This window comes from Hymenobacter gelipurpurascens, from assembly GCF_900187375.1.
Classification (GTDB): Bacteria; Bacteroidota; Bacteroidia; order Cytophagales; family Hymenobacteraceae; genus Hymenobacter; species Hymenobacter gelipurpurascens.
Genome location: NZ_FYEW01000003.1, coordinates 1 through 115,343 on the forward strand (window position 1 = coordinate 1; position 115,343 = coordinate 115,343).

The window sequence follows — 115,343 nt, forward strand, 5'->3', positions numbered from 1 at the left end:
CTCTTCCCATTCCGAACAGAGTCGTTAAGCCCCGGAGCGCCCATGGTACTGCCTTCACCGGCGGGAGAGTAGGTCGCCGCCAACCTTACTAGTGCGAAGAGCCGCCCCCTTGTGGTGTGCGTCCCTCCCCCCCCCCGGGTAGGCGATGCCCCCGACGGAGGCGGCTCTTCCTCGTTTATACATACCCCCACGCGCTGTTTCCTGCCGCACTAAAGGGATGAGGGCGGTATGTCATTAACTATTTACTGTAGTAACTGAGTTGCTCTTTACTGAGGCCCCTAGGCCACTTGCATTGTGTAAGTGGCCTAGGGGCCTCGTTTATTTAGTGAAAGGCAAACTGAGGGATGTGCAATGGCTTCAAACATACTGTTGAAGTAATAATTAAGAGGAATACGGACAGCTATGTACCTTGGGCGCTTATCATCATAAGAGACCTTGACCGTATGAAAAGATCTATTATCGCATTATTAATGAGCATTCCGTTCTATGGGGCGGCACAAGTTAAGAGCCCCGATAATTTAGTCCAGTATGCGCATCCTATAGTCGGTACGCAGAAAATGGGACATACATTTCCAGGAGCTACTGTTCCTTTTGGGGCAGTTCAGCTAAGCCCTGACACCGATACCATCAGTTATGAGCAGGATGGTAAGTATAACCCTGATGTGTATAAGTACTGTGCTGGGTACCAATATGAGGACAAGTCTATAGTTGGGTTTAGCCACACCCACTTCAGCGGTACAGGCCATTCAGACTTAGGTGACTTTCTGATTATGCCTACTACAGGAGCGTTGCAGCTAAATCCTGGGACTGCGGACAAGCCGCAAAGTGGGTACCGGTCGGTCTACTCACATAAAACCGAGGTTGCGGAACCGGCCTATTATAGTGTCAGGCTCGAAGACCACAACATTCTGGCTGAGTTGACTGCTACAAATCGAGTGGGCTTTCATCAGTATACTTTCCCCAAGTCAGATCAGGCCCATATTATCCTTGATCTGATGGCGGGCATCTATAATTATCCTGATAAGAATGTCTGGACGTTCGTGCGGGTAGAGAATGATTCGCTCGTGACGGGATACCGGCAGACAAACGGCTGGGCCCGCACGCGTACAGTTTATTTTGCACTACAGTTTTCCAAGCCATTCAAACAATACGGTAGCCGGAGGTACGACAAGAAACAGGCCTACCGTGGTTTCTGGGGGAGGTTCGATCAAACTAAAAACTTCCCAGACTTAGCCGGTGAACAGCTTCGGATGTACTTCGATTTTAAGACGACGGAAGGAGAGAAGATCAAACTCAAGTTTGCATTGTCGCCGGTGAGTACAGATGGGGCTTTGAAGAACCTGCGGGCTGAAGCTCCTGGTTGGGACTTCGAGCAGGTGAAGCGCCAAGGGCAACAACTATGGCAGCAGGAGCTGAGCCGGGTGGCAATTCAGGCAGCAAAGCGGGAGGATAAGGATAACTTTTATACGGCACTCTATCATGCTTTCCTCAGCCCAACCACTTATATGGATGTGGATGGGCAGTATAGAGGCCTAGATCAGAATACGCATAAAGCAGAGGGCTTCACGAACTACACCACATTTTCGCTCTGGGATACGTACCGGGCGCTGCATCCACTCTTTAATCTGGTACAGCCAAAGCGCAATGCCGATATGGTGCAGTCGATGATGGCGCACTTTGAGCAGAGCGCGGAGCATATGCTGCCGGTTTGGTCGCACTACGCGAATGAGAACTGGTGCATGATTGGCTACCACAGCGTGCCGGTTATTGCTGATGCCATAGTAAAAGGGAATACTCCTTTCGATGCAAATAAGGCTCTAGATGCCTGCGTGACGACAGCCCGGCAGCAGTGGTATGATGGCCTAGGCCACTATCTACAGCTTGGCTATGTGCCCGAAGACAAAAGTGGCTCCTCCGTATCTAAAACGTTGGAGTACGCTTACGATGACTGGTGCATTGCACAAGCAGCGCAGAAGCTGGGCCGGCAGGATATCTATCAGGAGTTTAGCAAGCGGGCCAGCAACTGGCAGAACGTATATGACGCTCGTATCGGCTTCATGCGGCCGAAGATGAGTGACGGTACCTTCCGCAAAGAATTTGATGTGCTCAGCACCAACAACCAGGGCTTTATTGAGGGCAACGCCTGGAACTACAGCCTATATGTACCGCAGGATCCGGGCAAGCTGATTCAGCTGATGGGCGGCAACCAGAAGTTCGTGCCGCATCTGGATTCGCTTTTCACGATGCATCTGCCAGACAAATTCTTCGCCGAAACCGAGGACATTACCCGCGACGGAATCATTGGCAACTACGTGCATGGCAATGAGCCGGCTCACCATGCGGCTTACCTCTATAACTGGACGGATCAGCCCTGGAAAACGCAGGAACGGGTGCGCATGATTATCAAGCGCATGTATCACCCGACGCCCGATGGCCTGGGCGGCAATGATGATTGTGGGCAGATGAGCGCCTGGTATGTTTTCACGGCTCTGGGCTTCTACCCGGTGGCGCCGGGTTCTGATGAGTATGCACTGGGCAGCCCAGTCGTGCAGGGCGCCACATTACGACTGGAGAATGGCAAGACGTTCACTATTCAAGTGAAAAACCAGAGCGACAAGAATGTGTATGTGAAGCAGGCAACGCTGAATGGCAAAATCCTGACGCGGCCCTTTCTAAAACACAGTGACATTGTGCAAGGCGGCGAACTGGTCTTTACGATGAGCGCTAGGCCAGTAGGCAAGCTCTAGTTGCCGAGGGGAGGCCTAGGCCACTACACCGCATAAAAAAAAGCTCCCACGCAAGTAGGAGCCTTTTTCGTTGAAAGGGTGTTTGGCTAACGAAGACGGTCCATGCTGCGGACTAGTTGCTCGTCGCGGCGGATGAAGCGGTTGGCGAGCAGGTTTAGCAGCAGGGCCAGCGTAGGCAGGTAGAAACCGGCCTGGAAAGTACCGGGCATCTTGACGTTGAGCATTTGCTCGCCGAGGCTGGAAAAGTAAAAGCCAGCGCCGATAGTAGCCACAATCAGCAGGAAGTTGACCATGCCTAGCTTGAGCTGCATGAAGCGGTTGCGGAATTGGAAGATTTCGAAGAGCGCCACCAAAGTGGAAGCAGCAGCCAAAGCGGCTACTGGCCAAGTGCTCGTTGAAACGGACATGCCGGCATCGGCATTCTCGTAGGCCAGTTGGAAGGCGGTCATTACCAGCGTCTGACCGCTAACCGGATCGGTTTTGCTCCAGATCGGCAGAAACAATACGCTCAACATGGCCAAGGAGAGCAACAGCAGAAATACGCTTTGGATTCTTTGTATCATCTTTGTGTTTTGACAGTTCAGACTACGATTCTCCCCGCCTGAGCGGGCTGGCAAAAGTAGCCAACTAGACCGGAATAACTGCATTATACGCCAATGCCAACCGCATACATCGTGGACGCTGTCCGCACCCCTATTGCCAAATTTGGTGGCGCGCTGAGTAGCGTGCGCCCCGACGATTTAGCCGCGCTTGTATTGCGTGAGCTGCTGCGCCGCAATCCTTCCCTCGATAAATCAGCCATTGAAGACGTAATTATTGGAGCCGCCAACCAGGCTGGCGAAGACAATCGCAACGTGGCCCGAATGGCGGCGCTGCTGGCGGGCTTGCCTATCACGGTACCGGGTGTTACCGTCAACCGGCTTTGTGCCTCTGGCCTACAAAGCATTATGGATGCTTCGCGGGCTATTAAGGCGGGCGAAGGTGACATCTATTTGGCAGGTGGCGCCGAGAGTATGACCCGGGCCCCTTTCGTGATGGCCAAGTCGGCTACAGCTTTTGCCCGCGACTTTATGGCCCACGATACAACGCTGGGCTGGCGCTTTGTAAATCCGAAGCTCTCTAAAATGCACCACCCGTACGCGATGGGCGAGACAGCAGAGAACGTGGCCCGGAAGTACGGCATCACGCGTGAGGAACAGGATGCATTTGCCTTCAACACCCAACAGAAATACCAGCGAGCCTACGAGAAAGGTCGGTTCCGGAAGGAAATTGTGCCAGTGTTCCTACCCCAGCCCAAGGGTGATACGGCCATGTTTGACCAAGACGAGCCACCGCGCATTTCGAGCATGGAAAAACTGGGTACTATCCGGCCGGCTTTCCAGGTGGATGGCACCGTGACGGCGGGCAACTCTGCGGGTATTAATGATGGCGCGGCGGCAGTTATTGTGGTAAGCGAGGAAGCCCTGAAGCGCTATAACCTGAAGCCAATGGCTCGGGTAGTTTCGTCGGCAGTAGTAGGCGTTGACCCCGCTTATATGGGCCTGGGGCCGGTGCCCGCTACGCAGAAAGTGCTGCAGCGTGCGGGTCTGACCTTACAGGACATGGACCTGATTGAGCTGAACGAAGCATTCGCAGCCCAAAGTATTGCCTGCATCCGGGACTTGGACCTCGACACCAGCAAAATCAATGTGAACGGCGGTTCTATTGCTATCGGACACCCTCTGGGAGCTAGTGGTTCGCGCATCACGGCCACGCTGCTCCACGAAATGCAGCGCCGAGAAGGGGTACGCTATGGCCTGGCTACGATGTGTGTGGGCGTAGGCCAGGGTGCCGCCGTGATTTACGAAAAGATGTAAGGCTACCGCTGCCGCCGAGCGACCTACCAGCCTGGTAGGCCACTCGGTGGCAGCACGGTATATGTTGCGCCTGCCATGATGAGTCCGCTGCTGAAGCCTACGCTGGAGCTACCGATACTGGGGGCACGTTTGCGCCCGTGGCGGTTTTCTGATGCCGCGGCACTGGCTCATTTTGCCAACGATAAAGCTGTCTGGCAGAACCTACGCGACACATTCCCGCACCCCTATACCACGCAGGACGCCGAGTTTTTCCTGTCATTGGTAGCTGACGACCAGCGCGACCTGTATCTCGCCATTGAAGTGGAGGGAGTAGCGGTGGGTAGCATTGGCGTACATTTTAAGACGGATGTGCGCCGGCGCTCTGCAGAGGTGGGCTACTGGCTGGCGCAGGAGCAGTGGGGCAAAGGGCTGGCTACGGCAGCCACCAAAGTAGTGTCTGACTATGTGCTGGCTCGCTTTGATGTGTGTCGGCTCTACGCGGTGGTATTCGAAAGCAATGCCGCATCGGCGCGAGTATTGGAAAAAGCGGGCTACGAGCTGGAGGCGCGGCTGCGGCGTAGCATCACCAAGGACGGGCAAACGCTGGATTCTCTGCTCTACGCGTTAGTTGTATAGGCCTAGGCCACTCCGGCGAGTGTTCTGGCTCTTCATTTAATCTTCTCCACTTGCGGTACTTTCTTCACTTGGCCTACGATGGCTCCCAGTACCACGGCTGGCAGCATCAGCCCAACACCAGCACGGTGCAACGGGAACTGGACCGCTGCCTTTCGCAAGTGCTGCGCCAGCCCGTGTATTCACTTGGCAGTGGCCGCACCGATTCGGGCGTGCACGCCAGCCACCAGGTAGCGCACTTCGATGCCGAACTGCCCGACACGCTGGATCTGGAAACGCTGCTCTACCGCCTCAATCGGGCCCTCCCGAGCGACATTCGGGCCCAAGCCGTGCATCCGGTGTCCGATCAGGCCCATGCTCGCTACGACGCCAAAATCCGCACCTATGAGTACCACGTCCGGCTAGTGCCCGACCCCTTCAGCCCCAATTTTTCGCTCTACCTAGATCGGAAGCCCGATGTGGAGGCAATGAACCAGGCGGCCGCCATGCTCCTCGGCACCCACGACTTCACGAGTTTCTCGAAAGTAAAGGGCAGCGAGAAGCACTACATGTGTACCTGCTATGAGGCGGGCTGGCACGAAGTGCCGGGTGGCCTCGTGTTCCGGATTCGGGCCAACCGCTTTGTGCGCGGCATGGTGCGGCTGGTGGTGGGCACCTTGCTCACGGTAGGTCGGGGTAAAATGTCGCCCGAGGAATTCGGGCGGGTCTTTACTTCCCTCAACCGCGTACATGCCAGTGGCGCGGCGTTGGCCAATGGGCTGTTTCTGTGCCGCGTAGAATACCCGGCCGAGTTGGTGGCCGGCGTAGACCTGCCCACCGGATTACCGTACTTCTCGAAAGTATAAGTGCAGGCGTGGCGCTAGGCCTGTCGTTTGGCCCAGAGTACTAGTTGCTTTGCCGAACGACAAACGAATACCTGGCCTAGCCTGTTAGCCTCTTATCTATTACCCCTTCCCACCCGAATGGAGCAAGCTACTACTGCCACGAAAAGCGGCAATATCTTCGACTGGCAGGTACTGCGCCGGTTGATGACGTACGTGCGGCCGTATCAGCGCATCTTTTACTTCCTGATTTTCCTGACCATTGCCACGGCGGCGTTGGGCACGTTGCGGCCCTTCCTGATTCAGCGCATGGTGGACGTGACCATTGAGCAGAGCGACTGGTCGGGCCTGAACCGCATGTTTGCCTTGCTGCTGGTGTTGCTGGTGGCCCATGCCATCGTCAGCTACCTCCAAACCTATTTCGGCGGGTGGCTAGGCCAGTACATTGTGCGCGATATTCGGGTTGACCTCTACAAGCATATCCTGGACCTGCGGCTGAAGTTCTTCGACCGCACGCCCATCGGGGTGCTCGTGACGCGCAATATTTCCGATGTGGAAACCCTGTCGGATGTATTCAGCGAAGGGCTGGCGGCCATGATTGGCGACATTCTGCAACTGGTGTTCATCATGGCCTTCATGTTCTACATTGATTGGCGCCTGACACTGGTGAGCTTGGCCGTGATTCCTCCGCTGCTGTTCAGCACCTATGTGTTCAAAGAGAAGGTGAAGAAGTCGTTTCAGGAGGTGCGCACGGCTGTGGCCAACCTGAACTCCTTCGTACAGGAACACCTCACGGGCATGAACGTGGTCCAGATCTTCAACAACGAGGAACGCGAATTTCGCAAGTTTGAGAAGATCAATCAGGAGCACACCCGCGCCAACATTCGCTCGGTGCTCTACTACAGCATCTACTTCCCGGTGGCCGAAGTGCTGGCTGCTGCTGGCGTAGGCCTGTTGGTGTGGTACGCCGCGCAGGGGCAGATTGAAGGCACCATTTCAAAGGGCGCCCTCATTGCCTTCATCATGTACAACGCGCTGTTCTTTCGCCCTATCCGCCAGATTGCTGACCGTTTCAATACGCTGCAGCTAGGCCTGGTAAGCACCGAGCGCCTACTGAAACTGCTCGACAGCAAGGAGATGATTGCCGACAACGGCACCTATATCCCCACCGACTTGCGCGGCGACGTGCAGTTTGATAACGTCTGGTTTGCCTACAACGACGAAGAGTGGGTGCTGCGCGATGTAAACTTTGAGGTGCAGGCCGGCCAGACGATTGCCTTTGTAGGCGCTACTGGCGCCGGCAAAACCAGCATTATCAACCTGCTCAGCCGGTTCTACGAAATCAACAAAGGCACCATTCGTATTGATGGCCACGACCTGCGCGAGTACGACCTCAAGGACCTGCGCCGCCACATTGGGGTAGTACTGCAAGACGTATTCCTGTTCGCCGGTACCATCCGCGACAACATCACGCTGGGCAAAGACGACATCACCGACGAGCAAATATGGGAAGCCGCTGACTTGGTGGGTGCCCGCCGCTTTATTGAGCGCCTGCCGGGTGGCCTACAGTACGAGGTGATGGAGCGCGGCGCCACGCTTTCCGTAGGTCAGCGTCAGCTCATAAGTTTTGTGCGGGCCATGGTCTACCAGCCGCGCATTATCATTCTGGATGAAGCTACTTCATCCGTTGACTCTGAGACGGAAGAGCTGATTCAGGAGGCCATTGAGAAGCTAATGCAGGGTCGCACCTCGCTGGTTATTGCCCACCGCCTGAGCACCATCCAGAAAGCCGACCGCATCATTGTTCTCGATAAAGGCGAAATCAAGGAAGCCGGTAACCACGAGGAGCTGTTGCGCCATCAGGGCTTCTACGCCCAGCTCTACCAGATGCAATACAAAGGCGTGCTGGAAGGCTAGGGGAGTGGCCTAGGCCACCTCTCACTACCAGAAATAGCGCGCGGTGCTGTTTCTTTGTGCCTCGGTGAATGCATCTTTCGCACTTCGCCGCTTTTTTTTACCTACATGAATCGAATATTTCTCGCGCTGAGCCTGATTCTGGGCATTGGTTTCACGGCCACTTATTGGAAGATGGGTGGCTTCAAAGCGGCCACCGTTACCCCGGAAACGCTGGCCCAGCCATACTTCGTGGCCGGCCATTACTACGAAGGCCCCGCCAATGATGAAGCCTTCGGGGAGCTGACGCGCCGGGCCTACGAGCTGCGCCGCACCGGCAAAATCCGCGGCGACTTCGGTAATATCTTCTACAACAGTCCCGAGGATACCCGCACCGCCGCTAAAGTCTTCGTAGGCCTGGTAGTAGCTGATACCACCCAAAAACTGCCTGCTGATTACAAGTACCGCGTATTCCCGGCTGGCCAGAAAGTGCTACATGCTCACATCGATGCCGGCTACATGGTGGCCCCCGATAAGCTTTACGGCGGCATCAAGGATTTCGCCAAGGAAAATAAGCTCACTCTCCAGGATATCTACCTGGAGCGGTTCCCGGAAAAAGGGGAGCCAGAGGTGGTAGCGGTTCTGAAGTAAACAGTACGCGTAAGATCAAAGCACAAAGCCGGCCTGGAGTTTATCCGGGCCGGCTTTGTGTTTCTAAAGTACGTGCGACTGAACTTACCGGCCTAAGTAGTAGGAGGCTCCAAGTGCCAGGTTATTGAAGCTGAAATTAGCCCCAAAGCTTGATCGGGTTTCTTTGCGGCCAGGTTGAGTGGAGGGGGAATTATCGTTGTTGGCGGTACTACGGTTGTAGCCAATGCCGCCGAAAGTTAGCTCAAGGCCCAGCTTAGCAACTGGGAAGAATACAAGGGCAGGCGTTAGGTAGGTGTAGACGGAGTAGCCAGTGTTCTTGGTCGAGAGCCGGTTGGCACTACTGAAATCAGTTGTGTTCCACTCATGAGAATAACCGGCCGAAAGCTGGCCATACAGCCCAAAAGCTTCAGTGGGTAAATAATAGTAGCGCAGGAAAGGAGCGGCGTACACAGTGTTTGCGCGACCTACTTGTGTAAACTTGTCTAAAGAGTTTCCGTCATAATACGGATACGTTGATTTGCTGGAGCTAAAGCCGGCCGTGATGCCAGCCGCCAGATTATTGGCCACAAATATTCCTGCACTCGGGTTAATGTTAAAGTTCCGGGTCTTGCTTTCGTACGTCTGCTGGCTGGCCGGAAAATTTGGGTCGGTTGTAGAAAGTTTGTTGCTATTATAGCTGAAGCTGCCGCCTAATAGCTTGGTTCCGGTAGGTATCTGTGCTTGGGCGTCGCACGCATGAACAATAACTCTTAGAGATAAGAAGGTAACTACTAGCTTTTTCATGTGATGGAAATAAAGTGAGGTGGCCTAGAAAAAATTACACTAACCCACCAACGTGCTATAGATGTAGGAAGTATGTAGTTATACAAATTATTGAATGAATAAGTATATGGCTGAGGGGTGCGCCGTTAGGCCACTCAGAGCTTAAAATTCGAATTGGGCACATGCCAAGTACACAGGCGCGACATTGCTCTTCCCAGTTCAACAAGGAAAAAAAAGCCTACTGCGTAGCCATATAAAAACTAGGTCTTTATACGGATGCCAAGAGCCCATTTTCGCGGTATAAGTACGTATTTACCTCTGATTATTCTAGTTATAGAAACCTTCCCTAGGCAGGTAAGTAAAGTTTAGCAGCGTTACGAAGGCTAATTCTCTGCTGCATACATGCTGAGCACCTTGGCATACGCTACGAACTTTCCTTAATGTCCCACCTGAACCTTAAAGCAAGATTCTTATGCTAGCAATGGATTACCGGGGCCCCAAGCGGGTCCGAGCCAGCCAGAAACCCATGCCCGAAATCAAGCATCCGCAGGATGCTATTGTGCGGGTTACTCGCTCCTGTATTTGCGGCTCCGACTTGCACTTATATAACGGCAACGTGCCCGATACCCGCGTTGGCTCCACCTTCGGGCACGAGTTCATTGGTATTGTGGAAGAAGTAGGTCCCGACGTGACAAAGATCAAAGTCGGTGACCATGTACTAGTACCCTTCAATGTAGCCTGCGGCGAATGCCACTTCTGTAAGCAAGGTATGTTCGGCAACTGTCACGAGTCGAACACCCAGGCCAGTGCGGTAGGCGGTATTTTCGGCTATTCGCATACGGCTGGTGGCTACAATGGCGGCCAGGCCGAGTATGCGCGGGTACCCTACGCTAACGTAGGCCCAACCGTGATTCCGGAGGGCATGGACCTTGATGACGCTGTATTGCTGACGGACGTAGTTCCAACTGGTTATCAGGCCGCCGAAATGGCCGGTATTCAAACCGGCGATACCGTGGTTGTGTTTGGTGCTGGCCCAGTAGGTATTATGGCGGCCCGGTGCTGCTGGTTATTTGGCGCCGGTCGTGTTATCATTATTGATAAAGAAGACTACCGTCTCGAATTCGCCAAGAATTACGCCAACTGCGAGGCCTACAACTTCGAGAAGGACATGGATGATCCGGTGGTGTTCATCAAGAAAATCACGGATTATATGGGGGCCGACTGCGTGATTGATGCCGTAGGCGCCGAGGCGGCTGGCAATGCCATGCAAACCATTACGGGCCGTAAATTACTGTTGCAGGCAGGTTCTGCTACGGCATTGCACTGGGCCGTAAACTCGGTGAAGAAAGGCGGGGTTGTCTCCATTGTGGGCGTATACGGGCCTACCGATAACCTAGTGCCCATGGGCAATGTGCTAAATAAAGGCCTGACCATCAGGGCAAATCAGGCATCTGTCAAACGCTTGCTGCCGCGCCTGATTGAGCACGTACAGAATGGCACCATCAATCCGAAGGCATTGATTACGCACCGTATTCCGCTGGAGGAAATAGCCGATGGTTACCGGATGTTCTCTGCAAAGCTGGACAACTGCATCAAGCCGTTGCTGGTATTCCCCGATGCTAAAATCTAACGACGACCATGAAAAATATCGTAGCAAATGACCCGCAGAAGCTGAAAGGCTGGGGGGTGGATGCAGATCCGAAGAATGATCCTACGTACCCCATGCGGGAACGGATGAACGTATCGCAGGACCCCGACAGCAAGCATCGCCCAAAGCAGCAGCCCATTGAAGTAGAACTGCTCAAATCCATTGAGCGCCCGACGGTGTCGGCTGTTTATGGGGAGTCGGCGCCACCAAGTGGGTTAAGCGGCATGATTCGTCGGTTCGCGTTCAAATACAGCGAATCGCACTATGGCCACTGGTTGCCTTTGTTGGTAGCCGACCGCGTAAACGTGGTGGAAGGAGTGCTAGATGATCTGATGCACGGCCACGTTCCGAATATCTTCGCCGAAAAAGGCTACAAATCGGAGTGGAAGCACAACCGTACTGCTTTCCTTACCAAGATGACCACAATTGCCCTGGTGACTACTGGCGCCGTACTGCTGCTCACCCGAGACAACGGTAAGAAGCGCCGTTATAAAGTGTAAACCTGGCCTGCCACTGGCCTACAGTGAGTTATTACTTAGTGTGTAGACCAGTAAGCGCGCTTTAGTAAAGTAGCATAATCACACAGAAGCCCGCTCAACCATTGGTTGGGCGGGCTTCTGTGTGTTGGCGTCGGGGTGGCAGGATTCGAACCTACGGCCTCGTCGTCCCGAACGACGCGCGCTACCGGGCTGCGCTACACCCCGAAAACTACTGCGCCTGAACGCGCAACTGCTAGTACTGGTACTGTATTGGCCGAAAAAAGCCTCCGGGTGGGGTTCCCAGAGGCTTTTCGAACAAGAATTCTTCGGTCGGAGTGGCAGGATTCGAACCTACGACCTCCAGCACCCCATGCTGGCGCGATACCAGGCTACGCTACACCCCGATGAATTATGCCACAAATGTAAGAGCCCCCTGCCTCCTGCGCAACCTTTTGCCTGATTTTTTATCTCCCCTATCTGCACAGGAAATGGTGGGCGCTTGCGGCTAGGAAGGTATGCGCTTCATATGTCGGAAGTTGAGCCGAGAAAGGGTAGGAAAAATATTTGTAAATAATTGTGTTTCGAAAGGCAAATATGGAATGCGATTTGCCCGGTTTCGCGCAGTGATGCGGCGAAGGAGAGGGGAAGCAAGCGAAGAAACTGCTATCTTTACAGATACCGTATCGTTCAAAACTTTATATAGGAACGCGTATGAAAACTTTTACTTTTCTGGGATGCCTGTTTACCATGCTGCTCTCTTGGAGTTCAGCGCAGGCACAAACAAAAACGGCCAAGCCGGTAGCGGCTAAGCCAACGGCTGCGGCCGCCAAACCTGTTGCTAAACCAGCAGGGGCCGCCAAACCAGTAGCTGCGCCTGTAGCAGCAGCACCCAAATTGCCAGAGACAGCCCTTGCTGCGGCCCCACCCTCCCTCATCACTGATAAGATGGAGACGCCCGCCGCCAACACGGATGCCCTGAAGGTGCGCGCCGAAACGAACCCACTTACCAAGCGCCTCACTGTGCGGACGAATGCTGCCGGCCCTACCCGGGTAGAGCTCAACGGCACCGATGGCCGCCCAGTCATCACCCGTGATATCATGGCCGGAACCGACGCCGTGGTGCTGGATATCAGCAACCTGCCCGCCGGCTCTTACATCGTGCAGTGCAGTTCCGGGGAGCGGCGCGGGATGAAGCGCGTTTCGGTAGGCCAGTAGATAGTCGGCCACAATATTTTGGTAAGCCCCGCTAATCTATTGGCGGGGCTTATTCTTTGCCCGAACTTTCTGCGGCTGCGGTACGCAAACTAACGCTTCATTCACATGGCTTTGCACAATCTTTCCTACTGGGAGCATCAGGCTTTTCTCCACGGGTCAGATGTGGTGATAGTTGGGGGCGGGCTTGTGGGGCTGACCGCGGCCATCTATACCCGCCAGCTTCGCCCTACGGCGCGGGTGCTGGTGCTGGAGCGCGATGTACTGCCCAACGGGGCCAGTACCAAAAATGCGGGGTTTGCCTGTTTTGGTAGTATCTCGGAGCTGCTGGAGCAGGAGGGGCGTGGTGGTACTGAGGCGCTGTTGGCTGTCGTACGGGCCCGCTGGGATGGCCTACGCCGCTTGCGTGAGCTGCTGGGCGACGAGCCTATCCGTTACCAGCCGGAAGGTGGCTTTGAGCTGTTCCGCCCAGAAGACAAGGACATAGCCGCAACCTGCCAGAAACACATAGCCTATTACAATGAGCTGCTGGCTCCGCTCATCGAGCACACCAATATTTTCCGCGACGCCTCTCCTCGTATAGCCTCGTTGGGATTGGCTGGTACTGCCGTTATGCTGGAGAATACGGCCGAAGGCAGCCTCGATACCGGCCAGATGATGCAGGCACTGCTGCGCAAAGCCTGGGCCGCAGGCGTTACAGTATTGCATGGCTGCCCGGTGCTGGGAGTGGAGGCGGCACATGGCAACGTCCGGGTGCAGCTGGAAGGGCTGGAGTTGCAAGCAGGGCAGGTGCTGGTGGCTACTAACGCGTTCAGTCGCGAGTTGCTGCCAGGCCTAGACGTGATTCCGGGCCGGGGGCAAGTGCTCGTGACGGAGCCAATACCTGGCCTACAGCTGCCGGGCACGTTTCACTATGATAAAGGCTATTATTACTTCCGCCAGGTAGGGGAGCGGGTGCTGCTGGGCGGTGGCCGCAACCTCGATTTTCAGGCGGAGGAAACCACCGAGTCGGGCATTACCCCTCTGGTGCAGCAGCGCCTGGAGCAATTGCTGCACGAAGTAATCCTGCCCGGCCGTCGGCCCCGCATCGACTACCGGTGGAGTGGGGTGATGGGCTTCGGGCGTGAGCTGGAGCCTATCATTCGGGAGGTAGAGCCGGGTTTATTCGTGGCGGTGCGCTGCAACGGTATGGGCGTAGCTATGGGCGCCGGCAGTGGCTGGCAAGCCGCGAAGCTGATAAGTAAATAAGTGGCTCTGCTCTCGCTTGTGCTGGCGGACGGAGTAACTCGCGGGTACCATCGTAGCGGGGCGCAGCAAAGTGGCCTAGGCCTCTTCGCTCTGCAACTGGCGTTCGTAGAGCGCTCTATACAGGCCGGTGGCGTCCTGCATAAGGTCTTCGTGGGTGCCATGCTGCACAATCACGCCATCATCCAGCACCAGAATCTGATCGGCGAGCTTGACCGATGACACGCGGTGAGAAATGATGAGGCTGGTCCGGTTGTGCATGATGCGCTGCAAGGCGCTCAGGATAGCATTTTCCGTGTTGGTGTCTACGGCCGAAAGGGCATCATCGAGAATCAGAATCTTCGGCTCCTTTACCAAGGCCCGCGCAATACTTACGCGCTGTTTTTGACCGCCCGAAAGGGTAATGCCCCGCTCGCCCAGTTTCGTGTCGAAGCCTTCGGGGAAGCGGATAATGTTCTCATACACGTTAGCATCCTTGGCTGCCTGAATCATGCGCTCCTCCGTGGAGCTCTCCAGGCCGAAGTTGATGTTGCTGCGGATAGAATCAGAGAACAGAAACACATCCTGTGGTACATAGCCGATCTGCTCACGCAAGGAGCTAAGTGAAAGGTCGCGCACATCTACTCCATCAACGGTAATGCTGCCGCTGGTCACATCATAGAGGCGGCTGAGCAGGGCGGCTACGGTGCTTTTGCCGGAACCCGTGTTGCCAATAACGGCCAAGGTCTCGCCGGGATGAATGCGGAACGATACGTCGCGCAGGGCCTGGATTCCGGTATCGGGGTACGTGAACGTGACGTGGTCGAAGAGGATTTCGCCTTTGATATCCAGCTCCAGGTTTTGGCGCGAAACAATGTCGGTTTTCTGATCCAGGAACTCGTTGATGCGGGCCTGGGAAGCCTGGGCGCGCTGCACGAGGCTGCTGGTCCAGCCCAGCGCCGTTACAGGCCAGGTGAGCAGGTTCACGTAAATCAGGAACTCCGCAATGCTGCCTGTAGTAATAGTGCCTCGGATGACTTCCTGCCCCCCAATCCAGACGGTGACGATGGTGCTGAGACCTACCAGAAACAGAATCAGCGGGAAGAACAACGAGTTGACGAAGTTCAGGCTCAGGGACTTATCCTTATAGTTATCCGAAGCTACGGAGAACTGCCGGTGCGAATCTTCCTCCCGCACGAACGACTTCAGGACCCGGATTCCCGAAAAGGCTTCCTGCACAAAGGTAGTCATGCTGGCCAGGGAGCGTTGGATTTCGTCGGATTTGCGCTCGATGAGGTTGTTGACGTAGAAAATACTGATGCTGAGAATAGGCAGCGGCAGCAGCGTGTAGATCGTGAGCTTCACGTTCACCATGAACATAAGCGGCACGATGAGCACGAACAGAATCACGAGCTGCATAAAGTACATGAGCGCTGGCCCCACGTACATACGCACCCGGCCTACATCTTCAGAAATCCGCGACATCAGGTCGCCGGTACTGTTGCGGCGGTAGAAGGAAAGGGGCAACGACTGGTAATGCTGGTAGATTTCGTTCTTCTGGTCGTTCTCAATCAGCCGCGACATCACGATGAGCGTCTGGCGCATAAAGAACAGGAAGATGCCGCGCAGCAAGGCCATGCCCACGATCAGGATGCCATACAGCAGCACGTTGCGCCCAAACAGCTCGTACACGCCGCTTTGAGCCTGCGTGCCCTCATATAGATAGTAGAGGTCGATGCCTTCGCCTACCAGATCGAAGGCGTAGCGGACAATCTGAGCCGGAAAAATAGCCAGCAGCGTACTCAGCGCCACGAAGAGCACCCCGCCCAGGAAGTGCCATTTATAACGAAGAATATATTTGTTGGTAGCAGATAAAGCGCGCACAGAAGAGTGGGTTGGGGGAGTTTAGCAGTTTGGAAGATAGAAAGTTAGAAACGGGCTCCAGGGTTTCGCTCTAGGCCACTTTCGGATCTTGCCGACTGGCCTAGACCTTGTTCTAACGCTCTCGCTCCCAAACCTCTAAATACCGGGGCAGTGAGGGGAAAAGACAACACCCCGGTGGCTTAAGTCGGAAAAACAGGCTACTTTTGCACCCGAATTGCGGGAGCAGTAGGACCGGAATGTTGGAACGCTTCGCGGCTATATGTCGTCTGACCGACGGAAGGTATACCACCCAGGCCATCCGTTTAAACGATACGCGAAGCATCCTATCCAGTTACTGCCTTCCGCAAAGGTACAACAACCCACCCCCACCCAAACCTTTTTCCTCCTCCGCATGGTTGAAACGAAAGTGCTGACCGATACGTCGGTCTTTGGACAGATTGCTGACCACCAACACGAGCAGGTAGTTTTCTGCCATGACCACGAGACTGGCCTACGCGCCATCATCGGCATTCATAACACCGTGCTGGGGCCTGCTTTGGGCGGTACGCGCATGTGGCACTACACCTCGGAGGCCGAAGCGCTGAATGATGTGTTGCGCCTTTCGCGCGGCATGACCTATAAAGCAGCTATTTCGGGGTTGAACCTGGGTGGTGGCAAGGCCGTGATTATCGGCGATGCCAAAACCATGAAGACGGAGGCGTTGCTGCGCAAATTCGGCCGCTTCGTGCAGAACCTCAACGGCAAGTACATCACGGCCGAAGATGTGAACATGACCACCAAGGACATGGAGTACATCCGGATGGAAACCAAGCACGTTTCGGGCCTGCCCGAGAGCATGGGTGGCTCCGGCGACCCATCACCGGTGACGGCCTACGGTACCTATATGGGTATGAAGGCCGCAGCCAAGAAAGCTTTCGGATCAGATAGCCTTGCCGGCAAGCGCATTGCGGTGCAGGGCGTAGGCCACGTAGGTACCTATCTGATGGAGTATCTCCAGAAGGAAGGAGCTAAGCTGATCCTGACCGACTACTACGAAGATCGTGCGCTGGAAGCTGCTGCCCGTTTCGGCGCCGTAGCCGTAGGCCTAGACGAAATCTATGACCAGGATGTAGACATCTATTCGCCGTGCGCGCTGGGTGCTACTATCAACGATGACACCATCGGGCGTTTGAAGTGCCAGGTAATTGCGGGCTGCGCCAACAACCAACTGGCGGATGAAAACATCCACGGCCCGGCCCTGGTAGAGCGCGGCATCGTATACGGTCCCGACTTCCTCATCAATGCCGGTGGCCTGATCAACGTATATTCGGAAGTTATTGGTGGTAGCCGCCAGACGGCACTGACTCAGACCGAGAAAATCTACGACATCACCACGCAAGTGCTCAACAAAGCCGAGCAGGAGCAAAGCCACCCACAAGCTGCGGCCACGCGCCAGGCGGAGGAACGCATTGCGGCCATCGGGAATGTAAAATCAACGTATTAGTTGAGGTGATAAAGTGATAGGGTAAATGGTGAAAAGGATATAGAGTATCCGTTCGCTATTTCCCTCATCACCTGTCACTTCATTACTCCATCACCTCCTCAATAGAATGCTCAACCGTCGCACGCTCCGCATCAAGGTCATGCAGGCCCTCTACGCCTATCACCAGGCCGTAGGGTCTGATTTTTCACTGGCCAATGATCAGATTGCGGAGTCCTTCGCGCCTGATTTGAACTCGCCCGAACCGCAGGACCGCAAGCAGTTGCAGGGCCAGCGCAAAATGGCCGAACTCATCTTTAAAGAGTGGCACAAGAACGGCGAACAGCCCGAAGCTACAGAGGATAAGGATGTAAATGAAGCCGTGAAGGACGCCATCCGGTACTACCAGAAAGCAGTGGCCAAGGATGGCACGTTCTACGCCGGTCAGATGGTGCAGGCGGCAGAAAGTATTCACAATCAATATGTTCATCTGCTCAACATCCCGGAGGTACTGTTGCAGGTGATTGAGGAAGAAAAAGTGCGCGACTCTCGCCGTTTCACGGCCGCTAAGGAGCCGCTGCTGGACGCTACGCGCCTGCAGCAAAACCAGGTGATTGAGAAGCTCATGAACAACCTGCAGCTTCAGGACCTGACCATTCGTCGGTCTCTGAAGTGGCACGGGGAAGAAGAACTGGAAGCGTTGCGCACGGCCTGGCGCAACGAGATGAAGCAAGATCCTGAGCTGCTGAGCTACCTCGCGGCACCTGCCGGTAATTACACCGAGGACCAGGAAATTCTAAAGCACATCTACAAGACGTTCGTGTTCAAGGGTGAAAGCCTGCCGGCCTACATCGAAGAAGATGATCTGAACTGGGAGGAGAACCGCCCAATCGTGAAAAACTTGGTGGTGAAGACCATCAAGATGCTCGACGAAGCGGCCGATGAGAACATGGTGCTCATGTCGTTGTCGGCTAACTGGCAGGAAGACAAAGAGTTTGCGGAGAGCCTATACAAGCAGACCCTGGCCGACGACGAGAAGTACGAGCAGCTCATTGCGGAATCGGTACAGAACTGGGATGTGGAGCGCGTAGCCCTCACCGATAAGATTCTGCTGAAGATGGCGCTCTGCGAAATGCACCTTTTCCGGGCTATTCCGGTGAAAGTGACCATTAACGAGTACATCGAAATCAGCAAAATCTATAGCACACCTAAGAGCAAGCAGTTTGTGAACGGTATTCTGGATAAATTGGCCCAGGACCTGACCGCCAGCGGTGCCATCCGCAAATCGGGCCGCGGTCTGCTGGACAATCAGTAGCACCGGCAACCCGACTTGGGGTTAAGTCGTCTATATAGCGTATTCCCTTCCTCCCACCTCGCCACCACACTTGCATTATGGGTAGCAAAACCACTACCGGTATTCTATGCTTCGCCGGCGGAGCCCTCACCGGGGCCGCCATCGGACTTCTATACGCGCCAGAGAAAGGCCGCGAAACGCGCAGCTGGCTCAGCTATAAGCTCGAGAAGTATCGCGAGCAGTTGGCTGAACTCACCGAAAACCTGGTGACCAGCCGTGCCGACGCCGGCCCCAGCTCGGCCAAAAGCGAAGGCCAGCGCGTAATTCAGGACGCGAAAAGCAAAGCAGAACAGCTTCTCGGCGACGTAGATCAGCTCATCAACCAGATCAACTCCCGGAAAACGGTTTAGCAATGGCTTATGAAGGAAGTGTGCTGATGGGCTCATGATGTGAATCATGAGCGCGTCGGCACATTTTCATTTTTAGCACACCTGCGCTTTGGTACCTTTGCGGTGGCCTAGTGGTCTACCCCAACCTGCGCTAGGCCACTAGGCCAGTAGCGCAGCCAGCATACATCAAACAATCAGTAAATCAGATAGAATGCACCTTATCACCCTCATTCCCGGCGACGGCATTGGCCCCGAAATCACGAAAGCAGTAACCGATATTTTCGCGGCGGCGCAGGTGCCGGTTCAGTGGGAAGAGCAGAACGCCGGCCAAACCACCTTCGACCAGTCGGGTGAGCTGATTCCGCAGACGCTGCTGGACTCCTTGGAGAAAACCCGGGTAGGCCTGAAAGGCCCTATCACGACGCCGGTAGGCAAGGGCTTCCGCAGCATCAACATCACGCTCCGCCAGAAGTACGACCTCTACCAGAACGTGCGCCCCGCCAAAACCACCGAGGGCATTCAGAGCCGCTATTCCGGCATTGATCTGGTGTTGTTTCGCGAGAACACCGAGGGCTTGTACTCGGGTCTGGAAATGTACGATGAGCGCCTAGGTATTTCTGACTCCGTTGCGCGCGTGACGGTGGAAGGCTGCCGCAAAATCTGCCGCGCGGCGTTTGCTTATGCTTCCAAGCATGGCCGCAAAAAGGTAACGCTGGCCCACAAAGCCAACATCCTGAAAATGGCCGGCACCCTAATGATCAACGCCTGCAAAGAGGCCGCCAACGAGTTTCCGCACATCGTATTCGAGGATAAAATCATCGACAACATGTGCATGCAGCTGGTAAATAAGCCCGAGCAGTTTGACGTGATTGTTACCACCAACCTGTTCGGCGACATTCTGTCGGACCTTTGCGCGGGCCTGGTAGGTGGCCTAGGCGTAGTTTCGGGCGCCAACATCGGCGACGATATGGCCATTTTCGAAGCGGTGCACGGCTCGGCTCCGGATATCGCCGGCCAGGGCAAAGCCAACCCCACGGCCCTGCTGCGCTCGGCCCTGATGATGCTGCACCACATTGGCGAGCACCAGCACGCCGATAAGCTGGAGAAAGCCCTGGAACTCACGCTGCAGGACAAAGAGAAATGCACCGGCGACCTGGGCGGAAAAGCCTCCACCAGCGAGTTCGCGCAGGCCATCATCGATAACCTCAGCAAGTAGTCTACTGTTGTCATTCCGAACAACGTGAGGAACCTGGAGAGTGGCCTAGAAGCTGACCCAGATTCCTCACGTTGTTCGGAATGACAACGGGGCTAAGCCTGTTATATCAACAAAATATTGCCGTACTTTCACGGCTACACGTCTCTTAACCAAGTAGCTGCGCTGAATAGTTTAGCCTCTTTTTCTGTTTTATGAAACGCAATCTGTTTTCTGCATTCCTGTTCTCCGGTGCCTTGCTGCTGGGAGCCTGCAACAACGAAAAGCCTGCTGAAATAGGCGCTACCGGCATGAACGCTGCCGCCAACGAGGCTGCTGCTAACCCAGTAGTAGACAACCCGAACGTGACGGAAGAAACTGCCGCGCCCAACCCCAACGCCCCAGTGATGACGTTTGCCGTATCGGAGCACGATTTCGGTGATATCAAGCCCGGTGACATTGTGAAGCACACTTTCGAGTTCACTAACACGGGCAAGTCGCCGCTGCTGATTGAGAATGCCACGGCTTCCTGCGGCTGCACTACGCCTAACTGGACCAAGGAGCCTATTGCACCGGGCGCGAAAGGCACCATTGATGTGCAGTTTGATAGCCACGGCAAAATGGGCATCCAGAACAAGGAAATTGCCATTCAGGCCAACACCCAGCCTAGCATCACTAAAATCGTGATCAAAACCAACGTACTGTCTGACGGTACGGCCGGTCCGGTACGTTAGTAGTGGCCTAGAAGTACGCCTGTTATCTGTAGCGGCGCCAGGTTTTTTTTCTGATATTCTGGCCGTATATACGGTGAGAATCAGGGACAGACACTGGCCTAGTTGCGGGTAACAGGCGTTTTTGTTTTTGCATTGTAGGCGGCTACTGGCTGCTTCTTTTTACTTTACCGTATGTTTTCAACTCTTCTTCTGCAAGCGGGCGTCTCGGGTGAGAGCCTGACGTCCCTGTTGTTTCCCGTGGCTATTGCCGCGGTAGTGTACTTTTTCATGATCCGGCCCCAGCAAAAGCGGGCTGCTGAAGCCAAGAAATTCCGCGCGGCCATTGCGAAGGGGTCCAATGTGGTGACCATCGGTGGCCTACACGGCAAAGTGCTGGAAGTGAACGAGGAAACGATTATTGTGGAGGTAGACAAAGGCGTGCGCCTGAAGTTCGACCGCTCTGCTATTGCTCGCGAGGTCGCTGGCAAAAACACGGCTGCTCCGGTGGCCTAACTAACCATGCTGTGCTGTGCCGCTAGCTCGTTCTGCCCGTCTGTTTCGCTGGTTCCTCAGCCCCTTTCTGGGGCAGGAGCGGAGCTATTGGCGGGCTGTAGCGGCGTGTTTTCTGGCGGCCAGCACCTTTTGGCTGCTCAACGCACTCAATAAAACGTACACCACGCGCATTACTTACCCGGTAGCGTGGCGCTACAATGAAACCCGGTTCGTGCCCATTCAGCCGCTACCCACAGAGGTAGCCGTGAATGTCACGGGCCGCGGCTGGAAGCTGCTGCGTCGCAGTCTACCGCTGGAGGTGAAACCGGCCGAGCTGATTCTACCCGGCCTACCGGGCACGCGCTACGTCACCTACCAGAATCTGCGCCCGGCATTGCAGCAGGCCATGGAAGGCATGCAGTTCAACTACCTGCTGACTGATACGCTGTGGGTGGAATTTGATAGGCTGGTGAGCCGTCGGCTGCCGCTGGCCCTAAGTCCGGCCGCCGATGGCTCGGCGTTGCCCTATTCGGCTACATTCCTGCCGGCTACCGTGATGTTTCGGGGGCCGGCCAGCAAAGTAAGCTCCCTGCCCGATCCGTATCCGGTGCACCTACCGCAGGCGCCGGCCGGCAGCACCACCGGCGACATCAGGGTGCCCATCGGTGGGCCTGATCTGGTGGTGCCCAATGTGCAGGACGTACGGGTACGCCTGCAGCACCGCCCGCTCGTGACGGTGCCCGTGAAGGTGGTGCCCGAGCTGATGGATGCGCCCATAGGCCACACGTACCAGTTTAGCCCCGCTACCGTGCAGGTGCAGCTGCAGTGTTTTCCGGAAGACACGGCCAGCCTCGACCGGAAAGAGGTGCGGGTGCAGTTACATTATGGGCAGTTCATCAACGCCGACTCCAGCCTGCGCCCTTTCCTTTCGCGTAGGCCTGCCGCCGCCCGAGGTGGCCAGGTACTTACGCCAGGCGTGCGCGTAACGGTGAAACAGTGAGCTGCTGAGCTTGATGCCCTAGTGGCCCAGACTGCGTCCTCGGTACGTCAAGCCCACTATTTCACCACCTTCCTATCTCATCACATCAGGTATGCTGAAAATTGGAATTACGGGCGGAATTGGCTCGGGCAAAAGCGTAGTGTGCCGGCTGTTTGCGGTGCTGGGCGTGCCCGTATATGACTCCGACGCCCGGGCAAAGTGGGTGATGGCCAACGATATGCTGCTGCGCGACGAGCTGCAAGCCGCCTTCGGCCCCGAAACGTTTGACGCACTAGGCCACCTCAACCGGACGTATCTGGCCCGGGTGGCTTTTGCCGATCCTGTGCAGCTGGCCCGCCTCAATGCGCTGGTACATCCGGCCGTGGGCCGCGACTTTGCGCAGTGGAGTGCGGCCCGCCAAGCCGAAGGCCATGCCTATATCCTGAAAGAAGCCGCGCTGCTCTACGAATCGGGCGCCTATCAGCAGCTGGACCATATCATCACGGTGTTTGCGCCGCTGGAAATCCGGCAGGCCCGCATTCTGGTTCGCGACCCGCACCGCACCGCCGACGACATTCAGAACATCATCGGCAAACAGATGAGCGAAGAGGAGAAAATGGAGCGAGCCGATTTTGTGGTGTACAACGACGATGCGCACCTGCTCATTCCGCAGGTGCTGCAGCTGAATGCCACGTTTCGACGCTAGGCCACTCTCGGGTTTAGTGTAGCGAGCCGAGAGTGGCCTAGCCCTTAGCGGATGATCGGGCTGCGCTCGAAGGGCCGGTTGCGGTCGAAAAGAAAGCGGTACGTGACGTGCGTTTTGTAGATACGCGCCCCAATGGAGCGCGTGAGGGCCAGCATGCGGGGATTAAAGTCGCCGATCCAGTTCATCTCGATTTCGGTGTAGCCGGCGCGCATGAACTGCGCCCGGGCGTGCACCATCATCGCCGACTCAATACCCTTGCCCTGCCACTCCGGCACCACCCCAAAGATGACACCGAACAGCTTTTTATCGGTGCGCTGCATGTATTTGCGTTTTTCCCAGAGGAAACGCAGCTTGCCCAACAAGTTGAAGTTGCGGCCCACGTGCTTGAAAATCTGGTTTAACTCCGGCAGACTCACGAAGAACGCAATGGGCTCATCGTTGTGGTAGGCAAACCAAAGCAGGCGCTCATCCAGCACGGGTTTCATCTCGCGTACCAGTTCGCGTGCCTTCTCCAGCGGCATGGGGTTAATGCCGCTGTGGTTAGCCCAGGCCAGGTTGTACACATGGTGAAAATCGCGGGCCAGCTTTTCGGCCTCGCTCTTGTTGGCGTGCTCGAAGCGGAAAGTAGGGTATTGCTGGGCGTACTTATCGAAGGCGCGGCTAAATGCCTCGTGCAGGGGCATTGCCACTTCGCGGTAGCAGGTGTACTGCTTGAAATACACCTCAAAGCCGTACTGCTCAAATAGTCCCTTGTAGTAGGGCGCGTGGTAGAACATACCGTAGTTGGGCTCCGTGAAGCCATCTACCAGCACGCCCCAGAACCGGTCACGCTCGCCAAAGTTGATGGGGCCATCCATGGCGGCCAGGCCGCGCTGGCTAAGCCACTCACGGCCAGCGTCAAACAGCTCGTTAGCCGCGGTTTGGTCATCAATGCACTCAAAAAAGCCTAGGCCACCTACCGGAAGCGTAGGGTCGGTTTGGGGCGTTTCGTGGTTGATAAAAGCCGCCACACGCCCCACAACCTCGCCGCTGGGGTTGGTCAGAATCCAACGAATAGCTTCGCCGTGGGCAAAATTGTGGTTGCGCTTCGGATCGAAAACCGCCTCGATTTCGTGGTCGAGGGGGGCAATCCAGTTGGGGTGGTTCTGGTAAATGCGCGCCGGCAAATCCAGGAATTGACGGCGGTGTTCGGGGGTCGTGACTTCTACTAGCGGCATATCAGAAAGGAAGCAGGCCAATACAGAGTGGCCTAGGACGCAAAGAAAAGGCCTTTGGCCAACGTAGAACAGTTTAGCGGCTCGGCCGGCGGAAAATGGACAGAACTTTTATTCCCTCCGTGCGGAGCGTATGCACTTCGGTACCCACACTATCGGCGTAGGTTTGCGGGTGCCAGCGGTAGGCCGTCATAAAATAATCGGCCTTGGCCAGCGGCACGTACCGGATGCGTTGGCGCTGCTCGGGGGTAAGCATGAGGCTGTTGTTGTACAGCGGGTTATACCACGGCCAGCGCACGTTTATTTTGATGGGCCCCACCGGATGCTGTTGCAGAAGCCACTCCAAGCCGTAGCGGAAAGTGAGGCCCCAATAGTCGCGCTCCATCAGGGCTTCGGCAGCCGGGGCACTTAGCAAAGTGAAGTACAGATTTTGATAAGGATGCAGGCGCACCATGCGTACGGCAGTGCGCGCCATTTCCAGCCCTGCCAACAGGCCCAGGCCTAGCACCAACGGGCGCCAACGCCGGTGCTGACGGGTCGCAACTATCAGGCCTACAGCGCCCCGCACGGCCAGCAGCACCAAAGCCGGATACACAAAGTAGAGGTGTCGCCAGGCATCGTATAAAGCAGAATGAAGCACTATCACGAGCAGCAGCGGACCCAGTAACCAGCCAGCCAGCAGCAGATCAAGCTGCTGGGCAGGCTCGCGTAGGCCACTCCAGCCCGTACGCAGGATGCGCCAGCCCGCCTGGACTAGGCCTAGCACGGCGGCCAGAATATACGGAACGGGCGTCGTGACAAGCATCCAGACGGGGGCGTAGTGCCAGGGAATATCGCCGGCTTTGTAGTAGTGGCCTAGGTAGTAATTGGTGAAAATCCAGGGGTAGTGGCTCATGTTGCGGAAAGCCGCCACAAAGTTGCCAATGGGGTTCTCCCACAAATAAGGCCAGCCTATGATGGTAGTGCCAACAGCTACTGCCAAGCTAAGCCCGAGTAGCCATAACCGCTGTCGACGCTCCGGGGCCGCCAGCCAGGGCCAGCTGAGCAGCACCAATACCACCGTGAAAGGCACGAGCAGGCTACCCAGAATTCGGGCATCGATGGCCAAACCGATAACCATCCCATGTAGCACGGCCCTGCGAACGGTGGGTTGCTCAGTCAGCCGAACCAGGGTAACCATGCCCAAGGTAAAGAGCCCCATAAACATGATATCCTTGCCGTTGAAGAAGGCTTCCGCAAATAGCCGTGGGGAAAGCACCAGCACCAATGCCGCCAGTAAGCCCAGGCGCCAATCGCGGAAGCGCCGGTAGCCTATTACATACGTGCTCCACACGGCCAGCATGAAAGTGCAGAAAATGAGCAGGTGGCGCATGTAGTAGTAGGCCTCCGAGTCGTGGTGGGTGAACAGGTAGCTGAGCACCGCTACCGGAATCTCGAAGATGACGCCGTGGTCGTTATCGTGGTAGCCTTTCAGGGGCGGAATCAGGCGGGTAGAAGGCTCTTGGCGGATCTTCTCTGGCGCCAAGAGCTCGGCTATATACTTAACATTAACGAGGCCATTGAGATGGTCGGTGGGCTCATCCCACGATACGCCGTAGTCCCGGTGCAGGGCCACGCCCAGCAGCGCCAGCAACCCAAAGAACGCCCCGACCACCCAACGGCGGCCCGCCACGGAATCAGCAGATAACCAGTTTGCTAACGACATAAACAGAATTAGCGGCGGCGAAAAACGGAAAGGATCTTGATGTCGCCGGCCCAAACGGTATGTACTTCAGTGCCCAACGAATCGAGGTAAGACTGCGGGTGCCAGCGGTAAGCAGCTAGGTAATAGCGAGCACTATCGGGTAGGTAGCGCAGCCGGGCGCGGTCTGGGGGGGGTAGAATTAGCAGGTTGTTGTAGAGCGGAAAATGCAGGTGCGTATCGACGGTAACCACCCGGGCCGAATCATTGGCCAAAATCCACTCCAGGCCCCGGCGGTAGGAAAGGCCCCAGTAGTCTCGCTCAAACCGCCGCTCTGCCGTAGGCCCTGGTAGAAAGCTGAAGTACATGTTTTGGAAAGGGTGCAGCTGCACCATACGCCAGGCCGTATGACCCGTTTCCAGAACAGCCGCCACCAAAACAAGCCGACTAACCACCCGCAACGGGCCCGCAGACTGGCCTAGCCGACTCACCCACTGAATGCCTTGTACGGCCCAGAGCAGTAAGGCTGGATACACATAGTACAGGTGCCGCCAGCCTTCATATACTACGGTATGCGTGAGCATAACCAGCACTATCGGACCCAAAAGCCAGAGCACCATAAGTATGGCGAGGCGCCCGGTTTCGCTGGTCCAGAGGGGGCGCTGCCGTCTGCCCTGGAATAAGGCCCAGAGCAAACCAACTGCTGCTGCCAACGAATAAGGAACCGGAATGGTAACGACCATCCAGACGGGGATATAATGCCACGGCAACTGGCCTACGGGTAGGAGTTTGCCCAGGTAAAGATTGGTAAGGGGCCACGGATAACGCACGGCGTGCGAGCTGACGGCCAGCAGCTCAGGCAGCGAGTGAACCCACAGATAAGGCCAGCCCGCTAGTACACCGCCGGCCACCATCAGTAGGTAGAGCAGCCCCACACGCACCAATTGTCGGCCTCGCAGCGGGGGCATGGAGGAGCCGTAGGCCAGTGCCAGCCCCACCGCCGTGAAGAGTACCAGCTGCACTCCATGAACCCGGATATCAATGGCTAGTGCTGTAGCCAAGCCGTGCAGCGCGGCTCGTTTCAGGCTTGGGCGATGCAGCAGACGTGTGAGCGTGTACATGGCCAGGGTGAAGAACGCCAAGTACACCACGTCTTTGCCGTTGTAGAACCCTTCCGCGAAAAAGCGGGGTGAGAGCACTAACAGGGCACTCGCCAGTAGCCCCCAGCGCCAGTCCCGAAACCAATAGGTGCCCAAACGAAACAGGGCCCAGATGCCCACAAGAAACACACTGAAAACCAGCAGGTGGCGCAAAAAGAAATAGGAGCGGGAGTCGTGGTCGGTGAACACATAGTTAAGTGCCACCACCGCCATCTCGAAGAGGGGGCCGTGATGCGCATCCTGAAAATTCCGGATATCAGGAGTGGTGGCAAATGTGGGATGGTGGCGGATGGCCGAGCTCTTGGGCAGCCAGCTAGCCAAGTACTTTAGATTTACAAGACCGTTGAGGTGATTATTAGACTCATCCCACGATACGCCGTAGTCCCGGTGCAGGGCCACGCCCAGCAGCGCTAGCAACCCGAAGAACGCCCCGACCACCCAACGGCGGCCCGCCACGGAATCAGCAGATAACCAGTTTGCTAACGACATATGACTGGCTAATGCAGGCGAAAAACAGAGAGAATTGTCAGCCCATTTACTTGCCGCTCATAGATAGGCGTACCGTAGGCCAGGTAAGGGGCTGGGTGCCAACGATAAGTAGTAAGAAAATACCGGGCCTGCTCCGGGGGCACCATCTGCACCCGGGCCCGCTCTGTGGCAGGAAGTAAAAGCTGCGCATTATGCAGCAGCAGGCGCGTGCGTGGGTCGGTGGCTACCGGTATTGCCGTTCCAGCATCATGGGCCAGAATCCACTCTAGCCCTTCGCGGCCCGATAAGGCCCAGTAATCGCGCTCAAACAGCTTTCCGGTAACGGCGGCCGGCGGAACACTGAAATATACATTCTGATAGGGGTGATCGAGCACCATTCGTGCGGCGGTGTGCAGCACGCCGAAGCTTAGGAAAGCAGCGCCAACCCAGCCCACAGCCCGCCCGACTGGCCTAGAAGCTTGCTGCCAGCTGCACCACAAGGCCCGTAGGCCACCTACGGCCAGCAACAGGAAAGCAGGATAGATGAAATACAAATGCCGCCAACCATCATATAGCACGGAGTGCAGTACAATAACGGCGAGCAGAGGGCCCAGGCACCACGCCACAAAAAGTAGATCGAGGCGGCCTGCCATCGATGCCAGCCACTGCTGCGGCCGGTGCATGGCCCACAACACCACGCCCAGTCCTATCAGGAACAAGGCCGAGTAGGCCACGGGCGTAGTCACCAGTAACCACACCGGGGCGTAGTGCCAGGGCAGCTCCCGCACCGAAATCTCGTGGCCCAGGTACTGCGTGAGCATATCGGAGCGGTAGCGGCTGAAGCTCTGGAAGGCTTCGAGGAAGTGGCCTAGCGGGTTTTCCCAGAGATACGGCCAGCCCAGCACCACCACCACAGCCGTGAGAGGCAGATAAGGCAGGAAGGAAAGCAGAAAACGGCGGCGCTCCTGCTGCGGACGGTACCAGATTTCTAGCGCCGCAAAGCCAAGGGTCAGCGGCACGAGCAGCACCCCCATCGTCCGGACATCAATGGCGGCCCCGGTGGCCAGGGCGTGGAGCAGCGCGCGTAGTACGGTCGGTTGGTGCAGCCACCGAACCAATGTATAGATGCCCAGCGCGAAGAACCCCATGAAAACAGGGTCTTTGTAATTATAAAACGACTCGGCAAACAGCCGGGGCGAAAGCACCAGCAGGCCCGCCGTAACCAAACCCCACCGCCAGCTCCCGAAGCGCCAGGCACCCAACCGGTAAACTACCCAAGTGCCGGCCACGCAGGTGAGCCAGATAATCAGATGGCGCAGAAAGTAAATATCCCGGGTGTCATCGGCGCCCATCACCTTTTCCAGCACCACCAGCGGCAGTTGGAAGAACACGCCGTGGTCGGTGTCCTGGTTATCGCGCATCTCGGGAATATCGGCGAAGGTAGGCTGCTGGCGCGCCAGCTCAGGAGCCAGCTTGAGGGCCACATACTTCGCGTTGATAATGCCGTTCAGACGGTCAACCTGCTCGTCCCAGCCCACGCCATAGTCGCGGTACAGGCCTACGCCCAGCAGTGTCAGCAGCCCAAAGAAGGCCCCAACCAGCCAGCGGTGAGAAAAAGCAAGAGCAGCAGGCATGTACGGAATAAGGAAACCAGATCTGCGGTTGAACCACAAAACGCGGCTAAATTCGGCAATTCATTGCCAACTCTAGCTACCTCCCCGTGCTGCGTTCCATTCCCCGATACGTTTGGCTTGTTGCCGTGCTGCTCCTAGCCCTGCGGTTAGGGCTGAATCTGCACCTCAACCCTGGCCTGGAGTGGAATTATGACGAGCGGCGCAACGCCCGCATTGCCGACAACTACCTGGCGGGCCGCGGCTACGTCAGCCTGGACCCGGAGCGCCAGCAAGTGCTGCCCGATTCGTTTCACGCCACTTTTCCGGTGTTCGTGTACATCGGCTGGAGCCACACTGGCCTACCGCGCCACTACCTCACGCTGCTGGTGTACGGGGCTGCGGCCGGGCTGTACTTGCTGGGCGGCCTGTATGTGCAGCGCACCCTGCTGCATTACGGGGCAGAGCAGGGGCTGGCCTGGGCCGGCGCCGGATTGTGGGCTGTGTCGCCCGGGGTGGCCTACTACATCGGGGCCTATTGGTGGTTTGAAAACCTGGCGCTTCCGCTGCTGATAGTAGTGGTGTACAAGCTCTTGCGCCTGTATGCCGGGCGAAAACTCCATTGGCCCGATGCGCTGCTGCTAATAGCGGCTGTAGTGCTTTCGTGCTTGCTGCGCGGCTATTTGCTAGCCGTGTACGGGGTATTGTTTGCCGTATTTCTGGGCCTGATGATGTGGCGCTATGGCGCGGGGGCCAGCCGCCCAGCCTGGGGGTTGGGCCTAGGCCTGTTGGTGGCGCTCTGCCTGGCACACTGGCCCATCTTCCAAAAAAACCACCACATGTTTGGGGCCTGGACGTTGAGCAATCAGGCAGGGTTCGAGCTGTTGCAAGGCCATAATTCCGTCACCAAAGGCCGGTTTATGTTCGACTGGGACGAGCGGACCGGCCCCTTCGATCAGTACGTGCGGGCGCATGTGCCTCAGCTCGACTCGCTTAATCAATACCAGGAAAGTCAGGCCCGAGCCCGGCTGGCCCGGTACTGGGTAGCCACCCATCCGGTGGAAGAAGCAAAGCTATGGCTCCGCAAAACCGCGTTGTTCTTCTCTCCCGAAAACTTTGTGGCCGACGCCCCGAGCACCACCTGGAGCCCTTTTACAGCCTTGGGGCATCTGGCCTTTTTTGCGGCGCTACTCCTGACGCTGTTCCACTACCGCGGGCTCCGCTTTGAGTCGCGGGACGCCTTGTTGCTGACGCCGTTGGTTACCGTGTGGCTATTGAGCCTCGTGTTCTTTGTTGGGTTCCGGTGGCGGTTCTTCGCGGAGCCTGCCCTGCTGCTTTTCCCCCTCATCACCTTGGCCCGGCTGCGGCGTACTCCAGATACAGAGCCGCCGGAAGTGACAGGGTAGGCCTAGTTGCCGGAGCTGGAAATAAGCCACAAGCTTGAATACCACAACAGGCCTAGGCCACTTAAAACGAAAAAGGACAGCCGTTTAGGGCTGTCCTTTTTTTGTGGGAGATACTGGGTTCGAACCAGTGACCCTCTGCTTGTAAGGCAGATGCTCTGAACCAGCTGAGCTAATCTCCCGAGGGGTATGCGTACTAAAAAGTGGGAGATACTGGGTTCGAACCAGTGACCCTCTGCTTGTAAGGCAGATGCTCTGAACCAGCTGAGCTAATCTCCCATGGGCGTATCCCGTTTGGGATGGCAAATATGGCAGGTCGTTTTTGATTGCGCAACTTCTGAGCCGAAGAATCTGCAAGAAATTTTCAGGAAGAGCGCCCGAAGTCCAGCAACTGATTTAGTAACAGCGGCTTTGCTTGCCGGAAATAATATGTAAAAAAGTGCCGGGCCGGAGGCGGTAACTCCCGAAAGCTAGGTGCAGCCAGCGTGTATAGGTTGGAGTAGATAGGAGGGGCCTACAGTTGGGGTCTAACCTATCCAGCTTCCTTCGCGTTAAGCACCTCTACTTACCCATCCTCCTACTTTTCTACATTCCTCTCGCCATGAACGATAACGAACTTCTGCAAAACTATTCTGATCAGGAAAAAGCCGCTTACCTAAGCGTAATTGCCAGTCTAGCCTCTGCCGACCGCGAAGCTTCTGCTGCAGAAGTAGAGTTTTTGCAGCAGCTGGCGCACCAAGCCGGCCTTTCGGGTGGCGCCACGCAGCAAGTGCTATCAGCGGCTAAAGACTCTACCAACGAAAGCGTAAAGCAAAACCTGGATACGCTCCGCAGCAGCGACCTGCGTTTTTCGCTGGTAACGGACCTTATTAGTTTTGCCCGCGCCGATGGTGCTTACTCCAATACGGAGGAAGAAATGGTAAATAAAATTTCGTCCTACCTCGGCATCAGCCAGCAGCAGACGCAAGCACTAGAGCAAGTGGTAGACCAGGCCGCTGCTGTTCCGCACGATGCCAACGACCCCGGCAAGCAAAGCTTCCTGAGCGGCATCACTGATAAACTCGACAGCGTAGGAATTCCGAAAGGTGCCCTCATGGCGGGTCTGCTGGGCGTAGTGGCTCCTATGGTTATTTCGCGCGTTGTAGGCCGTGGTGGCCAAGGTGGCGGCGGCATGATGAGTGGCACAATGGGCGGCCTGATGGGCGGCGCGGCCAACAGCGGCATGGGTGGCCTACTAGGCGGCCTGCTCGGTGGTGGTCTACTGGGCGGCCTGATGGGTGGTGGCCAAAGCCAGGCCGGTTACGGCAACTACCCACAGCAAGGCTCACACGTAGGCAGCGGCGGCCTAGGCTCGCTGATGTCGGTGTTGGGTGGCCTAGGTGGCCAGCCAAACTCGGCTCCGCGTAGCGCGGGAGGCGGTGGCCTGCTCGGCAGCGGTATGGGTGGCCTACTTGGTGGCCTGTTCGGCCGCTAGGCCTCTCAAGCAGCTATTGACGCAACAAAAAAGAGTCGGGAGGCCATTAGGCTTCCCGACTCTTTTTGTTGCCCTACAGGGGACTTTTGAGCCCACTGCCACAGGCCTACAGCACCGGCGTCGGAGTTGAATTGAGGCTCTCGAAGCGCCCACCGGAACCGATCTGTACGACGGTGGTGCCCGTACTGGCAAAAGTGCCGCCGGCGTGCTCCACCGCTTCTACCAGGCAGTAGTTGAGCTCTTCCTTTACCTGCAGGTACTCATCGTAGCTGGTGGTTTCAATGAAGTACTGCACCGTAACCTCTTTGGCGGCGGGCGTAAGGGCCGAGAACTGCATCTGCACTTCGGCCGTTACCAGGGGGTGCTCCTGCAACAGGCGTTTGCCCTCCTCCACAATACTGTGCAGTTGCTGGCTGGTGGTTGTGTGGTTCAGGGCCAGTGTAAAGCCCACCCGGCGCGCGGTACGCAGCGACAGGTTGTTCAAGGGCTTGTCAATCATGGCCTTGTTCGGGACCGTGACGTAGCTTTTTTCGGCGGTGCGCAGGCGCGTGCTCCGAAACCCGACTTTCTCTACCGTGCCTGTTACGGTGCCTACTTCCACTAGGTCGCCCACGGCGAAGGGCCGATCAAGAAAGATGGTGAACGAGGCAATCAGGTTCTCTAGGCTCTCTTTGGCCGCGAAGGCTACTGCTAGGCCACCTATGCCGAGGCCACCAATCAGGGCCGTAACATTCACGCCAAATACGCGGCTCAGCATCACCAGAAACGCCATCGTGAGCACCAATACTTTCAGCAAATCCTTGGCAAAGGGTATCAGCTGATTGTTGAGGCGGGAGGCATTCAGCTCAGCCCGACGCTGAAACACCAGCACCACAAAATCAACTGCTCGCAGTGCAATCCAGGCCACCCCGGTAATCAGCCCGATCTGATACAGGCGGAACAGCACCACCTTTGGCCAGGGCTCGTGCTTGGTAAGCTCGGAGCTGTGCACCGGGTAATCCAGTACCTGAAACGCGAGGTAAATCGTCACGAAGAACACAACGATGGATACCGGCTGAATCAGCAGCTCCGCGAATTGGGCCTCACTGACGCCCTCTGTACGTTTGCGAATAAACCGGAAGGCCAGTTTAGACAACAGCTTGGATAGAAGCGTCTTGAATACGTAGCCGAAAAGCAGGATGCCGGCGCACGTCAGGTAAGCCCCAACGTTGTTGCCGAGAAAGCGCAGGTGCAGGAATTCCTGAAAAGTCATATAGAAGGGACTCGGATGCTTGGGGGCTTAAGGTCTTGGATGAAGATTAGCGCACGGGTGTCCGCACTTCAAGACGCGGGCGAGAATAGGGATGAACGGCCGACGAGCGGATAAACGTATGGGAGAACCACGCCGGAACATCATCCAAGCCCCTAAAATCTTAAGCCCCCAAGACCCAATTACACCAGTTGGCGCAAGGCCATTTCGAACGACTTCTGGGCAATGCCCGTGCGCGAGTCGCCCTGGTGGCGGGTGCGCTCCAGCGCCGAGCGGATGATGCGGGAAGTATCCTGGAAGATGGCCTGGTCCGTGATTTCGGCGTTGGATTCCATCAGGTAAGCGAATACCCGGGCCATGCCGCAGTTGGCAATGAAGTCAGGAATGACGCTGGTGTGGTCGTCGGCAAACTCGCCGGTGGGGCCGAAGAAGATTTCCGGGTCCTGGAACGGCACGTTGGCGCCGCACGAAATGACCTCTAGGCCACCCGCCACCAGCTGATCTACCTGCTCACGCGTGACGAGGCGCGAAGCGGCGGCCGGAATAAATATTTCGGCACCCGAAGACCATACCTGGCGGTTAATGTCATCGAAGGAAAGCAGATTATCGGCGGCCAGCGCGTTGCCGTTGCGGTTGAGGAACAGCGCCCGGATTTCCTCCAGCGAGAACCCTTCCTCCTTCAGTAGGCCACCGGAGCGGTCAATAATGCCCGTAATAAGAGCGCCTTGGGTAGCCAGGTAATAGGCGGCGGCAGCGCCCACATTGCCCCAGCCCTGAATGATGGCGCGCTTACCTGCCACGGAGCGGCCACCCCACAACTCATAATAATGACGCACAGCTTCGGCCACGCCGTAGCCCGTAATCAGGTCGGCCACAGTGTATTTGCGGCTGAGGTCGGGGGAGAAGGTGGCGTCTTCCAGCACCTTCACTACGCCCTGGCGCAGCTGGCCTAGCTTCTGAATTTTCTGGGGCTCAGTGGCATGGTAGTGCCCGTTCACGATGCCTTCCTGCGGATGCCAGAGGCCATAATCTTCCGTAATCGGAATTACATCATGGATTTCGTCCACGTTCAGGTCGCCGCCGGTGCCGTAGTAGTTCTTGAGCAGCGGAATCACGGCCCTGTACCAGCGCTCCAGCACGCCGCGCTTACGCGGGTCCTGCGGGTCGAAGTTGATGCCCGACTTGGCACCCCCAATGGCGGGACCCGAGACGGTGAACTTCACTTCCATGGTTTTGGCCAGGCTCTCTACTTCGCGCTTGTCGAGGCCCTTGCGCATGCGGGTGCCGCCGCCGGCCGCGCCACCGCGCAACGAATTTATTACAACCCAGCCCTCGGCTTCGGTTTCGGCGTCTTTCCACTCAAAAACGATTTCGGGGCGCTTATTTTCAAACTTGGCGAGGAGCTCTTTCATTGAATAGGAGGAGGGGTGGATAGGTTTTGGGCAAAGGTACGCAGCCTACGGGAAGCCTATTCGTCCTTGGTGTGCGTGGCTCCGTACAAGTAGTTGTAAGTACAATATTCCCGCTTTTGTAAATTTTTTCGGGCGATGGTGCGTTGGCAAGGGAACTTAGACCCCCTCGAATATCGTATTACCGATATTCCTGAATACCTCACCTCCTCTGAACAACCACCGTTGTAGCTTCATATGAAACCATTGCTTGCACGAGTAGAATCTAAAAAGGTAGACAAGGCCGCCGCCATGCTGAAAGTGCTGGCGCACCCTAAGCGGTTGGCCATCGTCGATTTGCTGGGCAAAGAGGAAAAGATGACCGTTACGGAAATCTACCGCTCCCTCGATTTGCCACAGGCTATTGCCTCGCAGCACCTGATTACCCTGAAAGACCGCGGCATTTTGTCGTCGTTTAAAGTAGGTACCAAAATCTACTATTCCCTTTCCATTCCAAAACTGCTCGACGTAATCGACTCTCTAGAAGATTGCTGCGACTCGATGTAAGGAAGTTGGCACGCGCCCAGGCGCCTGCTCGTGGGTTCTCAGCTAGCCTACACGAAGAAGCCCGCCGGAATCACTTCCAGCGGGCTTCTTCGTGTTTGTGCGTTGCCAAGTAAGTGGCCTAGGCCACGTCGGGCTGGCGCTCCAGGTCAAATAGGTCGGTTAGTACATCAATGAGCTGGTCGGCCTCGCCACGCTTGCAGGCGGCTTTGAGCTGAAGAACCGGCATCTTGAGCACCTTCTGCATCAACGACTTCGTGATGTCGTCGACGCGGCGAGCTTCTTCGGGCGTCATCTTTTTCTGGAAGCGGTCCATCTCTTCGAGGCGGATTTGCTCCAGGGCGTTCTTGAGTTTCTGGATGGTAGGAGAAACCATCATCTCCTTGGTCCAATCTTGTAGGCCTATCAGGCTTTCCTCAATGATGGCGCGTACTTGGGGTACAGCAGCCAAGCGGCGCTCCAGTGCAGCAGATGCTTTGCTGTGAATGGCGTCGATGTTGTAAACGAGCACACCAGGCACGTTTTCCACATCAGCCTCAATGCTGCGCGGCACTGAAAGGTCTATGAAGAATTTGTAGCTGAGCACATCCAAGCGCTCTACCATCTCGGTGGTAAAGAACGGCTCGGGGCGGGCAATGCTGCTGATAATCACATCGGCCTCCTTCATGCCCTGCACCAAGTCCTCAAAATCGAGAACCTTCAGGTCGCACTCGGCTGCCAGTTCTACCGCTTTGGAGCGGGTGCGATTGCAGATAGTTACATCCTGAAACAGCTTGCTGTCGCCGAGGTGGCGGCACACATCGGCGCCAATCTCGCCTAGGCCTACTACCAGCACACGTGGGTTAGCTACATCGGCGGTCAGCTCTTCTACCAGCTCCAGCGCAGCATACGAGGTAGAAGCGGCGCCGTCGCGGAAGGAGGTTTCCTGCTGTACGCGCTTGTTGGTGAAGAACACCGTGTGCAGCAAACGGTGCAGGAACGGACCGGCCGCATCCTCATCCGCCGACCACTGGTAGGCCTGCTTCACCTGGTTGCTTATCTGCAGGTCGCCTACTACCTGCGCATCAAGACCCATGGCTACCTCAAAGAGGTGACGTACGGCATCGAGGTGCTGATCGAGGATATCGAAATATGGGAAGTACTCGGTTACGTCGGCTAATCCTTTGAGCTGGCCTAGCGCCTCGATAATGGTGGGGCTCTGGTCGCGCTCGGCGGAATAGTAGATTTCGGTCCGGTTACAGGTGCTCAGCACAAGCAGGTCGGAGAGGCCTAGCTCGTGGTGGAGGGTATGCAGGAAACGGCGACAGGCAGCCTCATCCAATGCAATCAGCTCCCTGATTTCCAGGGGGGCTTTCTTGAAGGATAGACTAACGGCCTTGAATGGGTGGAGCATAGCTTGTGCTAGTGCGAGGATCAATGTGCAAAAATACGCTACAAATCGCTAGCGTGAAAACAGTGAACGGAGTGCTGTGGTTCGGGAAGAGTATAATTCAGGACAAAACAGCCGTTTAGGGGGGTGAACTGCGTTCTGGCCTGTCCTAATGTGATGAAAATCATTTGGCAACCGGCCATACCTGACGATAATCACCTGGTTTCCCAAGACCCAGCTCAAGGAAAGGGGAGGGTGGCCTAGGCCTCGGTTTCATCCGGTGAGCGCACCCCTGCGTATCTTGGCTGCGGCGGCTGCCGCCCGACTTCTCTTTCACCCGCTTGCTGTTCTGTGCTTCCGATCTACGACCAAAAATCCCGCATCAAGCTCGTTATTGTGGCTGTAGCCCTGTTGATTGGGGCCGCTACCGTCATTTATACCAATGTGCTGGTGCAGCGCCTGTCGGAGCGGGAACAGAAGCAGATTGACCTGTACGCCAAAACCCAGCGCTACCTGATCAATACCGAAGAAGAGTCGAACGTGTCGTTTCTGATGACGGAAATCATCGACGCTAACAACACCATTCCGGTTATCCTCACTGATGGCGAAAACAACATTGTGGACGCCCACAACGTGAACATTCCCAAGAGCTTATCGGAGTCGGCGGCTATTGATTATCTGCACAAGGAAATTGAGGTGATGAAGCAGCAGCACCCACCCATCGTGATTGAGATTGGGGCCGGGCTGCGCAACTACTTATACTATAAAGAGTCGTCGCTCTTGACGCAGCTGCGCTACTACCCGTTGGTGCAGCTCGCCATTATTGGCTGCCTAGGCGTCATTGCGTACTTCGCGTTCAGCTATTCGCGTCGGGCCGAACAGAACCGGGTATGGGTAGGCCTAGCGAAGGAAACCGCTCACCAATTGGGCACGCCCCTGAGCAGCCTGATGGCTTGGCAGAGCTACCTGAGCGAATCGGAACGGTTTAAGAACGAGCCGATTGTGGAGGAACTAGGCAAGGACGTGCGTCGACTGCAGATTATTACGGAGCGTTTCAGCAATATCGGCTCCGTGCCAGTGCTCAACGACGAGAACATTCTGCGCGTCACGGAAAACGCTATCGAATACCTGAAGAGCCGGGTGTCGAAGAAAGTAACATTCGAAATCAAGACCGACCTGCCCCGCGACACGCCCGCCCAGGTCAATATCCCGCTCTACGATTGGGTAATTGAGAACATCTGCAAAAACGCCGTAGATGCCATGGACGGCCGCGGCAGCATTACCATTCATCTGCGGCGGCCGGCGCGCAATAAATCTCAGATTGCCATCGACATCACCGACACCGGCAAAGGCATCCCGAAAAGCAAAATCGACAGCGTGTTCCTTCCCGGCTTCACGACCAAAAAGCGCGGCTGGGGCCTGGGCCTGGCACTGGCCAAACGCATAATTGAGAATTACCACCAGGGTCGGCTGTTTGTGAAGTGGAGCGAGGTGGGCCGGGGTACTACTTTCCGGCTTATTCTGAACGGGTGATAGGCCAGTGGCCTAGCGGGATGCTTTTTCCTCCCGCTCTGTGGCTTCTTCCACGGCTTCACGTGCTTTCTTTACCTCTGAGCGGTTCGTGATTTCCACGTAGCTGTTGCCGGTTACAGGATTGCCATTGTGGGTGCCTTCCACCCGGCACATGCCTTCCCAGTAGTGCATCTTGATGCCCGCAAAGAGCTTGAGAGTCAGCTCCTGATCAGCCATAACCGGCGTGATGGTGAGGTCGTATCCCTGGCTGGGGATGCGCAGGCGCCACTTGTTGGGGTAGCGCTGTTTGGAGTGCGGGCTGGTCCAGTAGGCCAGGGGCTCCAACTGAAAATCTTTTTGCTCCAGATGAGTGTTCTGAGCCTGCGCGCCGTAGTGTGAGCCGCCCCCGATGCTTTCGCCGGTGGCCTTGTTGTAAAGCTGGTAGGCCATAATTTCCTCCTTCGGCTCCTCAAGCTGAATGCTGAACCAGTCCCACCCAATGTCTTTGGTGGTCACGCTATTGCAGTTCCACTGGCGGTCGTACCACAGCTCGCCTTCTACCTGGTGCACTTTGCCATTTACCTCTAAGGTGCCGGCGGCGGCCATGCGGGGGTAGCTGTAGTATCCAGCCTGCGCCACGGGGCCATATTTCTCGTAGCCGGTGCCACCGTGCAGCAATACCGGTTTCACGGGGCTGGTTTGTAAATCAATAGCGTGCCCCGTGTGCTCGGCCATGCGGGCCTGCAAATGGTAGCTGCCTTCCTGCCCATCCAGCGTCCAGCGTTGAGCTTTCTTTTGGGTACTCAGATTGATGGGCAGGCTGGTGGCCATGAGCTGCGGCAGGCGTTCTACCTTATAGTCGTAGCGGAATTGTTGCTGTTGAGGGTCCGTGATGGCAAAGTTGACCATCTGCCAGTCCTTCTTGCCCGTCAGGTTGAAGTGGAAAAACACATACTCCACCCCAAACACCTCGCCCGTGGCTTTGTCGCGCAGGTGGCCTGTGAAGTACCACCACTCCAGCGAGTTTTGCTTGTGCACAGCCTCTTCCTGCGGTAGCTGAGCCCGCTCATTAAAAACATCGTGCTTATTGACCGGCTTGAGCGCACAACTGGAAACAGTGAATAGGAGAAGGGCAGCTAATAACAAATTCTTCATACCCCGGAATAAGGCAATACAGGGCAGAAAGGTTTGGCTAGGCCACTACTTTGCCTCCTACCAGCGCTGAAACGGCCGCTTCATGCGCTGCCATATACCGCGCGGGCTGTACCAAGGCACTGTGCAGTATCCGCCCACTACCAAATGCTCACCGCTAAGCATGCGCGTATCGGGGGCCAGGTCAACGGTAAGCGCTTCCATGTGCTGCGGGCTGATGGGAAGGTACTGGGTCTTGTACCCAACGAAGCTGAACTGCAGCGGTATGGGCTGACTGTCGCGAAAAGCTTCGGGCAACACCAGCTCAAAGGTTCCAGCCTGGTTGGAACTGACGCCTATAGTAGAGCTTGCTACCAGTACGGTTACGCCCGGCAAGGGCTCATGCGTAACCGAATCCTGCACCACCCCGCGTACCACCAGCGGCGGCAGGAGTGTGGGCGCTACCGATGTAGCGGGTTGCGCCACCATGCCCATTGTAATGGTTCGCTGCACTCGAACAGGAACTGCCTGCTGCGCCCCTACTGCTGGCGCCGCCGCAGTGCCCAGGCCTAGCAGCGCCGCCACAGCCAGCAGCCGTTTGCGCCAGGAAGCACCAGAATCAGGCAGCGACTCCATCAGCGGCCGGCCGAGCTGCTCCTCTCGAAACCGCCCGCACCCGGCACCCGCCGACTGGCCTACGTAGGCCAGTACCTCGGCATCAGTCATGCGGGTAAAATCCACGACTACCTTGTTGCAGGCGGCGCAGTGGCGGCCCTGGGCGGCAGGCGTCATAGTTTGCCAGTTCTCGTGGCAGGGCTTCGGGATGGTGAGCGTGGGGCGGTGGTGCATGTGTCAGCAGGTTTGGTTTGCTGAGTTGATGCCGCGCCAGGCCACATTCCACACGGTACCACTGAATTTATTTGGTAAGACAGGCAGGAGCAACACGATTCTGCATTACACCCAAAAGGACAACCGCGCCCCACAACGTGCAGCCCCACGCATTATTCTGTATCTTTTGCCCCCTTAACCTCTCACTACCGCCTTGCCTACACCTCTTCCACCCTCGCGCCTCAGCGGCCTGTTTCGCCGCAAAAGCCTGACTGATATTCTGCACAACCCGCCCGCCGATGCCGAGGGCCACAGCTCCGGCGGACTGGAGCGCCACCTCACCGTCCGCGACCTGACGGCGCTGGGCATTGCCGCCGTTATTGGCGCGGGCATCTTCAGCACCATCGGCAACGCCTCCCACGATGGCGGCCCGGCCGTATCGTTGTTGTTCGTGTTTACGGCTATTGCCTGCGCCTTTTCGGCGCTGTGCTACGCGCAGTTTGCGGCTACTATCCCCGTGAGCGGCTCGGCCTATACCTATGCCTACGCCTCGTTCGGGGAGCTGGCCGCCTGGATTATCGGCTGGGCCCTGATCATGGAATATGCCGTTGGCAACATTGTGGTGGCCATTTCCTGGTCTGATTACTTTACCGGGCTCATGGATGGGATAGGGGTGCACATCCCGTCTTACCTCACCATGGGCATGCAGAGCGCCCATAAGCATTACAATGAGGTGCTGGAGCTCATGCAGTCCGGCAAAGCCCTGACGGAAGCCACGCCCACGCAACTGGAAGGCTACAAAGCCTGGGCCAGCGCCCCGGAGCTATTTGGTGGCCTACGCCTCGTTATCGACCTGCCCGCCGGCCTGATTACGCTGCTCATCACAGCCATCGTGTACATCGGTATCAAGGAGTCGAAAAACGCTTCTAACCTACTGGTGCTGTTGAAGTTGATTGTAGTAGCCACGGTTATTGGGGTAGGCGTATTCTACGTGCAGCCCGGCAACTGGACTCCCTTCGCCCCGAACGGCGTGGGCGGCGTGCTCAAAGGCGTATCGGCGGTATTCTTCGCTTATATCGGCTTCGATGCCATTTCTACCACGGCCGAGGAGTGCAAAAACCCCCAGCGGGATTTGCCCAAGGCCATGATCTACGCGCTCATCATTTGTACGGTACTCTACGTGATTATCACGCTGGTACTCACCGGTATGGTGTCGTATAAAGAGCTTGGCGTAGGCGACCCACTGGCGTTTGTGTTCCAGAAAGTCGGCCTCAACTGGCTGGCTGGCGTGGTGGCCGTATCGGCCATTTTTGCCATGGCCTCGGTGCTGCTCGTGTTTCAGATCGGTCAGCCCCGCATCTGGATGACCATGAGCCGCGACGGACTGCTGCCGCCCGTGTTTGCCAAAGTGCACCCCAAGTTTCACACGCCTTCCTTCAGCACCATCGTCACGGGCTTTTTCGTAGGCGTGCCAGCTCTGCTGCTGAATATGGACCTAGTAATTGACCTCACGAGCATCGGGACGCTGTTTGCGTTTGCGCTGGTGTGCGGCGGCATCCTCGTGATTGACCCCCACGGCCAGAGCGATGCGCGTTTCAAGGTGCCCTACATCAACGGCCAGTTCCTCGTGCCGCTTATCATGTTGATAGGCCTAGGCCTGCTCTTTGCCTACAACCAAACCGGCCTCACCGAGTTCTGGAGCGCTGTGCGCGGCGACGGCGGCTACGACGAGTTCCGCCACTATATCCCGATGCTGGTGTTCATCCTCTCGTGCGTTATTCTGGCATGGCTCTCGTTCCGTAAGCGCCTCTCCCTGCTGCCCACGCTGGGCCTGCTCACCAACCTTTACCTGATGACCCAGCTCGGCATCAACAACTGGCTGCTCTTCTTCGGCTGGCTGATTATCGGGCTGGCGCTGTACTTCAACTACGGCTTTAAGCACAGCAAACTAGGCTTGAAAAAAGCGGTAGTAGCGCGCTAGGCCAGTCTGGCTATTCCAGTAGTTTTCCAAACCCGTCGGCGCCTGTTGCTGGCGGGTTTGTTTGGTTGATGGCCTGATTTTCTTTGCCTATCTGCTACCCGTTTTCTGCACCAGTATGTCGGCTGATCTATTTGCCTCCTCCCTAGCCACCCGCCTGGAAGCCTCGCGTCAGGAATTATTAGATCTGGGCTTGCGCAATCCGCTGCTCAACTTTCGGCTTTCGAAAGCGCAGGGCGTGGCCGTGGTGCAGGAAGAGGCAGCGGCGGTGTACGAGATGCTGGTGCGCCAAGGCAAAACCATGTACTTCCAGGCCGCGCCCGAACCAGCCAAGCAGAAAACAAGCGCCGAAGCAGTGGCGCCCGCAGCTCTAGGCCACTCCGCGAGCGGGATGCTGGAAGCCGATGAAACCCCGGCTACTTTGCTTTCAGCCTCCGAAACGTTGGAAGGCGAGGAGGAAACGGCGGAGCCAGCACTGGAAACCCCGCTCGTCAAACGACCAACCGAAGCGGAGCGGCAGGCCTTGCTCACCAACAACAAGCTGCAGACTGCCGAGTCGCTGGCCAAGCTAGAGAGCCGCTTACTCAATACGTATTACACCGCCCGCACCAGCCTGGAAGAGCAGGGCGTAAACATTCTGTACCTGGCCCTGGGCATGCTTACCTGGTACGAAGACAGCAGCAGCGAGGAGGCGCGCCGGGCCCCGCTGGTGCTGGTGCCCGTGCTGCTGGAACGGGGTACCGCTGCCGAGCGGTTTAAGCTGCGCCACACTGGCGCCGAGGTGGAAGGCAACCTCTCGTTGCAGGCCAAGCTCAAAGCCAGCTTCGGACTGAGCTTGCCCGAGTGGGACGAAGAGGCTGGCGTGGAGGCCTACTTGGCTGTAGTGGCAAAAGCCGTGCAGGGGCTGCCCCGCTGGCAGGTAGAGCCGGGGCAGATTGCCCTGGGCTTCTTCTCTTTCGGGAAGTTTATGCTCTACCGCGACCTGGACCCCGCCAACTGGCCTAGCGAAGCCACCCTGCTCGACCATTCCGCCATTCAGGCGCTGCTGGGCACCGATACCGGTTTCCAGGATGCCCCACCCAGCCTCGACGACACCGCTTTCCTCGACACGGAAAGCGCCGCACATGAGCTGCACCAGGTGCTTGATGCCGATAGCTCACAACTGCTGGCGCTGCTGGCGGTGCAGGAAGGCCGCAACCTAGTGGTGCAGGGCCCGCCCGGTACCGGCAAGTCGCAGACCATTGCCAACCTGCTGGCCGAAGCCATTGGGGCGGGCAAAAAGGTGCTGTTCGTGGCCGAAAAAATGGCGGCGCTGGAAGTGGTAAAGCGCCGATTGGACGCCCTAGGCCTGGGCGCCGCCTGCCTGGAGCTGCACAGCCATAAAGCCAACAAAAAAGCCCTCCACGAGGAGCTGAAAGCCACACTTAGCCTGGGCCGGCCCGCTACGGCCGCCCTGGTAGAAGACCAAATGGCCCAACTGCCACGCTACCGAACAGCCCTGAATAACTATGCCTTGGCCGTGAATGCGCCGCTAGGCCACAGCCGGCGTACGGCCCAGCAGGTGACGGGCGAGCTGCTACAGCTGCGCGAAGAAAACCAGGGTGTAGAACTGCCGCGCATTCCGTTTCCGGACCTCGCCACCTGGACGGATGCCAAAGCTGCCCACGCCGAAACCCTGGCGGCCCAGCTGCAAGCTGTTCTGCAGAAAATCGGGGTGCCGCAACAGCTGCTGTTCTGGGGCAGCGAACTGACGGTGCTGCTCCCCGCCGATCAGGCCGCTCTTGCCACCCAACTCCGTGAAGCACAAGCAGCGTTGAGTACGTTGCAGGAAGCCGCGAAAAAATTGGCTGAACACTTAGGTTTGACCATGCCCGCCGAGCGAACGGCCGCCGAGCAACTGTTGCCCGCTGCCCGACATGCCCAACTGGCCCCGCCGCTGGCCGGCATGACCGTGGCCGATAGCGCCTGGCTGCAGCAAGTCAGCACAATTCAGGAATTGTTGCAGGCCGGAGTGGCCTACACTGCCCTGCGACAGGCGCACGAAGCTACGCTGCTGCCTGAAGCCTGGGACCAGCAGCTGCTCTCAGAACGCGCGTCCCTGTTAACCGCCGGCGACAGTTGGTGGAACTTCCTCAACGGCGACTACCGCCGCGCCCGCAAGCGCCTGCAAAGCCTATGGCGCGGTCCGCTGCCAAAGGAATCGGATGGGCTGGTTGTGGTCATAGATGCGATTCACGAAGCCTCCCGTCATGCCCGAACTATCACGGATGCGAGTGGCCTAGGCCAGCAGCTTTTTGGGACGATGAACTGGCAAGGGCTGCGTTCCGACTGGCCTAGACTGATGAAAGCGCAGCAGTACCTGACCCTGACGCACCAGCGAATTTCCCGGGGTGAGTTGCCGACGGCGCTGCTGGCCTACCTGCAGCAAGGCGCTTCTCCGGACCACATCATGGCCCCGCTAGCCGCCCTGGAAACCGCCCTGGCAGGGCAGCGCACCGCCCTGCAGGCCGTAGTGGAGGGCCTGCAGCTAAACGAAGCCCGCCGCTTCGGGCCCAATGGGCGGCTGCAGTTTCAATCATTTGAAAATCAGCTGGAAATACTAGCCAGTTGGGCCGCCGATTTGCCCGCTTTGCGCGCCAGTACGGAGTGGAACAACGTAGCCGCCAGCGTACAAGCGGAGGGGCTGCCGGAACTACTGACCCTGGCCGAACGCTGGGGGCCAGCCGCCCGGCATCTGGTAGGTGCCGTGCGCCAGACATGGCTGGAGTACCTCCAGAAACTGGCCTACGAGCAGCCCGCTCTCCGGCAGTTCGAGCGCACCAGCCACGAAGAAACCGCCGCCCGCTTCCGGCAAGCCGACCGCGACGCGCTGTACCATCATCGGGTGCGGGCCATGCGCCAGCATTTTGAGCAGCTGCCGCACCCGCAGGCAGGTGGGCAAATGCTGCTGCTGCGCAATGAATTCGCCAAGAAAACGCGCCACCTGCCCCTGCGCAAGCTCATGCAGCAGGCGGGCCGGGCAGTGCAGGCCATCAAGCCCATCTTCATGATGTCGCCGCTGTCGGTGGCCAATTTCCTGCCGCCCGGCGCCGTGGAGTTCGACCTTGTGGTGTTTGATGAAGCCAGTCAGGTGAAGCCCGTGGATGCTCTGGGCGCCATTGCCCGCGGCAAGCAGCTGGTGGTAGTCGGCGACTCTAAGCAGTTGCCGCCCACCTCATTCTTTGATTCTTTGACGGGCAGCGGTGAGGAGGCTGACGAGGAAAATGTAACAGCTGATATCCAGAGTATTCTGGAGCTGTGCAAGGCTCGCCAGATGCCCGAGCGGATGCTGCGCTGGCACTACCGCAGTCTGCACCAAAGCCTGATTGCGGCTTCCAACCATCTGTTTTACGAAGATAAGCTGGTCATCTTCCCCAGTCCCGGCGGGCAGGGGCAGCTCGGGCTGGTGTACCATCATTTGGCTAACACCCACTACGAGCGCGGCACCACCCGCACCAACCCGCTGGAAGCCCAGGCCGTGGCCGAAGCGGTGCTACACCATGCCCGCACCACGCCGCGCCTCACGCTGGGGGTGGTAGCCTTCAGCACGGCTCAGCGGCAAGCAATTCAGGACGCGCTGGAGAAGCTGCGCCGCCAACACCCCGAAACGGAGGAATTCTTCAATCGCCACCCCCACGAGCCGTTTTTCGTCAAGAATCTGGAAAACGTACAGGGCGATGAGCGCGACGTAATTCTAATCAGCGTGGGCTACGGGCGCACCAAGGAGAGCTACCTCACCATGAGCTTTGGGCCGCTGAACGGCGAAGGTGGCGAGCGGCGCCTGAACGTGCTCATCACGAGGGCCAAGCAGCGTTGCGAAATCTTCACTAACCTCACCGCCGACGACCTAGACCTGAGCCGTACACGTGCCAAAGGGGTGGCGGCCCTCAAAACCTTCCTCAACTTCGCCCAGCATGGCCGCCTGAACCAGAATGAGGAAACCGGGCGGGCCATGGAGTCGCCGTTTGAGGAGGCAGTATACCGCGCCCTCACAGCCCGGGGCTATCAGGTGCGGCCCCAGATCGGCAGCCAGGGCTTTTATATTGATCTGGCCGTAGTGGACCCCGACCAGCCCGGGCGCTACGTGTTGGGCATTGAGTGCGACGGGGCCATGTACCACAGTGCTCGCTCGGCCCGCGACCGGGACCGGCTGCGCCAGCAGGTGCTGGAAGCCGTGGGCTGGCGCTTGCACCGCATCTGGAGCACAGACTGGTTTCGCAGCCCCGCTGCCGAAACCGAGCGTGCCATTCAGGCTATTGAAGAAGCCCGCCGCCTTGCCACCCTCGACGATTCTGATGAGCCGGAGGAAGTGGAAACGGCTGTAGTACCACTGGAACTTACTGGCATTGAGCGAGAAGAATCCCACGCCACCCCCGTTACCCTGGCCGAGCCCTACCAGATGGCGCAGCTGCCTGCCGCGGTAGGCCACCGGGAACTGCACCAGCACAGCCTAGGCCAGTTAGCCAACTGGCTTACTTCCGTTGTGCGCATCGAAAGCCCGGTGCATCTGGAAGAAGCTACCCGCCGCTTGGCGCTGGCTAGCGGAGCCAGCCAGGTAGGAGCACGTATCCGGAAATCGGTACAGGATGCCGCCCTGCTGGCCCAAAACCTACGCCACTTGCGCCGCCAGGGCGACTTTTTGTGGGAAAATACCATGCAGCAACCGCCTCTCCGCGACCGAAGCAATCTGCCCACCATATCCCGCAAGCTGCCGTTCGTAGCTCCCGAGGAGCTAGCCCGCGCCCTGCGCACCGTAGTAGAGCAAAGCTTTGCTATTCCCCGCGAGGCCGTGTTTCTGCCTACTGTGCGCCTATTGGGCTTCAACCGCCTATCAGAGGAAATGCGTCAGCAGCTGGAGCCCGCCCTGGCTGGCCTACTGGAACGCGGCGAGGTGGAGGAAGTAAACGGCGTACTAAAACCAACTGCTTGAAGCAGGCCTAGGCCAGTCGCTTCTATTTGATAAGGTCCTTCGTGGGGTTCAGGATGATGTGCCTCTTTACTTCATTCCCATTACTTCGCCCGATGAATAATGGCTACACTGATCAGAATAATCAGCATGCCCAGCAGGTGCCAGAGGTTAAACTGTTCGCCATCCAGCAGGCCCCAGCCCAAGGCCATTATCGGGACCAGGTAGGTATTGGAGGCGGCAAACAGAGCCGTGGAGCTTTGGATGAGCTTGTTAAACAGCACCATGGCTACGGCTGTGCTCATGGTGGCCAGCAGCGCAATGTAGCCGAAGGCCGTCCAGGCGCCGGGTACGGTGGCTAGCTTATGCAGGAACTGGGTGCCCAGCAGCAGGTAGGCTAGGGCTGGTCCGCCAATAAACAGGAGCAGCAACCCCGTGACAGCCAGCGCCGGAATGCCACTGAAATGGTGCTTGATGATGTTGACACTGAAGCCGTAGCCCAGCGTAGCCAGCACAATATAAAGGCCATACCACGCATTGCTCTCGCCGCTCGGCGTGGCATCGCCACCGCTGCCGCCTAGCAGCATCAGCACCACGGTACCAGCCAGGCCTAGGCCTATCCCAAACACGCGTAGGCCAGTCAGTTTCTGCCCAAAGAAAGCGGCCCCAACCACCAGCGTAAATACAGCCGTAAGGGCATTCAGGACCCCCGCCAGGCCAGACGCCATCCGGGTTTCGGCATAAGCAAACAGGAAGGCCGGAATGAGGGTGCCCACCACGCCGCTCAGCACCAGCCATTTGAACCGGCTGCGCTCTACTTTGCCAATATGCTTTAGGGCAAACGGCAGCAGCAGAATAGCCGCTACACTCACCCGGGCCGCGCCCAGCTCCACCGCCGAAAACACCACCAGCCCTTTCTTCATCAGAATGAAAGAAGTACCCCAAATAGTGGCCAGCACCAGCAGCAGAACCCAAGCCGACGCCGGCGTGCGATGAGGTGGAGGCCCCGCAACCGCTGGCTGAGCAGGAGCAGAGGTAACGGCCGGGGCAGGGGAGGAGGGCATGTGGGGCTGGGTGGTGATAGAGCGAAGGGAGGGGAGAACGAGAAAAGAGAAAGAGCCGCAAAAAGACCGTCATGCTGAGCGCAGTCGAAGCATCTCTACCGCTTCGTCCTCACGATTGAGTTAGCCAGCGGTAGAGATGCTTCGACTGCGCTCAGCATGACGGTCTAATTAAATCCTAGCCCACCAGAATCGGCTCGGCGGCAATGATTTCGTCCATGATGCCGTGGATTTCTGCCGGGTCGTTGCTGTCTACTAGGCGGGTGCGCCACTGGCGGGCTCCTTCCAGGCCCCGGAAGTACTGGGCGTAGTGGCGGCGCATTTCAAACACACCGGCACGGGGGCCTTTCCATTCTAGGCTTTTTTCGAAGTGGAAGCGGCAGGCTTGCACGCGCTCTTCTACCGTGGGTGGCGGCAGGAGCTGACCCGTGGCAGCGTAGTGCTTCACCTCCCGGAAAATCCAGGGGTAACCGATGGCGGCTCGGCCAATCATCACACCATCTACGCCGTAGCGGTTTTTATACTCCACGGCTTTCTGGGGCGAATCGATGTCGCCGTTGCCGAAGATGGGGATTTTGATGCGCGGGTTGTTCTTGATGCGGCCAATCAGGTCCCAGTCAGCGTCGCCTTTGTACATCTGCACGCGGGTGCGGCCGTGCACCGTCAGAGCCTCAATCCCGATATCCTGCAGGCGCTCGGCTACGTCTTCCACGTTCTTGGTAGAGTCGTCCCAGCCCAAGCGGGTTTTTACCGTCACGGGCAGGTGCGTGGCCTTTACAACGGCCGAGGTCATTTCCACCATCTTGGGGATGTCGCGGAGCAGAGCGGCACCGGCGCCGCGACAGGCCACCTGTTTCACGGGGCAGCCGTAGTTGATATCGATGAGGTCGGGGCCGGCTTCGGTGCTGATGCGGGCGCACTCGCCCATTGTCTCCACATCGGAGCCAAACAGCTGAATGCCGATGGGCCGCTCGTAGTCGAACACATCCAGTTTCTGGCGGCTTTTAGCGGCCGCCCGAATGAGTCCTTCCGAAGAAATAAACTCGGTATACATCAAATCGGCGCCTCCTTCCTTGCACACGGCCCGGAACGGAGGGTCCGAAACGTCCTCCATGGGGGCAAGCAACAACGGGAAATCGGGCAGGGCAATATTGCGGATGTGTACCACGGCAGGCTATTCTAGTATTTTGCGCAAATTTACGACACTTCCAACTCTTACCACCCTATGAAAGGTTTCGTCTCCAGCCGGTTGCATCCCCTTGCCAACCTGGCGCTGCTCCTGGTGCTGCTGGTAGCGACCTTCAGCCTGTCGATGTTGCTGATAGCCGTTTGCAGCAATTTGCTGTTCGGCGTAGGCCTCTTAGAGATTGGCAACGTGCAGCAATCTCCGCAGTATTATCCGAACGGTTGGGGCATTTCGATGCTTAGCCAGGGATTGTTGCTGCTGGGTGCATTTGGTGGAGCTGCCATGGTAATGGCTTCTTTGACAGGGTTTAAGCTGGCTGATTATTTTGCGCCGCGTAGGCCAGTGCCCTTCTGGTGGCTGCTGGCGGCGATGGTCCTGATTATAGCCAGTCTGCCCTTTATGTCGGGGCTGATTGACTGGAACGCGCACGTGCATTTTCCGGCGTTCCTGCACGATTGGGAAGTGAAGGCCAGAGAGCTGGAAGAAAAGGCCCAGGTCATTACGCGGTTTCTCACTCGTTTCACCTCGTTCAGCCGGTTTTTAGTTGCCCTGCTGGTTATTGCCGTAGTGCCGGCCGTAAGCGAGGAGCTGTTTTTCCGGGGTGTGGTGCAGCGCAACCTCGTGCAGTGGGTGGGCCGGCATGGTGGCATCTGGCTGGCGGCGGCTATTTTCAGTGCCATCCACTTTCAGTTTCTGGGGTTTGTGCCTCGCTTTGTGCTAGGCCTGGTGCTGGGCTATTTGTATGAGTGGAGTGGCAACATTCTGGTGCCTATGGCGGCCCACTTCACCCAGAATGCCTTCCAGATAGTGCTGCTCTACATTCAGCAGCGGCAGTGGTCGGCTACCGCCTTCGACCCCGACTCCACGCAGGCGCTGCCCTGGCCTATGATGCTGCTTTCCCTAATCTTTTGCGCGGCTTTGTTATGGGTACTGCGCCGCTATATGCAGGCGCCGCAAGCCGACGAGCTGCCCACCGAAATGCACACGCTCAGCAGTGGAGGCATTGCCGTAGCCTCCCCCGAAACGCCCACTGCCGCCCGCACCCTCAGCCACCACGGCGTAGATATCACCCGCGAAAATAAATAAGGAGCTATTCTATAGTGGCCTAGCGGCAACGCGTACGCCACTCTGGGTTTTGCTTTGCCCCCATAACTCTCCAATCTCCCTCGTCCTTGCCCACTTCTTCCGCCCCCATTCCTTCCCCGGCCACCGAACCCGCGGCTGGTAAGCCGCCCATGTCCAATCTGGCGCAACGCATCATCTTCGGCCTCATTGGGGCGGCCATGTTGCTGGGCAGCGTGTGGTATAGCTCCTGGACGTTTGCGCTGTTCTTCGCGGCCGTGCAGGCCAAGATGCTCATGGAGTTTTACCGGATGATGCAGAAGGCAGGTTATAAGCCGGCAGCATTGTTGGGCGGGAGTATTAGTGTTTTACTGTTCATCGGCGCGTTTGCAGTAGTAAGCATAAAAAATGTTGCTGGTTCAAGCGACCCTGCCTTTCACATAGTAGCCAGCAATGCAGTGCGCTTTGCTGGTCCTATGCTACTAGGCATTATCTTGTTGTTGCCAGTTATCTTGATTCTGCGGGAAATGTATGCCTGGCCGCGAGAAAATCAGCCGTTTGCGCCCTTTTCCAATGTGGGGGTAGCACTGCTAGGCCTGCTCTACGTGAGCTTGCCGATGAGCTTGCTGAATCTGGTGGCCTTTAGTGGTGGGGCCAGCTACGACTACCGCCGCATCTTCGCGCTGTTGCTGCTGGTATGGTCGTCGGATATTGGGGCATACGCAGCGGGCAAAACCTTCGGCAAGCACAAGCTGGCCCCAAAAATCTCACCCGGCAAAACCTGGGAAGGCGCCATCGGGGGCTTCCTGCTGACGCTGGCCATGGGCTGGGCGCTGGGCTACTTGCTGCCGGAGCTTTCCTTGGCCTACCGCCTGGTGGTGGCAGGCGTAGTGGCCGTATTCGGCCCGCTCGGCGACTTAGCTGAGTCTATGCTCAAGCGCAGCGTCGATGTGAAAGACTCCGGTAAAATTATGCCCGGCCATGGCGGATTACTCGACCGGTTCGATGCGTTTCTGTTTATTCTGCCGGTGCTGGCGCTGCTACAGCTGGTGTTTGGCTAGGCCACTTCCATAACGTTCACAGTGTATTTTAAAAAGCCCGCAGATAGGTTTCTGCGGGCTTTTCTGTATTCATTAGGGAAGTAATATAAATAGTAGCCAGACTAACGCGTGTTTGGTGCTGTTTTTGTGCCTGCGAGTGGCCTAAGAGTAGGGCTAGGCCAGCATGCACCCCACCCGGTTCGCCTTGCGTATGGCATAAACCTACTACCTTTGACCACCTGATTTTGTGCGCGACAACGGGCTCCCACCGCCTTTCGTCGCCGTTTTTATTTCCTCACCCACCCCAACCCTAACCCCGTATGGCTGCCACCACGGTGTACAAAGAACCGGCTCCTCGCGTAGATGCCGAAAATCCCCTCGAGTCCATGATGTCGCGTTTCAACGTGGCCACGGAAATTCTGGGTCTCGATGACGAAACCTACAACGTCCTCAAAGCCCCCGACAAGCAGGTAATTGTGCACATCCCTGTCACAATGGACAATGGCAAAGTGCGCGTATTTGAAGGCTACCGCGTGGTGCACAACACCATTCTGGGTCCTTCGAAAGGCGGCATCCGCTACGATAAGAATGTGCACCTGGATGAGGTGAAGGCCCTGGCCGCCTGGATGACGTGGAAGTGCGCTGTAGTTGACTTGCCTTATGGCGGTGCCAAAGGCGGTATCATCTGCGACCCCACTACCATGAGCGCCGGCGAAATTGAGCGCCTCACCCGTGGCTATACCCTGGCCATGAAAGACGTTTTTGGCCCCGACCGCGACATTCCAGCTCCTGATATGGGTACTGGCCCCCGCGAAATGGCGTGGCTGATGGATGAGTTCTCCAAAACCGTAGGCGCTACCTCACCTGCTGTTGTAACCGGCAAGCCCTTGGTAATGGGCGGCTCATTGGGCCGCACAGAGGCTACGGGGCGTGGCGTGATGGTATCGGCGCTGGCCGCTATGAAGAAGTTGGGCATGGATCCACACCAAGCATCGGCCGCTGTGCAGGGCTTCGGCAACGTGGGCACCTGGGCCGCCAAGCTGCTCAGTGAGCAAGGCGTAAAAATCAAGTGCATTTCTGACATCAGTGGCGCTTATTGGAACGATAACGGCATCAACATTGATGAAGCCGTGGCCTACAAAAATGCCCACAAAGGCCGCCTCGACGGCTTCAACGGTGCTACACTCATGGATGACGCCGACGACCTGCTCACGTCTGAGGTAGACGTGCTGGTGCCTGCGGCGGTAGAAGATGTTATCACGGAGCACAACGCGCACGACATTAAAGCCAAGCTGATTGTGGAAGGTGCCAACGGCCCGACTTCGGCCTCCGCTGACCCTATTATCAATGAGAAGGGTATTATGGTGGTACCGGATATTCTGGCCAACTCGGGCGGCGTAACGGTGTCCTACTTCGAGTGGGTGCAAAACCGCCAAGGCTTCAAATGGACCGAGGAAATGGTGACCGAGCGCGCCGACCGGATCATGAACGATGCCTTTGAGAAAGTGTACGCCACCAGCCAGAAGTACAACATCCCGATGCGCATTGCGGCCTACGTGGTAGCTATTGATAAAGTAGCCCAGACGTACAAGTTCCGTGGCGGTTTCTAGGCCAGTTCCAGCAACCAACTGCTTTTAAAAGGAAGCGTTTTTGGTAGCTAACTGGGCTGTGAGCCCGAACTAACTATATTTGTTTCCGGATAGCCCGGGCCGGTGGCTCGGGCTATCTTTATGCAAGTAGGCAAGTCGTTTCCTTCATGGAATCATCCGTCTGCTGGGCTCTGTTTCTGGAAAAAGCGTCTGAAGAAGCGAAATTCACGTATTCAGCGCAAATCAGTGATTTATGAAAATTCACAAAGAAGGACGACGTATTCTGTTCTTTACGTTGCTGGCCCTGGTGGTCGTCAACTTACTGCTCTTTCGCTATAATGCTAGCTACGACGATTTTAATAAAATCTTTGCGGGCATTTCGGTCGTCGTTTTTCTGGCACTGCTCCAGTTTTTCCGGAGCCCGGCCCGTCGTCTGTTCACTCACGAAGACCTGATTATTGCCCCGGCCGATGGGAAAGTGGTGGTGATTGAGGACGTGCTGGAGCCAGAGTATTTTGATGATGTGCGCAAGCAAATCAGCATTTTCATGTCGCCGATTAACGTGCACATCACCCGCAATCCTATTTCGGGCATTGTGCGTTACTTCAAATACCATCCGGGCAACTACCTGGTGGCCTGGCACCCCAAGAGCAGCACCAAAAATGAGCGCACCACGGTGGTGGTAGAAACCGAAGCTGGTCCGTTCGTGCTGTTTCGCCAGATTGCGGGCGCCATGGCCCGCCGCATTGTGTGGTACGTGAATGAAGGTGACGAAGTAAGCCAGGGCGAAGAGTTCGGCTTCATCAAATTCGGCTCCCGCGTGGATATTTTCGTGCCCGTGGATACGGAAGTGAAAGTCCAGATCGGCGAGAAAGTAAAGGGTGGCCAGACCATCATTGCCCAGCTCAAAACGGAAGCTCCTTCTTTGTTTTAGATAACAACTGGCCTAGCGCATAAAAAAGCCCTCCTGTACAATTACAGGAGGGCTTTTTTATGCGCTAGGCCACTTTCAGCAACCGGTAGTGGAGCAACGTCAGGCCATCGGGCCAGGTGTGCGTGCGCAAGAGCTGCAATGGTTGCGGATGTTTCTGCGGATGCCAGAGCGGAATGCCGGCGCCTAGCAGCAGAGGTACTGTAAAGAGCATTAGCTCATCTACCAGTCCAGCGGCAAGCAGGGGCGCGGCCAGAGTGCTGCCCCCAATTAGCCAGATGGTGCCACCCGGCTCATGCCGCAGCAGCTGCACAAATTCTACGGGGTCAGTTGATACAAACTGAACCGATGGATGAGCGGCCTCGGTAGGCGGCTGATGCGTGAACACATAATTGGTGAGCGTGGGGTAGGGCCACTCACCAAAGGTGAGCACCTGCTCGTAGGTTACGCGGCCCAGCAAGGTAGCATCCACGGTAGAGAGGAACTCTTCGTAGCCGTAATCCTCGCCGGGCGGAGGAGTCGGCAGCCAGTCTGCCGATCCATCGGAGGAGGCAATGTACCCATCAAGGCTGGCGGCGATGTAGAGAACAACGTTGCGCATCAGGCGGCAAGGGTAAGTGGGTTAAAACCAGTGGGCCGCCGATAGCATAAGTTGCTCCAGGGCCTGCTGATCGGCGGCATCAAAATCGTTGAGCTGGTCGCTGTCCACGTCCAGCACTGCCACAACCTGTCCGTCTTTCAGGATAGGCACTACGATTTCCGACTTCGAATCGGAGCTGCACGCAATGTGGCCGGGAAACTGCTCCACATCGGGCACAAGAATGGTTTCGGCCCGGTCCCAGCTGGCACCGCATACGCCTTTGCCGCGCCGGATGCGCGTGCAGGCAATGGGGCCTTGGAAGGGGCCTAGCACCAGCTCGTCGTCTTTCACCAGATAAAAACCCACCCAGAAAAAGCCAAATGCCTGGCGCAGGGCCGCGGCCGTATTAGCCAGATTGGCCGTCAGGTCGGGCTCACCCGTGGTTAAGGCCTCAATTTGGGGGAGGAGCTGGCGGTATTGCTCGGTTTTGCTAAGGGTAGTGTCGAGGTGCAGTTCTTCGGCCATTGCTCAAGGAAAAAGGATAGAATAAGTGCTGGGTAAACAAGCCAACACAGCAAAGGTATGGCGGGCAGCCAGACTTGAGGTGGCCTAGAGCCGATGGTAAACGAACACCTCATCTTCCCCGACCCTGAATTGCTCGTGTAGGCCAGTCAGACCCTGGTGCGGAGCCGTCACGCCGCCTTTGAGTTGCTTCGGGCTTCTGATGACGCGCGCTTCGTCCCAGAGGCCATCTTTCAGCAACGAGTTGAACACCGTGGGCCCGCCCTCCACCAGCACCGACTGCACATTGCGCTCATAGAGGTTGTGCAGAATCTGCGGAAACAGGTCATCGGCCTCCGACAGAGTCATGAAGTCCAGGTTAGGCATGTTGGTTCGCTCTCGATAGGTGTAGACCACGGTGGGCTGACTACCATCAAGCAAGTGGTGCGTGGGAGGCAAACACAAGTTCTTGTCGATGACGAGGCGAATAGGGTCCTGACCGGGCCATTCGCGGGCGTTCAGGCGAGGGTTGTCGTGCAAGGCTGTGCGGGTACCCACCAGAATGGCCTGCTCCTCCGTGCGCCACTGGTGCACCATAACCTGCGCCAGCGCCCCGCTGATAGCTACCGGCTGAAAGTAGGGGCCGGCCAGATAGCCATCGGCTGTTTCGGCCCATTTCAGCACTACATACGGCCGCTTTTGCTCTTGAAACGTGAAAAAGCGACGGTTCAGCCAGCGTCCTTCTTCCTCCAGCACCCCGATTTCTACCTGAATGCCTGCCTCGCGGAGCTTGGCAATGCCCCGGCCGGCCACCAGCGGGTTCGGGTCGAGGTTGCAGACAACTACTTCTGCCACGCCTTTCTCAATAAGTAAGTCGGCGCAGGGTGGGGTTTTGCCGAAATGGGAGCATGGCTCCAGCGTCACGTACACCCGGCTGCGGGGCAGCAGCTCCGGCTCTGCCACGGCCGCTACGGCATTTACTTCCGCGTGCGGTCCGCCATACTGCTGGTGCCAGCCCTCCCCGATAATGCGGCCGTCATAGGTAATAACGCACCCGACGATAGGGTTTGGGCGGGCGTGGCCCGTGCCCAGGCGGGCCAGGTCGAGGGCACGACGCATCATGAGCAGGTCGAAGTCGGGAGTAGGCATAGCTCGGCAGTTGGTGGGGGGGGTGAAGATACAAAACTAGTGGAGCGAGCCAGCCTCGAGCGCTAGGCCACTAGGCCACTCCACTACGCCGCGGCAGTTGGCTACCTTTGCCGGATGCCCACGCTCCGCCAGATTACCTCCGATCTTTCCACGGCTCTGCAAGCCATTTATCCGCCAGCCGAAGCCGACTCAATGGCCGGGCTGCTGCTGGAGCATGTGCTAGGCCTCTCGCCCCTGCAGCGCCGGATGAATGCAAACGAGCCCGTATCGGAGCAGGTCCTGGAGCACCTGCCGCAGCTGCAGGCCCGGCTCTTGACCCACGAGCCGTTGCAATACGTGTTGGGCACCGCGCATTTTGCTGGCCTAGAGCTGGAAGTAACTCCCGCCACCCTCATTCCGCGCCCCGAAACGGAAGAGCTGGTAGCGATGATTCTGCGGGAGCAGCAGGGGCGAAGTGGCCTACGGATTCTGGATATAGGCACTGGCTCAGGCTGCATCCCGATTGCGCTCGGCCTAGGCCTATCCGGCAGCTGCCTCACGGCCGTCGATATATCGACCGAGGCACTGGCCGTAGCCCGACGCAATGCGGTTACCTATGCCGTGCCTATCCACTTTCAGCAGGTAGATATTCTGACCGCCGAACCACACCTGCCTGCTCCGCTTGATGTGCTGGTAAGCAATCCGCCGTACGTGCTGGAAGAAGAACGCCTCCAGATGCGGCCTAATGTGCTGCAGTTTGAGCCTGCCACCGCCCTCTTCGTCCCGAACCATGATCCGCTCCTGTTCTACCGACGGATTGCGGCCCTAGGCCAGCAGTGGCTTCGCGAAGGCGGAGCACTTTATTTTGAGATAAATGAACAGTACGCCGTCGCTACCGCCGACATGTTGCGCCAACTGGGCTACACGCAGGTAGAAGTACATGCCGACATTTTCGGTAAAGACCGGATGGCCAGGGCCACTCGCTAGCCAGTTGAGAGAAAAGAAGTTGCGCCCACGTACTTCGTGGAGAGCAAAAACGGACCCTATGTACGGGTGGGTTTAAAGGCCTTCAGAATTCTCCACAAAGGCTTAACTCGCATCCGTTCAAACTTCTACCCAATCAAACTGCCAAAACCCTTACCTTTGCCGGCTGAATTTCTTCTGTCCAACCCTCCCGGCATGCCCGAGCCTTTGGCTTACTTTGCGCACCCCACTGCTATCCTTGACGAAGGGTGCCGCATTGGCAATGGCTGCCGAATCTGGCATTTTTCGCACGTAAGTGCGGGCGCTGAGTTGGGGGAGAACTGCTCCTTGGGTCAGAATGTATTTGTGGCCGATGGGGTGCGACTAGGCCGTAATGTGAAGGTGCAGAACAACGTTAGCCTATATACTGGCGTAGAGTGCGCCGATGATGTGTTCATCGGCCCCTCCGTTGTCTTTACAAACGTGCTCAACCCCCGCTCTGCCGTTTCGCGTCGTCATGAGTACCAGGCTACTATTGTGGCGCAAGGCGTTAGTATTGGCGCCAACAGCACGATTGTTTGTGGAACCCACTTGGGCGAATATGCCTTTATCGGGGCTGGCTCCGTGGTAACTACCAGTGTGGCACCTTATGTGCTGGCCTACGGAAACCCCGCCCGGCCCCGTGGCTGGATGAGCGAACAGGGGCACCCATTAACTTTCAATGCTGCAGGTCTGGCCACCTGCCCGGAAAGCGGCCAACAATATTACCTGACCAACCATCAGGTTTCCCGTATTAATCTCGAATCATAAGCTAGTAGCTTTTTCCGTTTTAGCTCTCAAGTTTCTAAGTCCCTACCCGTGTACGAGCAACTCCTTCAGAAGCAAACCAAGCTGGCCGTCATTGGCCTTGGCTACGTAGGCCTGCCTATCGCCCTCGAATTCGCCCGCAAAATTCAAGTCATCGGCTTCGATATCAATGCGAAGCGCGTAGATCAAATGCGCAACAATATTGACCCTAGCGGCGAGCTGGAGGCCAAAGATTTCGAAGGCTGCGATATTGAGTTCACGGATTCGCTGGACGTGCTGCGCGAGGCCACGTTCTACATCGTGGCCGTGCCTACGCCCATCGACGAACATGCTCAGCCCGATCTGAAGCCTCTGTTGGGTGCTTCTTCCTCCGTAGGCAAAGTGCTCAAAAAAGGAGACTATGTGGTGTTTGAAAGCACTGTATATCCTGGCTGCACCGAGGAAGACTGCATCCCCGTAATGGAGAAACTCTCGGGCCTGAAATTTCCCGATGACTTCAAAGTAGGCTACTCCCCAGAGCGCATCAACCCCGGCGACAAAGAGCATACGCTTTCCAGCATCGTGAAAGTAGTAGCCGGCTGCGATGCCGAGTCGTTGGAAGAAATAGCCAAAACCTACGAGCTGGTAGTAAAAGCCGGTGTGCACCGGGCCAGCAGCATCAAAGTAGCAGAGGCAGCCAAAATCATCGAGAACACTCAGCGCGATGTAAATATTGCGTTGATGAACGAGCTGTCGATGATTTTTGACCGCATGAGCATCAATACCTACGAGGTACTGGAAGCTGCCGGTACCAAGTGGAACTTCCTGAAGTTCTCCCCTGGCCTAGTGGGTGGTCACTGCATCGGCGTCGATCCATATTACCTGACCTACAAGGCCAAAGAGCTGGGCTACGATGCCAAAGTGATTCTTTCGGGCCGCACCACTAACGACAACATGGGGGCCTACATCGCCCGCAAGACGGTGCAGACCATGATCAAGCAGGGCAAGGATGTCTCCAAAGGCCGCGTGCTGGTAATGGGCGCTACTTTCAAGGAAAACGTGGAAGATATCCGCAACTCCAAAGTGGCCGACGTAATTCAGGAGCTGAAGAACTTCTCCGTTAACGTAGATATCATTGACCCCCACGCCGATTCTGAGGAGCTTCACCACGAGTACGGTTTCCGTCTGACACCTGCCGACGAAGTGCGGACGGATTACGATGCTATCATTGTCGCCGTTAGCCATCTGGCCTACACAACCTTGGATGAGGACTACTTCAAGTCAATCACCAACCAGCCGGCTGTAGTGGTGGATATCAAAGGCCTGTTCCGCAACCAGATTCAGGACCTCACTTACTGGAGTTTGTAGCGGTAAAACAATGGTCTAGTGAGTTGACGGCATAACTCACTAGGCCACTGTTTCATTATCTAATTCTTATTTCACCTGAACATGGAACGCACGAAAATCCTGGTAACGGGCGGCGCAGGCTATATTGGTTCGCACGCAACGGTAGAGCTATATAACGCCGGCTTTCTGCCAGTCATCGTTGATAACTTCAGCAACTCGCAAGAGTCAGTGCTGGGAGGTATCGAGAAGATTCTGGGAGTGAAAGTGCCGTTTCATAACATCGACTGTAACGACGAGGAAGCGCTGCGCGCCGTGTTTGCGGAAGAAGGCAACCTACGGGGTGTGATCCACTTCGCGGCCTTTAAAGCTGTAGGAGAGTCGATGGTGAAGCCATTGGAGTACTACCGCAACAACGTAGGCTCCTTGCTGACCTTGGTTTCGGTGATGCGCGAGTTTGGGGTAGAGGCGCTGGTGTTCTCCTCTTCGTGCACAGTGTATGGTACGCCAGACCAATTGCCCGTTACGGAGCAGACTCCTACTAAAAAAGCCAACTCGCCTTATGGTGCTACCAAACAGATGTGCGAAGACATTCTGCAGGATATAGCAGCCGTACCAGGTCAGACGTCGCGCACTATTCTCTTACGCTACTTCAACCCCGTTGGTGCACATGCCTCTGCCGAGATTGGGGAGCTACCACTGGGCGTACCGCAAAACCTGGTGCCTTACGTAACCCAAACCGCTGCTGGTATCCGGGAGCAGCTGACCATTAACGGCGACACCTACGATACGCCCGACGGCACCAATATCCGTGACTACGTGCACGTGGTAGATCTGGCCAAGGCGCACGTGGTGGCTGTGCAGCGTTTGCTGGATAAAAAGGGGGAAACCATCGAAACCTTCAACGTAGGTACGGGCCATGGCAACTCGGTGCTGGAAGTGGTGCAGGCGTTTGAGCGGGCGACGGGCGTAAAGCTTAACTACAAAATCGGCCCGCCGCGCCCCGGCGACGTGCCCGCTATTTATGCCGATGTAACAAAAGCTACCGCCGAGCTAGGCTTCAAGACCAGCGCTACTTTGGAAGAGGCTCTGGCCAGCTCCTGGAAATGGCAGCAGCATTTGTCGCAACGGTAGAATAAGGCCTAAGAATGCATCTGCATTAGACAAGGAAACCACTTTGTTGCCCTTCATAAAGTTGCTTTGCCAAGCTTATTAAAACGAGGAGCACTCAGTAAAATAAGTAGAATATGAAAATCATCATCACCGGCGGAGCTGGCTTCATTGGGTCGCACGTAGTGCGCTTGTTCGTGACAAAGTATCCGGAGTATCAGATTCTGAACTTGGATGCCTTGACCTACGCTGGCAACCTGGAAAACCTGCGTGATATAGAATCGGCGCCTAACTACCGGTTAGTGAAGGGTGATATCACTGATCAAGCTTTCGTTGATCAGCTTTTTGCTCACGAAGAGCCAGATGCAGTGATTCACTTAGCGGCGGAGTCACACGTTGACCGCTCCATCACTGATCCGCTGGCTTTCGTGAAAACGAACGTATTGGGTACAGTCCATCTGCTGAACGCTGCTAAAAACCTGTGGAAGCCACTAGGCTACGAGGGTAAAACGTTCTATCACGTTAGCACTGACGAAGTGTATGGCTCCCTGGATTTTGGCCCGGAAATGTTCACGGAGGATACCAGTTACGACCCTCGCTCGCCCTACTCGGCTTCCAAGGCCTCGTCAGACCATTTCGTGCGGGCCTGGCACCACACATATGGCCTGCCTATTAAGCTGAGTAACTGTTCCAATAACTATGGACCAAATCACTTCCCTGAGAAGCTGATTCCACTAGCTATCCACCGCATTCAGCACGGGCAGCCAGTGCCAGTATACGGCAAAGGAGAGAACGTGCGCGACTGGCTCTTTGTGAAAGACCACGCTACGGCTATTGATGCCGTTTTCCATAAAGGCACTCTGGGCGAAACTTATAATATCGGCGGCGTAAACGAGTGGGCCAATCTGGAGCTGATACACTTGCTATGTGATACGCTGGACGAGAAAACCGGCAAAGAGAAAGGCACCTCGCGCAAGCTCATCACGTTCGTGACGGACCGCGCGGGCCACGACCTGCGTTACGCCATTGACAGCAGCAAAATCATGAATGAGCTCGGGTGGAAGCCATCCGTAACGTTTGAGCAAGGATTGTCGCAGACGGTAGACTGGTATCTGGAAAACACGGATTGGCTTAACAACGTGACTAGCGGTGCCTATCAGGAGTACTACCAGAAGCAATATAATCGGTAGGAAAAAGAGCACGTCATGCTTGATCTGACGTCCGCTTGCCGAAGCATCTCTACTGCTGACGTTTGAATAGTAACCAGGCGAAGCGGTAGAGATGCTTCGACAAACTCAGCATGACGTGCTGATTATTTTAAGAGAAATGTACGAAACCCCTTTTCACGACCAGCCACTCGATAATCTTGCCTTCCTGGTTACGGGTGGTGCAGGCTTCATCGGCTCCAACCTAGTTGAGTACCTGCTTAAGTACGGCGCTAAAGAAGTGCGCGTGCTGGATAACTTTTCGAATGGTTTCCGGAAGAACGTAGCTCTATTTGAAAGCAATCCGGCCTTGCGCGTCATTGAAGGCGACATCCGGGACAGACAGACGTGCATTGATGCCTGCCAGGGCATTGATGTGGTGCTGCACCAAGCGGCATTAGGCTCCGTACCCCGCTCCATAAACGACCCCATCACGAGCAACGATGTGAACGTAGGGGGCTTTGTGAACATGTTGGTGGGCGCGAAGGAAGCAGGAGTAAAGCGCTTTGTGTACGCCGCTTCCTCCTCGACCTACGGCGACCATAAGGCGCTGCCAAAAGTAGAGGACCGGATCGGCAAGCCTTTGTCGCCCTACGCCGTGACCAAATATGCCAATGAGCTCTACGCCGATGTGTTTGGAAAGACCTACGGCATGGAGATTATAGGCCTACGCTACTTCAACATCTTCGGACCGCGCCAGGACCCCAATGGTGCTTATGCCGCGGTTATTCCTCTCTTCATTGATGCTGTGCTGGAAGGCAAGGCGCCGCGCATGAACGGAGACGGTGGCCAGACCCGCGACTTTACCTTTGTGGAAAACTGCGTGCAGGCTAACATAAAGGCGGCGCTGGTGCAAAACCCTGAGGCGGTGAACCAAGTGTACAACGTAGCCGTGGCCGACCGTACGTCGCTCAACGACCTGTTCAACATCCTGAAGGAAGAAGCTGGTTCGGACATTACCCCTGACTACGGTCCTGACCGTGCCGGTGATATCCGGGACTCACTGGCTGATATCAGCAAAGCCCACAACCTACTGGCCTACAACCCCCAGATTCGGATTCGGGAAGGTCTGCAAAAGACGCTTTCCTGGTTTAAGGAAAACCAAGCGTTCATTGCTGAGCGCAACTAGCAGGGGTGCGTTGTACGCGCCCGCTAGGGCTTCGATAAGGTCATTCCAATAAAAAATTGCCAACGCAACGGGCGCGTGCAACGCGCCCCTACCTCCATCACATGAAAGGTATTATCCTCGCTGGCGGGTCCGGCACGCGCCTGCACCCGCTTACTCTGGCTGTCTCCAAGCAGCTTATGCCCGTCTACGATAAGCCGATGATTTATTATCCGCTGTCGATCCTGATGATGGCGGGCATCAAGGATATCCTGATTATCACTACTCCCCACGATCAGGCGCAGTTCCAAAAACTACTTGGCGACGGTAAGAATCTGGGCTGCAACTTCCAGTATACTATCCAGGAGGTGCCAAATGGCCTAGCCCAGGCATTCGTACTCGGGGCTGATTTTATTGGCGACGATAAAGTGGCGTTGGTGCTGGGCGACAATATCTTCCACGGCGAAGGCATGGAAGAACTGCTCAAGTCTAATAACAGCCCTGATGGTGGCGTGGTATATGCGTACCACGTGCAGGATCCGGAGCGCTATGGTGTGGTAGAATTCGACTCGGATAACAAGGCGCTCAGCATCGAAGAGAAGCCCGCCAAACCCAAGAGCAATTACGCGGTGCCAGGCCTGTACTTCTACGACAACGAGGTGGTAGAAATTGCGCGCAACCTGAAGCCTAGCCCCCGCGGCGAGTACGAAATCACGGATGTAAACCAGGAGTATTTGCGCCGTGGTAAGCTGAAAGTTGGCATTTTGGGCCGGGGAACAGCTTGGCTGGACACCGGTACTTTTGAAAGCCTGATGCAGGCGGGTGAGTTTGTGCGTGTTATCGAACAGCGTCAGGGCCTGAAGGTGGGTTCTATTGAAGAGGTGGCCTACCGCCAAGGCTTTATCACGGCCGACCAGCTACGCGAAATTGCCGCACCTCTACGCAAGAGCGGCTACGGCGACTACCTGATGCACCTGCCCGAGCAGTTACTCATGTAATTATCAGTGGCTTACTTATTAAGCAAAAGCCCTTGGCAAGCACACCATCCTTGTGCTAAGCCAAGGGCTTTTGTTCTATAAGCTCCTTCTTTTCTAGCCGTTGTTCGTTCGTTTTCTCCCTAGCAGAAAAAAGCAGAGTAGGCCGTAAACCGCACCACTCGTGCCAAATGCGGTTGCGCACCAAATTGGCTGGAGGCCCTGGCCCCAACCGGCAAGCCCGCCGCCGAGTGCAAGCTGGCTTGCGGCGATGCCAATCCCGGCGCCAATTAATAAGCTACGGCCAGCGGTTTGGAGCCCCTTTTCTGCTATACCCCGATATATAGGATAAGTAAGTATATAGATCCAGCCCCCGTAAATCAGAAGGAAGAAGTAGAGATAAGCATACCCGCCGACAAGTGATGCAGAAAAATAATTTCTCAACAGCCCTAACAGGCCTAGAGCTGCTATGCCGATACTTATAAGGCTAATAACTAGCAAAAGGGCAAAAGTTCGCATCCTGTATAAGTTCTGATTTTGGCCAACAAATCGTACTACAATTGGCTCTCTGTGAGTAGGTGGCCTACGAGTACAAATTCCTGATCAAGGGCTTATGGTTTCTAGGCCACTACACTACAACACCGGCAAGCAGAGCGGCTCCTACAATAATATAAGATGGCACCCGCTCCCAGAGCAGCAGCAGAAACGTGGCGACGATGAGGCTTAGGTTGACCGGCGTTTCGGGTAAGGGGTGATAAAGTAGGAACGTAGCCGCGCACACGAGACCCGCTGATACTGCATTAATTCCTTCCAGCGAGGCCTTAACTACGCGGTAGCGCTTCAGTTGGTCCCAGAACCGGATCAGGAAGAAGATGAGCAGCGTGCCCGGCATAAAGATGCCAGCAGCGCCTACCATAGCACCCAACAGCTGGCCACTGAGGCCACTTCCGGTCTGGCGCATAGCCAAGGCACCGATGTAGGACGCAAAGGAAAAGTTAGGCCCCGGCATGGCCTGCACCAGGCCTAGGCCAGATAGAAACTCCTTGTTGGTGAGGTAGTGCTTGAACTCTACAAACTCTGTATAAAAGAGGGGCGCCAGCACTTGGCCGCCCCCAAATACGAGGCTGCCGTTGCGGTAGAAATTCTCGAAGAGCCTGACAGGAAGTAGTTTGGTGTAGGAGCCGAGCAAAGCAGCGCTAAGGAACACGCCGAGCCACAACACAAAGTTCGACCATTCAATTTGCAGCGGAATGGTCTGCTCCCGCGGCATCTTGCGGTACCGGAACGTAGTGAGGCTACCGCCCAGCAGCAGTAGAATAGGCATCAGCCAAGGCAGCTGGAAGCGGTACACCAGCAGCGCCGACACCACCATAAGGGCTACCGACGTCTTGGTGTGGATTACTTTCTCTGAGATTTTATAGGCCGAATAGGCCACAAACCCAATAGCCACGGGCTGCACGAACTGTACCAGCCGCGCTACCAAGTCTTTATCCAGATAACTGATGGTCAGCCCAGCCACCGTCATGAACGTAACGGAAGGCAGCATCCAGACCAGCAGCGTGAGGTAGGCCAGGTTGGGGCCGCCCAGCCGAAACCCGATGGCCGTGATGGTCTGGGTGGAGGTAGGGCCGGGCAGAATCTGGCAGAGCGCGGTGAGTTCCAGCAAGTCGGCCGCCGTCAGGTAGCGGCGCTTATCCACCAGCAGGCGCAGCATCATGGCCATGTGCGCCTGCGGGCCGCCGAAAGCTGTGAGACCTAGGGCAGCCACATCTTTCAGGAAAATAAGATTGCGCCCGCGCTTCACCCGCTCTTGAGTTCGGGCCTCTGTAGGCGGGGGCGCAAGCGAGGGATTCTCTGGAAGCAAGGCGAAAAACGTAGATGCCTGACAAAGAAGCAGAAACCTGCCATAAAAACAACCGGCCCCGGCTGCGCGGTGCAGTCGGGGCCGGCGTGAAAACGAGGGAACGGGCAGGTGCGCGAGTGGGAAGACGTAAGGTTCCGATGAGATCAAGCGCGGGCACCTACGGCCAGGGGACTATTTTTTCTTTAGTCCCAGCTCTATAAGGCGCTCATTCAGGAACTCGCCGGCAGTAATATCGGCTTCCTTTTTCGGGTTTTCGGACGTTACACAGCTCTCCAAAGCCGCCAGGCTCATTTCGGAGCGCGGGTGCATGAAAAACGGGATGCTGTAACGGGAAGAATTCATCTTCTCGCGGGGTGGGTTTACCACGCGGTGGATGGTGCTCTTCAGCACCCCATTGGTGAGGCGCTGCAACATGTCGCCCACGTTCACCACAATCTGGTCGGGGAGGGCGGTAATCGGAATCCACTTTCCGTCGCGGCGCAGCACTTGCAGGCCATCGGCAGAAGCCCCCATCAGCAGCGTAATCAGGTTGATGTCGCCGTGCTCGGCAGCGCGAACCGCATCAGACGGAACGCTGTCGGGGTTTTCGATGGGGTAGTAGTGGATGGGGCGCAGAATGCTGTTGCCGTTGCGCACCTTGTCATCGAAGTAGTTCTCGGGCAGTTTCAGGTACAGTGCAATAGCGCGCAGTACATCTTTGCCCGCTGCTTCGAGGGTTCTGTAGGTGTTCAGGGAGGTGTCAGCAAAGCTGCTCACTTCCTTCGGCCAGATGTTGTCGGGGTATTCGGCACCGATAGGATCATTCGGGTCGTCAACCTCCTGGCCTACGTGGTAGAACTCCTTCAGGTCGCCGGTGTTGCGGCCCTTGGCGTGCTCCTTGCCTTTGCTCACGTAGCCGCGCTGGCCAGCTAGCTCAGGCTTCTCGTACTGCTGCTTCACGTCGTCGGGCAGCGAGAAGAACGACTGCACGTCGGAGTAAAGTTTGGTGGTCTGTTCGGCGTTCAGACCGTGGTTTTTTAGCGCAATGAAGCCAATGTTCTGGTAGGCTTCACCGAGTTGTTGCACAAAGCGGGCTTTGCGTTCCGGGTCACCGGAGCGAAAATCAGCCAGGTCGAGGGAGGGAATTTCCTCCAGCAGTTTTTCTTCCATAGGGGAGAAACGATATACTTTTTGGAGAACCTTACGTATGGCGCAAGGTACTTAAAAAACGTGTCTTTGGTTGCGCCACTGGCCGGTCAACTTTCGGGTTGCTAGGCCAGTGTTGCCCGTCTGTTGCCTATGAAAACAACTACTTTCTTACTGATGGGGTTCAGTCTGCTGAGTCTGGCCGCGTGTGATGTGACGCGCAAAGTGCAGGAAACGCCGGAAGAGCCAACCAGCGAGGCCATGGCCGCGCTGAAGGAGGAAGCTTCGCTGGAAAAAAATGGCATCCGACTCACGCCCATCACCGACTCGCCCAAAATGCCGGAGGCCCAGCTCATGCTGAAAACACCGGCGCCCGGCTCGGCTGTGCCCAGTGGCAGCGTCGCCTTCGACTACGACCTGACCAATTTCCAGCTTACGCGCATGACGGGCGGGCCGCATGCCGAGCATCTGGCTAACTCGCAGCAGGGCCAGCATATCCACAACATCGTGGATAATCAGCCTTACACCGCCCACTACACGCCGGAGTTCAGCAAACCTATTCCGGATGGGCAGCATGTGGTGTTGTCGTTTCTGTCGCGCTCCTACCACGAAAGCCTGAAGCACCGCGGCGCCTACGATCTGCGCGTCATCACGGTAGGGCCGGGCGTATTCAGCACTCAAAATTTCGATCTGCAGGCCCCGCATCTCTTCTACAGCCGCCCCAAGGATGTGTATAAGGGCAAAGACACCCAAAAAGTGATGCTGGATTTTTACCTCGTAAACACCACACTTTCCTCAGAGGGAAACAAGGTGCGCGCCACTATCAACGGGACAGAGTTTCTGCTTGATCAGTGGGTGGCCTACACGATGGAAGGATTAGCCCCCGGCGAAAATACCGTTAAGCTGGAGCTAATTGACGCTAAAGGCAACCAGATTCCTGGGCCTTACAATGCCGAAACCCGCACATTCACGTTGCAGCCTTAACAAACGCCTAGCCAGCAGCAACTTTCACACAAGTAAATGGCTTGCTGTGCGTTGTATGCAATAGGGAAGTGGCCTAGAAGGGGCAGTAGTTGCAGCGGAGTGGCCGGTAAGGTGAGGTAAGACAGAAAAACAGGGAGGACATATAATTAATTCTTGTTTAGGATAATATAAATAGTAAATTGTTCTAAATAAAGAACATGTTGTTTGATTGTTTTGAAGAATGTAATGCCGAATTACTCCCGTAAACCCATGACTAGACCGCTTGAATCAGCCCGCTACAGGTTTCTATTAGAAACTTAGTAAAGGGCAAATAGCAATGTTTAATCCTAAAACTCTCCTTGGCTGGAATAAGTCTATGTACTTTTGACGTGGCTTTTAGAGGAGTACGCAACTTCCCAAAGAGTCCAAACGTCTTAGATAATTCTGATTGGTAAGCTCCACTTTTTCTGTGAGCTGCCACAAGCCTTTTGATTTGCCCTTGACCATATGAACATCCGAAAAATACTCTTGTCGGTGGGGTTGGTAGTAGGGGTACACGGCATTACGCAAGCGCAGCACGCCGTGTGGGCCAGTAAAATTGTGGCAGTTTCGTCGCAGAAAGCGGAAGGCAAAGAGCCTTTTGCTCCCGAAAGAGTGCTGGGTGAGCCCAATGCGCTACCCCTAGGCCAGGCCAGCAATGAAGCCTGGATTCCGAAGAAGGAAGGCGCCAATGAATTTATTGAAATTCGTTTCAGTAAGTCGTTGGTAGCTAAGCAGGTAACGGTGGTGGAGAATTTCAACCCGGGTTCTGTTACCAAAATAGAACTGGTAGATACGCGCGGCGGAAAACACCAAGTCTACGAAAACGAAAGTCCTGGCCCCTTGCCGGAGGCTTTCCGCTCCTTGCAGGTAACGTTCTCGCCGGGCACCTACCGCACCATTGGCGTCATCGTGACGATGAACACCAAGGCGGTGAATGGAGTAAACCAGATTGATGCTATCGGCATTGCCGACGTGGCCGAGACGATGGTGAAAAAGGACTTCCAGGCCGAGAAAAGCGCGGTGAGTTTTGACTCTTCCATGGTGAACCTGGGACCGAACGTCAACTCGAAATACGTGGATACGCACCCGGTTATCTCGCCGGATGGACGCACGCTATTCTTCGCCCGCCAGGAAAGCCCGCAGAACGTCGGCGGCGCCAATGATGGCCAGGACGTATGGTATTCGACGCTGCAGAACGCCGAGAAGAAAGTCTGGGCACAGGCCAAGAACATTGGCAGTCCAATCAACACGCCTGGCCCGAACGGTATGGCTTCGGTATCCTCAGACGGGAATACGGCTCTGCTCATCAACGTGTATAAGCCCGATGGCACGCTCGATCCGAAAGGGATGAGCATGACGCGCCGGACGCGCACAGGGTGGAGCCAGCCGGAAAAAGTGGTGATTGAGGATTTCTACAACGACGATCCGGAAAACGTAGATTACTTCCTTGGCACCTCGGGCAAAGTCCTACTGATGGCCGTTGATCGGAAAGACGGGAAAGGCGAGCAGGATATTTTCGTGAGTTTCCGCAACGCTGATGGGCAGAGTTGGGGCAAGCCCCGCAACCTGGGCTCCTCTATCAACACCAAAAAACCGGAGTTTGCCCCTTTCCTGGCCGCCGATGGCAAAACGCTGTATTTTGCCTCCGAGGGCTGGGGCGGCTACGGCAAAAGCGACATTTTCTATAGCAAGCGGCTCGACGATACGTGGACTAACTGGACCAAGCCCCGCAACCTGGGCGCGAGCGTAAACTCCCCCGACTTTGATGCCTATTACACGGTGTCGGCGGCGGGTGAGGATGCGTATCTGGTGTCGGCCCGCAAGGGAATTGACGGCTCCAAGGACATCTTTCGCATCAACCTGAAGCCTACTTTCAAGCCAGAAGTAGTGACTCTGATTCGGGGCAAGGTGCTGGATGCAGCAACCAAGAAGCCCATCGTTTCCGTCATTCATTACGAAAACCTGCTGACGGGTGAAGAAATTGGCGTGGCCGAATCGAGCCCGATTGATGGCTCCTACACTATTGTGCTGCCTTCGGGCGCGCATTACGGATACCGTGCGGAGGCGAAGGATTACTTGGCCGAATCCGATAACCTGGACGTGACGGACCGCCAGAAATACTCCGAGGTAAACCAGGATCTGTACCTGGTGCCCTTCGCCGTAGGCCAGACCATTAAGCTGAACAACATCTTCTTCGCGCAGAGCAAGTATGTACTGCGCGAAACTTCCTACCCCGAGCTGCAGCGCCTTATCAAGACGCTGAAGGCGTATCCGCAGGTAGAAATCAAGATTGAAGGCCACACCGATAACCAAGGCGACCCGGCCCTAAACCTGAAGCTGAGCCAAGACCGCGTGAATGAGGTGAAGCGCTATTTGGTGAGCAAAGGCATCACGGGGAACCGCATTACCACGGAAGGCTTCGGCGACAAGAAGCCCATTGCGTCGAATGAGCAGGAAGAAACCCGCCGCCTCAACCGCCGTGTAGAGTTCCGTATCACGAAGAAGTAAGCAAGAGTGGCCTAGTGCCTAACGCATCCTGCAGCCACCACTGTTGTAAAAAGTAAAGCCCGATTCGGTAACGAATCGGGCTTTACTTTTTACTTGATGACAGACTGGCCTAGCTGAGTTTTGTTTCGTCGCGGCCGGGCTTGAGGCTACTGCTCTGGCCTCCAGGGTTGGCAATGGAGTCGCGCATATCGGTGTCAGACTGAATGTTGCGCATTTTGTAGTAGTCCATGATACCTAGGTTTCCTGCCCGGAAGGCTTCGGCAATGGCTTTTGGAATTTCCGCTTCGGCTTCTACCACGCGGGCTTTGGCTTCCTGCGTTTTCGCACGGTTTTCCTGTTCCATGGCCACGGCCATAGCGCGGCGCTCTTCGGCGCGGGCCTCGGCCACGCGTAAGTCGGCGGAGGCTTGGTCGGTCTGGAGTTTGGCCCCAATGTTTTCTCCGATGTCGATGTCGGCAATGTCAATGGAAAGAATCTCGAAGGCGGTGCCGGCATCCAGACCTTTGCTGAGTACCAGCTTCGAAATCTTATCGGGATTTTCGAGCACTTCTTTGTGCGAGCGGGAAGAGCCAATGGTGGTTACAATACCTTCACCCACGCGGGCCAGAATGGTTTCTTCGCCGGCGCCGCCTACCAGCTGGGCAATATTGGCGCGCACCGTGATGCGGGCCTTGGCAATGAGCTGAATACCATCCTGCGCCACGGCCGCCACGTTGGGCGTATTGATGACCTTGGGATTTACACTGGTCGTGACGGCCTCAAACACGTCGCGGCCCGCCAGGTCGATGGCGGTGGCCTGCTTGAAGCTGAGCGGAATGTTGGCTTTATCAGCTGAAATCAGGGCTTTGATAACGCTGGGAATGTTGCCGCCGGCCAGGTAGTGGGTTTCCAGGTCGTTGACGGTCAGCTCTAGGCCTGCCTTGGTAGAGGTGATGATGGAGTTGACGATGAGGGCCGGCGGTACCTTCCGGACCCGCATAAATGCCAGCTGAAACAGGCTCACCCGTACTCCCGAAAACAGCGCCGTAATCCAGAGGCTGATCGGGAAGAAGTACAGGAACACCAGCAGCACAATGCCACCGACGATAATCGGGAAAAAGGGAAAATCCATACGGCCTACGAATGAGGGAAGGAAAGAACTTGCGCCGGCAACTAACAACAAAAAAATGGAGTGGCCTAGGCCACTCGTTCCACCACGATACGGTTGTGCTCGATAGCCAGCACGCGCACCTCGGCGCCAGCCGCCACAAACTCGCCGCGGGTGGTTACTTCGCGCCGGTCATCCTCAAAGAGCACCGTGCCGGCCGGGCGCAGCGCTGATAGTGTGCGGCCTGTGGTGCCGGGCAGCACATCGGGGTGACGTACATCATGCACGCGGGCATGATTGACATTGGTAAGCGCCATCCGGTTAAGGTTCTTGGGGCGCAGGCCTACGTACACCACTAGGCCTACGGCTGCTGCCGAGCCGGCCAGTAACAGATGGCCCGTATTGGTGCCCAAGTCGCGGTAGCTGAACCAGATACCGGCTATCAGTAGGCAAAAACCTACTAGGCCTACCACGGTAGTTCCCGGAATGAAAATGACTTCGACGGCTAAGAATAACAGGCCGAAGAGCAAAAGCAGGGCGATGGTGAGCCAGTCCATAGGAGTAGGAATTTTGGTTGAGAAAAGATACGCAGAAGCCCACTAACGGGCCGGCTTTCTTATCTTTTCCTGTCCGATTTCGTGTTTCTCCTCCTATGCATCTTTCCGTTGCCAGTTCTCATGCCGCCTTGCTGTCATTGCGGGCGCTGCTAGGCCAGGTGCCTCAGCTCTCAGAGGCGGATATTGAGGAGTTTGTGGCGTACTGGCAGAAGCTGGTAGACCTGCGCCGCGGCGAGTTCCTGATTCGGCCAGGACAGGCGGAGCATCACCTGTATTTTGTGCACACGGGCCTGTTGCGCATTTATCTTCCGGTGGGCTCAGAGGAAATCTGCGTGGGGTTTGGCTACGAGAATAGCCTGATCTGCTCGTTTCCCTCTTTCGTGACGGGGCAGGCCTCGGAGTATAGCATTCAGGCCTTGCGTGGCCGTGAGCTACTGGGCATCAGTCGGCCCGATTTTCTGGGCTTTGTGGAGCAGAACGCCAACTTCGGCCGCTTCTGGCGCGCCGAGCTGGAGCGTAACCTCGTGGGCCGCATTGAGCGGGAAATAGATCTGCTGCTGCCCGATCCAGCCCAGCGCTATGCGCGCTTACTGACCCGCAGCCCGCAGCTGTTTCAGCGTGTCCCAAAGAAATATATTGCCTCCTACCTACGCATGACGCCTGAAACCCTGAGCCGACTGCGCTAAATATTGATTGCAATCAAGGTTTTGTTGGCCTAGGAATCGGATGTTTGCCGGGTCCTCCAGCTACAACCTGCCCCATGCATACGGCCGCCTTCCTCACCGACCTCGACCACCGCTTATCGTCCATTGAGACGATCCTGCAGCAGGAGTTGCTGCCACTGCCCGAAGCCGTACTGAACCACAAGCCCGCCCCGCAAAGCTGGAGCGTACTGGAGTGCTTGGAGCACTTGAACCGCTACGGGCGGTACTACCTGCCCGCTTTGGAGCAGGCGCTAGGCCACTCCGGCACGGCGCTAAGGCCCACCGAAGAAGTAACCTTCAGCTGGCTGGGTCGCAAATCCTACGAGATGGTACGGCCGGAAAACCGCAAGGCCCACAATACTTTAGCCCGCATGAACCCCGCCCGGAGCCACCTGGGCCGCACTGTGCTGCAGGAATTCAGGGAGCAGCTCTCCTTCCTGAAAACGCTCTTGCCCCTGGCCTACCACACCAACCTCAACCGCAAGGCCGTTCCCGTAGAGTTTTTCCGGTTGCTGAAGCTGCAGGTAGGGGAGGCTCTGCTCTTTGTAGTAGCCCACATGCAGCGTCATGTGCAGCAGGCGCAGCGGGCCGCCGTGGCGGCTACCCACCATGTTGCCCCGCAACCCGCATAAAGGCTTTGTAACAGAAGAAGCCCCCGTTACCAGAGAGGTAGCGGGGGCTTCCGATTACTGCAGTGGCCTAGGCCTAGTAAGCGCGGGCGAAATACACGCGGCGCTTGCTGGGCTTGCCTGTCACGATGCACACGCCATCCTCGTCGGGCTCGTTGAGGGCGATGCAACGAATGGTGGCTTTGGTTTCCTCCTTGATGCGCTCCTCCGTTTCGGAGGTGCCGTCCCAGTGGGCTACTACAAAGCCGGGCTTGCTGTCGAGAATTTGCTTGAACTCCTCGTAGCTGTCTACGCGGGTGGTGCGCTGCTCACGGAAGCTGAGGGCGCGCTGGTAGATATTGCGCTGAATGTCGCTGAGAAGCTGATCTACGCTGTTCACGATGTCAGCCAGGGGCAGTGTCATCTTCTCCTTGGTATCGCGGCGGGCTACTTCCACAGTGCCGCTTTCCAAGTCACGCATGCCCACGGCAATGCGTACGGGCACGCCTTTTAGCTCCCATTCGGCAAACTTGAAGCCGGGGCGCTCGGTGTCGCGGTCATCAATTTTCACCGAGATGCCACGCTCAATCAGGCCCATTTGCATCGGCCGGATGCGCTCCAGCAGTTCATCGAGCTGGCCGGTTTTGTAGATGGGAACGATGACCACCTGAATAGGTGCCAGCTTAGGTGGCAACACGAGGCCTTCATCATCAGAATGGGCCATTACCAGTGCGCCCATCAGGCGGGTGCTTACGCCCCAGCTGGTGCCCCACACGTACTCTAGGCCACCTTCTTTGTTGGCGAACTGCACATCAAAAGCCTTCGCGAAGTTCTGGCCCAGGAAGTGCGAGGTACCTGCCTGCAGGGCTTTGCCGTCCTGCATCAGGCCCTCAATGCAATACGTATCCAGGGCGCCGGCAAAACGCTCGTTTTCGGTTTTTACGCCTTTCACTACGGGCAGCGCCAGCCACTCCTCGGCAAACTGAGCGTACACGTCCAGCATCTGGCGGGTTTCAGCTACGGCTTCTTCGGCGGTAGCGTGGGCCGTGTGGCCTTCCTGCCACAGAAACTCGGCGGTGCGCAGAAACAGGCGGGTGCGCATTTCCCAACGTACTACGTTGGCCCACTGGTTGATGAGCAGCGGCAGGTCGCGGTAGCTTTGGATCCAGTTTTTGTAGGTGCTCCAGATAATGGCCTCCGAGGTAGGGCGCACAATCAGCTCTTCTTCCAGCTTGGCATTGGGGTCAACGCGCAACTTGCCGGGGTTATCGGGGTCTGTTTGCAGGCGGTAATGGGTAACTACCGCGCATTCTTTGGCGAAGCCTTCGGCATTTTGCTCCTCGGCTTCAAACAAGCTTTTAGGCACAAACAGCGGGAAGTACGCATTCTGGTGGCCGGTCCGCTTGAACATATCATCCAGGGTGCGCTGCATCTTTTCCCAGATGGCATAGCCATAAGGTTTGATGACCATACAGCCCCGTACAGCCGAGTTTTCAGCCAGGCCTGCGCGCTTCACCAATTCGTTGTACCACAGAGAGTAATCTTCACTGCGCTTGGGCAAACTTTTGCTCATATTCCGAGTATCTTTGAGTAGAGGGAAAAGTTCCTTTTATGGTATAAGATTTGTCATACCAAAAGGGCACCGTTTCGGTGCCAAATTACGTTATTAAATCCGGAGGATATGGCCTGTGCACTGGCCTCTCACCGCCGGAGCCTGTTAGTTCCCATCTTCCGATTCGTTCTTTCCGAGCAAGTATCCCATGAAAAAATTAATCCACTCCGTATTGCCCGCTCTGACCTTGCTGACGCTGGGTGGATGCGCCGGCACGTCGGCCCTTTCCACCACGGAGAGCGACGGCGTTTATTTTTCTTCCAAGGATCGGGTAAGCGCACCGGTGGCGGCCCAAACAGCTTCTGCTTCAACAGACGCTACTAACCCCGGCGACGTAGCCAACCCCGACTATACCGATAACGGCACGGCCGGCACCGCCGCCAACACGGAGTATTACGATGATGGCTATAGCTACGCCTCCCGTCTGCGCCGCTTCCACCAGCCTACGTACCGTGGGTTGGGCATGGGCTACTATGATTTTGCCTACACCGACCCCTTCTGGTATGGTGGCCCTGCCTATGCTATCATGCCCTATGGCGGTTTCGGCTACGGCTATGGTTCGGGCTTCTACGATCCTTTCTACTCGCCCTATTGGGGTGGCGGTACCTCTATCAGCATCAGCTTCGGGCGGCCTTTCTACCGGCCTTTCGGCTACGGGTATAGCTACGGCTACAGCCCCTACGACTATTATGGTTACGGTTACGGTGGTGGCTATGGAGGCTACGGCTATGGCGGCGGATATGGTGGTGGCCTAGGTGGCCGCTACTACGGCAGAAGTTACGCCGCGCCGCAGCGCTCAGTAGTAACTGGCACCCGCAGCCGCATGGCAGAAGCAACAACCGGAACTAGTGATAACCGCGGCCAAACGGTAGCAGGCAGCCGCCCACGTACCGATGTAGTGGATGGCAACTTAACCGCGCCTGGTGGCACTACTCTCTCAACTCCTCCTTCGCCTACGGGAGGCCGGGGCCGAGGCCGCGAATCGGCGGCAGCCGGGGTACAACCTGGCTCAGCCGCTCCTACAGAAGTTCGGACCGCAGAATCTGTGCCCGCCGGTCAGCCTACGCAGGCGCGCCGTTGGCGCGTGCTGAGTGAGAGCACGCCCGCTGGAACGGCTCCAGCCGCCGGTGGGGAATATACTTCTGGCCGTGGCCGGGCGGCAGCTGGTTCTACCTATGAGGCAGGGCAGCCCGCAAACGGCAGCACCGGAGAAACGCGCCGTCAGAGAACTTATCAGGCACCTACCCGCACGTACTCAGAGCCTTCACAGTCTTATTCTCAGCCCTCGCGTTCCTCAGAGTCACGTTCTACTGAGTCGTCGCGCTCATATTCTCCGCCCACGCGCAGCTTCGAGAGCGGCAGCAGCGGTGGCTCCACGGGCGGTGGCGGCGGCAGCAGCAGTGGTGGCCGGGGTCGTGGCCGCGGGAACTAGGTAAGGCTATCCGCTTACTGCGAGTACTTATTTTATGTGTAACGCCGGCTCCTCAAGGAGCCGGCGCTCATTCTCACTCCCATGAAAAACCTAAAATACTACCTGGCTGTGGCCTTACTGGGCCCGGCAAGCTATGGTTTTGCCCAAACGGCAGCAGATGCAGTGCGCTTTTCTCAGATGCAACCAGGCGGCACGGCCCGCTCCTTAGGCATAGGCGGCGCTACCTCGGCCGTGGGAGCCGATTTAAGCAATCTGCTGACCAACCCGGCGGGCCTTGGGCTGTTCCAGCGTTCGGAAATAAGCTTCTCCCCAGGTTTTGGCACCAGCAATACCACGTCCCAGGCATTCGGGACGAACGGTTCTGACTCTCGCAATTATTTGAATCTGAGTAGCCTTGGAGTAGCTTTTTCGCGGCGTCGCCCCGATGAGGATACGTCTTCGCCGTGGCGGGGCGGTACTTTCGCCATTGGCGTGAGCCGCATCAACGATTTCAACCAGAATCTGCGCTACTCGGCTACGCCTGCTCTCGATCAGGATATTTTGCAGCGGTTCAGCGAAGACCAAGGCCTCATTCAGGACGATCTGGCTTACGAGGCTCTGCTAACCGAGCGCGATGCGCAGGGAACGTACATCCCCGCCGACTATGAGAACACCGGCCAACTGACGCAGCGCGAGATAGTTGAACGTAGTGGCGGCCAGACCCAGATTGACTTCGGCTACGGCACCAGCTACCAAGACCGCGTTTACATTGGCGGGGCCGTAGGTATTGTGACTACCCGCTACAATGTGGTTTCCACGCTCACGGCCACGGACCCAGTCGCTCCCAGCAGCAGCCCCGGCACGGCATTTGGCAGCCTCACCTTGCGCGAAGACATTCAAACCCGCGGCGCAGGGGTCAATGCCCGCATTGGGGTGATCTACCGGCCTACCGATGCCTTGCGCTTGGGCGCCTCCGTGCAAACCCCCACGTATTCTGAAATGGTGGAGACCTATAGCGCCTCGCTCGATGTCGCTTATGATACCCCCATCACGTTGTCGGATGGTAGTAAACGGAACTCCGGCGATGCTCGCTTCCCGGCCGAGGACCTGGCCTACACCATCACGTCGCCGTTCAGGGCTACGGGTGGCGCGGTAGTGGTGTTGGGCAAGTACGGCTTTTTAAGTGCTGATGCAGAGTACGTAAATTATGGTAAGGCACGCCTGGGCTACAACAAAAACTCTAACGTCCTTTCACCCGCCGACTTAAGTCCAGCCAACGACGCCATTCAGAGCCAATACCAGTCTGCCGTGAACCTGCGTGTAGGCGGCGAAGCGCGCTTTGATATTTTCCGGGCGCGGGCGGGCTTTGCACACTACGGCGACCCATACAAGAACAGCAGCCGCCTCGACCGAAGCCAGAATTTCTACAGCGCTGGCCTGGGCCTGCGGCAGCAGAACTTTTTTCTGGATGTAGCCGGAGTGTACTCCTCATCAGAACAGGCCTATACTCCCTATACGCTGGCTAATCCGCAGAAAACGCCAGTGGTAGATGTGACCGATAAGCGCTTCTCCACTACGCTCACGGCCGGTTTCCTGTTCTAAGCCAGAAATAACTCAAAACACCTCGCGGCCGCCCGGCAGACAAGCTTTCCTGAATAGGAATAGCGAGGTCTATCGGGCGGCCGCGAGGTGTTTTCCTGGAGGCGCATTAGAGTAGGCATAGGCCAGTTATGGCAAGCCGATACGGCTACTTTGCTATGCGTACTTGCAGCACCAGCGTAGGCACACCCGTTGTGGTGATATCCTGCACCAAAATGGCGCCGCTTTTGCCTTCCGGCGTACGGAACGCAATTACTTGGTTTTTCGTGACCCGGCCCGTGTAGGTAGAATCCGAGGGGAAGACAGTACCCGCATTGAAGGCCGAAACAAGCTGCTCGGTGGTAGTGAAGGTAGCAAAGGTGGCATCGGTGAGGGTGGTGCTACGGATGCGGGTAATGCGCTTGGTAGGCCAGGCTTTTAGATCAACAACGCGCTGGTTGCTCGGAGTGGCTAGCCCTGGGCCGGTGGCTGCGTCCGGAATGTACAGCAGGTCAATGAGTTGTTGTGCCTCCACATTCCGGCGCACCGTGAATTTGGGTAGCGCCAGCCCCGACCGAAGAGCCAGGAAGCTGCGGCGCATCTGCGAGTTGGCCAGCGGAGCCTGTAGGCCTATCGTGTAGCTGTGGTATGTGATGAGCGAATCGGTGCGGCCCAGGCGAAGCTGAAAGCTGCGGCTGCCGGTGCGGTTTTCATTGTCCCGAAACTCATATTTCCACACCTCTGTGCCGGCCGTAGTGCGGGCTGGCTGCACGCTTTGGAAGGCGAATTCCTTCGTGAGAGCCGGCGTGGTGGGGAGCAGAGTATCAAGATAGATAAGCTCCAGTGTAGGCTGCTTTCCTTCCTCGTAGCCGCTTTGAGGATAGATGATACCTTCCGGTACCGGCTGGTAGGTCGCCGTGATTTTAAGCTGCGTAAGGTGCGAGTCGCCGCCCTGGGCTTGGCCATAGATGCGCGTGGCCACCGTATCGCCAGGCGTGGTGAGGCGGCGGTTGCCCGTAGTGAAGCGGCTGCTGGCCACAAAATCGACGCGGGGACCGGGGTTGAGTTCGGGCTGACATGCAGCCAACCCCAGCAGCGGATAGAACAGAAGATTCAGACGAAAGCGCATAGCAGCGTAAAGGTCGGAGATTTGAGGTTTCGGAGCGGAAAAGTTGTGGCTAGGCCACTGCCTACCGCCAAAAGTGGCCTAGCGTAGCGGTTTTGCCCCTTGGCGAGCCGCACGTGCAACCGAGCCGCCCACAATTCCTACCTTAACGCCTAAACCCCGCCGACATTTCACTCTTTGGTACATGAACTTTCGCTCTCTCGGACTGGCCCTCTTTCTAACCACGGCCAGCCCCGCTTTCCTGCCCGGCGCCGCGCCGGTGGCCTACGCTCAGCAAAAGCAGAACATCACCCTCGAAGACATCTGGCAGAAAGGCACGTTCCAGGCCCGCTCCGTGCCCGGTTTCAACTGGATGAAGGATGGCCGCTACTACTCCTCGCTGGATAACGGCAACCTCGTGCAGAACGATGTAACGACCGGCCAGCCCGTGCAAACCCTCGTGACAGGCTCCAATCTGAAGCTTGCGGGCCAAAGCCAGCCGCTGGAAGTAGATGGCTATAGCTTCAACGCCGACGAAACTAAAATCCTCTTCAGCACCGATACGGAGCCGATTTACCGCCGTAGTAGCAAGGCGTATTTCTTTGTGTATGACCGCGCTACCAAGCAGCTCACGCCCCTGAGCAAAACGGCCGGCAAGCAGCTCTACGCCACTTTCTCGCCCGATGGCAAGCGCGTAGCCTTCGTGCGCGACAACAACCTGTTTGTAGTAGACCTAGCCACCATGCAGGAAACGGCCGTGACAACGGATGGCGCGCTGAACAAGATCATCAACGGCGGCACCGACTGGGTGTATGAAGAGGAGTTTGAGTTTGCGCAAGGATTCCACTGGTCGCCGGACTCCAGGCAAGTGGCCTACTACACCTTCGATGAAACGGCGGTGCCCGAGTACAACATGCAGGAGTGGGGCGCGCTCTACCCCAAAGACTACCGCTACAAATACCCGAAAGCCGGCGAGAAAAACTCCATCGTCAGCATATCGGCCTATGACGTGGCCGCCGGTAAGTCTATGAAAATGGACGTAGGCTCCGAGCAGGACCAGTACATTCCGCGCATCCTCTGGACCCAGACGCCCAACCTGCTCAGCATCCGCCGGCTGAACCGCCTGCAGAACAAGCTGGAGATTTTGCACGCCGACGCCACCACCGGCAAAACCAAGGTCGTTCTGACGGACACGGATAAGGCTTACGTAGAAGTAAACGACGACCTGCGCTATCTGGAAGGCGGCAAGGAGTTCCTGTTCAGCAGCGAGAAAGACGGCTACCGCCACCTTTATCTATATGATATGAAGGGCAAGCCGGTGCGCCAGCTCACGAAAGGCAACTGGGAAATTACCAGCATCGATGGCTTTGATGAGAAGAAAGGTATCGTGTACTACACCAGCACCGAGGCCTCACCACTCCAGCGCCACCTCTACCGCATAGACCTGAAAGGCAAAGGCAAAACCCGCCTCAGTGAAGCGGGCCCCGGCAACGATGTGGTGAATATGAGCGCCGATACCCGTTACTTTCTCAACTACCACTCCCAGGCCGGCGAGCCGCAGGTGGTAAGCCTGCGCAACGGCCAGGACGGCAAGCTGGTGAAGGTATTGGAAGACAACGCCGCGCTTCGTCAAAAGCTGACGCAGTACAACCTAAGCAAGCTGGAGTTCATCAATTTCAAGACGGCAGAAGGAGTGGAGCTAAATGCCTCTGTGCTGAAGCCCGCCAACTTCGATGCCAGCAAGAAATACCCCGTCCTGATGTACGTGTATGGCGGCCCCGGCTCCCAGACCGTGAAAGACGACGCGGGCGGCGGCATTGCCTTCACCAACTACCTCTGGCACCAACTGCTGGCCGAGCAGGGCTACATTGTGGTGAGCGTGGATAACCGAGGCACCGGGGCGCGCGGCGCGGCGTTCAAGAAGAGCACCTACGCCAACTTAGGCAAGCTGGAAACCGAAGATCAGGCGGCCAGCGCCCGGTATCTGGCAACGCTGCCCTATGTGGATAAGTCGCGGATCGGTATCTGGGGCTGGAGCTTCGGGGGCTACATGACGGCGCTGGCCATGACCAAAAACGCCGATGTATTTAAGATGGGCATATCTGTAGCGCCCGTGACCAACTGGCGCTACTACGACACCGTGTACACGGAGCGGTTCTTGAAAACGCCCCAGCAAAACCCCCAGGGCTACGACGATAACTCGCCGGTGCAGCACGCCGATAAGCTGAAAGGTAAGCTTCTGCTGGTGCACGGCACTGGCGACGACAACGTGCATTTCCAGAACTCGGTGGCCTTCACCGACGCCATGATCAAGGCCAACAAAGACTACCAAACGCTGTATTACCCCAACCGCAACCACGGCATTTCTGGCGGTAATACGCGCCTGCACCTCTACCGCCAGATGACGGATTTCGTGCTGAAAAACCTGTAGGCCACTCCCCCTAGTGTAAATCGAGCAAAGGCTCCGGCAACTTCAGCCGGAGCCTATTTTGTACTGGATGATTAGGCGTCATTTCCTGCAGAGACTGGCCTAGCCAAGCTTCGGGCATGTGGCAACTGGCCTACGCAATAAGATTTTGTGGGTGAAGCCCAGTTATTTACCGAAAAACACAACCTTTAGCTAAATAAAAGACACCCTTCGCGCGTAGAGTCTGTTTATGCCGATTTTTAGACCCGTTTACCTGCTGGGAGTTCTTGCCGCTCTGGTAGCGAGCTGCCAACAGGAGAAGCCCAAACAAACCGAGCAACGAAGCCCTGCCCTGGCCGATTCGTTGGCTTTGGACTCAGGTGATATTCCCGTGGCTACCCCCATTCGGCGCGACTGGCATCGGCTGGAGAAACCTACCAACCCGAAGGCCCCGCTGGTGGTGTACCGCCGGGGCGTGATGCGGCCCGCGGCGTTCAATGCCGCCGCGCCGCCCATGGAGGCCCGTCTGCAGGACTTAACCCTAAAGGCCAGCGAATATTTCCAGATTGACCCCACCAAGCCCGCCGAAGTGCGCGGCCGTGAGGGCACCATCGTCCGGATTCCGGCAAAAGCCCTTCTTACTGCCCAACAGCGGCCGGCCACCGGAGCCGTGTGGGTCGAGCTGAAGGAGTGCTATTCTTTGGCTGACATGCTGCTGTCCAATCTGCTCACAGAAACGGCTACGGGTACACCGTTGGAGCTGGCCGGCGCCGTATTGGTGCGGGCCACCGCAGGCGGACAGCAGCTGGCGTTGGCTGCCGGCCAAGAAATGCAGGTTCAGCTGGTGAACAGTGCCACCCCGCCCCAGCTCTACTATGGTGCCACGGGCAGCACGGCTGCTCCGGTGCAGTGGGAAGCGGCCGAAGCGGCTACGGCTTCCGCCGAAAAAATATATACCACGACCGAGCAGATGCCCCAATACGGCGCCGGCCCCGCCGATATCAACCAGATGGTCCGCTACCCGAAAGAGGCGCTCAGCCGCCAGACCCAAGGCGTAGTGTTTGCCTCCTTTGTGGTAGATGAAACCGGCCATGTGGCCAGCCCCAAAATCATTCGAGGCATCGGTGACGGTTGCGACGAAGAAGTGCTGCGCGTTTTGCGCCAGACGTCGGGCCGCTGGAAGCCCGGCCTGCAGGAGGGCCAGCCCGTGAAAGTGCGCCTAACGCTGCCCATCCGGTTTGCTTTCCAGGAAGGCAGCGTTTCCGAGCTGGACCCCGCTTCCCTAGCCACGCAGGATATGCCCGATAATGCAGTGTCGGAGTCTGGAATCGAGGAAATGCCCAACGGAATATGGGTAAAGCGGCTGGGCTGGCTAGCTACTGGTAAGGAGTGGAGTGGTGTCACGACGGCGTACTATGTGCCATTCCCGATGGCCACGGAACAAACCTCCCTACGGCTCCTGGTGCCGGGCCACAAAGTAGTGCTGGCCGGCCTGCCACAAGCCGGCGGCTATCAGTTTCTGGCTGTGCCCGCCCGGGCCGGAGCTACGCTGCTAGGCCTACGCTACGAAAATGGCGCCCCTTTCTTGGCGCGCCAGGCCGTGCGCACCAGCGCCCCACCCGACACGCTCCGCTTCAACGAAACATCCTTATCCGACCTGGAAACGACCATGGAAAAGTTAGACTAAAACATAGATATTCAAATATTTATATGGGCTGGGCTTGGCGTAATTGTCAGTTGATGCAATTGTGTCAAGCGGATTATTCCGGAATTCTAGCAGGAAAAACAGGCAGGTAATAGAGTAAAAAGCTCTGTTCAGCGGGATACAATACAATGATGCGGGAAATCTGATAGGGAATAGCTAGATTTAGCTTCCCTACTTCTCTGAAGGCAGCCTAGTGCTGTCGCGCCTCTTTTTGTTCCCGAATGGCTTCACGTTTACTCCGGATAATTGTATTTGGGCTGGCTATGGTATGTGCCACGCAAGCCCGGGCACAGGTAAGCACCACGGCAAAGCCCAAGGCTCTGCCCGTAGCGGTCTACATCACGGCGCATCCCGATGACTGGCAGTTGTTTATGGGCGCCGACGCATGTGCCGATGTGCAGCGTCCGCGCAGCAAAACAGTATTTATCTGCCTGACCGGCGGCCAGGCAGATGTGCCAGGCGACGTCTATTGGAAAGGCCGGGAGGCGGGCTGCCAGGCGGCGGTGCGCAAAGCAGCCAACCTGCTTACTCCTACAATAGACCAAGCTCCCGCTCCTCAATCCATCGTGTTTAATAATCATGCCGTAACAATGGTACGGTACCGGGGAGGGGCAGTGGCGTATTTTCTGCGTCTGCCGGATGGTGGCCTAGACGGCAAAGGACAGGGGCGTGGGGCGTTTCAGAGTATGGCCATGCTACTCAAGCAGAATCGCAGTATGACGCCCCTAGATGGCAGCGCTACCTATACATCTTGGGATGACTTGGTAAAGACGGTACGATTGATCCTGAAAAAGGAAGTGTGCAACAACCCCGTGAACCTGCATACGCCGCAGCCAAATGAGCGCTACAACCCCGGCGACCATTCCGACCATCGGATGGCCGGGCGCCTGGCACTGGCTGCCACCAACCAGATAGAATGCCGCACAATGCTGTATATGGGCTATAACAGCCGCCTGCGCCCCTTCAACCTCAGCGCTGCCCAGAAGGCCAATCAGCAGGAGGTGTACCAGGCCTACAGCCAGACAATGGCTGGCCTAGGCCTGCCATCGGGGTGGGAGCCGTCGCATCTACAGTTTATCGGAAGGCAGTACTCGTACGTATGGCACCGGGATGGGCAGGTGTTTGATAACCAGCCCGAACCAGTACTGCAGGCAACCACCAACGATGTAGAAAACAAGGCACCTGTTGTTCAGGCGCTACCCAGCAGCCTGGAACTGGAGCCAAACTACCCCAATCCCTTTGGGCAATCTAGCCTGATGGCCTACCAACTACCCGCCACTGCTGCGGTTTGGCTGCGGGTGCTGGATACTCAGGGGCGTGAGGTATTGCGCCTGCTGAATGGGGAGCAGCAACAGGCAGGCCGGCACGAACAATGGCTCGATGTGAGTAACTTTCCGGCGGCAGGGCTATACATTGCTGAGCTGCGCGTGGGAGACCAGCGCCGCACGTGCCGAATGGAGATTATCCGCTGATTTTTTCTGAATGACTTTTTCGCTTCCGGCGTGGTTACGCCGGCCTTCCTTTACAGGGCTGCTGCTGGCGGCCCTGGTGCTGCAAACTCTCTTAATTTTTCGGGCATTCGGGCCGCTCCTTACGGAGCCTGGCCAGCACTTGCTCGTGACGGGGTACGACGGCCTAAAAAACTGTTTCACCTTCCAGGCCTATCTGCAACAGCCAGGGGCAGCGGGCTTTGCCTGGTTCGGGATGATGAACTACCCGTTCGGGGAGTACATCTTCTACACCGATAACACGCCCCTGCTGGCTGTACTAGTGCGGCTATGGTCGCGCTCTGTGCACGATGTGACGCCCTACGGCCTGGATATTTACCATGCACTGCTGCTGCTGGGGTTGCTGATAAGCACAGGCCTGCTGGTTTCTATTCTGCGCCGCTTGCTGCACTACTGGCTTTTGGTACTGGTATTTGCCGTAGTGCTGCCGTGGCTGAATCCGCAACTCGGCCGACTGGTATTTGGCCATTTGAACCTGTCGTACAGTTTCGTGATCCTGCTGGCTATCTGGGGGATGATGCACCTCTACGACAGGGTGCAGGCCAACCAGCCCATAGGCCGGTTCGTGGCCGGCCTGATAGCCGCTTTTACCCTTATTGCTTTCCTGCACCTCTACTATCTGCCGCTGCTAGGCCTGTTTACGGCTGCTTTTTTTGGGGCCTGGCTTCTACCAAAAGGACGCTGGCGTCAGCAGCCTAAACTACTCCTGCTGGGAGCCGCCCTGTCTGTCCTGCCGCTGCTCATCAGCTTGGCCATCATCCGCAGTATCGACGCGTTCTATAAGCTCCGCCTCGCCGATCCGACGGGCTTTAACTACCCTGCCTGGAAATTGCAGGTTTCGGCATTGGTGCAACGCTATTCCTACGAAACCACCCGCTTCATCATTGAGCCGGTTACCCCCGTTTCGCAGGAGTCGCAGGCGTATTTGGGGGCATTTGCGCTGTTTGGCCTCACGGCAGCCTTTGTAGCCTGGCTGGCGGAACGGCCGGCTACTCAACGCTGGTGGGCCGCCTGGGGCCTCACACCGGAAAGGCGGTTTTTGGGGTTGCTCGGGGTGGCCGCTTTGGTAGGTCTGTTGGGCTCCGTGGGCACCGTGTATGACATCGGTGACTTTCATATCACCAACTATCTGAGCCCATTCTACTATCTGCGGAAGCTCACCGATAACGCCTCCCACTTCCGGACGGTAGCGCGCTTCAGCTGGCCCTTTTTCTGGTTCGTGAACCTGTTTGTGCTCGTTGGCCTCGATAACTGGCTGCGCCATGGGCGCTCAGGCTTTCGTTGGGTATTGGCAGCAGCGCTGGTCTTACTGGCCTACATTGATACCCGCGACACCATCAAATTCTACCGGCATAGCCTGCAGCCCAACACCCTCACCAACAAAGACTTTCAGGCCGAGGTGAATCCGCTGGTAGGCAGCATACGGCCCGAAACATACCAGGCTATTTTGCCGGTACCTTTCTTCCACGTTGGCAGCGAAGACATGGACCTAACCCTGGACGATGACGACGCGCACTCCCGGCACAGCTACCAGCTGGCCCTGCGCACCAATCTGCCCCTAATGGCTACCAAGCTTTCGCGCACGCCCCCTGTGCATGCCCGTCTGTTGCGCACCATCTTCGACCCCGCCGGCTCGGCTCCGGAGCTGCGCAAGCAGCTGGTGGCCAACGGAAAGCCCATCCTGGTTTTATACGATCAGGGCTGTTATGACGGTACCAACGATCTGGCCGGCCGACAGACCAACCCTTTTGCCAAGCAGCTGGTAGAAGCCGGGGCCGCGTTTCCGGTGAATCAGCACCTCACCCTGCTGGCCGAGTCGGGCAAGCTGCGGCTCTACCGCTGGGACGTGCGCTAGGCCACTCCGTAGGCCAATAGGACAAGGCTGTTACCGGCTTCAGATGGGCCTACAATTTCACGCACACATTCTGGGCTTCCGTGAAAAAACGGAGCGCCTCTAGGCCACCTTCGCGCCCCACGCCCGAGTTTTTCATGCCCCCGAAAGGCGTGCGCAGGTCGCGGTGCAGCCAGGTATTAATCCAGACAATACCGCTGTGCAGAGCGTGCGCCACCCGGTGGGCGCGGTTCAGGTCGCGGGTCCAGATGGTGGCCGCCAGCCCGTATTCCGTGCCATTGGCCCATTCCAGCACCTGCTCCTCCGTATCGAAAGGCGTTAGCGTCACCACGGGCCCAAATATTTCTTCGCGGTTCACGCGGCAGTTGGGGGCTAGGCCTTCAAACACGGTAGGCTGCAGGAAGTAGCCATCGGCGCAGCGGCCGGGCACCTGCACGCGTTGCCCTCCGGCCAGCAACCGGCCGCCTTCTTGGTGGCCTAGCGCAATGTATTTGAGTACTTTCTGCAGATGGGCTTCACTCACCAGGGCGCCCTGCCGGCTACCGCTTTCCTGCGGATCTCCCACCGTTAAGCCGGCCACGCCCTCCAGAAATGCGGCCTTAAACGGCTCATAGATGGAGCGCTCAACGAAAATGCGCGAGCCACACAGGCAGATCTGGCCTTGGTTGGAAAAGCTGCTCCGCAGGCTGGTAGCTACGGCTTCTGCCAGATTACAATCAGCAAAAATGAGGTTGGGGTTTTTACCGCCCAGCTCCAATGAGAGTTTCTTGAACATTGGGGCCGCCGTGCGGGCAATATGCTCCCCGGTTTTAGTGCCCCCCGTAAAGCTGATAGCCTTGATAGCCGGATGCTCAATAATAGCCTGCCCGGCAGCCTGACCAGTGCCGTGCACAATATTGAGTACACCCGCTGGCAAACCGGCTTCTATACACAGCTCGCTGAGCAGAAACGCCGTGTACGGCGTTATTTCCGATGGTTTTGCTACCACGCAGCAACCCGCAGCCAGGGCGGGCGCTATTTTCCAGGTGAAGAGGTAGAGCGGCAAATTCCAGGGCGAAATGCACCCCACTACGCCCAGCGGGTGACGCACGGTGTAGTTAAGCGCCACGCCTTCCTGAAAATGAGTTTCCGAAGCAAAATGCTGCGCCGCTGTCCCGAAGAAGGCAAAGTTGCTGGCCGCCCTCGGGATATCCACGGTGCGGGCCAAGCTCACGGGCTTACCATTGTCCTGGCTTTCGGCGTAGGCCAGTCGGTCCAGGTCACGCTCAATCAGCTCCGCGATGCGCACCAGCAGGCGGCCCCGTTCTTCGGCCGGCAGGCGCCGCCAGGCCGGAAAGGCAGCCTCCGCAGCTTGCACAGCCTGGGCCACGTCCTCGGCCCCCGAATCGGGTATCTGGGCAAAAACCTGCCCCGTGGCCGGTTCCACACTGGCCAGATACTGGCCCGAAACAGGCGGCACCAGCTGGCCCCCAATGTAGTTCTGAAGATGCAGCATAACAGGCGAAAGGCTAGGCCAGGTAAGGTAGCATTCCGGCCTCAAAAGAACCACCTGCCGCCATTGGTTTATGCAGCCGGCGGAGTGATATTCGTGTCTGACACAATATATAGGGGCCGTTGGCGCACATTGGCCGAGAGCCGGGCAATGTACTCGCCAATAATGCCCACCGCAATCAGCTGTACACCTCCCAGAAACAGAATACTGATCATGAGCGAGGCCCAGCCCGGTTGGTAATCGTGGGTAATGAACCGGGAGTACAGCGTGTAGAGCATCACCAGAAAGGCAATACCTGACACCGCAAAACCGCTGAGGGTAGCGGCTTTCAGCGGCACATCGGAGAAGGCCGTGATGCCATCCAGTGCCAAGCGCAGCATTTTACGATAGGTGTAGCCCGTGGCACCACCGGCTCGCTCGGCACGGTCGTACTCTACGTACGTCTGGCGATATCCGATCCAGGAAATCTGGCCCCGAATGAACTTGTTCTGCTCCGGCATGCGACGTAGCGCATCGACCACTTTGCGGGAGATTATCCGAAAGTCACCCGTGTCAACTGGAATGGAAATGTGAGTAATGCTTGCCAGAATACGATAAAAGAACTTTGCCGTAAACTTTTTGGCGGCGCTTTCGCCCTGTCGGGAACGGCGTTTTGCGTACACTACCTCATAACCGGCTCGAAGCTTCTCTAACAGCTGAGGAATCAGTTCCGGCGGATCCTGCAAATCGGCGTCGATAATTACCACCGCATCCCCATCGGCACGATCCAAACCGGCTGTTACCGCAATCTGATGGCCAAAATTGCGACTGAAATTAATGAAACGCACCCTTGGGTCGCGGGCCGCCAACGTTTGAATCAGGGCTAAGGATTGGTCCTGGGAGCCATCATTGATGAAGATAAACTCATAGCCGTCCGGTAGTTCAATAGGATCTATTACCTCGCGAAGTCGCTCATACAGGGCCGGTATGTTTTCTTCTTCATTATAAATAGGAATGATGACTGATAGATTCACAGGCCAGGAAAAAAGAGACAGTGCAAAAATGCTAATACCTGAGGAATTTCATTTGATTACTACCTGAATGGTAGAAGGCAGCTATCAATTCATTCTATCTTTGCCCATTCGTAATGCGTTTTGAATGTGGCCTAATAGTAGACTAAAAGCTTATTTAGCAGAGCATAACTATCGATATAGCGCTTTGCTATTCTTTGTTACAGCGGCCCTTGTGCTTTACGGGCCCTATCTGAATCGATTGCCTTGGGGATTTCACGACTGGGCTCAGTCTGATAGATTAAGTCTGGCTTTAGGATTTTATGATTACAACTTTGATTTTTTTCATCCCCGGACTTTAGCACTCAATACAGTTGATAGTGTAACGGGAGTAGAGCCTCCTATTCAGGCCTACTTGGCGGGCTTGCTGGGGCTGCTGGTGGGCCGGTCAAATATCACAGTGGCCTTCCGCTGTCTTGACCTGGCAATGATGGTTGTGGGCTTCTACTTCTTATTCCGGCTGGTTTTTGAGAGTACAGGCAGCTTCCTGGCGGGGCTGGTGCCGGCGGCCTTTTTGCTGGCATCGCCTATCTTTATTTACTACTCAGGTACTTACACGCCAGACCCGTTCAGTGCTTCGCTGGTATTTGTGGCCGCCTACTATTACTGGCGCTTTTATTACCGGGAGCGACGGTTTCAGCATCTGCAGCTGGCCACCGCTATAGCGGGCCTGGCTATGCTGGTAAAAATTCTTTCCGGCGTGTACTTCCTGGCCTTCACGGGTGTGGTGCTGATTGCTTCTTACCTCATTCCCACGTTGCTGAGCCTCCGGCAAAAACTGCTGTTCTTTGGCTTGGTTGGGATGGTGATGCTCCTGCAACTGGCCTACATTCTGTACCATCAGCACCTGAATGTGGCCTACGGTTCGGGGCTGTTTCTTGCTACCGCGCTTCCCATCAAAACCATGGCAGAACATGAAGCCATATGGTCGAAAATGCGCACAACGTGGTCTTTGGAGTATTTCACTCCCGTCGACTACTACTACTTAAAAGCTAGTCTCGGCCTTGTGCTGGTGTATGCACTGTTGCGGTGGCGCACAGCAGTTACCTATTTGCCGCTTGTGCTGTTAGGGGGGCTCTGTGCCAGTGGAGTAGTGGTTTTGTATGCGCTGATGGGAAGCCAGTTAATGGTGCACGATTACTATATTATCGCACCATTGATGCCTTTACTTGTATTTATCCTGGTTGGAGCATTGTGGGCGCTGCAAGCTATACTAAGCCAGAGGCGCAGCAAATGGATAGTGAAACTGGTATTTGTTTTGGCTATTGGCGTTCCCTTGGTTGCTGGTGCAAAGCATCATTATGCCCGTATGACGGACCCCTACAAGCCCCACAGCGATTCTTATGTATATCGGTGGATGGTAGGTGGAGAGCAAAAACTGCGGGCGGCCGGCGTTCCTTCGTCTGCTTTTATTCTGGTACTGGGAGAGTCTGCTCCAAACCTCTCACTTGTCTATTTCAACCGTCGGGGTATCACCTGGAATCCTAATCTGGACAAGGTGTCTCCTGATACCTTATTGCGCACTATGGCTGGTCGCCGACTCAGCTATCTGATTATGCGCAAAGAGATTGAAGAGCAAGTGCAACGAGAAAATCCTGCGTTACTCGTTCCGTTCAGGCTGGTTTCTCAGGACGACAAGTGCTATATCTTCAAGCCCTTAAGACAGCCCATTGCTTGGTAGCAATAGACCGGCAACGTCTTCTTAAAATCTACTTTTTGTTGTTTGTACATGCGCACGAATTACTTTTTTTTAAGCATTACACTATTGGGAGTGCTAATGGGATGCAATCGTTCGTCCGATGTACCACCAGTAGGTTCCGGTCATGCTGAGTGGATACGGCAGGACTTTGAAAATCTGCGAGGCTGGATCAGCCCCGACAAAGCGGCTTCTCTGACTACGGAGCGGGCTCACAGCGGAAAGTTCTCTATCAAGACGGGGCCTGATATTGAGTATAGCCTTGGGTATGGAATCAAAATGGGGCAACTCAGTGCTACCAAGCCCCGCAAAATACATGTGGAGGCCTGGGCCTGGGTACCCAATGCCAAAAACACTACCGCTCTAATTGTGCAGATTGGCAATGCCACAAAAACCATCATGTGGGAAGGAATAAGCCTGAGCAACAAAGTAGGGGCGTATGGCAAATGGCAGAAAATAGAAACTGATTTAATGCTGAGTCCTGAAATTACTTCTGAGGATGGGCTTAGTGTTTACCTCTGGCGTCATAACGAAACGGAGCCTGTTTATCTGGATGACCTAGTCATCATAGAGGCTGAGTAAACCTGACTCTAGGCCACTCGCTCCTAACCGTTGCCGCCATGCATGTAGCATGAGTGCTATAAGGCAGGGCGGTTCAGGAGGTGGGTAAATATGTTGTTGATTGTTAACGCGTAAGAATGCCTGAAATATCTTCCACGGCCCCACCGCGCCCAGTTTGGAATCCGCACCTGGCGGCCATTCTGGTATTTGTAGGGGCTGCGCTGCTGTTCTACCTGCCTTACCTGCAGTGGCTGCCGCGCGGCATTCATGAGTGGGCACAGGCCGATCGGCTGGCATTAGCACTGAATTTTTACGATCGGGGAATGGACTTTTTTCATCCTCGTACATTCAGCGTAGCCTCTATTGATAGTGTTACGGGTGTGGAGTTCCCGCTGCCCGCCTATTTGGCAGCGTTGCTAGGTAAAGTAGCTGGTCGCCAGTATATCAGTCTGCTGTTTCGGGTCATCACGATTACGGTTTCGGTTACAGGATACTATTTCCTGTTCCGAATTGTCTTTGCGCACACCCAAAATTTTGCAGCTGCGCTACTACCTGGCTTTTTCCTGCTGGCCTCGCCAGTATTTGCTTATTATTCAGGTAACTATCTGCCAGATCCCGCAAGTGCTTCTCTGGTTTTTATGGGGCTTTACTATGTGCAGCACTTCTGGTTTCAGCAGCGTCGGCTTGGGTATCTGGCAATAGGGCTGGGCCTCCTGACTTTAGCGGCACTACTCAAAATATCGAGCGTTATCTATTTGGGGGCTACTGTGGTGCCACTGCTGGGTCTTTCCTATTTTCAACCGGCTGTTTTCAACCGAAAACAGAAGCTACTGTTTCTACTTATCCTCGTATTAGCCGGCGCAGCCCTGGTCGGGTATACTATCTATAATAAGTACCTGAACGCAGCCTACGCCTCTGATCTTTTTCTAGCTGCCCCACGACCCATAACTACTCCCGAGGAGCGGTTTTATGTGTGGCAACGGATTACGGAACTGTGGTGGCAAGAGTATTTTATTGCGCTGGATTACTGGTTGCTACGGCTGGGAGCTGGCCTAGCTGTGTTGGGGGCGCTCATACACTGGCGCTTATGGCCACGGCATTTGATCGTAGTCGGCTTCCTTGGCATTGCAGTAGTAGGTGGGCGTTTGTTTTACGAATTGATGGGGCTACAATTCGTTGATCATGACTACTACTTCATTTCACCTTATATTCCATTAGCGGTGCTGGTGGTAATGCTCGGCCTTATTGGCCTGGACAAGCTTGTAGGCCACCAATGGTATGTTCAGGTTGCGTTGCTGGCCCTTGTGGTATTACTGGGTTTTAACGGCTATCGGCAACATCAGGCGCGTATGGCCGATCCTTATCGTTCCTTCAGCGACTATTACGCATACCGATGGATGCAGGAAGGGGCAGCAGAGTTGGCGCGACAGCAAGTGCCCGCATCAGCCCGCGTGCTGGTATTGGGTGAACCAGATCCTAACCTGGCGTTGGTTTACTTTGATCGTCGGGGCCTGACCTGGCAGGCAGATTTGGCAGCGCTTCCGGAAGATGCTATTCTGCAAAAAATGGTCGATCTAGGTCTCAGCTACTTGATTATGAGCCGGGAGAGCTACAACAAGTTCGCTCCCGTACATGCTGGGTTGCTGGCCCATAGTCAGACGATACTGGATAAACCAGCCTTCGTTGTCCTTAAGCCGTCCTTGGCAAATCGGCACTGGTAACACCGAAATCCTACACGGTTATTCTATCTGCCTAGGCCACTCTTGCGCGCTCCGTACTGGCCTAGCCACTCATAAGCTGCTGGTGCGGCCGCCATCTACCGGGATATTGATGCCGTTGATATACGCCGCAGCCTCAGAAGCCAGAAACACCACGGCGGCCGCAACCTCCTGCGCCTGCCCGAAGCGGCCAGCCGGAATGAGGCGGAGCATGCCGGCTTCCACTTCCTCCTGGCTCTGGCCCGTTTGAGCTACCTTCTTGTCAATCAGGGAGGTGTGGCGCTGCGTGACGGTGGCGCCGGGCAGTACATTGTTCACCGTGATGCCGTAGCCGCCTAGCTCATTGGCCAGGGTTTTGGCCCAGCTGGCCACGGCCCCACGCGTGGTGTTCGATACGCCCAGGCCCGGCAGTGGCTGCTTCACAGAGGTGCTGATGATGTTGATGATGCGCCCCCGGCCCCGCGCCCGCATGGCCGGTACTATTGCCTGGGCCAGCAAGTGGTTACAGATCAGGTGCTGCTCAAACGCCGCCCAAAATGCCCTCACAGAAGCCTCCAGAATTGGGCCGCCCGCCGGGCCGCCCGTGTTATTCACCAGAATATCAAAGCCCGCAGGGTGCGCCGCTACGTAGGCCAATACGCGCTGGCTGAGCACGTCGGGTTGGCTGAAATCGGCCACGATGTAGTTGTGCTGCTGGCCGGCGGGCGTGGGCAAGGCGGCGGCCACTTCGCGCAGCCGCTCTTCGTTGCGGGCCAGTAGCGTGACGGTGGCGCCACGCTGGGCCAACTCCTCGGCTATGGCCTGCCCGATGCCTTGGGTGCTGCCCCCCACCAGGGCGTGCTGAGACGAAAATTCCATGGAAGAACAGAAAACGATGAAGCGTGAAACGAGGAATGACGATTCGATAATACGAGGAAGTGACTACATACGGTAAATACACTGGCCTACGGAACCGCGGAATATCGTTATTTGCTGTTGAGCCGTAAGTGCAGACTTCACCTTTCAACTCCTCGCCGCCATGCCCGTCGCCCGCCCGTTCAACTTCCAGCAGTGGATTGAAGAACACCGTCATTTGCTCAAGCCGCCCGTTGGCAACCAGCAGGTGTTCAAGGACAATAAAGACTTTATCGTGATGGTAGTGGGCGGCCCCAACGCCCGCAAAGACTACCACGTGGACGAAGGCGAAGAGCTGTTCCTGCAGCTGGAGGGCGACATAGTGGTAAAAATTATCGAGGATGGTAAGCCCGTCGACATCGAAATCAAGGCGGGCAGCATGTTTCTGCTGCCCGGTGGTGTGCCCCACTCGCCGCGCCGCCCGGCCGGCACCGTAGGCCTGGTGCTGGAGCGCTACCGCACGGCCGGCGAGCTGGATGGCTTCCAGTGGTACTGCGAAAACTGCGGCCACAAGCTCTACGAGGAGTACGCCGAAATCACGGACATTGTGGCGCAGCTGCCCCCCATCATGGACCGTTTCTGGGCCAACAACGACCTGCGCACCTGCAAAAACTGCGGCACCTACATGGAGGCACCTGCCAAGCCGACCCCCGCCGAATAACCGCTACAGTAAAGCGGGCCGCTGCGTGATTTCGTGGTAGCACACCACGTCATCTTGCGCGAAGTAGTGCAGCACCATGCTGCGGCGCGTACTTCCCGCTCGCCGGATAGGCCTACCGCCGTGCAACAGGTTGGCATGCCAGATCAGCACGTCGCCGGGCTGGGCATGCAGCTCTTCGGCCGGCGTGTTTTCGCGCGCAATCACGGCCTCAATGGCCTGCTCGTAGTGCTGGTAGGCCTGGTCGCCAATCAGGAAGTGTGAGCCACCGTGCGGGAAGTCGCCGTTCAGCACGTAGGGCAGACGGTGGGAGCCAGGGTAGTAAAACACAGGACCGTTTTCAGCTGTCACGGGCTCCAGCGCAATCCAAGCGGCCACCAGATAGCCCAGCGGGTAGGTGGTCATATGAATGCTGTCGGAGTGGGCCAGCTGCTCGGAGCCACGCAGAAAGTTGATGCTCTGAAATACGTGGGCCTTTTTGCCCAGCAGAAAGTCCAGCACCCGCTCCAGCTCCCGTTTGGCCACAATGCGTCGAATGGCCTCCGACTGCCGAATAGCAAACATAATTTTCACCTGCCGCGCATTCCAGTCGGCCTCGCCCTTATCAATCAGCTGCGCTACTTCGGCATTGATGGTGGCTACTTCCGCCGCCGTAAACAGACCGCGCAGTACCAGGTAGCCCTTCTCAGACCACTGCAGAATCTGCTGCTGCGTAGCCTCGTCGAACTCCGCAAACCCCGGCAGGGTGGGTGCCAGCCGGGCCGAGTCGGCGCGATCGAAACGCGGGCTTTCACCAGGAGCCGCCTCCCGGAAATCGGCCGAGGATATAGAGGAGTAGATGGGCTGGCGCAGGCCATAGCGGCGGTATAGGGCTTCGTTGTGGCGCAGCCGCCTTCTGTGCAAAAAGTTGTAGGCCATGTAGGCCGGCTTGAAAGCGCGCAGGTGGCCTAGCAGGCGTTGGAGCATAGCAGCGGAGGAAAGCGGGGGAAGACAGCAAGCGGCCTTCAGGGCCAGAAATATAGTGGCGGAGCGGCCGGGAGTTCTACGGCTATTCCCGACCTTTAACCACCACCTTGCCGGACGTGGAGCCAGTAGCCTGGTCCCGCCCCGAACGACCAAACTAAGAAGAAGTAGGAACAAACCCGCCACCAGCCACCTCCTCTCTGTGCTCACCATCGACATTCATACCCACATCCTGCCCGAGCGCTGGCCCGATCTGAAGGAGCGCTACGGCTACGGCGGCTTTATCCGGCTGGAGCACCACAAGCCCTGCTGCGCCCGCATGATGCAGGATGATAAGTTCTTCCGCGAGATTCAGGACAACTGCTGGGACCCGGAAGTGCGCATGCGGGAGTACGACCAGTTTGGAGCGCAGGTGCAGGTGCTCAGCACCGTGCCCGTGATGTTCAGCTACTGGGCTAGGCCACTCGATGCGCTGGATCTGAGCCGCTTGCTCAACGACCACCTGGCCGGCGTGGTGGCCCGCTACCCCAGCCGCTTCGTAGGCCTGGGTACCTTGCCCATGCAGGCCCCCGACCTGGCTGTTAAGGAGCTGGAGCGGTGTATGAAGATAGGCCTGGCCGGCGTGCAAATCGGCTCCCACATCAACGACTGGAACCTCGATGCCCCGGAACTGTTCGAGGTGTTTCAGGCCGCTGAGGAGCTGGGGGCCTGCGTGTTCATCCATCCCTGGGACATGATGGCCCAGCAGAAAATGCCCAAATACTGGCTTCCCTGGCTAGTAGGCATGCCCGCCGAAAGCACCTTGGCCCTCTGCTCCCTTATTTTTGGCGGCGTGCTGGAACGCTTGCCGCGCCTGCGCGTAGCGGTGGCGCATGGTGGCGGAACTTTTGCCAGCACCATCGGGCGCATTGAGCACGGTTTCCAGGTGCGGCCCGACCTGTGCGCCGTCGATAACCCAGTGAACCCCCGCGAGTATCTGGGGCGTTTCTGGGTCGATTCGCTGGTGCACGACCCGCGCATGCTGGATTACCTGGTGCAGACGCTGGGGGCCGACAAAATTACGCTGGGCACCGATTACCCTTTCCCGTTGGGGGAGCTGGAGCCCGGCCAGTTGATTAAGTCCATGCCCTATTCTGATGAGCTGAAGGCGCGCATGCTGGGCCAAAACGCGCTGGACTGGCTGGGAGTGGGGCAGGAGCACTTGGCCAAAATCATGGCGCAAGCGAAGTAGTGCCGGGGCGCGGGGCGTGGCTATCTTTGCTACCCATGAGCTTCGAACCCACCCTCGACTTTGCCCGCCAACTGGATGCGCAGGACCCACTCCACGACTTTCGCCAGCAGTTTCATATTCCGCCCGGCCCTGATGGGCAGGAGAGCCTCTATTTCTGCGGAAACTCGCTAGGCCTGCAGCCGCGCACCGCCCGTGCCGCCGCCGAACAGCAGTTTGATAACTGGCAAAATTTGGCCGTGGAAGGGCACTTTCGGGGCGATACGCCTTGGATGAAGTTTCACGAGGCCCTGGCCGCCCCTACAGCGCGCATTGTAGGCGCCAAGCCCGTGGAGGTAGTCGTGATGAATAACCTGACCACCAACCTGCACCTGCTGTTGGTATCTTTTTATCAGCCCACGGCCACGCGCTACAAGGTGCTGATGGAAGGCGGCGCGTTTCCTTCCGATCAGTACGCCCTCGAAACCCAGGTGAAGCTGCACGGGCGCCAGCCCGATGACGCCATTGTGGAGCTCACACCTCGCGCCGGCGAGCATACGCTGCGCATCGAAGACATTCTGGCCAAAATTGAGGAACTCGGCGACTCGCTGGCTACCATCATCATGGGTGGTATCAACTACTACACCGGCCAGGTGTATGATATGGCCGCCATTACGAAGGCCGGCCATGCAGTAGGCGCTAAGGTCGGCTTCGATCTGGCCCACGCTGCCGGCAACATTCCACTGCACCTCCACGACTGGGACGTGGACTTTGCCTGCTGGTGTACCTACAAATACCTCAACTCCGGCCCTGGTGGCGTGGCGGGCGCGTTTGTGCATGAGCGCTACGCCGAGCATCCCGAGCTGTTGCGTTTGGCCGGCTGGTGGGGATATGATGAGACCGAGCGCTTCAAGATGCGCAAAGGGTTCAAGCCCATGCGCGGGGCCGCCGGCTGGCAGCTCTCCAACGGGGCCGTCCTGACTATGGCGGTGCACCAGGCCGCTCTGGCCATGCACGAGGCTGCCGGTGGCATGGAAGCGCTGCGCCGCAAAAGTGAGCTGCTGACGGGCTACCTGGAGTTTCTCATCACGCGGCTAGGCCTGTCCAAATCCCAGCTCGAAATCATTACGCCTTCAGATCCGGCCCAACGTGGCTGTCAGCTCTCCCTGCTGGTGCACCAAAACGGCCGCGACCTGTTCGACCACCTGATGGCCGTGGGCGTTATCGGCGACTGGCGCGAGCCTAACGTAATTCGGCTGGCACCCGTGCCGCTCTACAATACATTTGAGGATGTATACCGCGTGGGAGAGGTGCTAGCCGAGTGGGCGGGCCGGCAGTAGGCGGTTCAGGCCACTTAGTGGTTCTCGGCACAATCTGCAGATAACCAGCTAAGTGCCCTCCCGGCAGAATTATGGCTTCAGGCCATAAAATATCGGGAGTTTTTCGGCCTTCTGGGTTGTTGTGCGTAGGAAGGAGTGGCCTAGGCCACTCTTTATTGTTGATCTTATTTCGCATCCATCATGGCCGAAGAGTACGCGGCAAAAATGAGCCGCAAAACCGACGCCGAACTCCGCGACTACGTCGATAACCGCTACCAGTACCGGGAGGAAGCCGTTTTGGCTGCCCTCGACGAGCTGGCCCGGCGTGGGATGCCCGAGCCGGGCGTATCTACTATTACGGAAGAACTGCGCGTCAGCCAACAGGAAACCAACCGCCGCGAAGCCGCCGCCCGCGAGGCAGAAGCTGAGCGGGAGAAGTCTCGCCGCGCCGCGCGGGGCGAAATGCTGCCGGAAGCGGCTAAAGAAGCAGGGCCAGCGCTGTACTCGCCCGGCACCATTGCGCTGTTCTCCGTGCTGCCTATGTCCATGATGATAGGCGGTGGTATTTTGCTGGGGCTGAATCTGTTCCGACTGCGCAGAATAAAGGCGCTGCTGCTGCTGCTGGCGTTTATGGTAGTGTATCTGCTGGTGTTTTCCAACATTGTGGCGTGGGTGGTGATGCAGGCCGGGCTGCCACCGCTATTAGGATTTTTTCTGTTTAATGTGCCGGCCATGCTGGTGTATATCCGGTGGTTCTGGCCGCGTTACATCACGCCAGGGCACTATCGGAGCCGGAGCATCTTCCTGCCAATGGTTCTGAGCTTTCTGATTGCCTGGGCGCTGCAGTACTACGCGGTACCGTACCTGCTCAAGCACCAGTCGGAGTTTATAAAACAGCAGCCCCCCGAAATGCAGCAGCAGATGAAGCAGCAAATAAATCAGCTGGAAGACGCTATGAAAAACTAGCCTGGAAGCAGCTATGGCGCTTACTTCTATTGCGCTGCCCAACGCCGAGCTGGCGCTGGATTCAACTTTCCTGAGTCCGGCAGAAGCCCAGGCACTCCTCACGGAGCTAACGGATACCATTCCCTGGAAGCACGAGGCCATTAAGCTGTTTGGGAAAGAAGTCCTGCAGCCTCGTCTCACGGCCTGGCACGGCGACCCAGGTGCTTCCTATCGCTACTCCGGTCTTCAGCTCACGCCCCAGCCCTGGACTCCGGCGTTGCAGCAGCTCCGCCAGCGCGTAGAGGCTGCCACAGGTGCTCAGTTCAATAGTGTGCTGCTCAACCTTTACCGCACCGGTCAGGATAGCATGGGCTGGCACGCCGATAATGAGCCGGAACTAGGCCCTAGGCCAGTTATTGCCTCCCTGAGTCTGGGTGCCACCCGTACCTTTCGCCTTAAGCCTCGCGACCCACTGCACACCTCGCATAAGTCCATCAGCCTGGAGTTGCCCTCCGGTAGCCTGCTCCTGATGAGCGGCCCTACGCAACAGCACTGGCTTCATGCGCTGCCCAAGACTACCCGCGTGCCCGGCCCACGCCTGAACCTCACGTTTCGACTGGTGAGGTAGCTGCGTTTGTTGAGAACTCATCTGTAAAGAAGTCTAGGTGATACTGTTTTCGGCATCCTCGCTCAATAGAAAGCCCCTACCTCCGATGTGGAAGTAGGGGCTTTTTATTGAGTATGAAGCTCTATCCACGAAAGGCAGCTTCAGAGCGAGTAGTCACAAAGGCTACTTCACATCTATCTGTAAGCCTAGGTACACCAAACGGCCTACCTGTGGGCCACCATATACCTGAATGTTGTTGGCATTGAACAGATTAGAAGCGCCAGCCTGGAGTGTGCTGCCCAGTGAAGGGAAGTTATACCCTACAAAAGCATCTACGGCACTGTAGTCAGCTAACTGGCCTACGGCGAAGGGGAGGCCATACTCGTGGCCCTGAGCCCAGCGGTAGTTCACCGAATAGGTCAGGCGGGTAAGAGCCGTGCCGTTAGCACCTACGTTGTACTTGTGCTTTGGCGTATTGAAGTACGTCTGGAACGCCTGGTCCTGGATGTTGCTCTGGTCCAAGATGTTCAGCGAGTAGTTGGCTGCCAGGTTGAACTCCGGCATGAAGGAGTACGTGATGCCCACGGCCCCACCTTTCGTGCGCACTTCTTGGTTGGCGTTGGTCCAAACCTGCAGCACCCGCGTATCGCCCGACTGGAACCCGCTGGCCGCGCCGCCCTGAATCTGGGCGCCGGTAGGCCGCGAGCCGTCGCGGTTGCCGATGAACGTGGTAGCCCCGATGAAGTCGTTGTAATAGCTCTGGTAGTAGTTGATGTCCAGAGCCAGCTTCTCGGTTACGGCGGCCTTATAGCCCAGCTCGTAGGTGCTCAGGCGCTCCAGCTTCAGGGGGTTGATGGTCGTTTCGAAGGCAGGTAGGTTGGCGCCCGTAAAGCGCTGGCCCTGGGCATTCACTAGGCTGTAGCCCTGGAAACCGTTGTCTACGTTGCCCAGCAGCAGTGCCCGGCCTACGTCGAGGCGAATGTACTGATCAAGCTGGGTAGGCGAGCGGAAGGCCTGGCCGAAGCTGGCGCGGAAGTTATGCTGCTTCTTGTCGCCGGCAGAATATACCACCGAAGCGCGCGGCGAGAAAGCGGCATCAAAGTTCTTGAACTCATCGAGGCGGCCGGCCAAGGCCAGTTTCAGGCGCTCATCCAGCAGTTTCTTCGTGAACTGGGCGTACCCACCTATTTCGTGGTTCTGAATGCGCTCATTGTCATCGGAGTAGATGTTGCCGTTGGAGCCCAACCGGAACTTCCGGTAAGCACCACCCACAATCAGGTCGGCAGTTTCACCCAGCTTGAAGTTGTACTGGGCGTTTCCTTCGTTCAGAAGCGAGCTGGGGTTCAGGCGGGCGCCTTTACCGGGAGTGGCATCCTGAATAATCTGGCTGCGCAGCTGTTGAAAACGGGCGCTGTTAGGGTCAAGCTGAACCTGATCGGCTTTGGCTTTAGCCGTGGCCTGGGCCTGCTCGGCAGTAGCACCGGCATTACGTGCTGCCGTGTAGGCCACATTGTAGGTACCAAAGTACTGATCTACGTAGCGCGTAGCGGCACCATCGGCCACCGGAGAGGTCTGGATGAAAGCACCCAGGAACCCCAGGTCGTAGCTGTCGTTGCCATAGTCCTGAATGGTCTGACCCCGCAAAAACCACCGTTCACCTTTTATTTCGCCATGCAGCTGGTTGGTGCCCAGGTTGTTGAAACGGTAGCGACTGGAGCTCTGGTAGCTGGCCGTGCCCCGGTTGATGTTGGCGCCTACTGTCATCTTGATGCTGCTCGTGAGCAGGTAAGACAGCGAAGGCTGCACCTTCAATGCCTTGGCTTTGTTGTCGTTGCCAACCAAAATTTTCTCTTCGAAGCCAGGCATGAACACGCTCTTGCCGTACAGCTCGGGGTTCACCGTATAGGCCGGAATGTTGCCACTAGCGGCGCGGTTCTGGGCGGGGCTGTAGGTGTTTTTTACATCGCCATAGCGGTTCACGGCATCATAGCCGAGCAAAGAGCCTTCGGGGTTGTTGTCGCGCTCTACGGCTGTGCTGGTGGGGGCATAGTTGCTGGCCAGCCAGTCGTTGGCCGTCAGGTAGGCTCCCGTAATTTTGAAGGCAAACCGGTCGCCAATCTTTCTGGCATACCGAATCTGGCCGTCCAGGAAGCTCCGCTCGCCGCCGCGCACGCGCACGCTTAGGCCCTCGCTTACGAAGGGGTCTTTGGAGTTCAGCAGCAATACCCCGTTGAAGGCATTGGCACCGTACAGGGCCGAGGCCGGGCCGTGAATAATCTCGATGCTCTCGATATCCAGCTCTGGTAGGCCAGTAATGTTGCCGGCGTTTACGTTCAGCGAAGGCGACTGAGTATCAAAGTAATCGGTTAGCTGAATCAGACGTTCGGACTTGGCCGAGTTGAAGCCGCGCGTGCTCAACGAGTTCATGAGCATGCTGGTGCTGTTCACGTCAATGCCTTTGTAGTGGGTCAGGCCCACCTGTACGTCGGGCGTAGGCATGCTCAGTACCTGCTGCGCCGTTACCTTTTCTACGGTTACGGGCGCCTGCAAAATGCCTTCTTCCACACGGGAAGCGGAGGCAATTACTTCGTTAGTGAGCGTGGGGTTGATTTTGAGCTGCACCAGAATGGCGTTGTCAGCCTGAGCCAGCGTTACTTCGCGGCTCTCATAGCCCACAAACGATACCGAAAGCACGACGGGACCCTCCGTAAAGTCAGGCTTAAGGGAAAACTTGCCATCTCGGTCGGTGCTGGTGCCAATAAAGGTGCCCCTAATAAAGATGGTGGCACCCGGAATAGGCTCGCCGGCCGAGTTCTGGACGGTGCCGCTAACCTGTGCCGCCTGCTGAGCCATCGTCGGGAAGATGGTTAGTAGGAACAGAAAGATGAATAAAAACTGTAAACGGTAGATTTTTCTCATACAGGGAAAATTGCAAAAAGTGGGAAGTTGAGAGTCGGTGCTGAAAAGGGCTGCAAATATATCGTATGCATGACGATTAAGCTATGCCTAACCTCATGTTTTTCATGGTTTTAAGAATTTGATTATTTGTACTTTACGCCTATTGCATAGTCTGCTTGCCTGGCATGATTTACCCTGCTTGGTCAGACGTTTCTCGTAAATAGAGCTAGTAGCGAATTTCGGGATTGCCGTACAGGGAGGGACATTCTACATCTCCAATGCAGAACTCGCCAAGCCAAAGGCACTTTTGAGCCGGAGCAGAATCTTTCACTACCGATGTAGCCCGATCTGGCAGTACCGGCTGGGGGAGGTGATATGCACGCTTCTTGAACATATCCGGGATAGCATGCTGGTAAGAGAGAATAGGCTGTAGGCCAGTCAAGCGGGCCGGAAGGCTATAGGAGCCTGTAGTAGAAAAGAGTAAATCTGCTACCATATAGAATATACCTTATTTATAAAATCTCAGCGAATAGTTCAAAGGACGCCTTTGCAAGGCACTTCAGACCTCACTTCACGACCAAACCCTGGAAAGCACCGGGTAAACTTTATGGTTTACTCGTTTAACCCAACCCAACAGAATCAAGTACTTTCGCTAGGCCACTTTGGGCTCCACTTGCCGTACTCTCCATGTCTGCATCCACCGTCTCCGCCTCTGCTCCAGAAACTAAACCGCTAACTGTTGTGGGAGGAGGCTTGGTGGGCTCGTTGCTGGCGCTGTATTTGGCGCAGCAGGGCCACACAGTAGACGTGTATGAGCGCCGACCCGACCCGCGCCGAAGCGGTAACGTGGAGGGGCGCTCCATTAACTTGGCGCTTTCCGATCGGGGGTGGCGGGCCTTGCGGGGGGTGGGCATTGAGGAAGCTGTACGCGAAGTAGCCATTCCGCTCTACCGGCGCGTGATGCACGACCAGCGCGGGCAGCTGACCATGCAGCCCTACGGACACGATGGGCAGGCCATCTACTCCGTTTCGCGGGCGGGGCTAAACCAGCGCCTGCTGGATCTGGTAGATCGGGAGCCGCGCGTGAAGGTGCTCTTCGATCAGCAGTGCCGGCGCGTAGATTTGCGCAACCGTACCCTGGAAATGTTCGATGGGGCGGCGGAAACAAGCCACGTGATACCCTATCAGCACCTGTTTGGTACCGATGGTGCGTACTCCTCCGTGCGCGCGGCCATGCAGAAGACCGATCGGTTCAACTACTCGCAGCACTACCTCAATTACGGCTACAAGGAACTGACCATTGCGGCGGGAGATGCCGGAAGCTGGGCTATTGAGAAAAATACCCTGCACATCTGGCCTAGAGGGCAATACATGATGATTGCGCTGCCCAATCTGGATGGCTCCTTCAATTGCACCCTGTTTTTCCCGTACGAAGGCCCGTATTCCTTCGCCACCTTGCAGACTCCAGAGCAGGTACGCCGGTTTTTCGAGGAAGTATTTTCGGATGCCGTGCCACTGATGCCGGAACTGGAGCAGGAGTTTTTCGAGAACCCCACCAGCTCCCTCGTGACGGTGCGTTGCTACCCGTGGTCAGTGACCGATGAGGTGCTGCTGCTGGGCGATGCCTCGCACGCCATTGTGCCGTTTTATGGGCAGGGCATGAATGCCGGGTTTGAAGATTGTACCATTCTGCAGCAGCTGATGGAAAGCCACGGCTCCGATTGGCTTGCCATCTTCCAGGAGTTTCAGCAACAGCGCAAGCCCAATGCCGATGCCATGGCCGACCTGGCTGTATATAATTTCGAAGAAATGCGTGACCGGGTAGCCGACCCCCGCTTTCTACTGCAGAAAAAGATCGAAAGCAAAATATCGGCGCAGTACCCGCAGCACTGGCTTCCGCTTTACTCGCAGGTAACTTTTTCGCATTTGCCCTATGCTGAAGCCTGGGCAAACGGGCAGGCCCAGGAGCGTATAATGCAGCGCGTGATGCCTCGCATTCAGTCAGAAGCGGATTACGACCTGCCGGAAGTGCAGGCCCTGATTGCGCAGGAGCTAGCCCAACGGCAATAAACAACATATCTTGCTATAGTGCTATTCTGATTAAGGGCTTGGCTAGCAATTATTGAGGGTTCAGTTGCGTCTAAGGAAGCCTGTTTTCTTGGCGGTATTCTATATGGGGAATAATAATCCTACTTGTTATATAATAGTTGCAGGCCCGGAAAAGGATTCTTTTTGTGAGAATCGTCTTTCACTGGTAGTGCCTGAGCGGAGTTTGGGTTTCCCAATTCTATACAAACCCCAAGACCAAATTTGCTAACTGCCAAAAGCCTATTTAATTGCTTGGCATACTCGGGTTTCTGCGTTAGTTTAGTGATCTGTTATAAGAGATTTCCTGGCTGAACAAATGGTTTTGCCATGTGAATGTCCTATTTTACTAGCCCAACGGCATTCCGTCCTTCTGTCTTGAATTCCCTTCCATGGCCGCTCCCATCCTAACCTGCGCCATCATTGATGATGAAGAAATTAACCGGCTTACGCTGGAACATTATATTTCCCTAACGGACTCGCTGCAGCTGGTGGTGTCGATGGACGATGCTCTGCAGGGGCTCAACTACTTCCGCGCCGGTAACCGCGTAGATGTGCTGTTTCTGGATGTGCAGATGCCGCAGCTCAATGGCCTCGATTTGTTACGGGTGCTGGCTGATCCGCCCATCGTGATTCTGACAACGGCCCACGAGGATTTCGCCGTGGATGCGTTCGAACTGCGCGTGACGGACTATCTGGTAAAGCCCTTCGACTATGCCCGCTTCAGTAGGGCAGTGCAGCGCGCCCTGCAGCAGCATTCGGCTACCGTAGCTGCGCCGGCTGCCCTCGCTGGTCCGCCCGATAACGACTTGTTCGTGAAGGTGAACAACAAGATGATCCGCATCAACTTCGATGATGTAATCTACATCGAAGCCCTATCGGATTACGTGGTTATCGTCACGGAAAAGCAGAAATTCATTGTGTACACCACCATGAAGGCCCTGGATGCCCGCCTGCCCTTCGACCATTTTGTGCGTGTACACCGCTCCTATATCCTGAATATGCGCCGCATCGAGGCCATTGAGGACGGCTCTGCCTTGGTACCCGGTGGCCATCATGTGCCCATTGGCAAGTCGTATCAGGAAGCCTTTTTCCGGAAGCTCAACCGGATATAAGCCTCCATCTTCTGCTGTTGCAAAAGTCCCGAGGAGTGGCCTACGGTAGTTTCGTAGTCCACTCCTCGGGACTTTTTGCAACAGCAGAAGCTAGTTAACTACATTCAGGGGCAGTGCAGCAACCACCTCTTCCAGCAGCGCTGCCAAACGAGCTACGGCAGGTTGCAGCACGCTGGCATCGGGCGTGGGCTGACCGGGGGCAGGGCGGGAGAGGGGCTCCAGCAGTGCTACATCCTGCTGCGCGCTGTGGATGTTCAGCAGCTGAATAGAAGGCCGGAGTTTGTGCACCACTTCGCCCACCGTAGGCCAGTCGGCGGCGGCGGCGGCCTCGTGCAGGCGGGCTACTGCCGGCGGCGTGTGGGTGCGGAAAGACGCCAGAATCTTATCCATGAAGAGGGTGCTGCCGTGCGCTGTCTCCCGCAGCCGGCTTAGCTCAAATAGCTGCTCGGGGGCGCCGGAAGTGGGGGCGTTACGTTGGGTGGGCTCTGGCTCCGCTATAGGGGCCGACTGGCCTACGGCCGGTTGCGCTTCCAGCTCGGCCACGCGCTGGGGGCGTAGGTTAGCTTCTATCTTCCGAAACAGGTCATCTTCCTCAAATGGCTTCGATAAATAGTCGAGGCCGGCGGCGCGGTATATCTCGTCGTCGGTGCGCATCACGTTGGCCGTGAGGGCAATGATGGGCGAGCTGGCCCGCAAGGGGTCGGGGTGCTGGCGCAGGCGGGCCGTTACGTCTAGGCCACTCATGCCGGGCATCTGAATGTCCATGAGCACCACATCGTAGAGACGGGCTTCCAGCTGCTCCAGGGCTTCGGGGCCGTCGGAAGCTACATACGTTTCCACGCCCCAGCTTTCCAGAATCAGCTGGGCCAACTGCTGATTGACGGGGTGGTCTTCTACCAGCAGAATGCGCGTGCCATGCAGGTTGGCATAGTTCAGTGGGGCCAGCGGTACGGGTGCTGGCAGCGCCTGTCCGGCTTTGGGGAGCGTAAGGGAGAAGAAGAACGTGCTGCCCTGGCCTAGGTCGCTGCTCACCCACATCCGGCCGCCCAGTTGCTCTACCAGCCGCCGACTAATGGTGAGGCCGAGGCCTGTACCCCCAAACCGCCGCGAAATATCGGCGTAGGCCTGAGAGAAGCTCTCAAAGATGGTTTCCAGCTTATCGGGGGCAATACCAATGCCGGTATCGCGCACCCGGAACTCCAGGCTCAGCAGGGTAGCGGTTTCTTCCTGCACATGTGCCGACAGCTCTACCTGGCCCTGGGCCGTGAACTTGATGGCGTTGGAGAGCAGGTTCAGCAGAATCTGGTTGATGCGGGCCGGGTCGCCGATGACTACCGAATCTACCAGTTCCGGCAGCGTCAAAAGAAACTCGATGCCTTTTTCCTCGGCCCGGAAAGCCAGCGTTTGGGTAGCCTCCCGAATAGAATGGCGAATATCAAACGGAACTTCCTCCAGCTCCAGCTTCCCCGATTCAATTTTGGCTACATCCAGCACATCGTTGATAACCGTGAGCAGATGACGACCCGAGCTGCGCAGAATGTGCAAATGCTCCTGTTGCGTGGAAGTCAGGGGTGTTTTGGCCAGCAGGCCCGCCATGCCCAGCACGCCATTAATGGGCGTCCGGATTTCGTGGCTCATGTTGGCCAGGAAGTTTTCCTTGGCTTTGGCGGTGTTTTCGGCTACTTCTTTGGCCCGGCGCAATTCCTGCTCGGCCAGCAGGCGTTCCGTGATTTCCTGGCCATACGCAATTACGTAGGGTGTTTCACCCGGCTCATCTACGCGGTAGTTGTCGTAGATGAGGTGATGAGGCCGTCCGTCGGGGCCACGCAGGGTCATCAGGCCGGTGGCCTGCTGCTGCTGCGCCACCAGCTTCAGGTAGGCGTCCAGCTCGGGGCGAAGCTCCGGGGTCAGCACCTGTCCTAGGTTGCGGCCTACCAGCCGCTCGGGGGCTACACCCACCAGCTGGGCCGCCGCCGGATTCACGGAGAGCACGGTGCCCGAAAGGTCGTGGGTGCAGATTAGCGCCTGCGAGTAGTGCATCAGGTCGCGGTACTGCTTGGTACTGCGTTCCAGCGTATTGCGCGCCGTCTTCATCTCCGTGATGTCGGTGCTGACGCCCAGTACGTTTAGGGAGCCATCGGCGCGGTGCAGTGGCCGCACTACCGTGTGGAACCACCGAACCGAGCCGTCCAGCTGCGTGTAGGAGCTCTCGTAGGCCACCTCCTCATGGGTAGCAATGACTTTCTCGATGGTCGCAAAATGGTGGCGGGCCTCCGCCGCCACCGGGTCGTTGGGGTCGTTGCGGTCTACGGAACGATGCTGACCATTGGCGCGCAGGTCGCGGAAAGCCTGGTTGGCAAACTGGATATCTCCTGCCTCATCGGCTACCCAGATAACACTGGGAGTGGTATCTACCACCTGCCGCACAAAATCCTGTTGCTCCTGCAGGCGCGCTTCGCTACGCCGTAGTTCTTCCTCGGCTTCGTGGCGGTCGGTGATATCGATGCCATACCCAATTACCAGTCGCAGCTCATCATCGGGGCCAAAAACCGGCTGCATATGGCGCAGGGCAAGCCGTTCGCCGGTTTCGCTCTGAATAGTTTCTTCCCAGGCCAGTACGTTTTTCTGCTGAATGACTTTCTGAAACAGGGCGCGGCGCTTCTGGGCGGTAGTGTCGGGCCGGCCCAGGTGGGCGGCGTACTCAAAGTCATCGTGGCCAATAACCCACTGCCGCAGCTCGGGGTTGCTGATGGCCGCCGGGTTCACGAAACGATACCGATGGTCAGCATCGAACACGGCCACATCGGCAGGTAGCTTATTAAGGATGGTTTCGTAAAACTCACGCTGTTCAGCCAGGCGCAGCTCGGCATCCTTCAGTTCCGAAATATCGGTGAAGTAGAGGTTCACGTACTGGTCGTCCACGAACGGCACAATGGCCAGCTGGTGGCATTTGCTCACAAAACCGACTTCCTCCTGAGTGTAGGTGCTGTCCGATAAGGCTTTCGCAACCGCCTGGCGAAGGGTCAGGGCAAAATCCGGGTCTTGCCAGGGCGTTATGTATTCGCGGCGCATTTCTTCCGCCGCGGGGTTGGCGTAGAGGAGGTGCCCATCGGCGTGCAGACGCAACACCGGGTTGGGGTTCTGGCCCGGAATGCGCGACAACGAGTTGAGGTACTGCTCGGTGCGGCGGGCCTGCGTAACATCCCGAAAGGAAAGCAAATAGCCGGTTGAGAGCAGCTCCTCCTGCCCGCTGAGCGGAATGTAGTCGAATTCCAGAATGGTGCCATCGGCCAGCAGCAGTGTCTCGCCCAGCATCCGGTGTTCCAGGCTGCGCAAAGAAGCGAGGCGTCCGGCGGCTTCCTCGGGTTGGGCGCAGTGCGCTTCCATTTTCGCCAACAGCGGCTGGGCGGGTTGGTTGAGCCACTTTTTGGCCTTGGTCTCTATCTCAAACAGGTCGCACAGTTCCTGATTCAGCACCGCAATTACGCCGTTGCTATTCACTACCAGCACCGCAATACGCAGGTTCTGAGTGAGGCCCGCAATGCTGTTGATCATGCGCCGCACCACCTTCTGGCTGGCGCTTAGTTGCCGCTTCAGGTCGCGGGCCTGGTTTTCCGCGGCCTGACGCGCCTGGCGCTCCTGCTGTAGCTGCTCCGTGAGGGAAGGAAGATCCGGGCTGAGGTTGGGGTCTTGCATAGAAGGAAAAACAACGGACACCCGACAGACCAATCCAACACTAGCAACCAGTAAAGGGAGCACGGAGCACAGTGTGCTTTAGAAGTGGCCTAGGCGGCAAGCAGAAAGATACGCAATAGCCGCAGCTTAACCAGCCGCCAGACCTGCCCCAAACCCTAGCACCAACCCCGCGCCTAAGGCCAGCCCGGCCCATACCTGCGCCTCGGTGTGGGCATTTAGGGCGAGGCGGGCACTCAGCACGGCACCTGCCACCAGCACCATTCCCAGCAGCCACCACAGGGCCAAGCCACCCGTGCTGACCCCGCCGATATACAGCAGTATCAATAGGCCTAGCGCACCCCCAACCCCTACGCCATGGGCAGAAATTTTCCAGCGAAGCGTAATCAGAAATGTAAGTCCGACGGCCAGGGCCATGCCGATCATCATGTGGCCTAGCAGCGCATCAAACAATGCGGGGCGGTGCAGCAGCACAGCCGCAACAGAAAAGCTGACCGTCGCCAGCAGGAAAGGCCAGGCCCGCTGCTGGCGGGCCGGCAGCTCCAGGGAATCAATCAGGCCCAAGCGCAATAGTGCCACGGAGCCAACCGTCGGGAGTACAAACGTGAACAGCAGTACTAGGCCCAGCACCACCCACCGATCGGGCAGGAGAGGGCGCAGCACCACGCCCGGCAGCTGGTAGCACACAATATAGTACAAGTAAGACGGCACCAGCAGCGGATGGAAAAGCGCCGACAGTGCCATGGCTAATCCACGCAACACAGAACAAAATTAGGTAGCCGAAGCCGTAAAGGTACACTTCTATACCGGCAGCGTCCTACTACCGACAGAACGAGTGGCCTAGGCCACTCGTTCCATTCTACGGCTGGGCTATACACACCAACGCCCGAAACGAATGCTTCGGGCGTAGTGGTATGTTGCAGAAAACGAATGGCCTACAGTTCCTTGCGCAGGCGGGCCACCGGAATGTTCAGCTGTTCGCGGTATTTTGCCACGGTGCGGCGGGCAATGTTGTAGCCGCGGGCATTGAGCATCTTCTCCAGCTTGTCGTCGGAGAGCGGGCGGTCCTTCTTTTCGCCTTCGATGATTTCCTTCAGAATATGCTTTACCTCGCGGCTGCTGGCGTCCTCGCCCGAGTCGGTGGCAATGCCTTCGGAGAAGAAGTACTTGAGCGGATAAATTCCGAACTCCGTTTGCACTGATTTCGAGTTGGCCACCCGGCTCACCGTCGAGATATCCATTCCGATTTCGGTGGCTATATCCTTGAGGATCATGGGGCGCAGCTTGCTCTCGTCGCCGTCCTGGAAGAAGTCGCGCTGGTAACGCACAATGGAGTCCATGGTGCGCAGTAGGGTGTTCTGGCGCTGCCGGATGGCGTCAATAAACCACCGGGCCGAGTCGAGCTTCTGCTTCACGAAGGTCACGGCTTCCTTCATCTTCTTGTCCTTCTTCGACGCCTTATCGTAGGCCTGGAACATCTCCGTGTAGGCCGGCGACACGCGCAAATCTGGCGCGTTGCGGGAGTTCAGCGTGAGGTTGAACTGGCCGTTGTCGTGGGTCAGGATGAAGTCGGGGATGATGTACTGCACCTTGCCCAAGCCTACCGGGCCAGTTCCGCCGGGCTTCGGGTTGAGCTTTAGAATCAAGGCAATAGCTTCCTTGATTTCCTCGTCTTCCAAATCCAGCCGCTGCTGAATGCGCTGGTAGTGCTTCTTGGTGAACTCCTCGAACGTCTCATTGAGGATGCGCTCGGCGTGTTCCGTAATCTCATCCTGCGGGCGGCGCTCCAGCTGGAGCAGCAAACACTCCTGCAAGTCGCGGGCACCAATACCGGCGGGGTCGAAGGACTGCACCAGGTGCAGCACAGCTTCTACCTCGGGCACCGTGGCCTCAATGTTCTGCGAGAAAGCCAGGTCGTTGGCTATAGCCGACAAGTCGCGGCGGATGTAGCCATCACCGTCAATGGAGCCGATGAGCTGGCGGCCGATGGCTTCCTGCTTTTCGTCGAGGTTGCCAAAGCTCAACTGGTCCAGGAGGCTGTCGATGAGGGAGCCGCTGGTGTCGGCCAGGGGCATTTCGCGGTCGTCTTCGTCCTCGCCGGGGCCGTCGCCCTGCATTTTATAGCCGGCTATTTCGTCGTCGTTGAGGTAATCGCTCAGGTCGAGGTCCTCGTCCGACGATTCCTTGGTATCGGCCGGCTCGTCGTCCTTGATAGGAATCTCTATCTCGGGTTGCTCTTCGCCCTGCTCATCGCGGAAATCCTCGTCGAGGGTGTTGTCGTCGTTGTCGAATTCCGAATCAGGGTCGTCGTACTCCTCGTCGTCGCTGTCGTCGGCGCGCTCCTCTTCCTCAAACTCCTCGTTGTCGTCGCCTTCCTCCAGGGCCGGGTTTACCTCCAGCTCTTCCTTGATGCGGGCTTCCAGCTCTGCCGTCGGAATCTGCAGCAGCTTAATGAATTGTATCTGTTGGGGTGACAGCTTCTGCGAAAGAAGCTGCTTCATGTCCAGTCGTTGCATACTCTAAAAAACGCGTACGCCCCGCCGGTTTGGAAACGGGGTGGTTAGGCCAAATATAGGCCTTTCTGTACTTGAGTTTCGGCTAAAATGTTGGGGTGAAGCCGTGCGTTTCGCCAGCGGTCCAGTTACCGTTCAGATAGCATCGGGTGGGCTACACGAGCAGGAAAAGCGGTGTAGACAGTGGCCTAGGGCATTAAGGACAGGCGGCCTACCGGAGAAAGGCCGGTTTTCGCCTCGCAAAACGCTTACCTTTGTGCTTAATAAAGTTTTAACCTCGAGAACCAAGAGTCCTGATGTCCGACCTTAGAAGAACCAGCGTGCAGCAGCTGCTAAGCAGCACCGAGCTGGACCGCGAAGTGCTGGTGAAAGGCTGGGTGCGCACCCGCCGCGGCAACAAATACGTGCAGTTTATTGCCGTGAATGACGGCTCCGGCTTCAATTCCATTCAGGTGGTAGCCAACGCCGAGCAGTTTCCGGAGGATAAGCTGAAGGCCGATGGTGTAGAGAACGGTGCCGCCGTGCTGGTGCGTGGCCAACTGGTAGCTTCTCAGGGCAAAGGACAATCGGTAGAGATTCAGGCCACAGAAATTACGGTGTATGGCAAAGCCGATACCGAAACGTATCCATTGCAGAAGAAAGGCCACTCCTTGGAGTTCCTGCGCGAAATTGCCCACTTACGCCCCCGCACCAACACGTTTGGCGCGGTGCTGCGCATTCGGCACGCCATGGCGTTTGCGGTGCACCAGTTCTTCAACGACCGGGGCTTCTTCTACGTGCACACGCCCATCATTACGGGTTCCGATGCCGAAGGCGCCGGCCAGATGTTCCGGGTAACCACGCTGCCCGACCAAAACCCGCCCCTCACGGAGGATAAGGCTGGAGTAGACTACAAGCAGGACTTCTTCGGCAAGCAAACCAACCTGACCGTTTCGGGCCAGCTAGAAGGCGAAATTGCGGCCATGGCACTGGGCAAGGTGTACACCTTCGGCCCTACGTTCCGGGCTGAAAACTCCAACACCGCCCGCCACCTAGCCGAGTTCTGGATGATTGAGCCCGAAGTGGCCTTCAACGACCTGCAGGACAACATGGACCTAGCCGAGGATTTCCTCCGCTACCTGGTGCGCTACGCCTTAGAGAACTGCCAGGACGACTTGAAATTCCTCAACGAGCAGTACGACAAGGAACTGCTCACGCGTCTGCAGTTTGTGGTGGATAACGACTTCCAGCGCCTGAACTACACCGAGGCGGTCGAAATCCTGAAGACCGCCAAGCAGAAGTTCGAATTCCCCGTGGATTGGGGCACCGACCTGCAGAGCGAGCATGAGCGCTACCTGGTAGAGAAGCACTTCAAGAAGCCGGTTATCCTGACCAATTACCCCAAGGATATCAAGGCCTTCTACATGAAGCTCAACGACGACGGCAAAACCGTGCGCGCCATGGACGTACTCTTCCCCGGCATCGGCGAAATCATCGGCGGCTCGGAGCGGGAGGAAAGCCTAGAGAAGCTCACCCAGCGCATGGCCGAAATGAACGTGCCCGAGCATGATCTGTGGTGGTACTTGGAGCTGCGCAAGTACGGCACGGCGCCGCACGCCGGCTTCGGCCTGGGCTTCGAGCGTCTCATCCTGTTCGTAACCGGTATGGCCAATATCCGCGACGTGATTCCCTTCCCCCGCTTCCCCAAGAGCGCGGAGTTTTAATCACGGATTTAGACGGATTTATCAGATTGCACGGATTCGTTTAGCAACAACGGCAGCTCCAAATGGGGCTGCCGTTGTTGCTAAACGAATCCGTGCACGTCATCCTGAGCGGAGCGAAGGATTTTGTCACGCGTAAACGATACAGTCTAGGCCAGTTGTTCTTGCCTGATAAGATCCTTCGCTCCGCTCAGGATGACGTGCAAGGTTTTATTGGAAGTGGCCTAGCAGTAATTCCGCAGTTCCTTATCATCCACCGCTACCAGCGCATCCAGGCGCAGCTCGAAGCCGTCGGCGAGGCGGAGGTATTCTACTTTATCCTTCAGGAAAAGGTCCTGAATGGTGCCGTGGTAAGTGCTGGGCGGGGTGTCGGGCTCGGTGCGGTAGGTGAGGGTGCAGGGCTGGCCGGTGGTGGCGCGGGCTTCCAGCTCGTCGTAGAAAGAACAGCTGATGGGAGTGTAGGCGGGCGTAGTAGACATGGGCGGGCACGTGTGGGTGAAGGCTATTCTCTACGCAAAACCAGCCGCCAGGGTGGCCTAGGCGGCCAGGCGCTGGCCATCTACAGCCACCAGCCAATCGAGGCGCAGCTCGCAGCCTTCCGCCAACCGGATATAATCTACCTTCCCACGGCGCAACAGGCCTAGAATGGTGCTCCGCACGCTAAACTCGGCAGAGGTACCCGGCATCCGGTACACCAATACACCACAATGTCCGGGCGGCAGTAAACGCTGCAATTCTGCCGATAAGCTAGGCTGCGCAAGAAGGTGGGATAGAGGCATGAGTTGCTAAAAAGATAGTAGGACATAGCTCATAGAAATAGAACTACGAAAGGATAGCCTGTATTGGTTTTCCTGGCCTGCGTTGGCAAAGCTGGTTCAGCCTCAACAAGTTCCATTGAGCTCCGGAATAGATAGGTCTTCCCAGAGGATATAAGACGACAAAGGCTTGGTGTATGAGCCTGTCAATAAAATATATAGCACTCAGTCAGGATAATGATACGCCCGTGTAAGCTGAACGAGGCTAGAAGCGGAAATAGATAAATGGATTGAACGTGCTGCTGACCACATAACTGGCACTCAGCAGAAAAAGAACTACCGTGAGCAGGCCTAGACCTATAGCGCGCCGCAACGGCATGGGTTCCGCTGTAAGCCACCCCAGCTCCCAGCGCTCCACGCGCGGCAGGGCTGCCATGAAGGAAAGCGTTGCCGCCAGCCCAAGCGTAGTCCAGAATTCCGGAGAGAGGCCTACTAGAGAGTGGCTAGGCCAATCCAGGCGAAACATGGTGCCCAGGTAGGCCAGCGCGGCGCTCAGGCTCTCGGCCCGAAACAAGACCCAGCCAACTACCGTGATAAGAAACGTGGGCACGATGCTCAGCGGACCGAGCAACCGGGAGAGACGCAGCTGAAACAGTCGGTCCAGAATCAGGAATAGGCCATGAAAAGCGCCCCAGGCCACAAAGTTCCAGGCGGCGCCGTGCCAGAAGCCCGAGAGCAGAAACACCGTCCAGAGGTTAAGGTAGAGGCGGGCCGGCTTTACGCGGTTGCCGCCCAGCGGAATGTAGAGGTAGTCGCGCATCCAGCGGCCCAGCGTGATGTGCCAGCGCTGCCAAAACTCCGTGATGCTGCGCGAGATGTACGGGTTGTTGAAGTTTTCCGGAAACTGAAACCCCAGCATCCGGCCAATACCGATGGCCATATCGGAGTAGCCGGAGAAGTCGAAGTATATCTGGAAGGTGTAGGCCACGGCGCCCAGCCACGCCAGCGGCGCTGATAGCTCGGCTGGGTTCAGCTGAAAAATACGGTCGGCTTCCTGGCCTAGAGCGTTGGCAATGAGGACCTTTTTCGCTAGGCCTATCACAAAGCGAAACAAGCCCGCCAGCTTCTGGTCTACCGTATCGAAGGCGGAGCGGTCCTGGAGTTGTTCGGCTATTTCATGAAAGCGCACGATGGGGCCGGCAATCATCTTCGGGAACAGCATGATGTAGAGCAGAAAGTCCCAGAAGCTGCGCAGCGGCCGGTTCACGCCGCGGTACACATCAATAG

90 protein-coding genes, 4 tRNA genes and 1 rRNA gene (1 of these 95 running past the window's edge) are annotated in these 115,343 nt (G+C 56.9%); 57 read left to right on the plus strand and 38 right to left on the minus strand.

What is annotated here, in order from left to right; genetic code table 11:
- Positions 1-85: ribosomal RNA gene (gene rrf / locus CFT68_RS22495) — 5S ribosomal RNA — on the plus strand; the annotation flags it as partial.
- 385 nt (positions 86-470) lie between these two features.
- Positions 471-2,747, plus strand: a complete 2,277-nt coding sequence (locus CFT68_RS18300; RefSeq protein ID WP_245815447.1) for a GH92 family glycosyl hydrolase — start codon at positions 471-473, stop codon at positions 2,745-2,747.
- 86 nt (positions 2,748-2,833) lie between these two features.
- On the opposite strand, the gene CFT68_RS18305 is transcribed toward CFT68_RS18300, so the two are convergent.
- Complete coding sequence (locus CFT68_RS18305) at positions 2,834-3,310, minus strand: DUF4293 domain-containing protein (RefSeq protein WP_088845136.1); 477 nt, start codon at positions 3,308-3,310, stop codon at positions 2,834-2,836.
- Between the two features lie 93 nt (positions 3,311-3,403).
- On the opposite strand from CFT68_RS18305, the gene CFT68_RS18310 reads away from it, so the two are divergent.
- From CFT68_RS18310 to CFT68_RS18330, 5 genes are all read left to right on the plus strand, one after another.
- The gene (locus tag CFT68_RS18310) at positions 3,404-4,603 is read left to right on the plus strand and encodes a thiolase family protein (RefSeq protein WP_088845137.1); all 1,200 of its coding nucleotides are present in this window, start codon (positions 3,404-3,406) and stop codon (positions 4,601-4,603) included.
- A gap of 75 nt (positions 4,604-4,678) precedes the next feature.
- Positions 4,679-5,218: a GNAT family N-acetyltransferase gene (locus CFT68_RS18315; protein ID WP_212590441.1), complete on the plus strand. Its 540-nt coding sequence runs from the start codon at positions 4,679-4,681 to the stop codon at positions 5,216-5,218.
- A gap of 50 nt (positions 5,219-5,268) precedes the next feature.
- On the plus strand, positions 5,269-6,060 hold the full coding sequence (gene truA, locus CFT68_RS18320; protein ID WP_088845138.1) for a tRNA pseudouridine(38-40) synthase TruA: 792 nt from the start codon (positions 5,269-5,271) through the stop codon (positions 6,058-6,060).
- 117 nt (positions 6,061-6,177) lie between these two features.
- Entirely contained in the window at positions 6,178-7,953 is a 1,776-nt protein-coding gene (locus CFT68_RS18325; RefSeq protein WP_088845139.1) for an ABC transporter ATP-binding protein, read from the plus strand.
- Between the two features lie 105 nt (positions 7,954-8,058).
- Positions 8,059-8,580, plus strand: coding sequence for a hypothetical protein (locus CFT68_RS18330; protein WP_088845140.1), 522 nt, complete (start codon positions 8,059-8,061; stop codon positions 8,578-8,580).
- A gap of 84 nt (positions 8,581-8,664) precedes the next feature.
- Here CFT68_RS18330 and CFT68_RS18335 read toward each other — a convergent pair whose 3' ends face one another.
- Entirely contained in the window at positions 8,665-9,363 is a 699-nt protein-coding gene (locus CFT68_RS18335) for a hypothetical protein (RefSeq protein ID WP_088845141.1), read from the minus strand.
- 451 nt (positions 9,364-9,814) lie between these two features.
- Here CFT68_RS18335 and CFT68_RS18340 point away from each other — a divergent pair, with 451 nt between their 5' ends.
- Together CFT68_RS18340 and CFT68_RS18345 are read left to right on the plus strand one after the other, a co-directional pair.
- Positions 9,815-10,972: a zinc-dependent alcohol dehydrogenase gene (locus CFT68_RS18340; protein ID WP_088845142.1), complete on the plus strand. Its 1,158-nt coding sequence runs from the start codon at positions 9,815-9,817 to the stop codon at positions 10,970-10,972.
- A gap of 8 nt (positions 10,973-10,980) precedes the next feature.
- A complete protein-coding gene (locus tag CFT68_RS18345; protein ID WP_088845143.1) occupies positions 10,981-11,490 on the plus strand; it encodes a hypothetical protein in 510 nt (169 codons plus the stop codon).
- A gap of 130 nt (positions 11,491-11,620) precedes the next feature.
- On the opposite strand, the gene CFT68_RS18350 is transcribed toward CFT68_RS18345, so the two are convergent.
- Positions 11,621-11,694: transfer RNA gene (locus tag CFT68_RS18350), tRNA-Pro, on the minus strand.
- 105 nt (positions 11,695-11,799) lie between these two features.
- Positions 11,800-11,873: transfer RNA gene (locus CFT68_RS18355), tRNA-Pro, on the minus strand.
- 307 nt (positions 11,874-12,180) lie between these two features.
- On the opposite strand from CFT68_RS18355, the gene CFT68_RS21985 reads away from it, so the two are divergent.
- Both CFT68_RS21985 and CFT68_RS18365 read left to right on the plus strand, forming a co-directional pair.
- Positions 12,181-12,684: a T9SS type A sorting domain-containing protein gene (locus tag CFT68_RS21985; RefSeq protein ID WP_212590442.1), complete on the plus strand. Its 504-nt coding sequence runs from the start codon at positions 12,181-12,183 to the stop codon at positions 12,682-12,684.
- Positions 12,685-12,789: 105 nt separating this feature from the next.
- Positions 12,790-13,929, plus strand: coding sequence for an NAD(P)/FAD-dependent oxidoreductase (locus tag CFT68_RS18365; RefSeq protein WP_088845145.1), 1,140 nt, complete (start codon positions 12,790-12,792; stop codon positions 13,927-13,929).
- A gap of 75 nt (positions 13,930-14,004) precedes the next feature.
- On the opposite strand, the gene CFT68_RS18370 is transcribed toward CFT68_RS18365, so the two are convergent.
- Complete coding sequence (locus tag CFT68_RS18370; protein WP_088845146.1) at positions 14,005-15,789, minus strand: ABC transporter ATP-binding protein; 1,785 nt, start codon at positions 15,787-15,789, stop codon at positions 14,005-14,007.
- 391 nt (positions 15,790-16,180) lie between these two features.
- On the opposite strand from CFT68_RS18370, the gene CFT68_RS18375 reads away from it, so the two are divergent.
- The 8 genes from CFT68_RS18375 (at position 16,181) to coaE (ending at position 23,013) form a co-directional block, all read left to right on the plus strand.
- Positions 16,181-17,272 (plus strand): Glu/Leu/Phe/Val dehydrogenase dimerization domain-containing protein, encoded by a 1,092-nt coding sequence (locus CFT68_RS18375; RefSeq protein ID WP_088845147.1) that lies wholly within the window; start codon positions 16,181-16,183, stop codon positions 17,270-17,272.
- A gap of 106 nt (positions 17,273-17,378) precedes the next feature.
- Positions 17,379-18,563, plus strand: coding sequence for a transcription antitermination factor NusB (gene nusB / locus CFT68_RS18380; RefSeq protein WP_088845148.1), 1,185 nt, complete (start codon positions 17,379-17,381; stop codon positions 18,561-18,563).
- Positions 18,564-18,640: 77 nt separating this feature from the next.
- Positions 18,641-18,952: a YtxH domain-containing protein gene (locus CFT68_RS18385; RefSeq protein WP_088845149.1), complete on the plus strand. Its 312-nt coding sequence runs from the start codon at positions 18,641-18,643 to the stop codon at positions 18,950-18,952.
- A 190-nt stretch (positions 18,953-19,142) separates the two neighbouring features.
- A complete protein-coding gene (locus CFT68_RS18390; protein WP_088845150.1) occupies positions 19,143-20,147 on the plus strand; it encodes an isocitrate/isopropylmalate dehydrogenase family protein in 1,005 nt (334 codons plus the stop codon).
- 191 nt (positions 20,148-20,338) lie between these two features.
- Positions 20,339-20,857, plus strand: coding sequence for a DUF1573 domain-containing protein (locus CFT68_RS18395; protein ID WP_088845151.1), 519 nt, complete (start codon positions 20,339-20,341; stop codon positions 20,855-20,857).
- Positions 20,858-21,028: 171 nt separating this feature from the next.
- Entirely contained in the window at positions 21,029-21,349 is a 321-nt protein-coding gene (gene yajC / locus CFT68_RS18400) for a preprotein translocase subunit YajC (RefSeq protein WP_088845152.1), read from the plus strand.
- A 16-nt stretch (positions 21,350-21,365) separates the two neighbouring features.
- Positions 21,366-22,328, plus strand: a complete 963-nt coding sequence (locus CFT68_RS18405) for a YbbR-like domain-containing protein (RefSeq protein ID WP_088845153.1) — start codon at positions 21,366-21,368, stop codon at positions 22,326-22,328.
- 91 nt (positions 22,329-22,419) lie between these two features.
- Positions 22,420-23,013, plus strand: a complete 594-nt coding sequence (gene coaE, locus CFT68_RS18410; protein WP_088845154.1) for a dephospho-CoA kinase — start codon at positions 22,420-22,422, stop codon at positions 23,011-23,013.
- Positions 23,014-23,057: 44 nt separating this feature from the next.
- On the opposite strand, the gene CFT68_RS18415 is transcribed toward coaE, so the two are convergent.
- The 4 genes from CFT68_RS18415 to CFT68_RS18430 all read right to left on the minus strand — a co-directional run bounded on the left by CFT68_RS18415 (position 23,058) and on the right by CFT68_RS18430 (position 29,170).
- Entirely contained in the window at positions 23,058-24,230 is a 1,173-nt protein-coding gene (locus CFT68_RS18415) for a GNAT family N-acetyltransferase (protein ID WP_088845155.1), read from the minus strand.
- 73 nt (positions 24,231-24,303) lie between these two features.
- Positions 24,304-25,932 (minus strand): DUF2029 domain-containing protein, encoded by a 1,629-nt coding sequence (locus CFT68_RS18420; protein WP_088845156.1) that lies wholly within the window; start codon positions 25,930-25,932, stop codon positions 24,304-24,306.
- Positions 25,933-25,940: 8 nt separating this feature from the next.
- Positions 25,941-27,557 carry a hypothetical protein gene (locus tag CFT68_RS18425; protein WP_141106618.1) on the minus strand — a complete coding sequence of 539 codons (1,617 nt, stop codon included), beginning with the start codon at positions 27,555-27,557 and terminating at the stop codon, positions 25,941-25,943.
- Positions 27,558-27,565: 8 nt separating this feature from the next.
- Entirely contained in the window at positions 27,566-29,170 is a 1,605-nt protein-coding gene (locus CFT68_RS18430) for an ArnT family glycosyltransferase (RefSeq protein ID WP_088845158.1), read from the minus strand.
- An 86-nt stretch (positions 29,171-29,256) separates the two neighbouring features.
- Between CFT68_RS18430 and CFT68_RS18435 the strand changes: the two genes are divergently transcribed.
- Positions 29,257-30,552 carry a hypothetical protein gene (locus CFT68_RS18435; RefSeq protein WP_141106619.1) on the plus strand — a complete coding sequence of 432 codons (1,296 nt, stop codon included), beginning with the start codon at positions 29,257-29,259 and terminating at the stop codon, positions 30,550-30,552.
- A 104-nt stretch (positions 30,553-30,656) separates the two neighbouring features.
- Here the strand turns inward: CFT68_RS18435 and CFT68_RS18440 are convergent.
- Positions 30,657-30,731 (minus strand) — tRNA-Val (locus CFT68_RS18440).
- Between the two features lie 22 nt (positions 30,732-30,753).
- Positions 30,754-30,828, minus strand: a tRNA-Val gene (locus CFT68_RS18445).
- Between the two features lie 322 nt (positions 30,829-31,150).
- Between CFT68_RS18445 and CFT68_RS18450 the strand changes: the two genes are divergently transcribed.
- Positions 31,151-32,023: a TerB family tellurite resistance protein gene (locus tag CFT68_RS18450; protein ID WP_088845160.1), complete on the plus strand. Its 873-nt coding sequence runs from the start codon at positions 31,151-31,153 to the stop codon at positions 32,021-32,023.
- Between the two features lie 106 nt (positions 32,024-32,129).
- Here CFT68_RS18450 and CFT68_RS18455 read toward each other — a convergent pair whose 3' ends face one another.
- Together CFT68_RS18455 and CFT68_RS18460 are read right to left on the minus strand one after the other, a co-directional pair.
- On the minus strand, positions 32,130-33,275 hold the full coding sequence (locus CFT68_RS18455) for a mechanosensitive ion channel family protein (RefSeq protein WP_088845161.1): 1,146 nt from the start codon (positions 33,273-33,275) through the stop codon (positions 32,130-32,132).
- A gap of 179 nt (positions 33,276-33,454) precedes the next feature.
- The gene (locus CFT68_RS18460) at positions 33,455-34,684 is read right to left on the minus strand and encodes a Glu/Leu/Phe/Val dehydrogenase dimerization domain-containing protein (protein ID WP_088845162.1); all 1,230 of its coding nucleotides are present in this window, start codon (positions 34,682-34,684) and stop codon (positions 33,455-33,457) included.
- A gap of 234 nt (positions 34,685-34,918) precedes the next feature.
- Between CFT68_RS18460 and CFT68_RS18465 the strand changes: the two genes are divergently transcribed.
- Complete coding sequence (locus tag CFT68_RS18465) at positions 34,919-35,227, plus strand: ArsR/SmtB family transcription factor (protein WP_088845163.1); 309 nt, start codon at positions 34,919-34,921, stop codon at positions 35,225-35,227.
- 118 nt (positions 35,228-35,345) lie between these two features.
- On the opposite strand, the gene hemA is transcribed toward CFT68_RS18465, so the two are convergent.
- The gene (gene hemA / locus CFT68_RS18470; protein WP_088845164.1) at positions 35,346-36,617 is read right to left on the minus strand and encodes a glutamyl-tRNA reductase; all 1,272 of its coding nucleotides are present in this window, start codon (positions 36,615-36,617) and stop codon (positions 35,346-35,348) included.
- A gap of 327 nt (positions 36,618-36,944) precedes the next feature.
- Here hemA and CFT68_RS18475 point away from each other — a divergent pair, with 327 nt between their 5' ends.
- Entirely contained in the window at positions 36,945-38,126 is a 1,182-nt protein-coding gene (locus tag CFT68_RS18475; protein WP_088845165.1) for an ATP-binding protein, read from the plus strand.
- Between the two features lie 12 nt (positions 38,127-38,138).
- Here CFT68_RS18475 and CFT68_RS18480 read toward each other — a convergent pair whose 3' ends face one another.
- Both CFT68_RS18480 and CFT68_RS18485 read right to left on the minus strand, forming a co-directional pair.
- Positions 38,139-39,260, minus strand: coding sequence for a lipocalin family protein (locus tag CFT68_RS18480; RefSeq protein ID WP_088845166.1), 1,122 nt, complete (start codon positions 39,258-39,260; stop codon positions 38,139-38,141).
- A 57-nt stretch (positions 39,261-39,317) separates the two neighbouring features.
- Complete coding sequence (locus CFT68_RS18485; protein WP_088845167.1) at positions 39,318-40,085, minus strand: carboxypeptidase-like regulatory domain-containing protein; 768 nt, start codon at positions 40,083-40,085, stop codon at positions 39,318-39,320.
- A gap of 193 nt (positions 40,086-40,278) precedes the next feature.
- Here CFT68_RS18485 and CFT68_RS18490 point away from each other — a divergent pair, with 193 nt between their 5' ends.
- Together CFT68_RS18490 and CFT68_RS18495 are read left to right on the plus strand one after the other, a co-directional pair.
- On the plus strand, positions 40,279-42,045 hold the full coding sequence (locus CFT68_RS18490) for an amino acid permease (protein WP_245815448.1): 1,767 nt from the start codon (positions 40,279-40,281) through the stop codon (positions 42,043-42,045).
- Positions 42,046-42,160: 115 nt separating this feature from the next.
- Complete coding sequence (locus CFT68_RS18495; RefSeq protein WP_088845504.1) at positions 42,161-47,011, plus strand: DUF3320 domain-containing protein; 4,851 nt, start codon at positions 42,161-42,163, stop codon at positions 47,009-47,011.
- Positions 47,012-47,091: 80 nt separating this feature from the next.
- Here the strand turns inward: CFT68_RS18495 and CFT68_RS18500 are convergent, their stop codons facing one another.
- Positions 47,092-48,051 carry a DMT family transporter gene (locus CFT68_RS18500; protein ID WP_088845168.1) on the minus strand — a complete coding sequence of 320 codons (960 nt, stop codon included), beginning with the start codon at positions 48,049-48,051 and terminating at the stop codon, positions 47,092-47,094.
- Positions 48,052-48,226: 175 nt separating this feature from the next.
- Positions 48,227-49,216: a tRNA dihydrouridine synthase DusB gene (gene dusB, locus CFT68_RS18505; protein ID WP_088845169.1), complete on the minus strand. Its 990-nt coding sequence runs from the start codon at positions 49,214-49,216 to the stop codon at positions 48,227-48,229.
- A gap of 57 nt (positions 49,217-49,273) precedes the next feature.
- Between dusB and CFT68_RS18510 the strand changes: the two genes are divergently transcribed.
- The 4 genes from CFT68_RS18510 to CFT68_RS18525 all read left to right on the plus strand — a co-directional run bounded on the left by CFT68_RS18510 (position 49,274) and on the right by CFT68_RS18525 (position 53,859).
- The gene (locus tag CFT68_RS18510) at positions 49,274-50,320 is read left to right on the plus strand and encodes a CPBP family intramembrane glutamic endopeptidase (protein WP_088845170.1); all 1,047 of its coding nucleotides are present in this window, start codon (positions 49,274-49,276) and stop codon (positions 50,318-50,320) included.
- An 86-nt stretch (positions 50,321-50,406) separates the two neighbouring features.
- Entirely contained in the window at positions 50,407-51,357 is a 951-nt protein-coding gene (locus CFT68_RS18515) for a phosphatidate cytidylyltransferase (protein ID WP_088845171.1), read from the plus strand.
- Positions 51,358-51,656: 299 nt separating this feature from the next.
- Complete coding sequence (locus tag CFT68_RS18520; RefSeq protein ID WP_088845172.1) at positions 51,657-52,946, plus strand: Glu/Leu/Phe/Val family dehydrogenase; 1,290 nt, start codon at positions 51,657-51,659, stop codon at positions 52,944-52,946.
- Between the two features lie 232 nt (positions 52,947-53,178).
- Positions 53,179-53,859 carry a phosphatidylserine decarboxylase family protein gene (locus tag CFT68_RS18525; protein ID WP_088845173.1) on the plus strand — a complete coding sequence of 227 codons (681 nt, stop codon included), beginning with the start codon at positions 53,179-53,181 and terminating at the stop codon, positions 53,857-53,859.
- A 64-nt stretch (positions 53,860-53,923) separates the two neighbouring features.
- Here CFT68_RS18525 and CFT68_RS18530 read toward each other — a convergent pair whose 3' ends face one another.
- The 3 genes from CFT68_RS18530 to ribD form a co-directional block, all read right to left on the minus strand.
- Positions 53,924-54,457: a dihydrofolate reductase family protein gene (locus CFT68_RS18530; RefSeq protein WP_088845174.1), complete on the minus strand. Its 534-nt coding sequence runs from the start codon at positions 54,455-54,457 to the stop codon at positions 53,924-53,926.
- A 21-nt stretch (positions 54,458-54,478) separates the two neighbouring features.
- Positions 54,479-54,961, minus strand: coding sequence for a GAF domain-containing protein (locus CFT68_RS18535; RefSeq protein ID WP_088845175.1), 483 nt, complete (start codon positions 54,959-54,961; stop codon positions 54,479-54,481).
- Between the two features lie 84 nt (positions 54,962-55,045).
- On the minus strand, positions 55,046-56,086 hold the full coding sequence (gene ribD, locus CFT68_RS18540; protein WP_088845176.1) for a bifunctional diaminohydroxyphosphoribosylaminopyrimidine deaminase/5-amino-6-(5-phosphoribosylamino)uracil reductase RibD: 1,041 nt from the start codon (positions 56,084-56,086) through the stop codon (positions 55,046-55,048).
- Between the two features lie 114 nt (positions 56,087-56,200).
- Between ribD and prmC the strand changes: the two genes are divergently transcribed.
- From prmC to rfbA, 7 genes are all read left to right on the plus strand, one after another.
- Complete coding sequence (gene prmC / locus CFT68_RS18545) at positions 56,201-57,052, plus strand: peptide chain release factor N(5)-glutamine methyltransferase (protein WP_088845177.1); 852 nt, start codon at positions 56,201-56,203, stop codon at positions 57,050-57,052.
- Between the two features lie 192 nt (positions 57,053-57,244).
- Positions 57,245-57,838, plus strand: a complete 594-nt coding sequence (locus tag CFT68_RS18550) for an acyltransferase (protein WP_212590443.1) — start codon at positions 57,245-57,247, stop codon at positions 57,836-57,838.
- Between the two features lie 48 nt (positions 57,839-57,886).
- Positions 57,887-59,182: a nucleotide sugar dehydrogenase gene (locus CFT68_RS18555; RefSeq protein ID WP_088845178.1), complete on the plus strand. Its 1,296-nt coding sequence runs from the start codon at positions 57,887-57,889 to the stop codon at positions 59,180-59,182.
- An 81-nt stretch (positions 59,183-59,263) separates the two neighbouring features.
- Positions 59,264-60,292: a UDP-glucose 4-epimerase GalE gene (galE, locus tag CFT68_RS18560; RefSeq protein WP_088845179.1), complete on the plus strand. Its 1,029-nt coding sequence runs from the start codon at positions 59,264-59,266 to the stop codon at positions 60,290-60,292.
- 113 nt (positions 60,293-60,405) lie between these two features.
- Positions 60,406-61,458 (plus strand): dTDP-glucose 4,6-dehydratase, encoded by a 1,053-nt coding sequence (rfbB, locus tag CFT68_RS18565; protein WP_088845180.1) that lies wholly within the window; start codon positions 60,406-60,408, stop codon positions 61,456-61,458.
- A gap of 136 nt (positions 61,459-61,594) precedes the next feature.
- Complete coding sequence (locus CFT68_RS18570) at positions 61,595-62,602, plus strand: SDR family oxidoreductase (RefSeq protein ID WP_088845181.1); 1,008 nt, start codon at positions 61,595-61,597, stop codon at positions 62,600-62,602.
- 101 nt (positions 62,603-62,703) lie between these two features.
- Positions 62,704-63,576 carry a glucose-1-phosphate thymidylyltransferase RfbA gene (rfbA, locus tag CFT68_RS18575; protein ID WP_088845182.1) on the plus strand — a complete coding sequence of 291 codons (873 nt, stop codon included), beginning with the start codon at positions 62,704-62,706 and terminating at the stop codon, positions 63,574-63,576.
- Positions 63,577-64,180: 604 nt separating this feature from the next.
- On the opposite strand, the gene chrA is transcribed toward rfbA, so the two are convergent.
- Both chrA and CFT68_RS18590 read right to left on the minus strand, forming a co-directional pair.
- Positions 64,181-65,320 carry a chromate efflux transporter gene (gene chrA / locus CFT68_RS18585; RefSeq protein WP_245815449.1) on the minus strand — a complete coding sequence of 380 codons (1,140 nt, stop codon included), beginning with the start codon at positions 65,318-65,320 and terminating at the stop codon, positions 64,181-64,183.
- A 267-nt stretch (positions 65,321-65,587) separates the two neighbouring features.
- Positions 65,588-66,565, minus strand: a complete 978-nt coding sequence (locus CFT68_RS18590) for an isopenicillin N synthase family dioxygenase (protein WP_088845185.1) — start codon at positions 66,563-66,565, stop codon at positions 65,588-65,590.
- A gap of 129 nt (positions 66,566-66,694) precedes the next feature.
- Here CFT68_RS18590 and CFT68_RS18595 point away from each other — a divergent pair, with 129 nt between their 5' ends.
- Positions 66,695-67,525 carry a hypothetical protein gene (locus CFT68_RS18595; protein WP_141106620.1) on the plus strand — a complete coding sequence of 277 codons (831 nt, stop codon included), beginning with the start codon at positions 66,695-66,697 and terminating at the stop codon, positions 67,523-67,525.
- A 486-nt stretch (positions 67,526-68,011) separates the two neighbouring features.
- Positions 68,012-70,054 carry an OmpA family protein gene (locus CFT68_RS18600; protein ID WP_088845187.1) on the plus strand — a complete coding sequence of 681 codons (2,043 nt, stop codon included), beginning with the start codon at positions 68,012-68,014 and terminating at the stop codon, positions 70,052-70,054.
- A 109-nt stretch (positions 70,055-70,163) separates the two neighbouring features.
- Here CFT68_RS18600 and floA read toward each other — a convergent pair whose 3' ends face one another.
- Together floA and CFT68_RS18610 are read right to left on the minus strand one after the other, a co-directional pair.
- The gene (gene floA, locus CFT68_RS18605; protein WP_088845188.1) at positions 70,164-71,165 is read right to left on the minus strand and encodes a flotillin-like protein FloA; all 1,002 of its coding nucleotides are present in this window, start codon (positions 71,163-71,165) and stop codon (positions 70,164-70,166) included.
- 65 nt (positions 71,166-71,230) lie between these two features.
- Positions 71,231-71,698, minus strand: coding sequence for an NfeD family protein (locus CFT68_RS18610; RefSeq protein ID WP_088845189.1), 468 nt, complete (start codon positions 71,696-71,698; stop codon positions 71,231-71,233).
- A gap of 95 nt (positions 71,699-71,793) precedes the next feature.
- Here CFT68_RS18610 and CFT68_RS18615 point away from each other — a divergent pair, with 95 nt between their 5' ends.
- Entirely contained in the window at positions 71,794-72,384 is a 591-nt protein-coding gene (locus CFT68_RS18615) for a Crp/Fnr family transcriptional regulator (RefSeq protein ID WP_088845190.1), read from the plus strand.
- Positions 72,385-72,458: 74 nt separating this feature from the next.
- Positions 72,459-73,034 (plus strand): DinB family protein, encoded by a 576-nt coding sequence (locus tag CFT68_RS18620; protein ID WP_088845191.1) that lies wholly within the window; start codon positions 72,459-72,461, stop codon positions 73,032-73,034.
- A gap of 73 nt (positions 73,035-73,107) precedes the next feature.
- On the opposite strand, the gene proS is transcribed toward CFT68_RS18620, so the two are convergent.
- Positions 73,108-74,583: a proline--tRNA ligase gene (gene proS / locus CFT68_RS18625; RefSeq protein ID WP_088845192.1), complete on the minus strand. Its 1,476-nt coding sequence runs from the start codon at positions 74,581-74,583 to the stop codon at positions 73,108-73,110.
- A 187-nt stretch (positions 74,584-74,770) separates the two neighbouring features.
- Here proS and CFT68_RS18630 point away from each other — a divergent pair, with 187 nt between their 5' ends.
- Together CFT68_RS18630 and CFT68_RS18635 are read left to right on the plus strand one after the other, a co-directional pair.
- Positions 74,771-76,054 (plus strand): hypothetical protein, encoded by a 1,284-nt coding sequence (locus CFT68_RS18630; protein ID WP_088845193.1) that lies wholly within the window; start codon positions 74,771-74,773, stop codon positions 76,052-76,054.
- Between the two features lie 81 nt (positions 76,055-76,135).
- Positions 76,136-77,635, plus strand: coding sequence for an OmpP1/FadL family transporter (locus tag CFT68_RS18635; protein WP_088845194.1), 1,500 nt, complete (start codon positions 76,136-76,138; stop codon positions 77,633-77,635).
- A gap of 145 nt (positions 77,636-77,780) precedes the next feature.
- On the opposite strand, the gene CFT68_RS18640 is transcribed toward CFT68_RS18635, so the two are convergent.
- The gene (locus CFT68_RS18640) at positions 77,781-78,740 is read right to left on the minus strand and encodes a hypothetical protein (protein WP_088845195.1); all 960 of its coding nucleotides are present in this window, start codon (positions 78,738-78,740) and stop codon (positions 77,781-77,783) included.
- Positions 78,741-78,921: 181 nt separating this feature from the next.
- On the opposite strand from CFT68_RS18640, the gene CFT68_RS18645 reads away from it, so the two are divergent.
- The 4 genes from CFT68_RS18645 to CFT68_RS18660 all read left to right on the plus strand — a co-directional run bounded on the left by CFT68_RS18645 (position 78,922) and on the right by CFT68_RS18660 (position 86,191).
- Entirely contained in the window at positions 78,922-81,147 is a 2,226-nt protein-coding gene (locus tag CFT68_RS18645) for a S9 family peptidase (protein WP_088845196.1), read from the plus strand.
- Between the two features lie 226 nt (positions 81,148-81,373).
- Positions 81,374-82,810, plus strand: coding sequence for an energy transducer TonB (locus CFT68_RS18650; RefSeq protein WP_088845197.1), 1,437 nt, complete (start codon positions 81,374-81,376; stop codon positions 82,808-82,810).
- 239 nt (positions 82,811-83,049) lie between these two features.
- Positions 83,050-84,300, plus strand: a complete 1,251-nt coding sequence (locus tag CFT68_RS18655; protein ID WP_088845198.1) for a PIG-L family deacetylase — start codon at positions 83,050-83,052, stop codon at positions 84,298-84,300.
- A gap of 10 nt (positions 84,301-84,310) precedes the next feature.
- Positions 84,311-86,191 carry a hypothetical protein gene (locus CFT68_RS18660; protein WP_088845199.1) on the plus strand — a complete coding sequence of 627 codons (1,881 nt, stop codon included), beginning with the start codon at positions 84,311-84,313 and terminating at the stop codon, positions 86,189-86,191.
- A 49-nt stretch (positions 86,192-86,240) separates the two neighbouring features.
- Here CFT68_RS18660 and CFT68_RS18665 read toward each other — a convergent pair whose 3' ends face one another.
- Positions 86,241-87,683 carry an aldehyde dehydrogenase gene (locus CFT68_RS18665; protein WP_088845200.1) on the minus strand — a complete coding sequence of 481 codons (1,443 nt, stop codon included), beginning with the start codon at positions 87,681-87,683 and terminating at the stop codon, positions 86,241-86,243.
- Between the two features lie 68 nt (positions 87,684-87,751).
- Positions 87,752-88,693 carry a glycosyltransferase family 2 protein gene (locus CFT68_RS18670; RefSeq protein WP_088845201.1) on the minus strand — a complete coding sequence of 314 codons (942 nt, stop codon included), beginning with the start codon at positions 88,691-88,693 and terminating at the stop codon, positions 87,752-87,754.
- A 184-nt stretch (positions 88,694-88,877) separates the two neighbouring features.
- Here CFT68_RS18670 and CFT68_RS18675 point away from each other — a divergent pair, with 184 nt between their 5' ends.
- From CFT68_RS18675 to CFT68_RS18685, 3 genes are all read left to right on the plus strand, one after another.
- Entirely contained in the window at positions 88,878-90,410 is a 1,533-nt protein-coding gene (locus CFT68_RS18675; RefSeq protein WP_170934857.1) for a glycosyltransferase family 39 protein, read from the plus strand.
- A gap of 48 nt (positions 90,411-90,458) precedes the next feature.
- A complete protein-coding gene (locus CFT68_RS18680) occupies positions 90,459-91,007 on the plus strand; it encodes a hypothetical protein (protein ID WP_088845203.1) in 549 nt (182 codons plus the stop codon).
- Positions 91,008-91,123: 116 nt separating this feature from the next.
- Positions 91,124-92,707, plus strand: a complete 1,584-nt coding sequence (locus CFT68_RS18685; protein ID WP_088845204.1) for a hypothetical protein — start codon at positions 91,124-91,126, stop codon at positions 92,705-92,707.
- A gap of 69 nt (positions 92,708-92,776) precedes the next feature.
- On the opposite strand, the gene CFT68_RS18690 is transcribed toward CFT68_RS18685, so the two are convergent.
- Entirely contained in the window at positions 92,777-93,562 is a 786-nt protein-coding gene (locus CFT68_RS18690; protein ID WP_088845205.1) for an SDR family oxidoreductase, read from the minus strand.
- A gap of 160 nt (positions 93,563-93,722) precedes the next feature.
- Here CFT68_RS18690 and CFT68_RS18695 point away from each other — a divergent pair, with 160 nt between their 5' ends.
- Positions 93,723-94,259 (plus strand): 3-hydroxyanthranilate 3,4-dioxygenase, encoded by a 537-nt coding sequence (locus CFT68_RS18695; protein WP_088845206.1) that lies wholly within the window; start codon positions 93,723-93,725, stop codon positions 94,257-94,259.
- A gap of 3 nt (positions 94,260-94,262) precedes the next feature.
- Here CFT68_RS18695 and CFT68_RS18700 read toward each other — a convergent pair whose 3' ends face one another.
- Positions 94,263-95,222, minus strand: coding sequence for a phytanoyl-CoA dioxygenase family protein (locus tag CFT68_RS18700; protein WP_170934858.1), 960 nt, complete (start codon positions 95,220-95,222; stop codon positions 94,263-94,265).
- Between the two features lie 199 nt (positions 95,223-95,421).
- Here CFT68_RS18700 and CFT68_RS18705 point away from each other — a divergent pair, with 199 nt between their 5' ends.
- The 4 genes from CFT68_RS18705 to CFT68_RS18720 all read left to right on the plus strand — a co-directional run bounded on the left by CFT68_RS18705 (position 95,422) and on the right by CFT68_RS18720 (position 99,318).
- A complete protein-coding gene (locus CFT68_RS18705) occupies positions 95,422-96,450 on the plus strand; it encodes an amidohydrolase family protein (RefSeq protein WP_088845208.1) in 1,029 nt (342 codons plus the stop codon).
- 35 nt (positions 96,451-96,485) lie between these two features.
- Positions 96,486-97,766 carry a kynureninase gene (kynU, locus tag CFT68_RS18710; protein WP_088845209.1) on the plus strand — a complete coding sequence of 427 codons (1,281 nt, stop codon included), beginning with the start codon at positions 96,486-96,488 and terminating at the stop codon, positions 97,764-97,766.
- Positions 97,767-97,946: 180 nt separating this feature from the next.
- Positions 97,947-98,711 (plus strand): hypothetical protein, encoded by a 765-nt coding sequence (locus CFT68_RS18715; protein ID WP_088845210.1) that lies wholly within the window; start codon positions 97,947-97,949, stop codon positions 98,709-98,711.
- A 13-nt stretch (positions 98,712-98,724) separates the two neighbouring features.
- The gene (locus tag CFT68_RS18720) at positions 98,725-99,318 is read left to right on the plus strand and encodes an alpha-ketoglutarate-dependent dioxygenase AlkB family protein (protein WP_088845211.1); all 594 of its coding nucleotides are present in this window, start codon (positions 98,725-98,727) and stop codon (positions 99,316-99,318) included.
- Between the two features lie 162 nt (positions 99,319-99,480).
- On the opposite strand, the gene CFT68_RS18725 is transcribed toward CFT68_RS18720, so the two are convergent.
- Positions 99,481-102,216: a TonB-dependent receptor gene (locus CFT68_RS18725; protein ID WP_088845212.1), complete on the minus strand. Its 2,736-nt coding sequence runs from the start codon at positions 102,214-102,216 to the stop codon at positions 99,481-99,483.
- Positions 102,217-102,882: 666 nt separating this feature from the next.
- Here CFT68_RS18725 and CFT68_RS18735 point away from each other — a divergent pair.
- Positions 102,883-104,265: an FAD-dependent oxidoreductase gene (locus CFT68_RS18735; RefSeq protein WP_088845214.1), complete on the plus strand. Its 1,383-nt coding sequence runs from the start codon at positions 102,883-102,885 to the stop codon at positions 104,263-104,265.
- A gap of 407 nt (positions 104,266-104,672) precedes the next feature.
- Positions 104,673-105,395, plus strand: coding sequence for a LytR/AlgR family response regulator transcription factor (locus CFT68_RS18740; protein ID WP_088845215.1), 723 nt, complete (start codon positions 104,673-104,675; stop codon positions 105,393-105,395).
- 90 nt (positions 105,396-105,485) lie between these two features.
- On the opposite strand, the gene CFT68_RS18745 is transcribed toward CFT68_RS18740, so the two are convergent.
- The 3 genes from CFT68_RS18745 to rpoN form a co-directional block, all read right to left on the minus strand.
- Positions 105,486-109,091: a PAS domain S-box protein gene (locus tag CFT68_RS18745; RefSeq protein ID WP_088845216.1), complete on the minus strand. Its 3,606-nt coding sequence runs from the start codon at positions 109,089-109,091 to the stop codon at positions 105,486-105,488.
- A gap of 126 nt (positions 109,092-109,217) precedes the next feature.
- Positions 109,218-109,850, minus strand: a complete 633-nt coding sequence (locus tag CFT68_RS18750; protein WP_141106621.1) for a hypothetical protein — start codon at positions 109,848-109,850, stop codon at positions 109,218-109,220.
- A 173-nt stretch (positions 109,851-110,023) separates the two neighbouring features.
- Positions 110,024-111,604: an RNA polymerase factor sigma-54 gene (gene rpoN, locus CFT68_RS18755; protein WP_088845218.1), complete on the minus strand. Its 1,581-nt coding sequence runs from the start codon at positions 111,602-111,604 to the stop codon at positions 110,024-110,026.
- Positions 111,605-111,897: 293 nt separating this feature from the next.
- Here rpoN and asnS point away from each other — a divergent pair, with 293 nt between their 5' ends.
- Positions 111,898-113,304 (plus strand): asparagine--tRNA ligase, encoded by a 1,407-nt coding sequence (asnS, locus tag CFT68_RS18760; protein ID WP_088845219.1) that lies wholly within the window; start codon positions 111,898-111,900, stop codon positions 113,302-113,304.
- 221 nt (positions 113,305-113,525) lie between these two features.
- Here asnS and CFT68_RS18765 read toward each other — a convergent pair whose 3' ends face one another.
- The 3 genes from CFT68_RS18765 to CFT68_RS18770 all read right to left on the minus strand — a co-directional run.
- Complete coding sequence (locus CFT68_RS18765; protein WP_088845220.1) at positions 113,526-113,780, minus strand: hypothetical protein; 255 nt, start codon at positions 113,778-113,780, stop codon at positions 113,526-113,528.
- Between the two features lie 57 nt (positions 113,781-113,837).
- Entirely contained in the window at positions 113,838-114,080 is a 243-nt protein-coding gene (locus CFT68_RS21585; protein WP_170934859.1) for a hypothetical protein, read from the minus strand.
- Positions 114,081-114,321: 241 nt separating this feature from the next.
- On the minus strand, positions 114,322-115,343 hold the 3' portion of the coding sequence (locus CFT68_RS18770; protein WP_088845221.1) for an MBOAT family O-acyltransferase. 403 nt of this gene lie beyond the right edge of the window; 1,022 of the gene's 1,425 nt are visible here — the last part of the coding sequence; its start codon lies off the right edge, out of view; it ends in the stop codon at positions 114,322-114,324.

What these genes read in the sequence shown, in the direction of transcription:
- CFT68_RS18300 (WP_245815447.1), top strand. Translation starts at nt 471, where the DNA reads ATGAGCATTCCGTTCTATGGGGCGGCACAAGTTAAGAGCCCCGATAAT.
- CFT68_RS18305 (WP_088845136.1), bottom strand. Translation starts at nt 3,310, where the DNA reads ATGATACAAAGAATCCAAAGCGTATTTCTGCTGTTGCTCTCCTTGGCC.
- CFT68_RS18310 (WP_088845137.1), top strand. Translation starts at nt 3,404, where the DNA reads ATGCCAACCGCATACATCGTGGACGCTGTCCGCACCCCTATTGCCAAA.
- CFT68_RS18315 (WP_212590441.1), top strand. Translation starts at nt 4,679, where the DNA reads ATGATGAGTCCGCTGCTGAAGCCTACGCTGGAGCTACCGATACTGGGG.
- CFT68_RS18325 (WP_088845139.1), top strand. Translation starts at nt 6,178, where the DNA reads ATGGAGCAAGCTACTACTGCCACGAAAAGCGGCAATATCTTCGACTGG.
- CFT68_RS18330 (WP_088845140.1), top strand. Translation starts at nt 8,059, where the DNA reads ATGAATCGAATATTTCTCGCGCTGAGCCTGATTCTGGGCATTGGTTTC.
- CFT68_RS18335 (WP_088845141.1), bottom strand. Translation starts at nt 9,363, where the DNA reads ATGAAAAAGCTAGTAGTTACCTTCTTATCTCTAAGAGTTATTGTTCAT.
- CFT68_RS18340 (WP_088845142.1), top strand. Translation starts at nt 9,815, where the DNA reads ATGCTAGCAATGGATTACCGGGGCCCCAAGCGGGTCCGAGCCAGCCAG.
- CFT68_RS18345 (WP_088845143.1), top strand. Translation starts at nt 10,981, where the DNA reads ATGAAAAATATCGTAGCAAATGACCCGCAGAAGCTGAAAGGCTGGGGG.
- CFT68_RS21985 (WP_212590442.1), top strand. Translation starts at nt 12,181, where the DNA reads ATGAAAACTTTTACTTTTCTGGGATGCCTGTTTACCATGCTGCTCTCT.
- CFT68_RS18365 (WP_088845145.1), top strand. Translation starts at nt 12,790, where the DNA reads ATGGCTTTGCACAATCTTTCCTACTGGGAGCATCAGGCTTTTCTCCAC.
- CFT68_RS18375 (WP_088845147.1), top strand. Translation starts at nt 16,181, where the DNA reads ATGGTTGAAACGAAAGTGCTGACCGATACGTCGGTCTTTGGACAGATT.
- nusB (WP_088845148.1), top strand. Translation starts at nt 17,379, where the DNA reads ATGCTCAACCGTCGCACGCTCCGCATCAAGGTCATGCAGGCCCTCTAC.
- CFT68_RS18385 (WP_088845149.1), top strand. Translation starts at nt 18,641, where the DNA reads ATGGGTAGCAAAACCACTACCGGTATTCTATGCTTCGCCGGCGGAGCC.
- CFT68_RS18390 (WP_088845150.1), top strand. Translation starts at nt 19,143, where the DNA reads ATGCACCTTATCACCCTCATTCCCGGCGACGGCATTGGCCCCGAAATC.
- CFT68_RS18395 (WP_088845151.1), top strand. Translation starts at nt 20,339, where the DNA reads ATGAAACGCAATCTGTTTTCTGCATTCCTGTTCTCCGGTGCCTTGCTG.
- yajC (WP_088845152.1), top strand. Translation starts at nt 21,029, where the DNA reads ATGTTTTCAACTCTTCTTCTGCAAGCGGGCGTCTCGGGTGAGAGCCTG.
- coaE (WP_088845154.1), top strand. Translation starts at nt 22,420, where the DNA reads ATGCTGAAAATTGGAATTACGGGCGGAATTGGCTCGGGCAAAAGCGTA.
- CFT68_RS18415 (WP_088845155.1), bottom strand. Translation starts at nt 24,230, where the DNA reads ATGCCGCTAGTAGAAGTCACGACCCCCGAACACCGCCGTCAATTCCTG.
- CFT68_RS18420 (WP_088845156.1), bottom strand. Translation starts at nt 25,932, where the DNA reads ATGTCGTTAGCAAACTGGTTATCTGCTGATTCCGTGGCGGGCCGCCGT.
- CFT68_RS18425 (WP_141106618.1), bottom strand. Translation starts at nt 27,557, where the DNA reads ATGTCGTTAGCAAACTGGTTATCTGCTGATTCCGTGGCGGGCCGCCGT.
- CFT68_RS18430 (WP_088845158.1), bottom strand. Translation starts at nt 29,170, where the DNA reads ATGCCTGCTGCTCTTGCTTTTTCTCACCGCTGGCTGGTTGGGGCCTTC.
- CFT68_RS18450 (WP_088845160.1), top strand. Translation starts at nt 31,151, where the DNA reads ATGAACGATAACGAACTTCTGCAAAACTATTCTGATCAGGAAAAAGCC.
- CFT68_RS18455 (WP_088845161.1), bottom strand. Translation starts at nt 33,275, where the DNA reads ATGACTTTTCAGGAATTCCTGCACCTGCGCTTTCTCGGCAACAACGTT.
- CFT68_RS18460 (WP_088845162.1), bottom strand. Translation starts at nt 34,684, where the DNA reads ATGAAAGAGCTCCTCGCCAAGTTTGAAAATAAGCGCCCCGAAATCGTT.
- CFT68_RS18465 (WP_088845163.1), top strand. Translation starts at nt 34,919, where the DNA reads ATGAAACCATTGCTTGCACGAGTAGAATCTAAAAAGGTAGACAAGGCC.
- hemA (WP_088845164.1), bottom strand. Translation starts at nt 36,617, where the DNA reads ATGCTCCACCCATTCAAGGCCGTTAGTCTATCCTTCAAGAAAGCCCCC.
- CFT68_RS18480 (WP_088845166.1), bottom strand. Translation starts at nt 39,260, where the DNA reads ATGAAGAATTTGTTATTAGCTGCCCTTCTCCTATTCACTGTTTCCAGT.
- CFT68_RS18485 (WP_088845167.1), bottom strand. Translation starts at nt 40,085, where the DNA reads ATGCACCACCGCCCCACGCTCACCATCCCGAAGCCCTGCCACGAGAAC.
- CFT68_RS18495 (WP_088845504.1), top strand. Translation starts at nt 42,161, where the DNA reads ATGTCGGCTGATCTATTTGCCTCCTCCCTAGCCACCCGCCTGGAAGCC.
- CFT68_RS18500 (WP_088845168.1), bottom strand. Translation starts at nt 48,051, where the DNA reads ATGCCCTCCTCCCCTGCCCCGGCCGTTACCTCTGCTCCTGCTCAGCCA.
- CFT68_RS18510 (WP_088845170.1), top strand. Translation starts at nt 49,274, where the DNA reads ATGAAAGGTTTCGTCTCCAGCCGGTTGCATCCCCTTGCCAACCTGGCG.
- CFT68_RS18520 (WP_088845172.1), top strand. Translation starts at nt 51,657, where the DNA reads ATGGCTGCCACCACGGTGTACAAAGAACCGGCTCCTCGCGTAGATGCC.
- CFT68_RS18525 (WP_088845173.1), top strand. Translation starts at nt 53,179, where the DNA reads ATGAAAATTCACAAAGAAGGACGACGTATTCTGTTCTTTACGTTGCTG.
- CFT68_RS18530 (WP_088845174.1), bottom strand. Translation starts at nt 54,457, where the DNA reads ATGCGCAACGTTGTTCTCTACATCGCCGCCAGCCTTGATGGGTACATT.
- CFT68_RS18535 (WP_088845175.1), bottom strand. Translation starts at nt 54,961, where the DNA reads ATGGCCGAAGAACTGCACCTCGACACTACCCTTAGCAAAACCGAGCAA.
- ribD (WP_088845176.1), bottom strand. Translation starts at nt 56,086, where the DNA reads ATGCCTACTCCCGACTTCGACCTGCTCATGATGCGTCGTGCCCTCGAC.
- prmC (WP_088845177.1), top strand. Translation starts at nt 56,201, where the DNA reads ATGCCCACGCTCCGCCAGATTACCTCCGATCTTTCCACGGCTCTGCAA.
- CFT68_RS18550 (WP_212590443.1), top strand. Translation starts at nt 57,245, where the DNA reads ATGCCCGAGCCTTTGGCTTACTTTGCGCACCCCACTGCTATCCTTGAC.
- galE (WP_088845179.1), top strand. Translation starts at nt 59,264, where the DNA reads ATGGAACGCACGAAAATCCTGGTAACGGGCGGCGCAGGCTATATTGGT.
- rfbB (WP_088845180.1), top strand. Translation starts at nt 60,406, where the DNA reads ATGAAAATCATCATCACCGGCGGAGCTGGCTTCATTGGGTCGCACGTA.
- CFT68_RS18570 (WP_088845181.1), top strand. Translation starts at nt 61,595, where the DNA reads ATGTACGAAACCCCTTTTCACGACCAGCCACTCGATAATCTTGCCTTC.
- rfbA (WP_088845182.1), top strand. Translation starts at nt 62,704, where the DNA reads ATGAAAGGTATTATCCTCGCTGGCGGGTCCGGCACGCGCCTGCACCCG.
- CFT68_RS18590 (WP_088845185.1), bottom strand. Translation starts at nt 66,565, where the DNA reads ATGGAAGAAAAACTGCTGGAGGAAATTCCCTCCCTCGACCTGGCTGAT.
- CFT68_RS18595 (WP_141106620.1), top strand. Translation starts at nt 66,695, where the DNA reads ATGAAAACAACTACTTTCTTACTGATGGGGTTCAGTCTGCTGAGTCTG.
- CFT68_RS18600 (WP_088845187.1), top strand. Translation starts at nt 68,012, where the DNA reads ATGAACATCCGAAAAATACTCTTGTCGGTGGGGTTGGTAGTAGGGGTA.
- floA (WP_088845188.1), bottom strand. Translation starts at nt 71,165, where the DNA reads ATGGATTTTCCCTTTTTCCCGATTATCGTCGGTGGCATTGTGCTGCTG.
- CFT68_RS18610 (WP_088845189.1), bottom strand. Translation starts at nt 71,698, where the DNA reads ATGGACTGGCTCACCATCGCCCTGCTTTTGCTCTTCGGCCTGTTATTC.
- CFT68_RS18615 (WP_088845190.1), top strand. Translation starts at nt 71,794, where the DNA reads ATGCATCTTTCCGTTGCCAGTTCTCATGCCGCCTTGCTGTCATTGCGG.
- CFT68_RS18620 (WP_088845191.1), top strand. Translation starts at nt 72,459, where the DNA reads ATGCATACGGCCGCCTTCCTCACCGACCTCGACCACCGCTTATCGTCC.
- proS (WP_088845192.1), bottom strand. Translation starts at nt 74,583, where the DNA reads ATGAGCAAAAGTTTGCCCAAGCGCAGTGAAGATTACTCTCTGTGGTAC.
- CFT68_RS18630 (WP_088845193.1), top strand. Translation starts at nt 74,771, where the DNA reads ATGAAAAAATTAATCCACTCCGTATTGCCCGCTCTGACCTTGCTGACG.
- CFT68_RS18635 (WP_088845194.1), top strand. Translation starts at nt 76,136, where the DNA reads ATGAAAAACCTAAAATACTACCTGGCTGTGGCCTTACTGGGCCCGGCA.
- CFT68_RS18640 (WP_088845195.1), bottom strand. Translation starts at nt 78,740, where the DNA reads ATGCGCTTTCGTCTGAATCTTCTGTTCTATCCGCTGCTGGGGTTGGCT.
- CFT68_RS18645 (WP_088845196.1), top strand. Translation starts at nt 78,922, where the DNA reads ATGAACTTTCGCTCTCTCGGACTGGCCCTCTTTCTAACCACGGCCAGC.
- CFT68_RS18650 (WP_088845197.1), top strand. Translation starts at nt 81,374, where the DNA reads ATGCCGATTTTTAGACCCGTTTACCTGCTGGGAGTTCTTGCCGCTCTG.
- CFT68_RS18655 (WP_088845198.1), top strand. Translation starts at nt 83,050, where the DNA reads ATGGCTTCACGTTTACTCCGGATAATTGTATTTGGGCTGGCTATGGTA.
- CFT68_RS18660 (WP_088845199.1), top strand. Translation starts at nt 84,311, where the DNA reads ATGACTTTTTCGCTTCCGGCGTGGTTACGCCGGCCTTCCTTTACAGGG.
- CFT68_RS18665 (WP_088845200.1), bottom strand. Translation starts at nt 87,683, where the DNA reads ATGCTGCATCTTCAGAACTACATTGGGGGCCAGCTGGTGCCGCCTGTT.
- CFT68_RS18680 (WP_088845203.1), top strand. Translation starts at nt 90,459, where the DNA reads ATGCGCACGAATTACTTTTTTTTAAGCATTACACTATTGGGAGTGCTA.
- CFT68_RS18685 (WP_088845204.1), top strand. Translation starts at nt 91,124, where the DNA reads ATGCCTGAAATATCTTCCACGGCCCCACCGCGCCCAGTTTGGAATCCG.
- CFT68_RS18690 (WP_088845205.1), bottom strand. Translation starts at nt 93,562, where the DNA reads ATGGAATTTTCGTCTCAGCACGCCCTGGTGGGGGGCAGCACCCAAGGC.
- CFT68_RS18695 (WP_088845206.1), top strand. Translation starts at nt 93,723, where the DNA reads ATGCCCGTCGCCCGCCCGTTCAACTTCCAGCAGTGGATTGAAGAACAC.
- CFT68_RS18700 (WP_170934858.1), bottom strand. Translation starts at nt 95,222, where the DNA reads ATGCTCCAACGCCTGCTAGGCCACCTGCGCGCTTTCAAGCCGGCCTAC.
- kynU (WP_088845209.1), top strand. Translation starts at nt 96,486, where the DNA reads ATGAGCTTCGAACCCACCCTCGACTTTGCCCGCCAACTGGATGCGCAG.
- CFT68_RS18715 (WP_088845210.1), top strand. Translation starts at nt 97,947, where the DNA reads ATGGCCGAAGAGTACGCGGCAAAAATGAGCCGCAAAACCGACGCCGAA.
- CFT68_RS18720 (WP_088845211.1), top strand. Translation starts at nt 98,725, where the DNA reads ATGGCGCTTACTTCTATTGCGCTGCCCAACGCCGAGCTGGCGCTGGAT.
- CFT68_RS18725 (WP_088845212.1), bottom strand. Translation starts at nt 102,216, where the DNA reads ATGAGAAAAATCTACCGTTTACAGTTTTTATTCATCTTTCTGTTCCTA.
- CFT68_RS18735 (WP_088845214.1), top strand. Translation starts at nt 102,883, where the DNA reads ATGTCTGCATCCACCGTCTCCGCCTCTGCTCCAGAAACTAAACCGCTA.
- CFT68_RS18740 (WP_088845215.1), top strand. Translation starts at nt 104,673, where the DNA reads ATGGCCGCTCCCATCCTAACCTGCGCCATCATTGATGATGAAGAAATT.
- CFT68_RS18745 (WP_088845216.1), bottom strand. Translation starts at nt 109,091, where the DNA reads ATGCAAGACCCCAACCTCAGCCCGGATCTTCCTTCCCTCACGGAGCAG.
- rpoN (WP_088845218.1), bottom strand. Translation starts at nt 111,604, where the DNA reads ATGCAACGACTGGACATGAAGCAGCTTCTTTCGCAGAAGCTGTCACCC.
- asnS (WP_088845219.1), top strand. Translation starts at nt 111,898, where the DNA reads ATGTCCGACCTTAGAAGAACCAGCGTGCAGCAGCTGCTAAGCAGCACC.
- CFT68_RS18765 (WP_088845220.1), bottom strand. Translation starts at nt 113,780, where the DNA reads ATGTCTACTACGCCCGCCTACACTCCCATCAGCTGTTCTTTCTACGAC.
- CFT68_RS21585 (WP_170934859.1), bottom strand. Translation starts at nt 114,080, where the DNA reads ATGCCTCTATCCCACCTTCTTGCGCAGCCTAGCTTATCGGCAGAATTG.